This is a genomic window from Dactylosporangium sp. McL0621 (assembly GCF_049995355.1).
Taxonomy (GTDB): domain Bacteria; phylum Actinomycetota; class Actinomycetes; order Mycobacteriales; family Micromonosporaceae; genus Dactylosporangium.
Genome location: NZ_CP188259.1, coordinates 6,388,560 through 6,500,931, shown reverse-complemented (window position 1 = coordinate 6,500,931; position 112,372 = coordinate 6,388,560). Strand labels below are relative to the sequence as shown.

The 112,372-nt window shown below is 73.9% G+C and carries 108 protein-coding genes (2 of these 108 only partly in view); 67 read left to right on the top strand and 41 right to left on the bottom strand.

The genetic code is table 11. The features are described from left to right. Window positions 1–1,148, bottom strand: partial view of a DUF6531 domain-containing protein gene (locus ACPPVO_RS30745; RefSeq protein ID WP_426502026.1) — the beginning only. Its footprint begins 3,391 nt before the window's first position; 1,148 of the gene's 4,539 nt are visible here — the first part of the coding sequence; the start codon lies at window positions 1,146–1,148; the stop codon falls past the left edge of the window. 5 nt (window positions 1,149–1,153) lie between these two features. Continuing rightward, entirely contained in the window at window positions 1,154–1,606 is a 453-nt protein-coding gene (locus tag ACPPVO_RS30740; protein WP_426502025.1) for a hypothetical protein, read from the bottom strand. A gap of 120 nt (window positions 1,607–1,726) precedes the next feature. Between ACPPVO_RS30740 and ACPPVO_RS30735 the strand changes: the two genes are divergently transcribed. Further along, window positions 1,727–2,008, top strand: a complete 282-nt coding sequence (locus ACPPVO_RS30735) for a pyrophosphorylase (RefSeq protein WP_426502024.1) — start codon at window positions 1,727–1,729, stop codon at window positions 2,006–2,008. 36 nt (window positions 2,009–2,044) lie between these two features. Here the strand turns inward: ACPPVO_RS30735 and ACPPVO_RS30730 are convergent, their stop codons facing one another. From ACPPVO_RS30730 to ACPPVO_RS30720, 3 genes are read right to left on the bottom strand one after another with little or no spacing between them, the layout of a single operon-like run. Continuing rightward, entirely contained in the window at window positions 2,045–2,860 is an 816-nt protein-coding gene (locus ACPPVO_RS30730; protein ID WP_426502023.1) for an SDR family NAD(P)-dependent oxidoreductase, read from the bottom strand. Further along, on the bottom strand, window positions 2,851–4,143 hold the full coding sequence (locus ACPPVO_RS30725) for a flavin-containing monooxygenase (RefSeq protein ID WP_426502022.1): 1,293 nt from the start codon (window positions 4,141–4,143) through the stop codon (window positions 2,851–2,853). The genes ACPPVO_RS30730 and ACPPVO_RS30725 overlap by 10 nt, the downstream gene beginning before the upstream one ends. A gap of 33 nt (window positions 4,144–4,176) precedes the next feature. Beyond that, the gene (locus ACPPVO_RS30720; protein WP_426502021.1) at window positions 4,177–4,830 is read right to left on the bottom strand and encodes a TetR/AcrR family transcriptional regulator; all 654 of its coding nucleotides are present in this window, start codon (window positions 4,828–4,830) and stop codon (window positions 4,177–4,179) included. A 40-nt stretch (window positions 4,831–4,870) separates the two neighbouring features. Between ACPPVO_RS30720 and ACPPVO_RS30715 the strand changes: the two genes are divergently transcribed. From ACPPVO_RS30715 to ACPPVO_RS30700, 4 genes are all read left to right on the top strand, one after another. After that, window positions 4,871–6,178 (top strand): MFS transporter, encoded by a 1,308-nt coding sequence (locus ACPPVO_RS30715; RefSeq protein ID WP_426502020.1) that lies wholly within the window; start codon window positions 4,871–4,873, stop codon window positions 6,176–6,178. Window positions 6,179–6,297: 119 nt separating this feature from the next. Further along, a complete protein-coding gene (gene katG / locus ACPPVO_RS30710; RefSeq protein WP_426502019.1) occupies window positions 6,298–8,499 on the top strand; it encodes a catalase/peroxidase HPI in 2,202 nt (733 codons plus the stop codon). 124 nt (window positions 8,500–8,623) lie between these two features. Further along, on the top strand, window positions 8,624–9,226 hold the full coding sequence (locus ACPPVO_RS30705; protein ID WP_426502018.1) for an RNA polymerase sigma factor: 603 nt from the start codon (window positions 8,624–8,626) through the stop codon (window positions 9,224–9,226). 5 nt (window positions 9,227–9,231) lie between these two features. After that, window positions 9,232–9,711, top strand: a complete 480-nt coding sequence (locus tag ACPPVO_RS30700; RefSeq protein WP_360382579.1) for a hypothetical protein — start codon at window positions 9,232–9,234, stop codon at window positions 9,709–9,711. A 14-nt stretch (window positions 9,712–9,725) separates the two neighbouring features. On the opposite strand, the gene ACPPVO_RS30695 is transcribed toward ACPPVO_RS30700, so the two are convergent. After that, complete coding sequence (locus ACPPVO_RS30695) at window positions 9,726–12,572, bottom strand: CHAT domain-containing protein (RefSeq protein ID WP_426502017.1); 2,847 nt, start codon at window positions 12,570–12,572, stop codon at window positions 9,726–9,728. A 60-nt stretch (window positions 12,573–12,632) separates the two neighbouring features. On the opposite strand from ACPPVO_RS30695, the gene ACPPVO_RS30690 reads away from it, so the two are divergent. From ACPPVO_RS30690 to ACPPVO_RS30670, 5 genes are all read left to right on the top strand, one after another. Continuing rightward, entirely contained in the window at window positions 12,633–14,150 is a 1,518-nt protein-coding gene (locus tag ACPPVO_RS30690) for a S8 family serine peptidase (RefSeq protein ID WP_426502016.1), read from the top strand. Between the two features lie 41 nt (window positions 14,151–14,191). Next, the gene (locus ACPPVO_RS30685) at window positions 14,192–14,842 is read left to right on the top strand and encodes a hypothetical protein (protein WP_426502015.1); all 651 of its coding nucleotides are present in this window, start codon (window positions 14,192–14,194) and stop codon (window positions 14,840–14,842) included. Continuing rightward, a complete protein-coding gene (locus ACPPVO_RS30680) occupies window positions 14,842–15,627 on the top strand; it encodes a hypothetical protein (RefSeq protein ID WP_426502014.1) in 786 nt (261 codons plus the stop codon). The genes ACPPVO_RS30685 and ACPPVO_RS30680 overlap by 1 nt, the downstream gene beginning before the upstream one ends. 10 nt (window positions 15,628–15,637) lie before the next feature. Continuing rightward, window positions 15,638–16,273 (top strand): hypothetical protein, encoded by a 636-nt coding sequence (locus ACPPVO_RS30675; protein ID WP_426502013.1) that lies wholly within the window; start codon window positions 15,638–15,640, stop codon window positions 16,271–16,273. 92 nt (window positions 16,274–16,365) lie between these two features. After that, on the top strand, window positions 16,366–16,770 hold the full coding sequence (locus ACPPVO_RS30670; protein ID WP_426502012.1) for a nitroreductase family deazaflavin-dependent oxidoreductase: 405 nt from the start codon (window positions 16,366–16,368) through the stop codon (window positions 16,768–16,770). Window positions 16,771–16,867: 97 nt separating this feature from the next. On the opposite strand, the gene ACPPVO_RS30665 is transcribed toward ACPPVO_RS30670, so the two are convergent. Then, entirely contained in the window at window positions 16,868–18,301 is a 1,434-nt protein-coding gene (locus ACPPVO_RS30665) for an FAD-dependent monooxygenase (protein WP_426502011.1), read from the bottom strand. 359 nt (window positions 18,302–18,660) lie between these two features. On the opposite strand from ACPPVO_RS30665, the gene ACPPVO_RS30660 reads away from it, so the two are divergent. Next, window positions 18,661–21,456: a GH92 family glycosyl hydrolase gene (locus tag ACPPVO_RS30660; RefSeq protein WP_426502010.1), complete on the top strand. Its 2,796-nt coding sequence runs from the start codon at window positions 18,661–18,663 to the stop codon at window positions 21,454–21,456. A gap of 214 nt (window positions 21,457–21,670) precedes the next feature. Here ACPPVO_RS30660 and ACPPVO_RS30655 read toward each other — a convergent pair whose 3' ends face one another. Beyond that, complete coding sequence (locus ACPPVO_RS30655; RefSeq protein ID WP_426502009.1) at window positions 21,671–22,327, bottom strand: hypothetical protein; 657 nt, start codon at window positions 22,325–22,327, stop codon at window positions 21,671–21,673. 208 nt (window positions 22,328–22,535) lie between these two features. Next, window positions 22,536–23,678, bottom strand: coding sequence for an LLM class flavin-dependent oxidoreductase (locus ACPPVO_RS30650; protein WP_426502008.1), 1,143 nt, complete (start codon window positions 23,676–23,678; stop codon window positions 22,536–22,538). Between the two features lie 83 nt (window positions 23,679–23,761). Here ACPPVO_RS30650 and ACPPVO_RS30645 point away from each other — a divergent pair, with 83 nt between their 5' ends. The 6 genes from ACPPVO_RS30645 to ACPPVO_RS30620 all read left to right on the top strand — a co-directional run bounded on the left by ACPPVO_RS30645 (window position 23,762) and on the right by ACPPVO_RS30620 (window position 30,158). Beyond that, complete coding sequence (locus tag ACPPVO_RS30645; RefSeq protein WP_426502007.1) at window positions 23,762–24,715, top strand: aliphatic sulfonate ABC transporter substrate-binding protein; 954 nt, start codon at window positions 23,762–23,764, stop codon at window positions 24,713–24,715. Continuing rightward, window positions 24,712–25,539 carry an ABC transporter permease gene (locus ACPPVO_RS30640; protein WP_426502006.1) on the top strand — a complete coding sequence of 276 codons (828 nt, stop codon included), beginning with the start codon at window positions 24,712–24,714 and terminating at the stop codon, window positions 25,537–25,539. The genes ACPPVO_RS30645 and ACPPVO_RS30640 overlap by 4 nt, the downstream gene beginning before the upstream one ends. Further along, complete coding sequence (locus ACPPVO_RS30635) at window positions 25,512–26,237, top strand: ABC transporter ATP-binding protein (protein ID WP_426502005.1); 726 nt, start codon at window positions 25,512–25,514, stop codon at window positions 26,235–26,237. Before ACPPVO_RS30640 ends, ACPPVO_RS30635 begins: the two co-directional genes overlap by 28 nt. A gap of 89 nt (window positions 26,238–26,326) precedes the next feature. Continuing rightward, window positions 26,327–26,929, top strand: coding sequence for a phenazine biosynthesis FMN-dependent oxidase PhzG (gene phzG / locus ACPPVO_RS30630; protein WP_426502004.1), 603 nt, complete (start codon window positions 26,327–26,329; stop codon window positions 26,927–26,929). Window positions 26,930–27,070: 141 nt separating this feature from the next. Beyond that, the gene (locus ACPPVO_RS30625) at window positions 27,071–29,488 is read left to right on the top strand and encodes a SpoIIE family protein phosphatase (protein WP_426502003.1); all 2,418 of its coding nucleotides are present in this window, start codon (window positions 27,071–27,073) and stop codon (window positions 29,486–29,488) included. Window positions 29,489–29,534: 46 nt separating this feature from the next. Then, complete coding sequence (locus ACPPVO_RS30620) at window positions 29,535–30,158, top strand: hypothetical protein (protein ID WP_426502002.1); 624 nt, start codon at window positions 29,535–29,537, stop codon at window positions 30,156–30,158. On the opposite strand, the gene ACPPVO_RS30615 is transcribed toward ACPPVO_RS30620, so the two are convergent. After that, window positions 30,084–30,911 (bottom strand): sigma-70 family RNA polymerase sigma factor, encoded by an 828-nt coding sequence (locus ACPPVO_RS30615; RefSeq protein ID WP_426502001.1) that lies wholly within the window; start codon window positions 30,909–30,911, stop codon window positions 30,084–30,086. The two genes, ACPPVO_RS30620 and ACPPVO_RS30615, sit on opposite strands and share 75 nt — an antisense overlap. 57 nt (window positions 30,912–30,968) lie before the next feature. On the opposite strand from ACPPVO_RS30615, the gene ACPPVO_RS30610 reads away from it, so the two are divergent. Beyond that, on the top strand, window positions 30,969–31,382 hold the full coding sequence (locus tag ACPPVO_RS30610; RefSeq protein WP_426502000.1) for an SRPBCC family protein: 414 nt from the start codon (window positions 30,969–30,971) through the stop codon (window positions 31,380–31,382). Here ACPPVO_RS30610 and ACPPVO_RS30605 read toward each other — a convergent pair. Beyond that, window positions 31,343–32,623 carry an FAD-dependent monooxygenase gene (locus ACPPVO_RS30605; RefSeq protein WP_426501999.1) on the bottom strand — a complete coding sequence of 427 codons (1,281 nt, stop codon included), beginning with the start codon at window positions 32,621–32,623 and terminating at the stop codon, window positions 31,343–31,345. The two genes, ACPPVO_RS30610 and ACPPVO_RS30605, sit on opposite strands and share 40 nt — an antisense overlap. Window positions 32,624–32,695: 72 nt before the next feature. Between ACPPVO_RS30605 and ACPPVO_RS30600 the strand changes: the two genes are divergently transcribed. From ACPPVO_RS30600 to ACPPVO_RS30590, 3 genes are read left to right on the top strand one after another with little or no spacing between them, the layout of a single operon-like run. After that, the gene (locus ACPPVO_RS30600; RefSeq protein ID WP_426501998.1) at window positions 32,696–33,337 is read left to right on the top strand and encodes a TetR/AcrR family transcriptional regulator C-terminal domain-containing protein; all 642 of its coding nucleotides are present in this window, start codon (window positions 32,696–32,698) and stop codon (window positions 33,335–33,337) included. A gap of 37 nt (window positions 33,338–33,374) precedes the next feature. Then, a complete protein-coding gene (locus ACPPVO_RS30595) occupies window positions 33,375–34,187 on the top strand; it encodes an SAM-dependent methyltransferase (protein ID WP_426501997.1) in 813 nt (270 codons plus the stop codon). A gap of 10 nt (window positions 34,188–34,197) precedes the next feature. Continuing rightward, entirely contained in the window at window positions 34,198–34,413 is a 216-nt protein-coding gene (locus ACPPVO_RS30590) for a hypothetical protein (RefSeq protein WP_426501996.1), read from the top strand. A gap of 2 nt (window positions 34,414–34,415) precedes the next feature. Here the strand turns inward: ACPPVO_RS30590 and ACPPVO_RS30585 are convergent, their stop codons facing one another. Further along, a complete protein-coding gene (locus ACPPVO_RS30585; RefSeq protein WP_426501995.1) occupies window positions 34,416–35,315 on the bottom strand; it encodes a Ppx/GppA phosphatase family protein in 900 nt (299 codons plus the stop codon). A 77-nt stretch (window positions 35,316–35,392) separates the two neighbouring features. Next, window positions 35,393–37,312, bottom strand: a complete 1,920-nt coding sequence (locus tag ACPPVO_RS30580) for an elongation factor G (RefSeq protein ID WP_426501994.1) — start codon at window positions 37,310–37,312, stop codon at window positions 35,393–35,395. Between the two features lie 253 nt (window positions 37,313–37,565). Between ACPPVO_RS30580 and ACPPVO_RS30575 the strand changes: the two genes are divergently transcribed. Then, the gene (locus ACPPVO_RS30575; protein ID WP_426501993.1) at window positions 37,566–37,706 is read left to right on the top strand and encodes a hypothetical protein; all 141 of its coding nucleotides are present in this window, start codon (window positions 37,566–37,568) and stop codon (window positions 37,704–37,706) included. Window positions 37,707–37,774: 68 nt separating this feature from the next. Here the strand turns inward: ACPPVO_RS30575 and ACPPVO_RS30570 are convergent, their stop codons facing one another. Then, complete coding sequence (locus tag ACPPVO_RS30570) at window positions 37,775–40,459, bottom strand: NACHT domain-containing protein (protein ID WP_426501992.1); 2,685 nt, start codon at window positions 40,457–40,459, stop codon at window positions 37,775–37,777. Window positions 40,460–40,614: 155 nt separating this feature from the next. On the opposite strand from ACPPVO_RS30570, the gene ACPPVO_RS30565 reads away from it, so the two are divergent. The 3 genes from ACPPVO_RS30565 to ACPPVO_RS30555 are packed head-to-tail and all read left to right on the top strand — an operon-like array spanning window position 40,615 to window position 42,573. Further along, on the top strand, window positions 40,615–41,673 hold the full coding sequence (locus ACPPVO_RS30565; protein WP_426501991.1) for an alpha/beta hydrolase family protein: 1,059 nt from the start codon (window positions 40,615–40,617) through the stop codon (window positions 41,671–41,673). 55 nt (window positions 41,674–41,728) lie between these two features. Beyond that, entirely contained in the window at window positions 41,729–42,118 is a 390-nt protein-coding gene (locus ACPPVO_RS30560; protein WP_426501990.1) for a hypothetical protein, read from the top strand. Beyond that, on the top strand, window positions 42,115–42,573 hold the full coding sequence (locus ACPPVO_RS30555) for a hypothetical protein (RefSeq protein ID WP_426501989.1): 459 nt from the start codon (window positions 42,115–42,117) through the stop codon (window positions 42,571–42,573). Before ACPPVO_RS30560 ends, ACPPVO_RS30555 begins: the two co-directional genes overlap by 4 nt. Window positions 42,574–42,721: 148 nt before the next feature. Here the strand turns inward: ACPPVO_RS30555 and ACPPVO_RS30550 are convergent, their stop codons facing one another. After that, a complete protein-coding gene (locus ACPPVO_RS30550; protein ID WP_426501988.1) occupies window positions 42,722–43,558 on the bottom strand; it encodes a DMT family transporter in 837 nt (278 codons plus the stop codon). Window positions 43,559–43,661: 103 nt separating this feature from the next. On the opposite strand from ACPPVO_RS30550, the gene ACPPVO_RS30545 reads away from it, so the two are divergent. From ACPPVO_RS30545 to ACPPVO_RS30515, 7 genes are all read left to right on the top strand, one after another. Then, window positions 43,662–45,524 (top strand): ricin-type beta-trefoil lectin domain protein, encoded by a 1,863-nt coding sequence (locus ACPPVO_RS30545; protein WP_426501987.1) that lies wholly within the window; start codon window positions 43,662–43,664, stop codon window positions 45,522–45,524. 37 nt (window positions 45,525–45,561) lie between these two features. Further along, a complete protein-coding gene (locus ACPPVO_RS30540; RefSeq protein ID WP_426501986.1) occupies window positions 45,562–47,883 on the top strand; it encodes a hypothetical protein in 2,322 nt (773 codons plus the stop codon). Beyond that, window positions 47,883–49,298 carry a hypothetical protein gene (locus tag ACPPVO_RS30535; protein ID WP_426501985.1) on the top strand — a complete coding sequence of 472 codons (1,416 nt, stop codon included), beginning with the start codon at window positions 47,883–47,885 and terminating at the stop codon, window positions 49,296–49,298. Before ACPPVO_RS30540 ends, ACPPVO_RS30535 begins: the two co-directional genes overlap by 1 nt. A 77-nt stretch (window positions 49,299–49,375) precedes the next feature. After that, window positions 49,376–50,158, top strand: coding sequence for a hypothetical protein (locus ACPPVO_RS30530; protein ID WP_426501984.1), 783 nt, complete (start codon window positions 49,376–49,378; stop codon window positions 50,156–50,158). 67 nt (window positions 50,159–50,225) lie between these two features. Further along, entirely contained in the window at window positions 50,226–51,593 is a 1,368-nt protein-coding gene (locus tag ACPPVO_RS30525) for a DUF2201 family putative metallopeptidase (protein ID WP_426501983.1), read from the top strand. Window positions 51,594–51,596: 3 nt separating this feature from the next. Next, window positions 51,597–53,357, top strand: a complete 1,761-nt coding sequence (locus tag ACPPVO_RS30520) for an AAA family ATPase (protein WP_426501982.1) — start codon at window positions 51,597–51,599, stop codon at window positions 53,355–53,357. After that, complete coding sequence (locus ACPPVO_RS30515; RefSeq protein ID WP_426501981.1) at window positions 53,344–53,994, top strand: hypothetical protein; 651 nt, start codon at window positions 53,344–53,346, stop codon at window positions 53,992–53,994. The genes ACPPVO_RS30520 and ACPPVO_RS30515 overlap by 14 nt, the downstream gene beginning before the upstream one ends. Window positions 53,995–54,000: 6 nt before the next feature. Here ACPPVO_RS30515 and ACPPVO_RS30510 read toward each other — a convergent pair whose 3' ends face one another. From ACPPVO_RS30510 to ACPPVO_RS30500, 3 genes are all read right to left on the bottom strand, one after another. After that, entirely contained in the window at window positions 54,001–54,450 is a 450-nt protein-coding gene (locus tag ACPPVO_RS30510; protein ID WP_426501980.1) for a flagellar basal body-associated FliL family protein, read from the bottom strand. Window positions 54,451–54,460: 10 nt separating this feature from the next. Then, a complete protein-coding gene (locus tag ACPPVO_RS30505; RefSeq protein ID WP_426501979.1) occupies window positions 54,461–55,249 on the bottom strand; it encodes an OmpA family protein in 789 nt (262 codons plus the stop codon). 567 nt (window positions 55,250–55,816) lie between these two features. Then, window positions 55,817–57,058, bottom strand: a complete 1,242-nt coding sequence (locus tag ACPPVO_RS30500) for an MFS transporter (protein ID WP_426501978.1) — start codon at window positions 57,056–57,058, stop codon at window positions 55,817–55,819. Between the two features lie 216 nt (window positions 57,059–57,274). On the opposite strand from ACPPVO_RS30500, the gene ACPPVO_RS30495 reads away from it, so the two are divergent. Then, window positions 57,275–58,519, top strand: a complete 1,245-nt coding sequence (locus ACPPVO_RS30495) for a pectate lyase family protein (protein ID WP_426501977.1) — start codon at window positions 57,275–57,277, stop codon at window positions 58,517–58,519. Between the two features lie 126 nt (window positions 58,520–58,645). On the opposite strand, the gene ACPPVO_RS30490 is transcribed toward ACPPVO_RS30495, so the two are convergent. Further along, window positions 58,646–59,179, bottom strand: coding sequence for a TetR/AcrR family transcriptional regulator (locus ACPPVO_RS30490; protein WP_426501976.1), 534 nt, complete (start codon window positions 59,177–59,179; stop codon window positions 58,646–58,648). A 383-nt stretch (window positions 59,180–59,562) separates the two neighbouring features. Between ACPPVO_RS30490 and ACPPVO_RS30485 the strand changes: the two genes are divergently transcribed. The 4 genes from ACPPVO_RS30485 (at window position 59,563) to ACPPVO_RS30470 (ending at window position 63,698) form a co-directional block, all read left to right on the top strand. After that, a complete protein-coding gene (locus ACPPVO_RS30485; RefSeq protein WP_426501975.1) occupies window positions 59,563–60,312 on the top strand; it encodes an aminoglycoside adenylyltransferase domain-containing protein in 750 nt (249 codons plus the stop codon). Between the two features lie 9 nt (window positions 60,313–60,321). After that, window positions 60,322–62,607, top strand: coding sequence for an ATP-binding cassette domain-containing protein (locus tag ACPPVO_RS30480; RefSeq protein WP_426501974.1), 2,286 nt, complete (start codon window positions 60,322–60,324; stop codon window positions 62,605–62,607). After that, window positions 62,604–63,356 (top strand): class I SAM-dependent methyltransferase, encoded by a 753-nt coding sequence (locus ACPPVO_RS30475; protein WP_426501973.1) that lies wholly within the window; start codon window positions 62,604–62,606, stop codon window positions 63,354–63,356. The genes ACPPVO_RS30480 and ACPPVO_RS30475 overlap by 4 nt, the downstream gene beginning before the upstream one ends. Before the next feature lie 180 nt (window positions 63,357–63,536). Next, window positions 63,537–63,698: a hypothetical protein gene (locus tag ACPPVO_RS30470; RefSeq protein ID WP_426501972.1), complete on the top strand. Its 162-nt coding sequence runs from the start codon at window positions 63,537–63,539 to the stop codon at window positions 63,696–63,698. Window positions 63,699–63,741: 43 nt separating this feature from the next. Here the strand turns inward: ACPPVO_RS30470 and ACPPVO_RS30465 are convergent, their stop codons facing one another. From ACPPVO_RS30465 to ACPPVO_RS30455, 3 genes are all read right to left on the bottom strand, one after another. Next, window positions 63,742–64,194 carry a hypothetical protein gene (locus tag ACPPVO_RS30465; protein WP_426501971.1) on the bottom strand — a complete coding sequence of 151 codons (453 nt, stop codon included), beginning with the start codon at window positions 64,192–64,194 and terminating at the stop codon, window positions 63,742–63,744. A gap of 608 nt (window positions 64,195–64,802) precedes the next feature. After that, complete coding sequence (locus ACPPVO_RS30460) at window positions 64,803–65,861, bottom strand: sensor histidine kinase (RefSeq protein ID WP_426501970.1); 1,059 nt, start codon at window positions 65,859–65,861, stop codon at window positions 64,803–64,805. A gap of 229 nt (window positions 65,862–66,090) precedes the next feature. Next, window positions 66,091–66,753 (bottom strand): response regulator transcription factor, encoded by a 663-nt coding sequence (locus ACPPVO_RS30455; protein ID WP_426501969.1) that lies wholly within the window; start codon window positions 66,751–66,753, stop codon window positions 66,091–66,093. A gap of 86 nt (window positions 66,754–66,839) precedes the next feature. On the opposite strand from ACPPVO_RS30455, the gene ACPPVO_RS30450 reads away from it, so the two are divergent. The 3 genes from ACPPVO_RS30450 to ACPPVO_RS30440 are packed head-to-tail and all read left to right on the top strand — an operon-like array spanning window position 66,840 to window position 70,026. Further along, window positions 66,840–67,772 carry an ATP-binding cassette domain-containing protein gene (locus ACPPVO_RS30450; RefSeq protein WP_426501968.1) on the top strand — a complete coding sequence of 311 codons (933 nt, stop codon included), beginning with the start codon at window positions 66,840–66,842 and terminating at the stop codon, window positions 67,770–67,772. Then, window positions 67,769–69,301 carry an ABC transporter permease subunit gene (locus tag ACPPVO_RS30445; RefSeq protein WP_426501967.1) on the top strand — a complete coding sequence of 511 codons (1,533 nt, stop codon included), beginning with the start codon at window positions 67,769–67,771 and terminating at the stop codon, window positions 69,299–69,301. The genes ACPPVO_RS30450 and ACPPVO_RS30445 overlap by 4 nt, the downstream gene beginning before the upstream one ends. Next, window positions 69,298–70,026 (top strand): ABC transporter permease, encoded by a 729-nt coding sequence (locus ACPPVO_RS30440; RefSeq protein WP_426501966.1) that lies wholly within the window; start codon window positions 69,298–69,300, stop codon window positions 70,024–70,026. The genes ACPPVO_RS30445 and ACPPVO_RS30440 overlap by 4 nt, the downstream gene beginning before the upstream one ends. Before the next feature lie 162 nt (window positions 70,027–70,188). Here ACPPVO_RS30440 and ACPPVO_RS30435 read toward each other — a convergent pair whose 3' ends face one another. After that, a complete protein-coding gene (locus ACPPVO_RS30435) occupies window positions 70,189–71,046 on the bottom strand; it encodes an alpha/beta hydrolase (protein ID WP_426501965.1) in 858 nt (285 codons plus the stop codon). 75 nt (window positions 71,047–71,121) lie between these two features. On the opposite strand from ACPPVO_RS30435, the gene ACPPVO_RS30430 reads away from it, so the two are divergent. Both ACPPVO_RS30430 and ACPPVO_RS30425 read left to right on the top strand, forming a co-directional pair. Then, a complete protein-coding gene (locus ACPPVO_RS30430; protein ID WP_360382661.1) occupies window positions 71,122–71,466 on the top strand; it encodes a winged helix-turn-helix transcriptional regulator in 345 nt (114 codons plus the stop codon). Window positions 71,467–71,534: 68 nt separating this feature from the next. After that, a complete protein-coding gene (locus ACPPVO_RS30425; protein WP_426501964.1) occupies window positions 71,535–73,973 on the top strand; it encodes a glycoside hydrolase family 3 N-terminal domain-containing protein in 2,439 nt (812 codons plus the stop codon). Window positions 73,974–73,984: 11 nt separating this feature from the next. Here the strand turns inward: ACPPVO_RS30425 and ACPPVO_RS30420 are convergent, their stop codons facing one another. The 3 genes from ACPPVO_RS30420 to ACPPVO_RS30410 all read right to left on the bottom strand — a co-directional run bounded on the left by ACPPVO_RS30420 (window position 73,985) and on the right by ACPPVO_RS30410 (window position 76,321). Continuing rightward, window positions 73,985–74,185 (bottom strand): hypothetical protein, encoded by a 201-nt coding sequence (locus tag ACPPVO_RS30420; RefSeq protein ID WP_426501963.1) that lies wholly within the window; start codon window positions 74,183–74,185, stop codon window positions 73,985–73,987. Between the two features lie 38 nt (window positions 74,186–74,223). Beyond that, window positions 74,224–75,009 carry a hypothetical protein gene (locus ACPPVO_RS30415; RefSeq protein ID WP_426501962.1) on the bottom strand — a complete coding sequence of 262 codons (786 nt, stop codon included), beginning with the start codon at window positions 75,007–75,009 and terminating at the stop codon, window positions 74,224–74,226. 382 nt (window positions 75,010–75,391) lie between these two features. Continuing rightward, window positions 75,392–76,321: a helix-turn-helix domain-containing protein gene (locus ACPPVO_RS30410; protein ID WP_426501961.1), complete on the bottom strand. Its 930-nt coding sequence runs from the start codon at window positions 76,319–76,321 to the stop codon at window positions 75,392–75,394. 61 nt (window positions 76,322–76,382) lie between these two features. Here ACPPVO_RS30410 and ACPPVO_RS30405 point away from each other — a divergent pair, with 61 nt between their 5' ends. After that, the gene (locus tag ACPPVO_RS30405; RefSeq protein ID WP_426501960.1) at window positions 76,383–77,198 is read left to right on the top strand and encodes an SDR family NAD(P)-dependent oxidoreductase; all 816 of its coding nucleotides are present in this window, start codon (window positions 76,383–76,385) and stop codon (window positions 77,196–77,198) included. 92 nt (window positions 77,199–77,290) lie between these two features. Here ACPPVO_RS30405 and ACPPVO_RS30400 read toward each other — a convergent pair whose 3' ends face one another. Beyond that, entirely contained in the window at window positions 77,291–77,728 is a 438-nt protein-coding gene (locus ACPPVO_RS30400) for a VOC family protein (RefSeq protein WP_426501959.1), read from the bottom strand. Window positions 77,729–77,790: 62 nt separating this feature from the next. Here ACPPVO_RS30400 and ACPPVO_RS30395 point away from each other — a divergent pair, with 62 nt between their 5' ends. Further along, complete coding sequence (locus tag ACPPVO_RS30395; protein ID WP_426514727.1) at window positions 77,791–78,180, top strand: VOC family protein; 390 nt, start codon at window positions 77,791–77,793, stop codon at window positions 78,178–78,180. A 2-nt stretch (window positions 78,181–78,182) separates the two neighbouring features. Here the strand turns inward: ACPPVO_RS30395 and ACPPVO_RS30390 are convergent, their stop codons facing one another. The 5 genes from ACPPVO_RS30390 to ACPPVO_RS30370 are packed head-to-tail and all read right to left on the bottom strand — an operon-like array spanning window position 78,183 to window position 84,683. Next, on the bottom strand, window positions 78,183–79,880 hold the full coding sequence (locus ACPPVO_RS30390; protein WP_426501958.1) for a CBM35 domain-containing protein: 1,698 nt from the start codon (window positions 79,878–79,880) through the stop codon (window positions 78,183–78,185). A gap of 19 nt (window positions 79,881–79,899) precedes the next feature. Then, window positions 79,900–81,735: a glycoside hydrolase family 127 protein gene (locus ACPPVO_RS30385; RefSeq protein ID WP_426501957.1), complete on the bottom strand. Its 1,836-nt coding sequence runs from the start codon at window positions 81,733–81,735 to the stop codon at window positions 79,900–79,902. Between the two features lie 9 nt (window positions 81,736–81,744). Continuing rightward, entirely contained in the window at window positions 81,745–82,548 is an 804-nt protein-coding gene (locus ACPPVO_RS30380; RefSeq protein ID WP_426501956.1) for a carbohydrate ABC transporter permease, read from the bottom strand. Then, window positions 82,545–83,420, bottom strand: coding sequence for a carbohydrate ABC transporter permease (locus tag ACPPVO_RS30375; protein WP_360382677.1), 876 nt, complete (start codon window positions 83,418–83,420; stop codon window positions 82,545–82,547). Before ACPPVO_RS30375 ends, ACPPVO_RS30380 begins: the two co-directional genes overlap by 4 nt. After that, window positions 83,421–84,683, bottom strand: a complete 1,263-nt coding sequence (locus ACPPVO_RS30370) for a sugar ABC transporter substrate-binding protein (RefSeq protein ID WP_426501955.1) — start codon at window positions 84,681–84,683, stop codon at window positions 83,421–83,423. It abuts the gene before it with no gap. A gap of 184 nt (window positions 84,684–84,867) precedes the next feature. Between ACPPVO_RS30370 and ACPPVO_RS30365 the strand changes: the two genes are divergently transcribed. Continuing rightward, complete coding sequence (locus ACPPVO_RS30365) at window positions 84,868–85,854, top strand: LacI family DNA-binding transcriptional regulator (RefSeq protein ID WP_426501954.1); 987 nt, start codon at window positions 84,868–84,870, stop codon at window positions 85,852–85,854. Window positions 85,855–85,864: 10 nt separating this feature from the next. Beyond that, the gene (locus ACPPVO_RS30360) at window positions 85,865–86,269 is read left to right on the top strand and encodes a VOC family protein (RefSeq protein WP_426501953.1); all 405 of its coding nucleotides are present in this window, start codon (window positions 85,865–85,867) and stop codon (window positions 86,267–86,269) included. 4 nt (window positions 86,270–86,273) lie between these two features. On the opposite strand, the gene ACPPVO_RS30355 is transcribed toward ACPPVO_RS30360, so the two are convergent. Continuing rightward, on the bottom strand, window positions 86,274–86,672 hold the full coding sequence (locus ACPPVO_RS30355; RefSeq protein WP_426501952.1) for a VOC family protein: 399 nt from the start codon (window positions 86,670–86,672) through the stop codon (window positions 86,274–86,276). Between the two features lie 75 nt (window positions 86,673–86,747). Between ACPPVO_RS30355 and ACPPVO_RS30350 the strand changes: the two genes are divergently transcribed. After that, window positions 86,748–86,975 (top strand): hypothetical protein, encoded by a 228-nt coding sequence (locus ACPPVO_RS30350; protein WP_426501951.1) that lies wholly within the window; start codon window positions 86,748–86,750, stop codon window positions 86,973–86,975. Between the two features lie 131 nt (window positions 86,976–87,106). Continuing rightward, entirely contained in the window at window positions 87,107–87,367 is a 261-nt protein-coding gene (locus ACPPVO_RS30345; RefSeq protein ID WP_426501950.1) for a hypothetical protein, read from the top strand. A 259-nt stretch (window positions 87,368–87,626) separates the two neighbouring features. Here ACPPVO_RS30345 and ACPPVO_RS30340 read toward each other — a convergent pair whose 3' ends face one another. Continuing rightward, a complete protein-coding gene (locus tag ACPPVO_RS30340) occupies window positions 87,627–87,902 on the bottom strand; it encodes a hypothetical protein (protein WP_426501949.1) in 276 nt (91 codons plus the stop codon). A gap of 373 nt (window positions 87,903–88,275) precedes the next feature. On the opposite strand from ACPPVO_RS30340, the gene ACPPVO_RS30335 reads away from it, so the two are divergent. From ACPPVO_RS30335 to ACPPVO_RS30325, 3 genes are read left to right on the top strand one after another with little or no spacing between them, the layout of a single operon-like run. Further along, complete coding sequence (locus tag ACPPVO_RS30335) at window positions 88,276–88,842, top strand: hypothetical protein (protein WP_426501948.1); 567 nt, start codon at window positions 88,276–88,278, stop codon at window positions 88,840–88,842. Between the two features lie 4 nt (window positions 88,843–88,846). Next, window positions 88,847–89,857, top strand: coding sequence for a sensor histidine kinase (locus ACPPVO_RS30330; protein WP_426501947.1), 1,011 nt, complete (start codon window positions 88,847–88,849; stop codon window positions 89,855–89,857). After that, window positions 89,854–90,495: a response regulator gene (locus tag ACPPVO_RS30325; RefSeq protein ID WP_426501946.1), complete on the top strand. Its 642-nt coding sequence runs from the start codon at window positions 89,854–89,856 to the stop codon at window positions 90,493–90,495. The genes ACPPVO_RS30330 and ACPPVO_RS30325 overlap by 4 nt, the downstream gene beginning before the upstream one ends. Window positions 90,496–90,558: 63 nt before the next feature. Here ACPPVO_RS30325 and ACPPVO_RS30320 read toward each other — a convergent pair whose 3' ends face one another. After that, on the bottom strand, window positions 90,559–91,449 hold the full coding sequence (locus ACPPVO_RS30320) for an alpha/beta fold hydrolase (RefSeq protein ID WP_426501945.1): 891 nt from the start codon (window positions 91,447–91,449) through the stop codon (window positions 90,559–90,561). A gap of 150 nt (window positions 91,450–91,599) precedes the next feature. Here ACPPVO_RS30320 and ACPPVO_RS30315 point away from each other — a divergent pair, with 150 nt between their 5' ends. Then, window positions 91,600–91,941, top strand: a complete 342-nt coding sequence (locus ACPPVO_RS30315; protein WP_426501944.1) for a LamG domain-containing protein — start codon at window positions 91,600–91,602, stop codon at window positions 91,939–91,941. Between the two features lie 7 nt (window positions 91,942–91,948). Beyond that, window positions 91,949–92,707, top strand: coding sequence for an arylamine N-acetyltransferase family protein (locus ACPPVO_RS30310; protein WP_426501943.1), 759 nt, complete (start codon window positions 91,949–91,951; stop codon window positions 92,705–92,707). Here ACPPVO_RS30310 and ACPPVO_RS30305 read toward each other — a convergent pair. Both ACPPVO_RS30305 and ACPPVO_RS30300 read right to left on the bottom strand, forming a co-directional pair. Then, on the bottom strand, window positions 92,673–93,296 hold the full coding sequence (locus ACPPVO_RS30305) for a response regulator (protein ID WP_426514726.1): 624 nt from the start codon (window positions 93,294–93,296) through the stop codon (window positions 92,673–92,675). The genes ACPPVO_RS30310 and ACPPVO_RS30305 overlap by 35 nt on opposite strands. 59 nt (window positions 93,297–93,355) lie before the next feature. Continuing rightward, window positions 93,356–94,693 (bottom strand): sensor histidine kinase, encoded by a 1,338-nt coding sequence (locus ACPPVO_RS30300; protein ID WP_426501942.1) that lies wholly within the window; start codon window positions 94,691–94,693, stop codon window positions 93,356–93,358. A 152-nt stretch (window positions 94,694–94,845) separates the two neighbouring features. Here ACPPVO_RS30300 and ACPPVO_RS30295 point away from each other — a divergent pair, with 152 nt between their 5' ends. From ACPPVO_RS30295 to ACPPVO_RS30280, 4 genes are all read left to right on the top strand, one after another. After that, window positions 94,846–95,532 (top strand): ABC transporter ATP-binding protein, encoded by a 687-nt coding sequence (locus ACPPVO_RS30295; RefSeq protein WP_426501941.1) that lies wholly within the window; start codon window positions 94,846–94,848, stop codon window positions 95,530–95,532. Then, on the top strand, window positions 95,529–97,892 hold the full coding sequence (locus tag ACPPVO_RS30290) for an ABC transporter permease (protein WP_426501940.1): 2,364 nt from the start codon (window positions 95,529–95,531) through the stop codon (window positions 97,890–97,892). Before ACPPVO_RS30295 ends, ACPPVO_RS30290 begins: the two co-directional genes overlap by 4 nt. Window positions 97,893–98,000: 108 nt before the next feature. Next, window positions 98,001–98,657, top strand: a complete 657-nt coding sequence (locus tag ACPPVO_RS30285) for a hypothetical protein (RefSeq protein WP_426501939.1) — start codon at window positions 98,001–98,003, stop codon at window positions 98,655–98,657. A gap of 175 nt (window positions 98,658–98,832) precedes the next feature. Continuing rightward, window positions 98,833–101,139 (top strand): DUF4132 domain-containing protein, encoded by a 2,307-nt coding sequence (locus ACPPVO_RS30280; protein ID WP_426501938.1) that lies wholly within the window; start codon window positions 98,833–98,835, stop codon window positions 101,137–101,139. On the opposite strand, the gene ACPPVO_RS30275 is transcribed toward ACPPVO_RS30280, so the two are convergent. Then, window positions 101,121–102,485, bottom strand: a complete 1,365-nt coding sequence (locus tag ACPPVO_RS30275) for a DHA2 family efflux MFS transporter permease subunit (protein WP_426501937.1) — start codon at window positions 102,483–102,485, stop codon at window positions 101,121–101,123. The two genes, ACPPVO_RS30280 and ACPPVO_RS30275, sit on opposite strands and share 19 nt — an antisense overlap. Continuing rightward, the gene (locus tag ACPPVO_RS30270) at window positions 102,482–103,003 is read right to left on the bottom strand and encodes a PadR family transcriptional regulator (protein WP_426501936.1); all 522 of its coding nucleotides are present in this window, start codon (window positions 103,001–103,003) and stop codon (window positions 102,482–102,484) included. Before ACPPVO_RS30270 ends, ACPPVO_RS30275 begins: the two co-directional genes overlap by 4 nt. An 86-nt stretch (window positions 103,004–103,089) precedes the next feature. Here ACPPVO_RS30270 and ACPPVO_RS30265 point away from each other — a divergent pair, with 86 nt between their 5' ends. Continuing rightward, entirely contained in the window at window positions 103,090–103,863 is a 774-nt protein-coding gene (locus tag ACPPVO_RS30265) for an ArsR/SmtB family transcription factor (protein ID WP_426501935.1), read from the top strand. Next, window positions 103,856–104,314 carry a hypothetical protein gene (locus ACPPVO_RS30260; protein WP_426501934.1) on the top strand — a complete coding sequence of 153 codons (459 nt, stop codon included), beginning with the start codon at window positions 103,856–103,858 and terminating at the stop codon, window positions 104,312–104,314. The genes ACPPVO_RS30265 and ACPPVO_RS30260 overlap by 8 nt, the downstream gene beginning before the upstream one ends. Here the strand turns inward: ACPPVO_RS30260 and ACPPVO_RS30255 are convergent. Beyond that, window positions 104,309–105,337, bottom strand: a complete 1,029-nt coding sequence (locus ACPPVO_RS30255; RefSeq protein ID WP_426501933.1) for a helix-turn-helix transcriptional regulator — start codon at window positions 105,335–105,337, stop codon at window positions 104,309–104,311. The genes ACPPVO_RS30260 and ACPPVO_RS30255 overlap by 6 nt on opposite strands. A 412-nt stretch (window positions 105,338–105,749) precedes the next feature. Between ACPPVO_RS30255 and ACPPVO_RS30250 the strand changes: the two genes are divergently transcribed. Continuing rightward, window positions 105,750–106,070 carry a hypothetical protein gene (locus tag ACPPVO_RS30250; protein ID WP_426501932.1) on the top strand — a complete coding sequence of 107 codons (321 nt, stop codon included), beginning with the start codon at window positions 105,750–105,752 and terminating at the stop codon, window positions 106,068–106,070. 15 nt (window positions 106,071–106,085) lie between these two features. Further along, the gene (locus tag ACPPVO_RS30245) at window positions 106,086–106,667 is read left to right on the top strand and encodes a response regulator transcription factor (RefSeq protein WP_360389036.1); all 582 of its coding nucleotides are present in this window, start codon (window positions 106,086–106,088) and stop codon (window positions 106,665–106,667) included. A gap of 2 nt (window positions 106,668–106,669) precedes the next feature. On the opposite strand, the gene ACPPVO_RS30240 is transcribed toward ACPPVO_RS30245, so the two are convergent. Then, window positions 106,670–106,888, bottom strand: a complete 219-nt coding sequence (locus tag ACPPVO_RS30240) for a hypothetical protein (protein WP_360389038.1) — start codon at window positions 106,886–106,888, stop codon at window positions 106,670–106,672. A gap of 20 nt (window positions 106,889–106,908) precedes the next feature. On the opposite strand from ACPPVO_RS30240, the gene ACPPVO_RS30235 reads away from it, so the two are divergent. The 6 genes from ACPPVO_RS30235 to ACPPVO_RS30210 form a co-directional block, all read left to right on the top strand. Beyond that, the gene (locus ACPPVO_RS30235) at window positions 106,909–108,462 is read left to right on the top strand and encodes a hypothetical protein (RefSeq protein WP_426501931.1); all 1,554 of its coding nucleotides are present in this window, start codon (window positions 106,909–106,911) and stop codon (window positions 108,460–108,462) included. After that, window positions 108,452–109,459 (top strand): hypothetical protein, encoded by a 1,008-nt coding sequence (locus ACPPVO_RS30230; RefSeq protein WP_426501930.1) that lies wholly within the window; start codon window positions 108,452–108,454, stop codon window positions 109,457–109,459. The genes ACPPVO_RS30235 and ACPPVO_RS30230 overlap by 11 nt, the downstream gene beginning before the upstream one ends. Before the next feature lie 31 nt (window positions 109,460–109,490). Further along, window positions 109,491–109,853 (top strand): YybH family protein, encoded by a 363-nt coding sequence (locus tag ACPPVO_RS30225; RefSeq protein ID WP_426501929.1) that lies wholly within the window; start codon window positions 109,491–109,493, stop codon window positions 109,851–109,853. Between the two features lie 3 nt (window positions 109,854–109,856). Continuing rightward, window positions 109,857–110,657, top strand: a complete 801-nt coding sequence (locus ACPPVO_RS30220) for a hypothetical protein (protein WP_426501928.1) — start codon at window positions 109,857–109,859, stop codon at window positions 110,655–110,657. Window positions 110,658–110,729: 72 nt separating this feature from the next. Then, entirely contained in the window at window positions 110,730–111,485 is a 756-nt protein-coding gene (locus ACPPVO_RS30215; protein WP_426501927.1) for a HalD/BesD family halogenase, read from the top strand. Between the two features lie 83 nt (window positions 111,486–111,568). Continuing rightward, a protein-coding gene (locus ACPPVO_RS30210) for a glycosyltransferase family 2 protein (RefSeq protein ID WP_426501926.1) crosses the window boundary here: on the top strand, window positions 111,569–112,372 show its 5' portion. 270 nt of this gene lie beyond the right edge of the window; only the first 804 of its 1,074 coding nucleotides appear in the window; the start codon lies at window positions 111,569–111,571; the stop codon falls past the right edge of the window.

Here is a 112,372-nt window from a genome sequence, read left to right as displayed (position 1 = left end):
ACGTAGGTGTCGGCCGGCTCGTCGTCGCCCTCCCCGGCCACGGCGGTGACGCGGCCGGGGAGGTAGGCGTACCGGCTGCGGCGCCCGAAGGCGGAGGTCTGCTGGAGGACCCGGCCCTCGGCGTCGTAGACGTTGAGGATCTGGGCCACGCCGTCGCCGTCGCGGACCGAGAGGATTCGCCCGGCCTCGTCGACCTCGTATGCGCGCGACGAGCCCGGCGCGTCGACGCCGACGAGCGCGCCGCGCGCGTCGTAGGAGTACGTCACCGCTCGCCCGTCGCTGGAGGCCGCGGCGACGATGCGCTCGCCCTCCCACGTCAGCGTCACGGTGTGGCCCCCGGAGCCGGTCAGGCCGGTGAGCCGCCCGTCGGCGTAGGTGAGCCGCACCTCGGTGCCCGGCCCCTCGTCGAGCCGGATCGGCCGGCCGTCGGCGCCGAACTCCCATCGGCGGCCGCCGGTCCACTCCAGCACCGGCCGGTCGTCGGCGATCCGGGGCCGTGCGGCCACGCCGGCAACCGTGTCGTAGCCGTCGCCGAGCCGGGGAAAGAGCGCCCGCTGGCCGTCCGGGCCCTCGTACTCCAGGCCGTCCGGGCGGCTGGCGAGGCGGACCGACGCCCACGACGACCATCCGGGCCCGAACGGGCCGGTGCGGTCGCTGCGACTGTTGTAGGTGCGGGTGAGGGTCAGCAGCGCGTCGCGGCCGCCGTGCACCAGGTCCCGTTCGACCTCGACGAAGTTGCCGCTGGCGGTGTTGACGGGGTCGTCGGCGTAGCCGGTGGTCGGCGGCGTGCCGTACGCGACCGGGTCGTCGAAGGTGACCGCCGCGCGCCCGCCGTCGAGGCCGGCCGCGCGCAGGCTGGCCTGGATCGCCGCGTCGGGCAGGCGCGCGGGCCCGCGGCCGCCCCCGGCGATCCGGAACGCCTCGGCGATCCGTGCGACCCACCGCGCGTCCTGCTCGTTGAGGTCGACGTAGCTGTGCACCGCCGCCAGCAGCGAGTCGGCCTCGAGCCGGCCCCAGCCGGTCCGGGCGGCGAAATCCGCGTACAGGGAGTTGAGTCGCCCGGAATGTCCGCGCAGCTCCTCGTCGGCATTTCGGCTGCGTTGTGCAAATGCGTCGAGATCGTCCGGTCGGGCAGAGCTCGTAGCCATTCGTATTAACCGTTCCGGGTCGAGCAGGCGGTTTCGGTAATGACGAATTTCGGCGGTTCCACCGGCGGCGGAACCGGTGGCGTGTCGTGTTCGCCGGTGAAGAATTCCTTGAATTTCTCGAAGTTGCCCTCGTCGCGCTGACGCCGCTCCCAGGCCCGGGCCTGCTCCCGGCGATCCTGCTCCTGGCGGGCCATCCGGGCCAGTTCGTCGACCTGGTCGGCGGCCCGGAGCAGGGCCGTGGCCAGGCGCTGGGCGTCGCCGGTGCAGATGCCCATCCGGCCGTCGAACTGCTCCGCGAAGCCGCCGCGCCAGTCCTGCCGGGCCTGCGCGGCGATCGTGTTGCGGTAACCGACCTGCGTTGTCAGCACGCCGGCCGACGACCGGAGCTCGCGCGCGAGCCGGTCGGCGGCGGCCCAGTCGAAACGAACGTTCTCATGGATTGCACCGAGATCCGGCATCGTGCTCCCTTCGGCCGGTTTGCGCCGCCTGACGGTTCAATATAGGGCGCTCGCCGCGACAGCAACAATGCTCGCTTGTACCGTTGGGACGATTCTCGCCATTCGACCGAAGGGGCCCCGATGTCGGGACGTGTACTTTCAACCGATCAGGCCAAGTCGGCCATCCAGCAGGTCCAGTCGATCATCAACGGCGGGCTGGCCGATCAGATCGCCCGGCTGGACTCCCAGGGCAAGGTGCTGTCCGACCCCAACGTGTGGGACGGCCCGCTGGCGCAGCAGTTCCGCGACCAGATCTGGCCGGAGACGAAGTCGGCGCTGGACAAGGCCAAGACCGAGCTGGATCAGCTGCGCGAGCAGTTGCAGAAGATCGCCCAGAACATCATGGCGGCCGGCGGCGCGTGACCGCCCGCGGACGGCGGTGCGTCGCTCGATCCGAGGTCACCGGGCGCGGCGGCGCATGCCCTCCGCGAGCTCGGCGCCGTCCAGGTCGCCCGCGGCCAGCCGCGCCCGCACCGTCCGCGTGACCATCGCCGCCGCCAGCGACGGCAGATGCCGGGCCAGCGCCAGCTCGAGACGTCCGCGCCCGGTCGTGGCCACGTCGCGCGGGGCGCGCCGGGCCGTCGCCGCGCGGAGGATCGCGTCCACCACGCCGTCCACCGGTTCGTAGCGCGAGACCCCCTCCAGGGACAGTCCCGCGCTCGCCGTCGCGTCGTGGATGGGCGAGGCGACCATGCTCGGGTACACCACGCTCACCCCGATGTGCGAGCCCACCTCCAGGCGCAGCGCGTCGGCGTAGGCGGTGAGGGCGCGCTTGCTCACGCCGTACGCGGCGGCCAGCGGCAGCGGCAGCACGGCCATGCGGCTCGCCACGAACACGACGCGGCCGCGGGACGCCTCGAGGGCCGGGACCGCGGCGGCCGTCGTGCGCCAGGCGGCGAGCAGGTTGACCTCCAGCTGGCGGCGGACCTCCGCGCCCGGCGGCAGTTCGGCCGGGGCCGGGCCGCCCACGCCCGCGTTGTTCACGAGCAGGTCCAGGCCGCCGAGGCGGCCGGCGGCCTCGGCGACGGCGGGCGGTACCGCCGCGTCGGACGTCAGGTCGCAGGGCAGGATCGGCGCCGGACCGGCGGGCCCGGGCACCAGGTCCAGGCCGACGACCCGGGCCCCGGCCGCGAGCAGCCGCGCCGTCAGCGCGCGCCCGAACGTGCCGGACGCGCCGGTCACCAGGACCCGCCGGCCCTGCAGCGTCAGCGCCATGTCACACCCCCGGAGTGCCGTGTGCGGAGCTGCGTTGCGGCCTCCGCCAGGTACGCGTCGAAGTCGATCCGCATCGCGGGCCTCCGCTCGCCCCAGCGGTCCCGCGCCGCCCGCAGCTGCCGGGCGCACGCCGCGCGCTGCTGCTGCGGCGGCGGGAGGGCGTAGCGTCCGGCCAGGAAGGCGGCGACCAGCCGGGCCTGCGCCTCGACGACCGGGAGGGCCGCGCCCGTCGACTGCATGAGGCCCACGAAGAAGAGGCCGGGCGCGTCGAGGTGGAAGATCCGCTGGTACAACGGCATCGTCTCGGCGCTGGGCGACAGCAGCGCCGGGTCGAGGAACGGCAGGTCGACGCGGTAGCCGGTGCACCACACGATGAGGTCGACCGGGTCGCGGCGGCCGTCGGTGAAGCGCACCGCGTCGCCGTCGAGGCGCTCGACGCCCGGCCGCACGCCGATCTCCCCGTGCGTGATCCGCGCCAGCAGTCCGTCCGACAGGGTCGGGTGATCCTGCAGAAAACCATGCGTCGGTACCGGTAAGCCGTAGCGCTGCGGCGGCCCGACCGCGAGGCGCAGGAGCCGCTCGCTGATCCTTTGCCGCAGCCGCCACGGCAGCCGCCGCGCCAGGGCGCCGTTGAGCGTGTCCGCGGGCCGGCCCAGCAGGTGCTTCGGCACGATCCACACGCCCCGGCGCAGCGACAGCAGCGTGGCCGCGGCCGCGTGGGAGGCGTCGACGGCGATGTCCATGGCCGAGTTGCCCCCGCCGACGACGAGGACGCGGCGGCCGGCGAGCTGCTCGGGGCCGCGGTAGTCGTGGCTGTGCATGACCTCGCCGTCGAAGTGGCCCGGGTACATCGGCGACGGCAGCCGCGGCACCGCGTTGTGGCCGGTGGCGACGACGACGGCCGGGGCCTCCAGCGTCTCGCCGGCGGCGGTGGTGACGCGCCAGCCGCGCTCGACGCGGGTGACCGGGGTGCCGAAGCGGATGGCGTCGGTGAGGCCGAAGGCGGCGGCGTAGTCGGCGAGGTAGCCGGCGATGCGCGCGTGGTCCGGGTAGTCGGGCCAGTCCGCGGGCATCGGGAAGTCGGCGAACTCGGTGCGGGTGCGGCTGGTGTTGAGGTGCAGGGTGCGGTACGCCGCCGAGCCGGGCGCGCCGAACACCCACAGGCCCCCGGGCCGCTCGCCGGCGTCGAGGGCGACCGCCGGCACGCCCTGGTCGCGCAGGGCCTTCAGCGTGGCCAGGCCGGCCGGGCCCGCGCCGATGACGACGACCGGTTTATCCAACACCCGATGGATAATGCGCCGGGGTATCGGTGAAGGTCAAGCGGTGCCGTACATCCGCCGCAGCCAGCGGTGCGCGAACGCCCGGGCCTCGCGCTGCCGGTCCGGGTCCGGCCCCGCGTGCAGCACCTGCACGGCGTGCGCGTGCAGGGCCCAGATGAGGCTGCGTACCGCGGTGTGCGGGGCGGGCTCGTGCAGGATGCCGGCCGCGTCGGCCGCCGCGAGGACGTCGGCGACCCGGTCGTACAGCGGCGCCGAGTAACGCTCGTCGAGCCCCTCGTGCCCGGCCGGGTCGAGCCAGCGGCGCAGCCACAGCCCGGTGTTCTCGGGGTGGGCCTCGAGGAAGTCGACGAACGTGTCCACGAGGCGGTGCAGCACCGGCAGCACCGCGTCGGCCCCGTCCGGCAGCGCGAGGCGCGCGTCGGCGAGGACCGGGCCCAGCGCCGCCCGCTCGGCCTCGTACACGACGCCGAAGCAGGCCTCGTACAGCGCCGCCTTCCCGCCGGTGTGGTGGTGCACGGTGGCCACGTCGACGCCGGCCGCCTCCGCGATCTGCCGCAGGCTGACCGCGGCGAAGCCGTGCCGGGCGAACAGGCCCACGGCCACGGCCAGGATCGACTCGCTGGTGGCGGCCCGCTCGTCCCGCCGGGGCCGGCCCGGCCCGCGGCGGGGGCTGTCAATGCGTTCCATCATCGCCTAGTATCCATCAACCGTTGGATAACCAGGGGGCGGCATGGACGGCGCACGACTTCCCCGGGCCGGGCTGGCGGCGTTCGCCACCGGGTCGTTCGGCATGGGCATCTGGATCACGGTGCCGGGCCTGCTCCTGCTGTACTTCCTCACCGACGTCCTCGCCGTCACGCCGCTGCTGGCCGGGGCCGCCCTGCTCGTGCCCAAGATCGCCGACGTGGTGCTCCACCCCTGGGTCGGCACCGTCTCCGACGCGGGCCTGGCCCGCCACGGCAGCCGGCGCCGCCTGCTGCTGCTCGGCTGCGCGCTCTTCGCCGCGTTCGCCGCGCTCTTCACGGTACCGGCACACCTCTCCGGCCCCGCCGCCGCCGGCTGGGTGGCGGTCGCCTTCGTCGCGGGCAACCTGCTCTTCGCCGCCTACCAGGTGCCCTACCTGTCCACCCCGGCCGACCTCGCGATCGGCTACCACGAGCGCACCCGCCTCATGGGCTTCCGCATGGTCGTGCTCACCATCGGCATCCTCGCCAGCGGCCTGGCCGCGCCGCTGCTGGCCGGGGGTGACGAGCCGACCCGGGCCGGCTACGCCACGATGGCCCTCGCGCTCGGCGCCGGCATGCTCGTCGCCATGCTGGTCGGCGTCGCCGGCGTCGGCCGGCTCGCCGTGGCCGCCCCGCTGGAGCGCACCCGCCGCGGCCGCGCGCTGCTGGTCGCGCTGCGGGACCGGCAGTTCCGCCGGCTCATCGCGGCCTACCTGGCCATGTCCACGACGTCGCACCTGGTGCTGGCCGGGGTGCCGTACTACACCGAGTACGAGCTCGGCCGCCCGAAGCTCACCACCGTCCTCGTGGCCGCGTTCCTGGCCCCGGCCCTGCTCGCCACGCCGGCCTGGGTCACGGTCGCGCGCCGCTACGGCAAGCAGCGCGGCCTGCTCGTCGCCCAGGCCGTCTTCGTGCTCGGCTGCCTGGTGCTGGCCGCGGGCTCGGCGGTGGGCGTGCCGGTGCTCGTCGCCGCGGTCGCCGTGCTCGGGGTCGCGTTCGCCGCGCTGCAGCTGCTGCCGTTCTCGATGCTGCCCGACGTCGTGGCCGCCTCGGGCCGGGCCGAGAGCGCGGGCAGCTACACCGGCGTGTGGACCGCGGTGGACTCGCTCGGCGGGGCGCTCGGGCCGTACGTGTACGCCGCCTGCCTCGCCCTCGGCGGCTTCGTGGCGAGCGCGGGCGAGGTGGTCCAGCCGGCCTCGGCGGTCACCTGGATCCGGCTCGGCTTCGGGGCGGTACCGGCGGCGCTGATGCTTCTGGCGTTGCTCCTGCAGCGGGGGTACCGCCTCGACGCCACCGCCGCGCTCGGCCGCTGACTCACCCGCCCGCCGCAAAATCATCGGAGTGTTCGGTGGAACGGAGGGCGCGGTCACCGGTAGGCTGTGCTCGACTAAGACTTGATTGATTCCAGAACGTGGGGAAGAAGAAGCGGACAATGTCTGACAACAAGGACGTTACCGAGAGCGCCAGCGAGAGCGAGAACCCGTCTATCCCGGCCCCGACCGCGAAGGCGAGCCGCCCGCACACCAACCGTGACTGGTGGCCCAACCAGCTCGACCTGTCGGTGCTGCACCGGCACACGGCCCGGGCCAACCCGCTGGACGAGGACTTCGACTACCGTGCGGAGTTCGCCAAGCTCGACGTCGAGGCGCTCAAGCGCGACCTCAACGCGCTCATGACGGACTCGCAGGAGTGGTGGCCGGCCGACTACGGCCACTACGGACCGCTGTTCATCCGTATGAGCTGGCACGCGGCGGGCACCTACCGCACCACCGACGGCCGGGGCGGCGGCGGCAGCGGGGCCCAGCGCTTCGCGCCGCTGAACAGCTGGCCCGACAACGCCAGCCTCGACAAGGCGCGCCGGCTGCTGTGGCCGGTCAAGGAGAAGTACGGCCGCCAGATCTCCTGGGCCGACCTGCTGGTCTTCGCCGGCAACGTCGCCTACGAGTCGATGGGCTTCAAGACCTTCGGCTTCGGCTTCGGCCGCGAGGACATCTGGGAGCCCGAGGAGATCTTCTGGGGCCCGGAGGACACCTGGCTCGGCGACGAGCGCTACAGCGGCGAGCGCGAGCTGGCCGACCCGCTCGGCGCCGTGCAGATGGGCCTCATCTACGTCAACCCGGAGGGCCCGGCCGGCCACCCCGACATCCTGGGCTCCGCCCGCGACATCCGCGAGACGTTCGGCCGCATGGCGATGAACGACGAGGAGACCGCCGCGCTCATCATCGGCGGCCACACCGTCGGCAAGGCGCACGGCGCGCACAGGCCGGACCACCTCGGCCCGGAGCCGGAGGGTGCCCCGATCGAGCAGCAGGGCCTCGGCTGGAAGAACCAGGCCGGCACCGGCGTCGGCGTCGACGCGCTCACCTCCGGCCTGGAGGGCGCCTGGACGACCGCGCCGACCCAGTGGGACAACGGCTTCCTCGACAACCTGTACGGGTACGAGTGGGAGCTGACCGAGAGCCCGGCCGGCGCCAAGCAGTGGAAGCCCAAGGACGGCGCGGGCGCGGACACCGTTCCCGACGCCCACGACCCGGCCCGGCGCCACGCCCCGATGATGCTGACCTCGGACCTGGCGCTGCGCTACGACGAGATCTACGGGCCGATCACCCAGCGCTGGCACCAGCACCCCGAGGAGCTCGCCGACGCGTTCGCCAAGGCCTGGTACAAGCTGCTGCACCGCGACATGGGGCCGGTCGCGCGCTACCTCGGCCCGTGGGTCCCGGCGCCGCAGCTGTGGCAGGACCCGGTCCCGGCCGTCGAGGGCACGCTCATCGACGACGCCGACGTCGCGGCCCTCAAGGCCCAGGTGCTTGACTCCGGCCTGACCGCCACCCAGCTCATCGCCACCGCGTGGGCCGCGGCGGCCAGCTTCCGCTGGACCGACAAGCGCGGCGGGGCCAACGGCGGCCGCATCCGCCTCGCGCCCCAGAAGGACTGGGCCGTCAACGAGCCGGAGCAGCTTGCGGCGGTACTGCCCGTGCTCGAGCGCATCCGCTCCGAGTTCAACGCCGGGGGCAAGCAGGTCTCCCTCGCCGACCTGATCGTGCTCGGCGGCGGCGCGGCGATCGAGCGGGCGGCCCGCGAGGCCGGGCACACGGTGACCGTGCCGTTCGCGCCCGGACGCACCGACGCCACGCAGGAGCAGACCGACGTCGACTCCTTCAAGGTGCTCGAGCCGCGCGCCGACGGCTTCCGCAACTGGGTCCGCGCCGGCGAGAAGCTCCCGCCGGAGATCCTGCTCGTCGACCGGGCGTACATGCTCAACCTGAGCGCGCCCGAGATGGCCGTGCTCGTCGGCGGCCTGCGGTCGCTCGGCGTCAACCACGGCGGGGCCGCGCACGGCGTGTTCACCGACCGTCCGGGCACGCTGAGCAACGACTTCTTCGTGAACCTGCTGCGTGCCGGCACGCAGTGGTCGGTGTCGAAGTCGGACGAGAACGTGTACGAGGGCCGGGCCGCCGACGGCGAGGTCAAGTGGACCGCGACCGCGGTCGACCTCGTGTTCGGCTCGCACTCCCAGCTGCGCGCGATCTCGGAGGTGTACGCCTCGGCCGACGCCCAGGACAAGTTCGTCCGCGACTTCGTCAAGGCGTGGGCCAAGGTCACCGACCTGGACCGGTTCGACCTGGTCTGACCAGGGCCGTCCCTTTACCGCGAAGCCGGATCCGCCGCTGTGGCGGGTCCGGCTTCGCGCATGTATCAGACCGGTGCCCTCCCGCGTCATGTCGGCAGGGACCAGGTCGGCAGGGGGCGGCGCGATGGACGAGTTCGACCCGGCGGAGCTGCTGCGACGCATCCAGGGCGGCGACGCGGCGGCGTGGGAGGAGCTGACCGGGCGGTACACCGGCCTGCTCTGGTCGGTCGCCCGCAGCCTCGGCCTGCACGAGGCCGACGCCGCCGACGCGGTGCAGACGAGCTGGCTGCGCCTGCTGGAGAACCTCGACGCGATCCAGCGCCCGGAGCGGCTCGGCGCCTGGCTGGCCACGACGGTACGTCACGAAAGCCTCACGATCCACCGCCGCGCCGCCCGGCTCCAGCTCGGCGCCCCGGACGAGCCCGACGGCTGGGACGCCATCGTGGCCGTCGCCGACCCGCTCGAGGACGGGCTGCTGCGCGACGAGCGCGACGCCGCCCTCTGGCACGCCCTGGGCCGCCTGCGCCCTGCCTGCCAGCGCCTGATGCGCGTGCTCATGGCCGATCCGCCGCCGTCGTACGCCGAGATCGCCGCCGCGCTCGGCATCCCGATGGGCAGCATCGGCCCGACCCGGCAGCGCTGCTTCCAGTGCCTGCGCGACCTGCTGGACGGCGACGAACTCTTCGACGACGCCCCGCACCGGCCGACCGACGCCCGGAAGGGGTGATCGCGGTGACGCCCGACATGTTCTCCCGATGGCAGCAGGACGCGCTCGCCGCCTTCCGGCGCATCGCGGCCGCCGTCGACCCGCCGCCGGCGCACCTGCTGCCGGCGGCGCGTGCGGCCTTCCTCGCCCGCGACCTGGACGCCGAGATCGCGCTGCTCATCGCCGACTCCCGCACCCACGACGTGTACGCGGCGGTCCGGTCCGAGCCGGCCGCGGCGCCGGGCCGGTGGCTGCTGTCGTTCGAGGGGGGCGGGATCGCGGTGGAGCTGGAGGTCGAGGCGCGCGGGGGGCGGGTCCGGCTGATCGGCCTGATCACGGGCGCGGCCGCCGGGGACTGCCACCTGGAGTCGGCCACGGGCCGCCGCGGGGTCGACCTGGACGAGCTGGGCCGCTTCCTGGTGGAGGACGTCGAGCACGGACGGGTGCGGCTGCACTGCCGCGCGGCGGACGGGGCGCGTGTGACGACGGCCTGGGTGACCGTGTGACGCCCGCTCCTGTTTCAGTGGCCCAGCGCGACGAAGGCGAGGGCGGTGGCCAGCGCGACCGGGCCGCCGTCGGTGCCCGCCCGCGCGTCCGCCAGCGCCTCGCCCCCCGCCGCGCCCGCGCGCAGGCCCGCGTGCACCTGCGCCATGAACGGGGCGGTCGCCGCGTCGTTCACCGGCACGACGCTGGCCAGCAGGCTCGTCGTGCCCAGCGGCACCAGCACGCTGATCATGCCGAGCAGCTCGTCGCCGGGCATCGCGGCCACCATCCCGGACTCGCAGCTGGACAGGATCAGCCGCCGCGGCGCCCGGCGCAGCCGCCCGAGGTCGTACACGGTCAGCTCCCCGTCGGCCAGGCGCAGCGACGAGAACAGCGGGTTGTCGGCGCGGAAGACGCCGTGCGCGGCGATGTGCGCGGTCGCCGCCCCGTCCACCGCCGCGAGCACCTTGGCCGCGGTGGCCTCCCCGCCGGTGAGTACGACCGGCTTGCGGTACCCGGCGGCGATCCGCGCCGCCTCCGCGCGCGTGCCCGGCAGCCCCGGCCCGACGACGACCACGGTGCGCCGCCGCGGGTCCGGCGGCAGGCTCCGCGCCCGCAGCCACACCGCCGCGGAGGGCGCGACGCACCAGGGGAGCCGCCGCAGCGCCGGCAGCATCGCCCACGGCACGGCGTGCAGCCGGCTGGGCGGCGCGATGACCACCGGCCGCCCGCCGACCTCGTCCGCGGCCGGCCCGAGCACCGCGGCCTGCAGGCACCGGCCCGCGCGCTCGAGCAGGTCCTCGCTGCCGCGCGGTGCCCGTCCGCGGGCCAGGCGCCGCAGCAGGAACCGCGCCAGCTCGACCTCCCGGACCGCCGCCGCCAGCGGCCCGACCTCGTACAGCCGGGTGCGCCCGGCCCGGGCCGTGACCGCGTACAGCACGCCGTCGACGGCGACCAGCTCCATGAGCAGGTGCCCGTCGAGCCGCCCGAGCACCTCGTCGCGCGGCGGGAACCCCGCCTCGCGGGCCCGGCGATCGCGCGGCAGTGGCCCGGCGGTGTCCTCGCTCCGGCGGCCGGATGGAGGGTGTCCGGCCGCCGGAGCGCGGGGCGGCGGGTGTTTGGGCGCCTGGCCGGCCTCGTGGTCAGCCGGCGGGTGGTCGGCGGCCTCGCCGGCGCGGTGCTGCGCCGCCGCCCGGTGGTCGCGCGGCGGGTGGTCGGCGGCCTCGCCGGCGCGGTGCTGCGCCGCCGCCCGGTGGTCGCGCGGCGGGTGGTCGGCGGCCCCGTCGGCCCGGCGCCGCGCCGCCGCCCGGCGGGTTCGGGCGCGGATCGCCGCCTCCAGCCGCCGCCGGTCGTGCTCCAGCGACCCGATCCCGGCCCCGGCCGCCCGCGCCCGGTCGATGCGGTTCATGATGTCCCGCAGCGCGGCGAGGTCGGCGGCGAGTTCCGGCTCCTCCACGGGCCGCCGCGGCGCCGGTGCGAGCGCCCCCGCCCGCCAGCGCTCGCTCCACCGCAGCAGCATCCCGGCGTCCCCGCGGCGCAGGGCGTGCCGCTGGCCGATCGCGGCCAGCTCCGTGCCGTGCGCGGCCGCGTGGATGCGCAGCTCGACCGCGCCCAGCCGCTGCTGGTGCTGGGCCGCCGCGGCCAGGCCGCGCCGGCACGCGGCCAGCGCCGCCCGGGTCCGGCCCCGCGCCTCGGCCCGCAGCGCCTGGGCGAGCCAGGCCGCCGCGAGCCCGTACGCCGGGCCGCGCCACCCCAGCGCCGCCGCCCGCGCGAGGTGCCGGTCCGCCGCGGCGAGCCGCCCGCCGGCCGTGGCAAGCCGGCCCGCCAGCATGTGCGCCGCCCCGGCCTCCTCGGCGTGCAGCTCGTCGAGGCGGTCGGCGATCCGCTCGGCCACCGCGCGCAGGCGGCCGTCGCGCCGGCCGGCGTCGTAGCCGGACTGCACGAGCAGGAACGCGGCCCGGGCGGCCCACCACCGGCGGTGCTGGGCGCGGAACAGGTCCCGGGCGGCCCGGGCTCGCTCGGCCGCGTCCTGCGGGCGGCCGGCGGCCTGGGCGGCGCGGGCGGCGGCGAAGAGCATCTCGGCCTTGTCCGCGGTACGGCCCGGCAGCCGCGCCACGCCCGCGTCGGCGAGCGCGAGCGCCTCGGCGGCCAGCCCCGCGGCGACGAGCACCTTGCACCGGTCGACGACAAGGTCCGACACGTACGCGCCGAGCCGCGCGTACCGGCCCTCGGCCTCGTCGAGCAGCGCCAGCGCCGCGGGCAGGTCCCCGGCGAGCACGGCGAGCTCGGCCCGGTTGTGCACGATGAAGGCCAGCTCGAGCTCCTGGCCGGCCTCGGCGAAGAGGCGCCCGGCGATCGCCAGGTCGCGCTCGGCGCGGGCCGCCTCGCCGAAGTTGACGTACACCCCGAACCGGCAGCTGCGCGCCCGCGCCTCCCACACGACGTCGCCGTGGCGGTGCAGCAGGGGAATGGCCCGGTCGAGGTCGGCCAGCGCCGCCTCCCGCCGGCCCATCGTCGCCAGGTGGTGCGCGCGGCGCATCAGCGCCCGGCCCGCGACCTGCCCGGTGCCGGCCGCCACCGCCGCGTCGAGCGCCGCGAGCCCCGCCGCGGTCCGCCCGGCCATCGCGAGGGTGGAGCCGAGCGTCGCCTGCACGTCGGCGACCCGCCCGCCGTCGCCCGCGGCCCGGGCCAGCCGTAGCGCCTGGCGCAGCTGCCGCAGTGCGTCCGGGAACCGTCCCGCGTCGCGTACCACGATCGCGCGCGCCTGGTGCGCCACGGACGCCGGGCCCGGTCCGACCCCGGCCGCGATCAGCCGGTCCGCCTCGGCCAGCGCGTCGGCCGGGCGGGACAGCGCAAGCAGCAGCAGCTCGTCGCCCTCGGGCACGCCTCCCAGTGTGGGGCCAACCCGACCACCGACCAACGGCAATACCGGAAGGAGCCGATGATGAACGACGAAGGATGGCCGCGGTCCCGCGAGGCCCGCACGCCGGCCGAGGCCCAGACCGCGCTGGTGCTGGAGGAGTACGGCAACTACGTCGAGCCCGGGCCGCCGGACTGGGACGAGACCGGCGGCATCCGGTACTTCGTGCGGCGCGGCTTCGTGCTCGCCCGCGAGGAGTCCGCCGCCCGCGCCCGCGAGATCCTGGCCGCGGCCGGCTTCCGGCCCCGCGACGACGCCGGGCGCATCGCGGCGCCGCACCCGGGGGCGGAGCAGCGCCCAGAGGAGCCCCGCGACGACGCCGGGCGCATCGCGGCGCCGCACCCGGGGGCGGAGCGGCGCCCGGAGGAGCCCCGCGACGACGCCGAGCGCACCGCGGCGCCGCACCCGGGGGCGGAGCGGCGCCCGGAGGAGCCCCGCGACGGCGATGCGTTCCACGGCCTGCGGTACCTGCGCATCGGCGCCGGTCGCAGTGTGTTCGACGCGCTGCGGGTGCTGCGCAACGGCCTGTTCGACGGGGAGGGCCGGCGCACCCACGACCCGCTGAGCCCCGGCGACGTCGGCCCGGAGCACCTGCTGCACCTGACCGACCACACCGGCGTCTGCCCCGCCGACGAGCCCGGCCACGTCCCGCCGCACACGCCGCCCGACCCTCCGCCGACCGGCGAGCACCGGGCCGGCGAGGGCATCCGGATCCTGGTCATCGACACCGGCCTGGACCCGAAGGCGGCCGCGAAGCCGTGGCTGGCGGGCGTCACCGGCGACCCCGATCCGGGCGTCGGCGGCGGGAGGATCAAGCGGTACGCCGGCCACGGCACCTTCATCGCCGGCGTCATCCGCACCGTGGCCCCGGCCGCCGAGGTCATCGTGCGCGCCGGGCTGCCCGGGAGCCTGTTCGGCCCGGCGACGAACCCGCCCGGCACCGCGTTCGAGCGCGAGCTGGCGGCCTCGCTCGAGCACGGCCTCGTCCACGACCACCCGGACGTCATCAGCCTGTCGGCCGGCACGCTCACCGACGACCCGGCCAAGCTGATGGTCCTCGACGCCTTCCACGACAGCTTCCTGCACCGGTACAAGGGCGTGGTGCTCGTCGCCGCGGCCGGCAACGACGGCGGCCGAGCGCCGTTCTGGCCCGCCGCGAGCCGCTGGGCGGTCGGCGTCGGGGCCCTCGCCGCACACTGGCGGGCCCGCGCCGGGTTCAGCAACTTCGGCTCGTGGGTCGACGTGTACGCGCCCGGCGAGCGGCTCGTCAACGCGTTCCCGAGCGGGATGTACACGTACACCGAACCGCCCCGCCGCGGCGTCCGGCAGCGCTTCGAGGGCATGGCCACGTGGAGCGGCACCTCGTTCTCCACGCCGATGGTCGCCGGGCTCATCGCGGCCCGCATGTCGTGCACCGGCGAGAACGGCCCGGCCGCCGCGGCCGCGCTCATCGCCCAGGCCCGCCGCGACGCGATCCCCGGCGTCGGTGCCGTGCTGCTGCCGCCGCCCGGGCAACCGCACCACTGTCGTATCAACGAGTGACCCCCGCGCGTCGAGAAGGCAAAGGATTGGGGGGTACTTCCATGAGCCTGACCGGAACCTTCGGCGTCTTCGGCGCCCTCGGCCAGGCGGGGGTGAACAAGGCGCTCACGACCCTGTTCACCGTCCGCCCGCACTACCTGCATTACGCCTCGCCGCCGTTCGTGTCCGCCAGCTCTCCGGCGGTCACGGCGATGAGCGCGATCCCGTTCCCCGGGGTGCCCGGCGGCATCCCGTGGGCGGTCGACTTCACCGTCCCGCACGTCGACCTGTTCCCGGCCGACGGCGCGCTGCCGCCGCCGCTGGGCCTGGGCCCGAACCAGTTCGCGGTCGCGACCGCGGCCACCATCACCGTCGGCTGCCTGCGCGACGACCCCAAGGACGACCGGCACCGGACGGTGACGCCGGTGCGCACGACGCTCGACGTGGTCGCGGTCGGCCACCCGAGCGCCCGGTACTTCTCGCCCGGCGTCGGCGACGTCTCGCTCGTCGTCGACCAGGTGGCCGTCGAGAAGGTCGAGCCGCCGTCGCTGGACGGGCTGCTCGAATGCCTGGTCCGCACGCTGCTCAACGGCGCGCTGAGCCAGGTCCGGCTGCCGTTCGACCTCATCGACGGCGGGTTCTTCAAGCTCGTGCTGCAGTCCGGCCCGGCCGTCGCCGACGACCGGCTCGAAGTGTGGGGAGGCGTGGCCTGATGGCGACCGACATCATCGCCGCGGTCGACGAGGCCGCCGCGAACGTGCTGCTGCAGCGCGGGGAGCAGGCGCTGGGGACCCGCAGCGCCTCCGGCTCGGCCGCGCTGGGCCCGTTCGGCGCCGCCTACAGCGCCTCCGCGAACCTGACCGGCGGCGTGCTGCGGCTCGTCGCCCCCGGTACCGCCGCCGTCGACGACGTCGCGGTGCACTACACGCTGTCGCTGAAGCTCACGCTCGACCTGAGCTTCCTCGACTTCTGCCTGCCGCGGATCTGCATCCCGACGCCGTTCGGCGACATCTGCACGCCGAAGATCTGCCTGGGCTTCCCGACCATCACCGTGCCGGTGTCGTTCTCCAGCACCGCGGTCGTCTCGGCCGACTTCGGCCTGTCGGTCACGCTCGCCGGCGGCGACTGGGTGGTCGCGCTCGTCATCCAGCAGGTGCGCAAGCTCGACCTCGGCGCCGCCGCGACCGCGCTCGTGCTGGCGATCGGCGGCGCGGTGGCCGCGGCCGTCGCCGCCGTGCCGTTCATCGGCCCGCTGCTCGCCCTGGCCGTCGGCGTCATCATGGCCGCGTTCGGCGTCGCGTCGATCACCGGCCTGCTGGGCACCGTCGTCAATCTGTTCGTCGCCGGCCTCACCATCGAGCTGACCCGCCGCTCACAGGTCATCACCCTGCCGGCCGCCGGCCCGAACGACCCCGCCGTGCCGTTCACCATCGCCGCGCTCGCGGCGGAGGTCCAGTCCACCGGCGAGGACGAGCTCGTCCTCAGCGCGGACCTGTGAGGAGAGGCCGATGCACACGCTCGACAGCAGGTTTCTCAACCTGACGAACTGTTTCTCGTACCGTTTCAGCGCGCCCGGCACCTTCCGCTACGACCTGTCGCCGCTGCCGACCGGGCTCGCCGACGAGGACGACGACGCGCGCGCGATCGTCGTGGCCGACAAGGAGGGCGGCGCGCAGCAGCAGCACCACATCACCGTGGGCCGGGTCGACGGCGAGCTGACCGCCACCCCGGCGCGGCTCGAGGTCAACCGGGGCGACCTCGTCACCTGGTCGACCGACGGCACCACGGGCACCGGCTTCGCGGTGCGCGGCGCGATCGGCAAGACCGTCGTGGACTCCGCCGCGCTGTGCGACGAGTCCGTCTACACCCACGCGTTCGGCCTGCCCGGCACCTACGAGTGGGCGGACGCCAACGGCAGCGGCCTGCGCGGCGTGGTCCGCGTCGCCGCGCCCGAGCCCCGGGCCCAGAAGGCGAACGGGCGGCGCACGCAGTGGCAGCGGGCCCTGGCCCGCGGCACCCTGGTGCACGTCCGCGGCGCGGCGGCCGAGCCCGCCGAGGTCGAGATCCAGGTCGGCCAGACCGTGTTCTGGGCGGTCCAGGACGCCCCGGGGGTCACCATCACCGACGTGTCCCTGCTGCGCTGAACCGCCCGCCACCGTCCGGGCGGCCATGGGTCGCCCGGACGGTGGCCGGCGCCGAGGTAGCCGTCGGCGCCGTACGGTGATGTGATTGAGCCGTGAGCGACTGGAATGCAAAGATCATCGAAGAGTTTCGCGCCAACGGCGGCAAGGTCGGCGGCCCGTTCGAGGGCGGCACGCTGCTGCTCATCCACCACCTCGGCGCCCGCACCGGCACCGAGCGCGTCAACCCCGTGGCCTACCTGCCCGACGGCGACCGCATGGTGATCGTCGCCTCGGCGGCCGGCGCGGACAAGAACCCGGACTGGTACCACAACCTCAACGCCAACCCCGACACGACCGCCGAGGTCGGCACCGAGGTGCTCGACGTGCACGCCGAGGAGATCCTGGACGAGGACTACACCGCGACCTGGCAGCGCCTGGTCGCCCGGATGCCGGGCTTCGCCGACTACCAGACGAAGACCAGCCGGCGCATTCCCCTGATCGCGCTGACCCGGCGCTGAACCCGGCGGCCACGGCCCCGGCTTCCTCGAACGCGTGGTCGGCCCGCCGGCCGCCGCCTACGTCGCCGAGGCCGCCGGGGCCTGACGCCGTGCCCGCTCAGCCGGTGGGGCGGCCGAACCAGCGGGCGAGGTGCGCGTCCAGGTCCCGCTGGTCGTCGCCGATCCAGGCGACGTGGCCGTCGGGGCGCAGCAGGACGCACGGAACATCCAGGGCCGCCGTGGGGTCCGCGAGGTGGTCGACGCGGTCCGACCAGCCGCCCACGGTCAGGCCCTCGGTGCGGTCCAGCAGCAGGCCGCGGCCGCCGTGCAGGAGGTCGTAGAGGCGGCCCGGTTTGACGTCGATGTCGGGCTGGCGGCGGCCGAGCAGGTCGGGGCCGGCGCCGAAGTCGTAGCGCACGCCGATCGCGGTGATCTTCTCGAGCAGGTAGCGGTTCACCTCGTCGAAGTTCATCAGCTCGGTCAGCAGGCGGCGCACGGCCCGCGGGCCCGGGCCGTCGGACAGCAGCTCCGTCTGGGCGCGGGTGTTGTCCAGCACGTCCGCGGCGACCGGACGGCGTTCGGCCTCGTAGGTGTCCAGCAGCGCCTCCGGGGCCCAGCCGCGGACCTGCGCCGCCAGTTTCCAGCCGAGGTTGAAGGCGTCCTGGAGGCCCAGGTTCAGGCCCTGGCCGCCGATCGGCGGATGGATGTGGGCCGCGTCGCCGGCCAGCAGCACCCGCCCGGCCCGATAGTGCTCGGCCAGCCGGGTGGCGTCCCCGAAGCGGGACAGCCAGCGCGGGGAGTGCACGCCGAAGTCGGTACCGGCGACGGCGCGCAACTGGTGCCGGAAGTCCTCCAGGGTGGGCGGTTCCGCGCGGTCGCTGACGCCCGCGGCGGGGATGACGACGCGGTAGACGCCCGGGCCGGCGGGCCCGAACATGACGCGCTTGTCGGTCTCGCGGATCTGCGCCACCCGGGCGGCGATCTCCTCCGGCGGCGCGCTCGCCTCCAGCTCGCCCATCAGCGTGTCGTTGCGTGCGGGCTCGCCGGGGAAGCCGACGCCGAGCAGTTTGCGCACCCTGCTGCGCGCGCCGTCACAGCCGACGAGGTAGCGCGCCCGCAGCCGTTCGCCGCCGGCCAGCTCGACCGTCACCCCGTCGTCGTCCGGCTCGAAGCCGGCCACCGCACGGCCGCGCCGGACCTGCGCGCCCAGGGCGATCGCGTGCTCCTCGAGCAGCTGGACCACGGCCGGCTGCGGGATGCCCAGCAGGTAGGCGTGCGCGGAGTCCACGCGCGCGGGCGCGGGCTGGTCGATGGCGGCGAAGTAGGCACCGGCCGGGCGCCGCCGTCCGTGTTCCAGCATGCCGTCCAGCAGCCCGCGCATGGCCAGCAGCTCGAGGCTGCGGATGTGCAGGCCGACGATGCGCACGGACGACGTGGGCTCGGTGTCCTGCTCCAGGACGAGTACCCGCACATCGTGCCGCCGCAGCTCGGCGGCCAGCATCGCACCGGCCGGCCCGCAGCCGGCGATGATCACGTCAAATTCAGGGTCCATGGGTGTTGCCTTCCGGGAGTGCCTCGTGGGCGGGGCGCTCCCGGCGACACCTACGTCAGTCGCCCAGCCGTGACGGCAGGGGGAGCACCCACATCGCTACAGCGTTCATGGGTCTCACCTCCTCGGGCGGCGTCACGGTCAGCTGCAAGGTACAAGCCCGGGCCCGCCCCGTCCAGAGGGCAAATTTTTACAAAACCCCCTTGTTATCGATCGTTGCCATTGTTAGCTTCCTTTAGGGATCGACGAAGGTCGTTGACCCGTTCCGCGCGCCGCGCTCCCGCCAGAGCGCCGCTGCGAAGCATCCCCTCAGGAGGCGTGTCCCCATGCGTCCAAATGCCCTCAGGCGGGCCCTCTGTGCCGTGGCGGCCCTCGCCGCGGCCGTCGGCGCCGTCCAGCTCAGCGCCGTGGCCGGCGCCGTCGCGGCGGTGGCCGATCCCGCCGCCACCGTCAACACGCTCATCGGCTCCGCCAACTCCGGTGAGACCTTCCCGGGCGCCGACACCCCGTTCGGCATGGTGCAGTGGAGCCCGGAGAACACCCGCGGCGACCAGACCCGCACCCCGCAGCCGGGCGGCTACGACTACAACGTGACCCGCACGCGCGGCTTCAGCCTGACCCACATGTCGGGCACGGGCTGCGCCGGCGGCGCCGGGGACGTGCCGTTCCTGCCGTACCCCGCGACCGTGTCCTCCTCGCCCTCGTCGGACAGCACCGACGCGACCTACGCCAGCTCGTTCGCGCACGCGAACGAGACCGGCACCGCGGGGTACTACCGCGTCGGCCTCGACTCGGGCGTCGACGTGGAGCTGTCGGCGACCACGCGCACGGGCGCGGGCCGGTTCACCTACCCGGCCGGCAAGACCGCGTCGCTGCTCGTGCGCACCTCGAACTCCGAGGTCGGCTCCAGCGCCGCGACGACCACCGTGGACACCGCGAACCGGGTCGTCAGCGGCTCGGTGACGAGCGGCAACTTCTGCGGCTACATCAACACCGAGGACCGGCGCAGCTACTACACGCTGTACTTCTACGCCGCCTTCGACAAGCCGTTCGCGAGCACGGGCACATGGCAGGACGGCACCCTGTCGCCCGGCTCCACCAGCTCCAGCGGCGGCACCACCTACGGCACGTCCGGCTGGCCGCCGGCGGGCAAGGGCTCCGGCGCGTACGTCTCCTTCGACACCGGCACCGGCGCGGCGGTCGGGATGCGGGTCGGCGTCTCCTACGTCAGCCTCGCCAACGCCAAGGCCAACCTGGACGCGGAGAACCCGGCCGGCACCGCGTTCGACACCGTGCGGACCCGCGCCCACGACGCCTGGAACGCCGAGCTGAACCGGGTCGCCGTCACCGGCGGCACGAGTGTGCAGCAGGGCACGTTCTACACTGCGCTGTACCACTCCCTGCTGCACCCCAACGTGTTCAGCGACACCAACGGGCAGTACCGCGGCATGGACCAGCAGGTGCACGCCGTCGCCGGGGCGCAGCGGGCCCAGTACGCGAACTTCTCCGGCTGGGACGTGTACCGCGACCAGGTCCAGCTCGTCACGCTGCTGCGCCCCGACGTCGGCGCCGACATCGCCGAGTCGCTGCTCAACCAGGCGAGCCAGAACAACGGCGTGTGGGACCGCTGGACGCACAACCAGGGCGGCACGCACGTGATGACCGGCGACCCCGGCCACGCCGCGGTGGCGAGCATCTACGCCTTCGGCGGCACCACGTTCGACGCGGCCGGCGCGCTCACCTCGATGGTCCGCGCCGCGACCACCGTCACCGCCGCCGACCTGAGCCGCACCGGCTGGAACGTCATGGTGGTCGGCGAGCGGCCGTCCCTGGACAAGTACCTGTCCATCGGCTACGTCCCCTCCGACGGCAACGCCTGGGGCGGCGCGGGGGAGACCCTCGAGGACGTGTCGGCCGACTTCGGCATCGCCCAGCTCGCCGGGCGCCTCGGCGACTCCGCGAACGCCGCGCAGTTCCTGGGCCGCGCGCAGAACTGGAAGAACGTGTTCAACCCGGGGACCGGCTACATCCAGCAACGCAACTCGGCCGGGGCCTGGCAGTCGTTCGACCCGGCGAGCTCCGACGGGTTCGCCGAGGGCAGCGGGGCGCAGTACACCTGGATGGTCCCCTTCAACGTCAACGGCCTGTTCGCGAAGATGGGCGGGGCGGCCACGGCGGCGGCCCGGCTCGACGGGTTCTTCCACAACAGCGACGGCAGCTGGGCGCTGTCCAACGCCGGCGGCACGAAGTCGGACCTGAGCAACGAGCCGTCCATCGGTACCCCGTGGCTGTACGACTTCGCCGGCCAGCCGTACAAGACGCAGCAGACCGTGCGCCAGGTCGTGAACACGCTGTGGTCGAACGGGCCCGGCGGCATCCCGGGGCAGGACGACCTCGGCGCGATGTCCGCGTGGTACGTCTTCGCGGCCATCGGCCTCTACCCGCTCGCGCCGGGCCGGGGCGAGCTCCTGCTGGGCAGCCCGCTGTTCGGCCAGATCGTGATCCACCGCGGCAACGGCGCCACCATCACGATCAACGGCACCGGCGCGGCGACGAACGCGCCGTACATCCAGAGCGCGAAGCTCAACGGGGCCACGACCACGCGGCCGTGGCTGCCGGAGAGCGTGCTCGCGGCCGGCGGTACCGTCGACCTGACCCTCGGCACGACCGCGAACACCGCGTGGGGGAGCGCCGCCGCCGACGCCCCGCCGTCGTTCGACTCCGCGCCGCCGGCGTCGGCGAACCTGGCCCTGAACAAGCCCGCCACCGCCGACTCGTCCTGCAACGCCAACGAGGGCCCGGCCAAGGCGGTGAACGGCAGCGTCTCCGGCGGCACCAGCGACAAGTGGTGCTCGACGGGCGCCTCCAAGTGGTGGCGCGTCGACCTCGGGGCCAATGCCACCGTCAGGACCGTCACCATCCGCCACGCCGGCGCGGGCGGGGAGTCGACGGCCTGGAACACCCGCGACTACGACGTGCAGGCGTCCACCGACGGCACCACGTGGACGACGATCGTGCAGGCCCGCGGCAACACCGCGAGCGTGACCACGCACGGGGTGAACGCCTCGGCGCGGTACCTGCGGCTCAACGTCATCACCGCGGAGCAGTCGGGCACCGGCGGCGCCGCGCGGATCTACGAGTTCGAGGCGTACGGCTGAGTGCCGCAATGAAACCGAGGCGGTGGCCGGCCGCCGGCGGGACCTCGCCGCCTCCGGGCGGTGCCCGTGGGCGGCCGGCGGCCGACCGGACCGGAGCCGGCCGCGCGCTACGGCGTCGGGCCGAACACCGTGCGCCGGGCCGGGTTCACCGGGACGGATCGGCGGCAGACGTTCGCCATGGAGCTGACCCGCACGGGAACCCGGCCCTCACCGCTCAGCAGGCGGTGAGCCGGCCGGGCAGCGGGGTCCAGTCCTCGACCCAGTCGCCGGACGACGTGGTGCCGAGGGCGTGGAGGATGACGTAGTACTTCGTGCCGGACGTCAGGCCGCTCGGCACCTCCAGCCGGTTCCCGATCACCCTCGAGTGCGCGGCCTCGACGGTCGGGCTCGGCGTGCTCGGCGACAGCAGGTCGTTGCTGCTGTACACGTCGTCGGTGGACAGGTACATGCGCACGCTGATGTCGTCGGCCGTGTCGGTGGAGTAGTTCGCCATGACGTACCAGGCGTAGATGTTGTCGCCCGCGCAGACCGTGGTCGAGCCGGCGTTCGGGCCGCCCACGCCGCAGTACGCGGTGGCGAGCGCGCCGGTCGAGATGGCGCTGCCGCGGCTCGGGTTGCACACCCACACCTGGTCGGCCGCGCCGGACGTGACGCGGTTCCTGTCGTACCAGGTGGTGAGGAGCGCGATCTCGGACCGGGAGCCGGACGCCGGGTACAGGTCGCGGATCGCGCGGACGTCGTCGGGCAGCGGCTTGATGGCGTCGGCCATGTCGCCGCCGCCGCCCGCCCACGGGTACCAGCCGCCGTTCATGAACGAGTACGAGTCGGCCGAGTGCTCCAGCCCGAACGCGTGCAGCAGCTCGTGCATCATGACCGGCCGGAACCAGAACGCGCCCGATAGGCGTGCGCGGGCGCGGCGATGCCCGCGACCGCGATCGCGACGACGCCCGCGACGCAGGCCATCCGCCGGACGATGCTGTTCATGGTTCAGCCCTCCGCGTGTTCGCTCGGTCACCTTGCCGAGAGACACGCGGCCGGGCCGGAACCGTTCACCCTTGTTGCCATCGGGTTCCCGACAGCTACCGGCCCGCGAAGGGGACCGTGGCCGGCTCGGCGGCCGGCGCGGACGGGTGCCGCCACAGGCCGCGGGCCTGCAGGACGGGGAGCACGCCCTCGCCGAACCAGTACGCCTCCTCCACGTGCGGGTAGCCGGACAGGATGAACTCGGTGATGCCGAGGCGGTGGTACTCCTCGATGCGGTCGGCCACCTCCGCGTGGCTGCCGACCAGGGCCGTGCCGGCGCCGCCGCGGACCAGGCCCACGCCCGCCCACAGGTTCGGGGCGATGGTCAGGGCGTCGCGCCGGCCGCCGTGCAGCGCGAGCATCCGGCGCTGGCCCTCGGACTCGCTGCGGGCCAGGTTCGCCTGCACCTGCTCGATCGTGGCCGGCTCGATGCCCCGCAGCAGGCGGGCGGCCTGGGCCCAGGCCTCCTCGGCGGTGTCGCGGGTGATGACGTGCAGCCGGATGCCGCTGCGCAGGGTCCGGCCGCGCTCGGCGGCCAGCTTCCCGATCCCGGCCAGCTTGCCGGCCACCGCGTCCGGCGGCTCGCCCCAGGTGAGGTACACGTCGGCGTGCTCGGCGGCGACGGGCCCGGCGGCGGCCGAGGAGCCGCCGAAGTAGATGTCGGGCACCTGGGCGGGCAGCCGCTGCAGCCGGGCGTCCTCCACGCCGATGTGCCGGCCCTGGTACGTGACCGCCTCGCCCCGCAGCAGCGCGCGCACGACGTGCAGGAACTCGCCGGTGCGGGCGTAGCGCTCGTCCTTGTCCAGCGGGTCGCCGTAGGCCCGCTGCTCCCGGCTCTCCCCGCCGGTCACGACGTTGAGCATGAGCCGCCCGCCGGAGAGGCGCTGGTAGGACGCGGCCATCTGCGCCGCGAGGGTGGGGGAGAGCAGGCCCGGGCGGAAGGCGACCAGGAACTTGAGCCGCTCGGTCGCCGCCACCAGCATCGCCGTGGTCAGCCACGCGTCCTCGCACCACAGCCCGGTCGGCGTGAGCGCGCCCTCGAAGCCGAGCTGCTCGGCGGTGCGGGCGATCTGGCCGAGGTACGCCACCGTGACGGGGCGGGCCCCGCCGGCCGCGCCGGGCTGGGCGCCGTGCCCGCCGGCGACGATGTCGCGGCCGTCGCCGTTCGTGGGCAGGAACCAGTGAAAGGTGAGGGTCACGGCCTAATCCTAGTCAACCGGTAGGGCTTATGGGTATAGTGCCGGGGCAACGTATTCACGAACCGCTATCGGGAGTGTCATCGATGCGTCTACGGACCGCCCTGGCCGGTGTCCTGCTGCTGCTCGGCACCACCCTGATGGCCGGTTGTGCCAAGGGCGACGAGCCCGCCGCGGCCGCGGCCGACGAGCCGCTGCGCGTCGGCTACCAGCGCTTCGGCGGCCTGAGCCTGGTCAAGGCCCGCAAGGCCGAGGCGCCCGGCACGACCTGGAACCTGTTCGAGAGCGGGCCGGCCCTCACCGAGGGCATCAAGGCCGGCGCGATCGACATCGGCCAGGTCGGCGAGGCGCCCCCGATCTTCGCGGCGGCGGGCCGGATCGACTTCAGGATCATCGGTACCTCGCAGCCGGTGCCCAAGGGCGAGGCGGTGCTCGTCAAGGCCTCCCGCGGGTACACCTCGTTCAAGGACCTGAAGGGCAAGAAGGTCGCGCTGAACAAGGGCTCCAACGTCAACTGGCTGCTCGTGAAGCTCCTCGCGGCCACCGGCATGACCATCAAGGACATCGACGTGCAGTACCTCAAGCCCGCCGACGCCCGCCCCGCCTTCGACAACGACCAGGTCGACGCCTGGATCATCTGGGACCCGTACTTCGCCCTCGCCGAGAACGCCGGCGTCAAGGTGCTCGTCGACGCCACGGGCCTGGCGAACAACCGCGAGTACCTGCTCGTCTCGCCGCAGGCCCTCAAGTCCAAGAGCGCGAAGATCCGCGAGTTCCTCAAGGCGTACCGCGAGGTGACCGACTGGGGCATCGCCAACCCGGCCGAGCGCGTCAAGATCCTCGCCCCCGAGCTCGGCATTCCCGAGGACGTCGCCGGCCGGGCCCTGCAGCGCAGCGCCCAGCCCCTGGCCGCGATCAGCCCGCAGATCGGCGACGAGCTGCAGCAGATCGCCGACGGCTTCACCGACCTGCAGCTCATTCCCGGCAAGGTCGACATGAGGTCGCGCGTCGATGAGCAGTACTCGGACCTGCTGCGATGACCCTGCTGGACCGCCGCCCGCGCACCGCCCGGGCCGTGCGCACCGAGCCGCCGGCCGCGCGCCGCCGGGCCCGCCGGTGGCGGCGCGCCGTCACGCCGGTCCTGCTGGCCGCCGCGTGGGAGGGCGGCGCCCGCATCGGCCTGCTGGACACCGACAAGCTGCCCGCGCCCAGCACCGTGCTGGCGACCGGCTGGCGGCTCGCCGCCGACGGCACCCTCGGCGGCTACCTGCTCGACTCGCTGCAGCGCGCGGCGCTGGGCCTGCTCATCGGCGGCCTGCTCGGCCTCGCCCTCGGCGCGGTGGCCGGCCTGCTGCGCCTCGGCGACGACCTCGTCGACCCGACCGTGCAGATGGCCCGGATGCTGCCCCATCTCGGCCTGGTGCCGCTGCTCATCATCTGGGTCGGCATCGGGGAGTCGCTGAAGGTGACGCTGGTCGGGCTGGGAGCGTTCTTCCCGGTGTACCTCAACACGTACGCCGGCATCCGCGGCATCGACGAGCGCCTGGTCGAGGCCGCTCGCGCCTGCGGCCTCACCCCGCTGGAACGGGTGCGGCACGTCATCGTCCCGGGCGCGCTGCCCTCGCTGTTCCTCGGCCTGCGCTTCGCCTTCGCCGCCTGCTGGCTCAGCCTCGTCGTGGGCGAGCAGGTCAACGGCCAGGGCGGGCTCGGCTTCATGATGATGGAGGCGCGCGAGTTCAGCCAGACCGACGTGGTGGTGCTGGGCCTGCTCGTGTACGCGACCCTCGGCCTGCTCTCCGACCTGGCGCTGCGCTACGGCGAGAGGAGGCTCCTGGCATGGCACCGGGGACTGCGGGCGACGTGACCACCGCGACGGCGGTCCGCCGCGCGTTCGGCGCCACCGTCGTGCTCGACGGCGTCGACCTGACCATCGCCCGGGGCGAGGTGGTGGCGCTGCTGGGCGCGAGCGGCTCCGGCAAGAGCACCCTCCTGCGCGTCCTGGCCGGGCTCGATGCCGAGGCTTCCGGGGTGTACCGCACCGAAGGCTCCACCGCCGTCGTCTTCCAGGAACACCGCCTCCTGCCCTGGAAGCGGGTGGCGGCCAACGTGGCCCTCGGCGTGCGCGGCGAGGACCTGCCCGCGCGCGTGCGCGAGGCCCTCACCGAGGTGGGCCTGGCCGACCGCGCCTCGGCGTGGCCGTTCGAGCTCTCGGGCGGCCAGGCCCAGCGCGTCGCGTTCGCCCGCGCCCTCGTGCGCCGCCCCGACCTGCTGCTGCTCGACGAGCCGTTCGGCGCCCTGGACGCCCTGACCCGCCTGAAGATGCAGGCCCTGTTCGGCCGGCTGCGGGCCCGCCACCGGTTCGCCGCACTGCTCGTCACCCACGACGTCGACGAGGCGCTCCTGCTGGCCGACCGCATCCTCATCCTCGACGCCGGCCGCATCGCCGAGGACCGCCGCGTCGCCCTGCCCCACCCGCGCGCGGCGGACGCACCGGGCTTCGGCGCCGAGCGCCGCGCCCTCCTGGCCCGCCTGAACGTGCCGGCGTCACCGGAGGAGGCCTGAGCACGCCGGGAATGTGCCGGCATCGCCCGCGGAGGCTGAACGCCCGCCCGAACGCGCCCGGCCGGCCTGCGCGTCGGTACCGTGGCCGCATGGACGACCTGTCGCTGCCCGAGTTCGCCGACCCGCCCGCGGACCCGGTGGCGCTGCTGCGCGCCTGGCTCGACGCCGCCGCCGGCCGGGGCATCGCCCTGCCGAACGCGATCGCCCTGGCCACCGCCGACGCCGCCGGCCGCCCGTCGAACCGCACCGTGCTCGTGCAGCACATCCGCCCCGACGGCCTCGTCTTCGGCACCCACACCGTGAGCCGCAAGGGCCGCGACCTGACCGCCAACCCGTACGCGGCGGCGACGTTCTTCTGGCGCGAGACCCTCCAGCAGCTCCACGTCGCCGGCCCGGTGCACCGCCTTGCGGACCCCGAGTCGGACGCCCTGTTCGCCGAGCGGGCACCGGTGGCCCGGGCGATGGCGGCCGCCTCGCGCCAGAGCGAGCCGATGCCGGACGAGGCCGCCCTGCGCGCCCGCGCGGCCGAACTGGGCGCGGCGGGCCCGGCCGGGCGGCCCGACACCTGGGCCGGGTACCGCCTCGCCTTCGAGTCGATCGAGTTCTGGCACGACAGCACCGACCGCCTGCACCGCCGCCTGCGCTACGACCGCACCCCGACCGGCTGGACAACGGCCCGCCTGCAGCCCTGACGGCACACCCGCGGCGTGGGCGGCGGTGCAAAACGGATGAATCGGTACGGTCCGTGCCTCACCGACGGCGGCGACGACGAGGCGCGGGGCTTCACCGGGGCGTGGTTGGCGTCCGCGCGGTGGGTTCGGGATGATGGCGGCATGGTCGACGGGACGGACGTGCTGCCCTCCGCCGACGTGCTCGCGGTGCTCGACGCCGACCCGCAGGGGTGGGCCTTCGCCCGCGCGGTGCGCGGCGACGGCGGGGACATCGTCGACTTCCAGCTGCTCTACCTCAACGAGGCCGGGGCCCGCTACCTCGGTCAGCCGCGCGAGGAGCTCGTCGGCGGGCGGTACCGGCAGCTGTGGCCCGACACCGTGAACGACAGCACGATCCCGTTGTACCGCAAGGTCGTCGAGACCCGCGAGGCCGTCTCCCGCACCGTCTACTACGACCGGCCCAGCGTGTCCGGGCACTTCGAGGTGTGGATCGGGCCCAGCGGCGACGGGTTCGCCGCACGGTTCGTCGACCTGCGCGCCGTCACGCTCGGGCCGCAGTCGGCCGGTGGGACGCGGCTGTACGAGGTGCTCGACGCCGCCTTCGACGGGTTCACGCTCCTGCGCGCCCTGCGCGACGCGTCCGGGGCGGTGTACGACTTCGTCTGCGAGTACGTCAACCGCCCCGGCGCCGCGCTCACCGGGCGCAGCGTGGAGGAGACGATCGGCCGCCGGTGGAGCGAGCTCGCCGGCGGCCAGGTGCAGGTGCACGGCCTGATCGAGCGCTGGCGCGAGGTCGCCGAGTCGGGGCGGCCGTGGCAGGAGCAGCTGCGCTACGAGGACGTCGGCCAGGTGTGGCAGGTCGGCGCCGCGCCCGCCGGGGCCGACGGGGTCGCCGTGTCGTTCCGCGACGTCACCGCGCTCGTCCACCAGCAGGAGCGGCTCGACCTGAGCATGGCCGCGGCGCGCCGGGCGGCCGGGCGCAACGCCGCGCTGCAGGCGGTCACCACGGCGCTGGTCGCCGCGAGCACCGCCGCCGACGTGTACTCCGCGATCGGCGCCGTCCTGCGCCCGTCCGCCGGCGGCCAGGGCCTCGCGGTGCTGCTGCGCCGCGACGATCACCTGGTGCTGCAGTACCACGCCGGCTACGAACCGCAGGTGGTGCAGCGGCTGCAGGCGGTACCGCTGCAACATCCGTATCCGGCGACCGAGGTGGCGCGGACCGGCCGGGCCCGCTACCTCAGCAGCCTGCAGAAGTTCGCCGCGGCGCAGTCCGGCGACGCCGCCCCGATCCCCAGCGGCGGCCGGCAGGCGTGGGCGTTCCTGCCCCTGGCCGCGGCCGGCGACGTGCTCGGCACCCTGGTCATCGGGTACGGCAGCCCGCGCGAGTTCGACGAGGCCGAGCGGGCCAACCTCGCCGCGTTCGCCGCGGTGTGCGCGCAGGCGATGCAGCGGGCGCTGCTGTTCGAGGCGCAGCTGTCCATCGCCGGCGAGCTGCAGCGGGCGCTGCTGCCCGCCGAGCTGCCGCAGGTGCCGGGGCTGCGCCACGCGGCCCGCTACCTGCCGTGGACGCACGGCGCCGACGTGGGCGGCGACTGGTACGACGTCATCCCGCTCGGCGACGACGTGGTCGCGGTCGTCATCGGCGACGTCGTCGGGCACAACGCCACCGCCGCCGCGGTCATGGGGCAGGTCCGCAACGCGCTGCGGGCCTACGCGGCCGAGCGGCACAGCCCGTCGGTGGTCATGCAGCGCGTGAACGGGCTCCTGCTCGACCTGGCCCCCGACGCCGTCGCCACCTGCGCCTACCTGGAGCTGCACCTGGCCGAGGGCACCGCCACCGCGGTCCTGGCCGGGCACCCGCCGCCCGTGATGCGCGCCGGCGGCGAGGCCGACATCCTGGCCCTGCGCCCCGGGCCGCCGCTCGGCGTCAGCCCGGACATCGTCTACAGCGAGACCACGTTCCTCGTCCCGGGCGGGGCCGGGCTGCTGCTGTACACCGACGGGCTCGTCGAGGACCGCCGGTACCACCTCGACGACGGCCTCGCCGACCTGCGCAACGCCGTGCGCTCCGCCCCGCCCGGCGACCCCGACGCGATGCTCGACCACGTGCTGACCGCCGGCGTCGGGCCGCAGCCGCGCTCCGACGACGTCGCCGTGGTCTTCCTCGCCGTCGACGAGCGCCCCGAGCCCGCCGACGGGTTCCGCCCGACCGCCCAGCGGCGCTTCCGCGGCGACGCCGTCAGCGCCTCGGCCGCCCGCCGCTTCGCCGCCGACGTGCTCGCCGCGTGGGGCGAGCGCCGCATCGCCGACGACACCCTGCTGCTGCTCGACGAGGTCATCACCAACGCCATCCAGCACACCGTCGGGGCCGTCCTGGTGCGTCTCGAGCTCGGGGCCGACCGGCTGCGGGTGACCGTGGAGGACCGCAGCGAGCGGCTGCCGAGCCCGCGCCCGGCCGGGGCCGACAGCGAGAACGGCCGCGGCCTGCTCATCGTGGCCTCGGTCGCGGTGGACTGGGGCACCTCGTCGATCCCCGCCGGAGGCAAGGAAGTCTGGTTCGAGGTCGCGCGCGCCCGGTGACGAGGGCTACGCTCTCGGTAACTGATCGAGCTCGGGGGATGAGTGTGTGACCAAACAGGGGCGGACGGAGCGCGCAGAGCTCGCTTTCGAGCGCGGCTGGCATTACGCCCGGCGCGGATCCCGCCCCGGCTTCGGGGCCGTCGAGGACCGCTGGCGCGCCGCCGGGGCCGCCGTCGCCGACCTCGACCCGGCCGACGAGCTCACCGGCATCATCGACCCGACCGGGCGCCGGTTCACGCTGTTCGACACGACGGTCCTGGGGTCCTCGGCGGGGTACCGGACCGTCAGCGTCCTGCACCTGCCCGTCGCGCTGCCGCCGGTGGCCGTGATCCCCGACCCGGCCAACGGCGAGCCCAGCGCCGAGGGGCGCGTCGGCCCGGTGCCGCCCTGGGCCGCCCTCGCCTTCCAGCACCCGCCCGAGCTCGACGGCGCACCGCCGCCGCGGCACCCCGCGTTCGCCGACGCCCTCGTGACCGGCGAGGTGCTCGACGTGACCCGCCGTTACGGGCTCCTCGGCTGGCGCATCGCCGGGCGCGATCTCGTCTGGGTCTCGCGCCCCGGCGACAGCCTCGACCCCGGCCGGATCGTGGCGCTCCTACCGGCCTTGGCCGCCCTCGCGACCGTCCTGCCGGCGTCCGTCCTGCGCTTCTACGGTGTAGATCGCGATTGACCGGATCCGGTCGCCGGACACCGTGAACGCGAGCAGCGCCGTGCCGGGCACGAGCAGCCCGGCCGACCCGTTCACGAGCACCGGCGTCGCGTGGACGGCCCGGGCCGCGAACAGCGCCGCCTCCCGGGAGACGTCCGCCGCCCCGCGCAGCGTCCGCAGGCCGCCCGGCGTCAGCGCGCGCAGCTCCAGCTCCGGGTCGAGCACCGCGACGAGCCCGTCGAGGTCGCCGTCGCGGGCCGCGGCCAGGAACGCCCCGACCACCCGCCGCTGCCGGCGCAGGTCCGGGTCGGGCACCGGCGCCTCCCGGGCCCGCCGCCGCCCGCGGCTGGCCAGCTGCCGTACCGCCGCCGGCGTCCGGTCCAGGATCGGCGCGAGCTCGTCGAACGGCACCCCGAACGCGTCGTGCAGCACGAACGCGACCCGCTCGGCGGGGGAGAGCGTGCCGAGCACGACGAGCAGGGCGATCCCCACGGCGTCCGCCTCGACGGCGGCCCGCTCCGGATCGTCGTCGGCCACGATCGGATCCGGCAGCAGCGGTACCTCCCGGCGCGCGCCGCGGGCCCGCAGCTGGTCGAGGCAGATGCGGGTGACCACCGTCCCGAGCCACTTGCGCGGTTCGTGGATCGACGGCCCGGCCCGGCGGTACCGCAGCCAGCACTCCTGCACCGCGTCCTCGGCCTCGGCGCTCGACCCGAGCAGGCGGTAGGCGATCGCCTGCAGGTAGCTGCGGTACTCCTCGAAAACGAACTCCACGGTCACATCCTCGGCTCGGCACACGTCCTGATGGGAGACGAATCCGGGAGGCATACCGTGACCACGATCGAGATCGACCGCCCGCCGGCCGAGGTGTACGCGTACGCGACCGATCCCGCCCGCTTCCCCGAGTGGCAGGCCGACGTCCGCCGCGTCGAGGTCCACGCGGACGGCCGCTTCACCACCGTCCGCCGCATCGCCGGCACCGACCGCGGCATGTTGCAGCAGGTCACCCTGGCCGAGGCGCCGTGGCGCTGGGCGGCCCGGGCGGTCGGCGGTGCCGTGCGGCCCGAGGCGACGGTGACCGTGGAGCCGCTGGACGACGGCCGCCGCTCCCGCGTGACGTTCACCCTCGACTTCACCGCCGGCGGCGCGGCCGACCTGCTCGTCCCGGTGGTCCGCCGGCTGGCGGCCCGTGCCGCCCCGCGCAGCTACGCCCGGCTGAAGGCGCTCCTGGAGGGTTCGGCCTGATCGAGGCCGGCGACCATCGCGGCCAGGCCGTCGTTGACCTCGGGCACGGTGAGGAGCTCGGCCATCGTGGCCCGCAGCGCGTCGGCCTGCGGGCCCGGGCGGGACAGGGCCGCCTGCGCCCGCGTGTTGGCGAGCACCCGGGCCGCGACCGGGCGCCGCTCCGCCTCGTACGTGTCCAGCAGCGCCAGCCCCTCGATGTCGATGTGCGGCCGCGCGGTCACGGCGCCGGTGGCGAGCGCGTTGAGCTCGGCCGCGCTCATCCGGGCCGGGTCGGAGCCGCCCGGGGCCGGGGCGGGGGCGGCGGCGAGGACGTCGGCGCCGGGGGCCGGGGCCAGGCCGCGGATGGTCTCGGCCAGCTTCCACCCCAGGTTGGTGGCGTCCTGCAGGCCCGTGTTGAGGCCCTGGCCGCCCGACGGCCAGTGGATGTGCGCGGCGTCGCCGGCGAGCAGGACGCGGCCGAGGCGGTAGTGGGCGGCCAGCCGGGCGGCGTCGTGGTAGCGCGAGGTCCACTTCGGACTGTGCATGCCGTAGTCGGTGCCGGCAATCGCGGTGAAGACGGCACGGAACTCGTCGAACTCCAGGTCGCTGCCGGGCGCCGGGGCGGTGTACCGGTTCACCATGAGGCGGTGGTACCCGGGCTCGAGCTGCAGCGCGGTGAAGTCGCCCAGCGGCGTGCGCTGCTGGAAGATCACGCCGTCCGGCGGGGCGGCCAGCTTGACGTCGGCGAGCATGGAGCTCACCGTGGCGTCGGTGCCGTCGAAGGCGACGCCGAGCATCCGGCGGATCGTGCTGCGGCCGCCGTCGCAGCCCACGACGTAGTCGCCGCGCAGGGTCTCGCCCGCGGCGGTGGTCACCTCGGCGTGGCCCTCGGCCTGGTGCACGGCCGCGACCTCGGTGTCCCAGCGCACCTCGGTGCCGTGCTCCCGCAGGTGCTCCTCCAGCAGGGCCTCGATGCGGGACTGGACCAGGCCCAGGACGTACGGGTACCTCGTGTCGAGGCGGCTGAGGTCGAGCCAGAGCCCGGCGAAGTGCGCGTAGGGGACCCGGCGGCCCGCGGCCACGAAACGGTCGGCGATCCCGCGCGACTCCAGGATCTCCATGCTCCGCGCGTGCAGCCCGCCGGCCCGCGACTCGCCCATCCGGGCCGAGCGGCGGTCGAGCACCGTGACCGCGATGCCGTGCAGGCGCAGCTCGCTGGCCAGCCAGAGGCCGGTCGGGCCGGCGCCGACGATGATGACCATGTTCGTCCCCCAAGTGTCTCTAACGTTGTTAGAGAACCCAGCATCTCTCTAACGCTGTTAGAGTGTCAAGGCGTGGCCATCAACCCGGGCGTGATCGCCCGCACAGGACTCGAGCTGCTCGGCGAGACAGGGCTCGACGGGCTCACCATGCGGCTCGTCGCCGACCGGCTCGGGGTCCGCGCGCCCACGCTGTACTGGCACGTCAAGAACAAGCAGCACCTGCTCGACGCGATGGCCGCGGTCATGTTCACCGACGCGATCGAGGGGCTCCGGCCACCCGCGGACGCCGCCGCGTGGCCGGACTGGGTCGCCACGCGCGCCCGCACGCTGCGCAAGGTCCTGCTGCGGTACCGCGACGGCGCCCGCGTCTTCGCCGGCACCAACCTGACCGGGCCCGACCTGCCGGCCGCGATGGAGCTGACCCTGCGGGTGCTCCTCGACGCCGGCTTCACGCTGCCCGACGCCGCCCGGGGCTTCGCCGCCGTGCTGCACTACACGGTCGGGCACACCATCGAGGAGCAGGCCCGCCTCGGCGCCGGGTACGAGCACAACCCGTACGACCCGAAGGCCCTGGCCGAGGCGTTCCGGCCGGATTTGTACCCGCTCGCCGCCCGCGCCGCCACCGAGGTCTTCCTCGGCCCCGACCCGGACACCGACTTCGACGCGGGCCTGGACTACATCCTCACCGGGATGGCGGCCAAGGCCGGACTATGATTCCAGCCGCACGGGCCGACCACGGACGGAGACTGCGGTGGCATCATCGGAATGGACGGAACGCGTGGACACCACGGTCGCGCACCCGGCCCGGCGCTACGACTACTGGCTCGGCGGCAAGGACAACTTCGCGGCCGACCGCGAGTCCGGCGACGCGATCGCCGCGGCGTTCCCGGCGATCCGCACCGCCGTGGTGGAGAACCGGGCGTTCATGCGCCGGGTCGTGAAGGTGCTCGCCGGGCAGCACGGCATCCGGCAGTTCCTGGACATCGGCACCGGCATCCCGACCAGCCCCAACGTGCACGAGGTCGCGCAGGGCGTGGCGCCCGACGCCCGGGTTGTCTACGTCGACAACGACCCGATCGTGCTCGCCCACGCCCGGGCGCTGCTGACCAGCACGCCGCAGGGCGCGACCGCGTACGTCGACGCGGACCTGCGCGACCCGGAGCGGATCCTCGACGACCCCGCGCTCAAGGCCACCATCGACCTGAGCCGGCCGGTCGCGCTCATCCTCGTGGCGGTCGTGCACTTCCTGCCGGACGAGGACGAGCCCTACGACCTCGTCGCGCGGCTGCTGTCGGCCCTCGCGCCCGGCAGCTTCCTCGTCATGTCGCACGCCACGACCGACGGGCTCGCCCCGGAGCTCGCGGCGCAGATCCAGTCGGGCCGCCACGGGCCGGGCAAGCTGCGCAGCCGCGACGAGTTCGCGCAGTTCACGGCCGGGCTGGAGCGGCTGGAGCCCGGGATCGTGTCGGTGGCCGAGTGGCGCGCCGAGGCCGAGCCCGGGCCGCGGCCGACGTTCGACCAGGTCGCGGTGTGGGGCGCGGTTGGGCGCAAGGCCGCTGGGTAAGTCGGAGTTCATGGACGACGAGAACGCCACGATGGGCACGACCGGCACGCCGGGAGGCGACGGGGCGTCGCGCATCGACGAAGAGGACAAGCCCAACGGTTCGGCGCGGGGCGTGAAGACCCCGAGCCTCGGCGGCGAGGTGGACGACCCGCTGATGCCGTTCGACGACAAGGTCGACTCGGAAGGCAAGATCCACCTGCCGCGCAACGCCGGGCAGCGCGGCTGAGGTCAGCCCCGCAGCTCGGCGTACCGCCGCAGCAGCAGGCCCTCGCGCAACGCCCACGGGCAGACGTCCAGCGAGCGCAGGTCGAGGGCCTCCATCACGGTCACGGCGGTGACCGCGCCGGCCAGCAGCTGCCGGGCGCGGGCCGCCGCGACCCCGGGCAGCTGGGCGCGCTCCCGCGGGCTCATCGCGGCCAGGCGCGGCAGCCACCGGCGCAGCGGCCGCCGCTCGAGCTTCCCGCCGCCGCCGGTGAGCAGGGCCAGCTGCTTGAACGTCTTCGACGTGCCCACGACGCTGCGCGGGCGCTTGGCCCGGGCCAGCTCCCGCGCGACCGGCTTCACCACTCCCCGCACGTGCCGGCGCAGGCGCTCGACCGCGTCCCGGCCGGCCGGGTGCTCGGGCAGGAACTGTCTCGTCAGCCGCCCGGCGCCGACCGGCAGCGACACCGCGAGGTCGGGCTCCGGGCCGGCGCCGGCGGCGATCTCCATCGACATGCCGCCGATGTCGAGCAGCCACAGGCCCTCGGTCGCGGCGTGCCAGCGGCGGACCGCCTCGAACGTCACGCGGGCCTCGTCCTCGCCGCTGAGCGAGCGCAGCTGCACCCCGGTCGCCTCGCGGACCCGGCGGCAGATCTCGGTGTTGTTCGTCGCGTCGCGGATCGTCGCGGTCGCCAGCGGGATGAGGTCCTCGGCCCCGTGCCGGCGGAACGCCTCGACGGTGCACGTCACCGCGTCGACGACCCGCTTCACGCCGTCGGGGGAGAGCGCACCGTCGGCGGTGACCTCCTCGGCGAGCAGCGTCGGGGCCTTCAGGCGGTACACCGGCTGGGGCGGCCGCCCGCGGCGGGCCTGCACGATCTGCAGGTGCGCGGAGTTCGACCCGACATCGAGCACGGCGAGCAGCAACGGACGCCTCCCATCAATCCTCTGACGCTAGTGGACGAGAGGCGCCCGTTACCCAATTTGTCATGTGTCAAACAGTGTTACGCGGCCGACACACCCGCCGGGGCGGGCGCGTAGCCGGCCGGGCGCGTGGTGAACACGCCGCGGCCCTGCGTGCGGCTGCGCAGGCGCGTGGCGTAGCCGAACAGCTCCGCCAGCGGTACCGTCGCCGTCACCACGACCGTCCGGCCGCGCGGCGCGGTGCCGCCGACCTGGGCCCGGCGGGCCATGAGGTCGCCGAGCACGCCGCCGACCATGTCCTCGGGCACGGTCACCGTCACCTCGGTGACCGGCTCCAGCAGCACCATCTGCGACTCGCGCAGGGCCAGCTGGAGCGCCTCCCGCCCGGCGAGGCGGAAGGCCAGGTCGGAGGAGTCGTGGTCGTGCATCTTGCCGTCGGTGAGCGTCACCTTGACGCCCGTGACCGGATACCCGGCGACCGGACCGGCCGCGAGGGCGTCGCGGCAGCCGGCCTCGACGGCCCGCACGTACTCCTTCGACACGTGCCCACCGACCACAGTGGACTCGAACACGAACTCCTCACCGTCCACCGGGGACACGTCGATGGCCACGTGGGCGTAGAGGCCCGAGCCGCCGTCCTGCTTGACGAGGCGGTGGTAGAACCCGCTGACCCCGCGGACCAGGGTCTCGCGGTAGGCGACCTGGGGCCGGCCGACCGCGACGTCCAGCCCGTTGGCGGCCAGGCGCATCTTCTCCACCGCCACCTCCAGGTGCAGCTCGCCCATCCCGCTGAGCAGGGTCTGGCCGGTCTCGGCGTCGACCCGCACGACCAGCGACGGGTCCTCCTCGACCAGCCGCGCCAGCGCCGTGGCCAGCCGGCCGGTCTCGGCGCGGCTGCGGGCCTCGATCGCGACCGAGACGACGGGCGTGGCCCGGCTCGGCGGCTCGAGGACCACCGGGTGGGCCGGGTCGCACAGCGTCTCGCCGACGCGGGCCGGCTTGAGCCCGACCAGCGCCACGATGTCGCCCGCGACGGCCCGGTCGACGTCGGTGTACCGGTCCGCCTGAACATGCAGGATGCGTGACACGCGCTCCTCCTTGCCGGCGTTGGACAGGCGTACGTCGGTGCCCTTGCGCAGGGTGCCGGAGTAGACGCGGACGTACGTGTACCGCCCCGTCGTCGCCGCGTGCACCTTGAACACGAGCGCCGTCAGCGGCGCGTCCGGGTCCCCGGCCGGTGCCGGCAGGTACGCCACCACCGCGTCGAGCAGTTCCGTGATGCCCTTGTCGCGGTAGGCGGAGCCGCACAGCACGACGACCGCCTCCCGGCTCAGCGTCAGGTCCCGCAGCGCCTTGCGCAGCGTCGCCCGGCTCAGGCCTCCCGTTGCCACGTACTCCTCGAACGCCTCCGCATGCAGCTCGGCGACCTGCTCGACCAGCGCGGCCCGCTCCGGCGCGTCCGAGGGCTCGGTGAGGTCCCGGACGCCGGTGAAGCCCGACTCGGTGCCGACCGGGGCCTGCACCACGAGCGGGGTCACGCCGAGGCGGTCGCGGATCGAGTCCACCGCGGCCCCGAGGTCGGCCCCCGCCCGGTCGAGCTTGTTCACGAACGCGATCCGGGGCACGCCGTACCGGTCGGCCTGCCGCCACACCGACTCGCTCTGTGGCTCCACGCCGGCGACGCCGTCGAACACGGCGACCGCGCCGTCGAGCACGCGCAGCGAGCGCTCGACCTCGTCGGCGAAGTCGACGTGGCCGGGCGTGTCGATCAGGTTGATCCGGTGGCCGTCCCAGTCGACGCTGACGGCGGCCGCGAAGATGGTGATGCCGCGGTTGCGCTCCTGCTGGTCGAAGTCGGTGACGGTGGTGCCGTCGTGGACCTCGCCCTGCTTGTACGTCGCGCCGGTGGCGTAGAGGATCCGTTCGGTGGTCGTGGTCTTCCCCGCGTCCACGTGGGCCAGGATGCCGATGTTGCGGACGCGTCGCAGTTCGTTACGCACTGTTGCCCCTCTGGGCTCGTCACTCGGACTTGGACAGCGCGATTGCGCCCCGCCGGGCTCAGCTCCGGGCGGGACGACCCAGTGCCGCCGCGCGAGCGGGCACCGGGAGCGACGAAGACACGCGAATCACCTCGTACAGCGAGCGGGGGACGACGACGGCGGTGCGGTACTGCACGGCGGTCTCCCTCCACACTCGACTGACACGATCGACTACGACAACAGTAACGTCGCGCCGCAAGCGTATATTTCGCCGATGCCCCGTGCGCTCATCGTCGGCAACACCGACGGCATCGGCCTCGCCCTGACCCGCCGCCTGCTGGACGAGGGCTGGACCGCCGTGGGCGGGGTGACCTTCACTCGTTGGCGTACCAGGTTGTCCAGCTCGACCACCTGACCCGCTTCGCTACGTTCGTCATCGAGCACGCGGATCCGGCCGGCCCGGCGCATTGCCCGCGCGCCTGACTACGCGGCATCCGGGGCGGCGAACAGGGCGCGCAGGTCGTTCGAGGCCGGCGAGCCGGCCCGGCTCACCCTGATCAGGTCGGTGCCGGGTTCCCGCTGCAGCGTCTCGGCGAGCGCCGTCGTGTTCGCGTCGTCCAGCCCCGATCGCCACAGATGCAGCAGGGAGGACCACCAGCCCTCCGGGTCGGGCTCGTCCGGCGGCCCCAGCGCCGCGATCCGGGCCGGCTCGTCCTCCCACCCGGAGCACACCAGCAGGAGCAGCAGCAGGTTCGCCGAGTAGGCGGCCAGGCCGCGCACATGGTGCAGGGGCAGCGGCCGGTAGTCGGCGTAGTCGGCGGTGAACCCGCGGCGCAGGGCGTTGTGCAGCAGGATGCGCAGGGCGGCCCGGAGCGGGCGGTGCCGCTGGCCGGGCTCCCGGAGGAAGAGCTCGCGCACGAACCCGAGCGTGGATCGCCGCAACGCCAGCGCCTGATGCGACAGCAGGGCGAACAACTGGGCGTCGTGCACCTTGGCCCCGGCCGGGTCCGCCAGGTTGCCGGCGACCGCCTCGGCGACCCGGTCGAGCAGGCTGGCGGCCAGCAGGAACTCGCCGAACGTGGCGTGCAGGAACTCGTAGCTGCGCTTCGCCTCCTCGTGGTGCAGGTCGAGCTCCGACGTGTGCACGAAGAAGAACCCGCGGATGACACCCTGGGCCAGGGCCGAGCGGCGCACCTCGCCCGTGGCGACGGCGTCGCGGTACCCCGGGATCATCGCCGCGAGGTCGCCGCCGAGCTGCTCGTCCGTGACGTACTGGCTGCCGCGGTTGAACATCGCGAACGCCACGACGCTGAGCTCCCACAGGCGCTTGGGGACAAGCTCGGCCACCCGGTCGGGGTCGGCCGGCGCCCGGTCGTGGATCCGCTGCAGCTCGCGGCGGGTGAAGTTGTCCAGCAGCCGCTCGTAGAGCACGGTCGTGGAGACCGTGCCGTCGATCGGCCGCACGTCCGGGTCCGACATGTACAGCGCCAGCATGAGCAGCAGCAGCGGCTGCGCGGCGAGGTCCGGGTAGCGCACGGCGGCGGCCGGGTCGACGTGGAGCATCTTGTCGGCGGAGATCCGCACATGGTTGACGTGGTTCCAGACGTCGAGCCACGCCCGCACGTTGTCGTCGGTGAACGCCTCCAGCCGGATCAGCAGGGTGCCGGACGGGATGCGGGCACGCTCCGCGACCACCGTGCGCGTGGTCACGAACACGGCGACCGGCCGGCCGCAGCCGGCCTCGACACGCTGGAACTCGGCGACGTGGTGCAGGTAGTGGGTGCGGCTGTCGCCGCCGGCCTGCAGCAGCTCGTCGAAGCCGTCGAGCAGGATGACCGCGATCGTGCCGGCGCTGTGGTCGGCCAGGTCGGGCCAGCCCACCCGGCCGTGCGTCGCGTTGAGCAGCGACTGGCGGATCTGCACGTGGAGCGGGGCGTCGGCGTCGACGCGCCGCAGCGGCACCCGCACGACCGTGTGGGTCTGCGGCGGCAGCCGGGCCGCGAGCACCTGGGTCAGCATCGACTTGCCGCTGCCCGGATGGCCCAGCACGAGCGTCGGCCGCTCGGTGGCGGCGCGGGACATCAGGTGCCCGGCCAGGAACGCGTCGAGGTCGGTGTTGCGGCGCCGGTCCTTCCACCACCGGTCGTCGGCCGGCCGGTCGCCCTCCTGGTACTCGGCGAAGCGGAACGCGGGGTTCACGTAGATCTGCCGCAGCGCGGGGAACGTGACCCCGCCGACGTGCCGCAGCGAGTCGGCCGGCACGATCGGGTCGTCGAGCGCAAGCCGGTTGGCGCTGTGCAGCACCTCCCGGCTGGGATGCATCGGCGGCGCGTCGCCGGGCTCCTCGGACAGCGGGGCCGACATCCGGCGCAGCAGGTACTCGACCCGGTGCAGGGCGGCCATCTCCGCCCGGTGCGCCTCCAGCACGTCGTCGCGCAGGTCGCGAAGCCGGCTGCGGGTCGCGCCGTGCTCGCCGAGCGTCGACCACACCAGGAACTCCGGCACGGCCGCCGCGATCTCGTGGAACAGGCATTGGTACCGCTGCGCGGCCTCGGCGGCGAAGAACACCGGGGTGAGCTTGCGCCGCAGCGCCCACTGCCCGCTGTTCCACGCCTGGAGGCCGGCCAGGAAGACGGTGGTCCGCTCCACCATGCCCTGGTAGAACCCGCACAGGTGCACCAGGTTCTCGTGGAAGCCGCGGACAGACGACGGCATCGGCACTGGTGCGGCGTAGAGGATCTCGATGATCGATCCGGCCTCGTCGCCTTCCCCGACCGGCACGTGGGTCAGCCGGCGCAGCCGGTCGAGCGGGGTCAGCTCGAGCGCATCGTCGAGCGGCCCGACGTACTCGCGGAAGTTCTCGAAGAAGGCCGCCCCGACGATGGCGGAGTGCGCCGCGGCGACGAGCTGCAGACGGTCCAGGCCGCTGGCCCGCCGGACCCGCCGCGCCGACCGGGTCACCAGGGACCTGACGATGCCGAGGCCCTCGTTCTTCTGGTCGGCCCAGCCGTAGACGGGCGCCAGCACGCCGAGCGCGGGGAGCTGGCCGGCGACCCCCGCGCCCAGGATGAGGCCGCCGAGAATCCGGTCCAGCCGCTGCAGCCCCTGCGGATCGGCCGCACCGAGGATGCGCAGCGCACCACGATAGGTCAACGGGTCCCAGGACATCCTGGAACGATACGGTCCTCCGCCGCCCGCGTCGGCCCCGCCGCCACGATCGGGTGACGCCGGCCCGGTGGCGTACATCCGCGGTACTACATCGCCGTGCGTGGATAGCTCCGTGGATGGACGACGGGCCGGGCGGCGGGCGGCACGGTAGGGGCATGACAATCGACCGCGTCACGCTCACCCGCCGCGGCGCGCTCGGGGCCGCGCTCGCCGTCGCCGCCTCCGTGCCGCTCGCGTCCCGGGCCTCCGCCGCCGATGCTCCGCCGCGATTGACACTGCCGCCGCCCACCGGGCCCTTTCCGGTGGGTACCACCGTGCGGCCGCTCGTGCGCGGCGACCGCGTGCTCATGACGAGTCTCTGGTACCCGGCGCGCGATGCCGGGCGGTACCCGCGGGCGCCCTGGCTCGCCCCCGCCGTGGTGCGCGAGCTGCTCGTGTCGGCCGGGTTCCCGCCCGACGCCGTGCTCGGGCCGCTGACCGCCGGGCGGCTCGGCGCGCCCGGGCGGCGCGGCGGCGAGCGGCTGCCGGTCGTGGTCTACTCGCACGGCGCCCACGACCACCGGGCCGGCAACACCGTCGTCGTGCAGGAGCTGGCCAGCCACGGGTACCTCGTGGTGACGGTCGACCACACCGGCGACGCGTTCACCCAGCTGCCCGACGGGCGGGTGCTCACCCCGGACCCCGAGGTGCCGATGTACCCCGACGACTTCGCGGCCGACATCCGCTTCGTGCTCGACCACCTCGGCGAGCTCACCGCGGGCCGGCACGACCCGCACCGGATCGGGCTGTTCGGCTGGTCCAAGGGCGCCACCGCGATCACGCACGTGATGTTCGCCGAGCGGCGGGTGCGGGCCGGGCTGAGCCTCGACGGGCCCATGGAGCCGGAGGTGCCCGACGTCCTCGACCGGCCGCTCATGCTCATGACCGCGGAGTTCACGCGCGCGGCGTACCCGAGCGTGGCCACCCTGTGGTCGCACCTGCACGGCTGGCGGCGCAACGTGCAGGTCACGGGGGCCGAGCACTCGTCGTACACCGACTACCAGGTCCTGCTGCCGCAGATGGGCCAGCCGGTCGGCATCCTGGACCCGGCGCGGGCGGTGCGCATCCAGCAGGCGTACCCGCTGGCGTTCTTCGACCGGCACCTGCGCGGCCGGCCGGCACGCCTGCTCGACGGCCCGAGCCCGGCGTTCCCGGAGGTGGCGTTCATCCCGTAGGGCGCCACGGCATATGGGGTCGCCGGGCGGTCGGCGAACCATTACTGTGCCGCGCGTGATCTCTGTCCGGACCGAGCTCGTGATCGCGGGGGTGGTGCTCGCCGCCGGCCTCGGGGCGTGGGCGGCGCGCGGTCTCACGCAGGCCGACCCGCCGCCCACCGCGGCCCGTCTCGCCGCCGCGCTGCTGTGCACCGACGCCGCCGACCCCATCCACTCCGACGCGGGCGTGCGGGACACCATCGCCTGCCGGCGCGCGGGGCGGCACGGCACCGTGGTGACGTTCGACGACAACCGGCTGCGCGACGACTGGGTCGCGCGCATGCACCGGCCGTTCGCCGCCGGCAGCGGGGAGCTGCTGCTGACCGGGGACCGGTGGGCGGTGCAGACCGACGACTTCACCGGCGCCCGGCACCTGCTGGCCGAGGTCAAGGGGTGGTGGGTGTGACCGGGCCGATGTGGCAGCGCGCGCTCTGGGGCGTGCTCGGGCTGGCCGGACTCTTCGCCGTCGCTGCGGTGGCCGACCTGGTGGCGGCGCTCGTTGTGCTGCCCCGGCTGCCGTCGCCGTCGCCGGACCTGCTCGACCTGGGCGAGCGGCTCGGCACGGCGCAGACGGTGCTCTTCTATGCGCATGCGGCGGCCGCGGTCGCCTGGTTCGCGTACGTCGAGCGCGGCCACGGTGCCGGGCTGCGCACCGGGCCGGCGGTCGCGTGGCGGCTCGGGGCCGCGGTCACCGTCGCGGCGACGTTCGCGCTGCCGCACACCGGGCTCATCGGCGACGGTCTGTTCACGGCGCGCCTGGAGTGGATGGTTCCGGTGCTGCTCGCGCGCCTCGGGCTGGTCGCGCTGCTGGTGGTCGCGGCCCAGGGCGTGCGGCGCCGGCTGACCCAAGCCGCGACCTAGTCAAGCCGAGACCTAGCCGAGCCGCGGGCCCGGCCGAGCCGCGGGCCCGGCCGAGCCGCGGGCCCGGCCGAGCCGGGGGCCCGGCCGAGCCGGGGGCCCGGCCGAGCCGGGGGCCCGGCCGGGCCGGCCGGGCCGGCCGGGCCACGAGCTAGCCGACCCGCCGGCCGGCCAAGGACGCCCGGATGGCCAGGCGCACCACGCCGGAGACCACCACCAGGAGGCACGCGGCGAAGACGGCCACGTCGCGCGGGCTGTGCGGGATCTCCTCGTGCAGCAGCAGGGCCCCGAGCAGCACCGCCGTGGTCGGGTTGGCGATCAGGTCCGCGGGGTAGCCCACGCCCAGGCCGTCCGCGGCGAACGCCAGCTGCAGCAGGACGAAGCTCGCCGCCGCCGACGGCACCAGCAGTACCGCCGCCACGATCGCGTCGGCGTCGGTGAGCGCGCCGCGGCCGAGCTGGTGCCAGGCCGCGGCGACCGCGTCGAGCAGCACCGCGGCGAGGCCCGCGCAGCAGCCGGCGACGAGGCCGAACGCGGTCGCGCGGGCGCGGGCCGGCCAGCGGCGGGCCGCGCTCAGCAGGGCGGTGCCGCCCGCGAGCAGGGTCGCCGCGGTGAGCAGGGTCGTGCGCAGGCGCAGCGGGTCGGCGTCGCCCGGGTCGCCGACGAGCAGGAAGAATGCCGCCAGGCCCGCGACGATGAGGCCGCAGGCGCCGTACTGCCCGCCGGTCGGCCGGGCCGCGCCCATCCGCCAGGCGACCAGCAGCGACACCGGCAGGGCCAGGACCAGACACGGCTGCACGAGCACGACCGGGCCGGTGGCCAGCGCCGCGGCCTGCAGCAGGGCGGCCGCGCCGTCGAGCGTGATGCCCAGCTTCCACCGCCGGTCGCGCCGGTCGCCCCCGGACGCCGCGGCGTGCTCGACCGCTGTCGCCGCGCCGTAGCCGACCGCCGCCACCAGGGCGCAGGAGATCGACACCATGAGCATCATCAGAGCCTCGCACGGCCGGGCCCGGCGCGTTATCTGTTAGGAATATTGACAGTCCTATTTGGCCGGGGCTTAATACAAGTCCTGAAGTTAAGGAGGCGTGCACATGGTCCCAACCCGGCCACTGTCTGCACTGCTCGTGACGGCCACCGCGGCCGCCCTGCTCACGTCCGCCCAGGTGCCCGCATCCGCCGCGGCCACCAGCGTGCAGGTCTACTGGAGCTCGGAGTCGCGCACCGCGGGCTACGAGCCGAAGAACGGCAACTGGTACACCAACCCCGCCACCGGCCTCGCCGGCACCCCGTACCAGCTGTCCCGCCAGTCCGACGTCCCGGTCGCCGCCGCGTCCGGCAGCGCCACGATCACCGTCGACACCAACACGCGGTACCAGAGCATCCTGGGTGTCGGCTCCTCCCTCGAGGAGTCGACGATCTTCAACCTGTCGCGCATGAGCGCGGCCGGCCGCGACCGGGCGCTCCGCGCGCTCGTCGACCCCGCCACCGGCGCCGGCTTCAACGTCGTGCGCATCACCTTCGGCACCAGCGACTTCACCTCGCACGACTTCTACACGTACGACGACGGGGCGGCCGACCCGTCGCTGGCGCGCTTCTCCATCCAGCGCGACATCGACTACAACATCATCGCCACGCTCAAGCAGGCCCTGGCGATCAACCCGAACCTCAAGATCTTCGCGAGCGCGTGGTCGGCGCCGCCGTGGATGAAGACCAGCAACAACATCATCGGCGGGAGCCTGAACAGCAGCTACATCCCGACGCTGGCGACCTACTACCGCCGGGCGGTCCAGGCGTACGCCGCGCAGGGCATCCCCATCCACGCGCTCACCCTGCAGAACGAGCCGCTGTTCTCGCCGGCGGACTACCCGGGCATGCTCGTGAGCGCGGACCAGGAGCGGCAGCTGGCGAAGGCGCTGCGGGCGGAGCTGTCGTCGGCTGCCCTCGGTACCGTCAAGATCTGGGCCTTCGACCATAACTTCAGCGAGGGCGTCTCCTACGCCGCCGGCGTGCTGGGCGGTGACGGCTACGCCGCCGTCGACGGCATCGCCTTCCACGACTACGCGGGCGACCCGTCGGCGATGGCCCAGGTGAAGGCGAGCTACCCGGACAAGGATGTGCTCATGACCGAGCGTTCCGTCTGGGGTACCGCGGGCGCCGACCGCATCGTGCAGTACTTCCGCAACTCCGCCACCCTGTACGAGGGCTGGGTCAGCATGCTCGACCAGAACCGCGCCCCCGAGCGCTGGTCCGGCTCGCCCGACCCCACCATGCTCGTGCAGAGCACCTCCAACCGCGACACCTTCTGGGCGCTGCCCGACTACAACATGGTCGCGCAGTTCTCCAAGTTCGTGCCGCCCGGCGCGCAGCGGGTGGCGACCGGCTACGGCTCGACCGGCAGCGTCACGAACGTCGCGTTCCGCAACCCCGACGGCACCCTCGTGGCCGTCGTGGTCAACCAGACCGCGGCGAGCCAGGCGTTCACCCTGCGCGTCGGCGCCCAGCAGGTGGCGAGCACGCTGCCCGCGAAGACGGTCGGCACCTACCTCTGGGCCGGCGCGGACAGCGGCACCCCGACGAGCCGCACCGGGCGGATCAGCGGCTACGGCGGCAAGTGCGTCGACGTCGCGGGGGCGAGCTCCGCCAACGGGACGAAGATCCAGCTGTACACGTGCAACGGCACCGCCGCCCAGCAGTGGACGGTCGGCACCGACGGCACCGTGCGCGCGCTCGGCAAGTGCCTCGACGTGGCCGCGGCGAACTCCGCCAACGGTACGAAGGTGCAGCTGTACGACTGCAACGGCTCGGCCGCGCAGCAGTGGTCGGCCGGGAGCAACGGCGGCCTCGTGGCGCTCGGCAAGTGCCTCGACGCGACCGGCCCGAGCTCGGCGGACGGCACCCAGCTGCAGATCTGGTCGTGCACGGGCGCGGCCAACCAGCAGTGGATCTTGCCTTAGCGGTTTCTGTCGTACCCCGTTGGTAGTGTCCGGGGCCGTGAGAGCGAATGCGGCGCTGGCGTTGTTCGAGGCGGCGGCCGAGGTCGGCGGCGGGTCCGTCGACTGGCCCCGCCTCGTCAGCGGCGCGCGGGAGGCGTTGACACCGCTGCTGCGGCACCACCACCGCCTCCCGCGGCCGTTCGTCGACGCCGCCCTCGACCTCGGCGACCCCGCACTGTTCGACGCGCTCGCCGACAACGAGCTCTACCTCGCCGGGCACCCCGACCTCAAGGAGCGACTGGCCCGCCGCGGCACCCCGGGGGTCACCCAGCGCGCGCTGCGCTCGTGGGACCTGCGGCTGCAGCGGCTCGCCCTGGCCGCCTACCCGCCCGACGGCCCCGACCTCGGCCGGCTCATCCAGCAGCAGCGCGCCGGGGTCGTCGGCCCGACCGGCGACGCGGTCCGCGAGGCCTGGCGGTTCGGCCCGGTCAAGCTCACGGTCGCCGAGCACTGGAGGGCCCTGGCGACCCTGAGCCGCCTGGAGGGGCCGGACTCGGGCTTCTCCGACTCCAGCCTGCACCAGGACGTCTGGCCGCACCTGCCGCTCGACCTGGAGGAGCTCGAGGCACACGCGGCCGAGTGGGAGGGCACCCGGGGCGCGATCGACGAGCTGTGGCGGGGTTTCCCGGACCACCTGTACATGCGCGCCGAGCTGGACTGGGCCGCGGTGGCGCAGGGCCACGCCCGGATCCCGTTCGGCGGGCCCGCCGCGGCCGCGCTCGCCGCCCGGCCCGACTGCCCCGACGACTTCCGGTTCACGCTGTTGCTCGCCGAGCCCGCCGCCGTGGCCCCGGCGGTGCCCCGGCTCACGGAGGAGATGGCCCTCGCCCCGCTGCCGAAGAAGGGCGCGGCCAAGGCGGCCAAGGTCGTCGCCAAGCGCGCCGTCGCCGACGGCCTCGACCCGGGCCTGCTGCTGGAGCGGATGCGGCCCGCCGGCGCAGTGCTGGAGACGGTCCGGCTCGACGAGCTGGCGAAGCTGGTCGAGGCCCATCTCGGCGCCGATCCGGGCAAGTGGTCGTGGGTGCGGGCGAGGCTCAACGCGTTCCCGGGCACCGTCACCGAGCTGCTGGAGGCGGCCGGGACGGCCGCCTGGCCGGAGAGGACCACCAGCGCCCGGGCCGCGTTCGTCACGCTGCTCGACCACGCCCCGGCCGAGGCCCACCTGGCCCTGCTCGACCGGATGGACGAGCAGTCCGTCACCGACCTGTTCACCCGGGGCGCCTGGCGGCCCGAGTGGGTCGACCGGGCGATCGCCGACCCGCGCCGGGTGCTGCGCGTGGCGCTCGCCTCCCGCCCGTCGCTGGACGCCGCCTCGGCCGAGCGGCTCGCCGCCCTCGACGACCCGGAGGTCAACGGCCTGGTCTTCCGCCGCACCAACACCCCGCACCGGCTGCGCATGCGGCTGCTGGCCGGCCGCCCGTTCGACCCGCAGGCCCGCGCGCAGCTGTTCCAGCAGACCGCGGGCTGGCACGGCACCGACGCGCTGGACTGCGCCGACCAGGAGCTGCAGCGGCACATCATCCGGCACGTGCGCGTCCGCGGAAAGGCCGCCCAGCTGCGGCTGCTGCTCAACCTGTGGCACCGGCACGGCCCCGACGCCGTGCGCGACCTGTTCGCCGCCGACCTCAAGCCGGCCAACTACCGCGCCGCGCCGATCACCCCGCCGGTGCGCAAGCGCGTCGAGCAGGTCCTCGCCATCGCCGAGCCCGGCGCCCGGCAGGCCGCCCTCGACGAGCTCGAGGCCGAAATCGCCGCCGAGGAGAGCCCGGCCGGCCAGTTCGCGCTGCTGCGGGCCGAGCGCACCGACCACACGCTGCTGTTCAAGGACTCCCGGCTGTGGCACTGGGACGCCATCGTCGCCGAGCATCGCCGCGAGCCGCTGCCCGACCCGATCCTGGCCACCATCGCCGAGGCCCGCGAGGTGCCCGAGGAGCTGGTCGAGGCCGGGCGGGACAAGCTGCGGCCGTGGGACAGCGAGCAGGCGACCGAGTACGCGGCCGGCCGGCCGGTCGAGGAGATCATGGCGGCCCCGCGGGAGGGGCACTACGGCGGCTGGATCGGCAAGTTCACCGCGGCCGGCGTCGTCACCTGGGAGCAGCTGCTGCGCCACTGCGTCCCGGCCGGGCTGCCGCTGGACATCGCCGGCGGCAGCGCCTCGCCGCCCGAGGCCCGGGCCGCGCTGGCCGCGCTGGCCGCGCTGCTCGCCGACGTGTGGGACGGCAACCTCGAGGCGATCGTGCTCGCCGCGGCGATGGTCACCGGGTTCCCGGGGCCGCCGGCCGAGCTGCTCGCGGTGGCCACCGCGGCGGTGGCGGCCTGATGTTCGACCGGACGCCGGGACCGTGGGCGCTCATGGAGGCGGCGGCGCAGGCGGGCGGGGCCGCGTTCGACTGGCCCCGGCTGATGAGCGGCGCGCGCGACCTGCTGCACCCGATCGCCTACGACCAGCAGCGGCTCCCTGCGGCCGCCGTCGCGGCGCTGCTGGAGCTCGGCGACGACGACGTGCTCGGCGCGCTCGCCCAGAACGAGGCCGCGCTGGCCGCCCACCCCGGGCTGCGGGAGCGGCTCGCCCGGGCCGGCGGGGTCCGCGTCGCCGGCGTCGCGCTGCAGCGCCGGTGGGAGCTGCGGCTGCAGCGGATGCTGGTGGCCCGCAACGCGCCGGAGTACGGGCAGTACCGCCACAACCGGGCCGCGGTCGTCGGGCCCCGGATCCCGGTCGTCCGCGAGATCCTGCGGGGCGTCGGGCCGGACCTGACCCGGGCCGAGCAGCTGCGCGCGATGCTGAGCCTGCACCGCCTCGGCGGGCTGGCCGAGTGGCGGCCGGAGTGGTTGCCCGCGGTGCCGGCCGAGCGGCTGGAGGAGCTGGTCGCCGAGGCCGAGGGCACGGCCGGGGCGATCGAGGAGCTGCGCGGCGGGTTCGCCGAGCACCTTGCGCTGCGCGAGACGCTGGACTGGGACGCGGTCGCCGCCGCCGGGCCGTTCGCCGGGCCGGCCGCGGCCGCGCTCGCCGCCCGGCCCGACTGCCCGGAGGCGCTGCGGTTCGAGCTGTTCCTCGCCGACCCGGCCGCGGTGGCCGTCGCCGTGCCCCGGCTGACCGAGGCGATGGCGCTCGCCCCGGTGCCGAAGAAGGGCGCGGCCCGCGCGGCCCGGATCGTCGCCAAGCGTGCCGTCGCCGACAGGCTCGACCCGGCCCTGCTGCTGCAGCGGATGCGCCCGGCCGCCGCGGTGCTGGAGACGGTCCGGCTCGACGAGCTCGCGAAGCTCGTCGAGGCCCACCTGGGCGCCGACCCGGGGAGGTGGGCGTGGGTGCGGGGGAGGCTCAACGCGTTCCCGGGGGCGGTCGCCGAGCTGCTGGAGTCGGCCGGGACGGCCGCGTGGCCGGACAGGACCACCACCGGCCGCGCCGCGTTCGTCACGCTGCTGGACCACGCGCCGGTCGAGACCCACCTGGCGCTGCTCGGCACGATGGACGACCAGACGGTGCACGGCCTGTTCACGCAGGGCTCGTGGCGGCCCGAATGGGTGGACCGGGCCCTGACCGACCCGCGCCGCGCGCTCGCGCTCGCCCTCGCGTCGCGGCTCACGCTCGGCGCCGGCGCCGCCGAGCGGCTCGCCACCCTCGACGACGCCGAGGTCAACGGCAAGCTGTTCCGCCGCACCGGCCCCTCGCACGCCCTGCGCCGGCGGCTGCTGGCCGGCGGGCCGTTCGACCCGGCGGTCCGCGGCAGCTGCTGACCCTCGCCGCCGGCTGGCACGGCACCGACCCGCTCGACTGCGCCGACCTCCGGCTGCAGCGGCACATCCTGCGGCACGTGCGCGTGCGCGGCAAGACCGCCCAGCTTCGGCTGCTGCTCAACCTGTGGCACCGCAACGGCCCCGCCGCCGTCGCCGAGCTGATCGAGGCCAAGCTCAACCCCGTGGGCTTCTCCGCGGCCGTGATCACCCCCACGGCCCGCAGCCGGGTCCGGAAGGTCCTCGCCGTGCGCGACGAGGCCACCCGCCGGGCCCGCCTCGACGAGCTCGAGGCCGAGATCGCCGCGGCCGAGTCGCCGGAGGGGCAGATCGCGCTGCTGCGCACCGAGGGCCTGGACTTCGGCAAGGTGTACGGCGAGACCCGGCACTGGCACTGGGACGCCATCCTGGCCGAGCACCGCCGCTCGCCGTTGCCCGGCCCGGCCCTGGTCGACATCGGCGACGCCCGCGGCTGCCCGCCCGAGCTCGCCGAGGCCGGGCGGACGCAGCTGCGGCCGTGGCAGCACGAGGCCGAGGCGGAGCTCGCGGCCGGCCGCCCCGCCGCGGAGGTGCTCGCCACGCCGCGCGACGGGCCCTACAACGGCTGGCTGCAGCGCGCCACCGCCTCCGGCGTCGTCACCTGGGAGCAGGTGCTGCGCCACGCGGTGCCGGCCGAGCTGCCGCTGAAGCTCATCGGCGCCAACCACTCGGCCCCGGAAGCGCGGGCCGCGCTGGCGGCCCTCGTCGGCGCGGCCTGCGGCGGCGACGCCGAGGCGATCGTGCTCGCCCTGCGCATGGCCGGGGACTTCCCGGGCCCCGTGGCGGAGCTGCTGACGGTCGCGGCCGCCACCGTTTCCGGCTGATTTTTTGTCGTACCCCGTTGGTAATGTCTCGCCCCGAGAAGGCAGCCGGACTCGGGAAGGGGGCATCGTGAGAGCCGACCTGCGCGACCGGCGCGCCGTCGCCGCGATGGTCCACCCCGACCCGGCCGTCACCGAGCGGGCGCGGCAGCTGAAGGAGGCGGCGCTGCTCGACTTCGGGGTGCGCGACAGCGTCGCCGGGTCGTGGATCTACGCCAAGTGCCGCCACCAGATCCCGACCACGGCGGTGGCCACGGCGGCGGTCGTGGCCACCGGCGACGGGGTGTGCAGCCTGTTGTACAACCCCGGGTTCTTCGCCCGGCTCGGGCCGTCCGGGGTCAAGTTCGTGCTGTTCCACGAGGCCCGGCACCTGATCCAGCGGCACCTGCACACCGATCGGGAGCTGCGCGACGACCCGCTGTTCACGCTGGCCACCGAGGTCAGCGTCAACCACGTGGGGATGCGGCGCCTAGGCACGACGATGCCGCGGCTGGACGGGGAGACCGTCGGCGTCGACCCGGTCGCGGTGCACCGGGCCTACGAGGCCGACCTGCGCGGGCAGGGGCGGGAGCCGCTCGGCTACGCGGCCTTCGTCGCGACCGACCTCGGGATCTACCGGGAGCTGCGGCGCATGGCCGACCCGCCGGTGACCGTGGTGCTCTGCGTGCACATGGGCGAGGACGGGGTGCCCCTCGACCCGGAGACCGTCGAGCGCCTCGCCGGGGCCGTGCTGGAGTCGCTGATGCGCCAGGCCCGGGCCGGCAACCCGGTGGCGCGCGCGGAGCTGCTGGAGCTCGCCGCACGCACCGAGGACGGCGGGGACCGGATCGCCAAGCTGTGGGGCGACCTCGGGCTGGCGGCCCTGCGCGGCACGACGCAGAAGACCCGGCGGGTCGAGTGGTGGCGGCGCTGGCTCGCCGACGTGCTCGCCGACCGGCTCCAGCCGGGGGAGCGGATGGTGTACCCCAAGAAGCTGGGCGCCGTGCTGCTCGCCCTCGGCCATGAGCCGATGCTGCACCGGCGGGGCGAGACACGGTACAAAACCGTGCTCATCGCCTTTGACACCTCCGGCTCGATGCCCGATGCGGTCGTGGAGTGGCTGACCACCCTGGTCGGGCGGATCGAGGGCGTGCGCGCGCACTGGCTCAGCTTCGACGCGCTGGTCATGCCGTTCCAGCCGGGGGAGCGGGTGCTGGGCGGCGGCGGGACGAGCTTCCAGGGGGTCGTCGACTACGCCGAGGGGCGGCTCGAGGTCGGCGGCAAGCGGCTGGAGGACCGGGTCGAGGCGGTGATCGTGGTGACCGACGGGCACGCGCCGGTGGTGCGCCCGGCCGAGCCCGGGAAGTGGATCTGGCTCATCACCGACGGCGGCGACACGTGGCCGGAGCGGCAGATCCCGCCGATGGCCTGCCACCGGGTGCGGACGGGAGAGGACTGACGCGTGGGCGAGTCGCTGCTGGAACGGTTCATCGACGGCATGATCGCGGCCGGGATCACCGGGCAGGTGTTCGGCGAGCACGGGATCGGCAAGACGTCGACGTTCCTGTCGTACGTGCCGCGCGAGCACGGCCTCGACGTCGTCCTCGTGCCCGCGGCCAACCTCACCCCCGACGACCTGCTCGTCAACGCGCCCGTGCGCGACGCGGCCACCGGTGAGCTGGCCCTGCACCAGCTGATCATGAAGCAGCTCAACCCGGGCCGGCGCTTCGTGCTGCTCATCGACGACTCGCTGCAGGCCGGCGACACCATCCAGTCGCAGCTGATGCAGGTGGCGTGCAACTGGACGCTCGGCGAGCACGACCTGCGCGCGCTCGGCTGCGTCGGGGTGTTCCTCACCGACAACGAGTCGGCCGCCGAGACCTCGGCCCGCCGCACCGACCTGGCGGTGCTCGACCGGATGGCGACCCTGCACATCGGCGCGAACGACACCTCGTGGCGGGAGAGCCTGACCGCGCGGTACCCCCGCTGGGAGCTCGACAGCGCGTTCCGCGTGTGGGCGTCGCAGACCCCGGCGGTGCGCAAGCTGCTCTCGCCCCGCACGCTGCAGCACGTGCTCGACTGCGCGGCCGAGGGGCTGCCGATGCGGTGGGGGCTGCCGCTGCTCGACGGCGCCCGGCTGCGCCTCACCGAGGACGACGGCACCGACCGCACCGACGAGATCCTCAAGCAGCTCGCCGCCGAGCTCGGCGTCAGCGACCCGGTGACCGTCGCCGACCCGGTCCGCCGGCTGCTGCGCACCGCGATCGCCCGCCGCTGGGCGGTCCTGCTGCAGGGCCCGCCGGGCTGCGGCAAGACGGAGATCGCCAAGCAGATCGTGCGCGAGGAGACGGGCGCCGACCCGGTGTACTTCTCGCTGCCCGTCACCAACGTCGAGGACCTCTGCGTGCCGGTGCCCGCCCCCGACGGCACCCTCGACACGCTGCTGACCCGGGCCCTGCTCGGCCCGCGGCCGAAGGTGATCGTGTGGGACGAGTACAACCGGCCCAAGGACCGCGCGGCGTTCGCCCGGCTCATGGAGATCACGCAGGAGTGGTCCCTGGCCGGGCGGCCGATCGAGGGGCTGCGGGCCCAGTTCGCGCTGCAGAACCCGCCCTACCACGTGGGCCGCAAGCTCCAGGTGACCCCGAACAACCTGGCCCAGGCGAGCCGCTTCACCGCCAGCATCGAGGTCGGCCCCGACGACATCCCGTCCGGCCAGTGGCTCATCGACACCTACGGCCGCCCGGCCGAGGCGGCGCTGGACTGGTGGAAGTACGACATCGACGACGAGGGCCGCGACTGGGTCAGCAAGCGCACGCTGGAGCGGCTCATCAAGCTGCACCTGCACGAGCAGCCGCTGCAGGCGGGCCTGATCTACCTCGGCGACGGCGAGTACGCGCCGATCCCGCTCGCGGGCCTCGAGGCGCGCCTGTCCGGGGAGCGCCGCCTGGGCCTGCGCGAGCTGGCCGACGACCCGGAGGGCTGGGCCGCCCGCCTGGCCGGGGGCCTCGCCGACTGCGACGAGGGCACGGACGACACCGACCTCGTGCACCAGGTCTTCTCCAACGCGGAGGTCTCCCAGCTGCGCGAGCACCTCGACGTCGTCGTCGTGCTCCTGCGGCACCTGCCTCCGAAGCTGCGCGCGACGTACCTGGTCGGCCAGACCCCCGAGAAGCTGCGCTTCTGGATCGACGCGGTCAAGGCCATGCATGCGCTTCGCTGACCTGTCGCCGTACGCGTACTACGCGTTCCCGCTGCCGATGCGCAACATCGGCTGGCTGGGCCGGCCGGACGACGACCCGTCGGCGTTCGGCCGGGCGCCCTTGTCGGCCGCGGAGCTGGCCCGCCTGCACGGTGCGTCCCGTTTCCCGGCCAGTGTGATGCTCGGCAAGCACCAGTGCGAGTGGTGCCCCGGTCCGAATCCACCGGAAGGCACGGGCGAGTTCCACTACTACGCCACCGACGGCGCGGTGTACTCGGCGCCGGTGCTGATGCTGCACTACGCGGAGGCCCACGGGTACCGGCCGCCGTGCATGGGCGTCCTGCCCGAGCCCGGCGCCCTGCCCTGGGACGGACGGGCCGAACGCCTTGCCGCGGTGCTTGTCGACGACGCTCTGGATGTTGACCTGCGGGGCCTCGCCATCGCGGATCTGCGCAACTGGCGCGACCCGCGGGTGGTGGACGCCCTCCTGCGGGCCGCCGCCGACCCCGAGCTCGCCGACTGCGCCGGTGACGAGATCGGCTACGCGCTGGCCGAGCTCGGTCCCGCCGGGCCCTTGCCCGATCTGCCGGAGTTCGTGCGCTGGGCCCTCGACAGCGCGCTGGAACGCCGGAAGGCCGCCCCGGAGGGCGGCCTCTGAACCGGCTTACTGGATCACGAACGTGGTGAAGTAGATGTCCATGACCTCTTTCTTCTTCTCGACCGTGTAGGCCTTCACGACCTTCGCCACGAGGTCCTTCTTCGTGCGGTCGCGCTCCGCGTTCGACATCAGCTCGTCCATCTTGCGGCCGCTGTACAGCTCGATGGCGATGTCGAGGGCCTTGCTGCCGTCGGGGGCCTCGGCGGCCTCGGTGGTGGCCTGGAGGGTCATTTTGAGCTTGAGGTAGTGCCCGTCGGCGAGGTTGATGGTGATGGCGTCGAGTACGGAGACGACGCCGGGTGTGGGGGCGGGCTCGGCCGCGGCGGTCTTGGGCTTGAACATCAGGTAGCCGCCCGCGCCGCCGCCGATCAGGGCGACCAGCGCGATCGCGATGATGATGAGCTTCTTCCTGCTCGTTTTCGGGGTCTCGTCGGTGGTCTTGTCGTCCTTGGCCATTGCTCTCTCCTCAGTTGGTTGAGGCCGAGGGCAGTAGCGCCCGGGTGTCGGCCGGCAGGGTGGACAGGATGATGACCTCGACGCGGCGGTTGAGGGTTTCGGCCCGGGGGTCGGTGGTGGGGTAGAGGGGTTTGGTGTCGGCGTAGCCGGCGGCTTGCAGGCGGGTGTCGGTGATGCCGGCGTCGGTGTGCAGCGTGCGGACGACGGCGGAGGCGCGGGAGGAGGAGAGTTCCCAGCCGGAGGGGTAGGTGCCGGTGCCGCCGGTGAGCTGGTTGGTGTGGCCGTCGACTTCGATGTGGTTGGGCAGGGCGGTGATGGCGGGGCCGATGCCGTCGATGATGTGTTGGCCGGCGGTGAGGAGGGTGGCTTCGTTGCCGTTGAAGACGATGCCGGTGGTGATGATGGTGACGACGGGGCCGCGTTCGTCGATGGTGTAGGTGACTTGGTCCTGGAGGCCTTGTTTGGTGAGTTCGGCGGTGATCTGGGTTTTGATCTTGTCGTAGTTGCGGACTTCGGTGGCGGCGGCGGCCTGGCGTTGGGAGGCGGCGGCGCGTTCGTTGGCTTGGACGGCGTTCTGGACGGCGGTGGCGTCGGTGGTGGTGCCGCCGATGCCGGAGGAGAGGTCGATGGGGGAGTTGGATTCGGAGGATTCCATGAGGGAGGCTTCGCCGCCGTTGAAGGCGATGGAGGGGCTGCCGAACCCGACGGCGAGGCCGTTCTTGAGTTCGGCGAACTTTTTCTGGTCGACCTGGGAGATGGCGAACAGGACGATGAACAGGACCATGAGCAGGGTCATCATGTCGGCGTAGGAGACGAGCCACCGCTCGTGGTTCTCGTGTTCCTCCTCGTCGTGGCCGCCCTTGTTGTGTCTGGTGTGCGCGCCGGCCTTCGCCGCGTGTCCACCGCTCATGTCGGCGGCCCCCCTTCAGGTCGTTGCAACGCCGTCGGGGATGACATCGGACCGACCGCCCGACAGAAGAGTCGTGGGGCGGTGCCGTGCGGGTGCGCGCAGGTTCGCGGGAATCGGGCAAATACCCCGTCGGGCGAAAAATCCGCTATGTCGTGGCGCGGAGCGCCCGACATAGCGTTCGGGGACACCCCGGCGCGGTGTTGGAGCGCTGTGGCGGTGTGGTGCTCCCCTGGACACCGGCTCGCGATGCGGGAGCCGATGTCACGTCGCGGCTGGGGTGCCCGCTTGCGCTGTTGGGAGTGGCCTGGCGTTGCGGCCGGAGCGCCCCGGCTCGCGGTGCGGGAGTGGCCTCGCTTGCGGCCCGAGCGCCCCGGCTCGCGGGGCGTGAGCGTGCGGCACGGCGGCGGTGCGGAGGGTCTCGGGGGTGCGCCTGGCAACGGCGCCCCGGCACTGCGCTCAGGACACCCGCTGGCCGTGGCGGGTGTAGAGCGCGGCGAAGCCCGTCCCCACGCACAGGGCCGCCGAGCTCAGCCCCAGCGACCAGTGCACGCCGATCGCCGCGCCCAGGACGCCCACCGTCACGCCGCTGCCCGCGCGCAGGCCCGCCGAGGCGACGTTGTACACGCCGATGACGCGGCCCCGTTCGTCCGGCGGGGCGAGCAGCTGGGTCACGGTCTGGCCGATCGACATCGCCGCGAGGTTCGCGACGCCGCCGATGAAGAGCAGGACGACGGCCAGCCAGAGGTTGCCGGCGACGGCGAAGAGGAGACTGCTGAGGCCGTACGCCAGCGTCGTCACGATCGCCGCCCGGACCGTCGGGCGCATCCAGCCCGTCGCCTCCAGGAGCAGGCCGCCGGCCACCCCGCCGGCGCCCGCGGCGAAGAGCAGGATGCCGTACACGTCCGCGCTGCCCGGGCTCAGGTCCTCGGCGAAGGTCGGCATCGTGGCCTGCATCGCGGTACCGACGAAGAACGACGCGAGGCCGGCCAGGATGATCATGCTGATCAGGGTGTGGTCGCCGGCCACGCGGCGCAAAACCTTCACGGTGTCGAGCAGGCCGACGCGCGGCCCGGCGGGGCGGCCGTGTCGGGTGTGGCCGGTGAACCTGGTGCGGAACAGGAACAGCGTCAGCGGCAGGTAGAACGCGATGTTCGTGAGGATGCCCGCCTTCGGGCCGAGCCACAGCAGCAGGCCGGAGCCGACCGCCGGGCCGAACAGGACGCCGAGGCTGCGGAAGGTCGCGTTGAGGCGCACGGCCGAGACGAGCTCCTCGTCGCCGACGAAATCGTGCAGCATGAGCTGCTCGCCCGGGCCCCAGAGGGAGCCCGCCATGCCGTGCAGCACCAGCAGTACACAGGCCTCCCAGACCTGCAGCGAGTCGGTGATGAACAGGATGCCCCAGAGCAGGGAGACCAGCATGAACAGCGCCTGGGCGGCCTGGATGACCCGGCGGCAGTCGTAGCGGTCGGCGAGCCCGCCGAACCACACCGAGAACAGCAGGAACGGCACCCAGTGGCTGATCACCTGGAAGCCGGCGAGGGCCTCGGAGTGGAACTTCTGCCACAGCACCCAGTAGGTGATCACGTGCTCGACGTTGTCGGCCATCATCGACAGCGCCGCGCCGAAGAGGTACGGGCGGCAGTCGCGGTTGCGCAGGGCGGCGAAACGGCGGGCGGCCGGGGCGGCGGCGGTGGTCACCGCGTAAGCCTCCAATGATCCTTACAGCTACGTGGCGGCAGAGGGCCTGAAAGTGACGACTGCAACAAACCTGCAAACGCCACGCGTTGACTCCCCGCAGTGCCGGTGCCAACGTGGTCGCCAGGAATGCGCTTTCCTGTGACTGGAGGACCGATGCACGTAGGGATCCGGGCCGGCCTTACCGCCGCCACGGTGGCCGGGCTGGTCGCGACCGGCGTGGTCTTAGCCGCCCAGGCCAACGCCGGCTCGCCGGCGGTGCCCGCCCAGGCGCGCGGGGTCCTGGCCGCCAACGACGGCTGGGGCTCGGCGGGCGCGGGCACCACGGGCGGCTCCGCCGCCGACGACGCGCACGTCATCGTCGTGCGGACCCGCGACGAGCTCGCCGCCGCGGTGGCCGGCAGCACGCCGAAGATCGTGCTGGTGGCGGGCACGATCGACGCCAACGAGGGCCGCAGCTGCACCGACTACGCGGACCCGGAGTACAACCTGCAGGCGTACCTGACCGCGTACGACCCGGCGACCTGGGGCCGCGTGGCGCCCACCGGGCCGCTGGAGGACGCGCGGGTCCGCTCGGCGAAGAACCAGGGCCTCAAGGTCAAGATCGACGTCGGGGCCAACACGACGATCTACGGGCTGCGCAACGCCCGGATCAAGGGCGGCGATCTGCTGCTCACCAACGTCAACAACGTGATCATCCGCAACGTGGCCTTCGAGGACGCGTACGACTGCTTCCCGGCCTGGACGCCGACCGACGGGGCCACGGGCAACTGGAACTCGCTGTACGACAGCGTGTCGCTCAGCGGCGCCACGAACGTCTGGCTGGACCACAACTCGTTCACCGACGGCGCGAACCAGGACGTGAACCAGCCGATCTACCTCGCCCGGCCCTACCAGGTGCACGACGGTTCCTCGGACATCATCAAGGGCTCCGACTACGTGACGGTGTCGTACAACAACTACTTCGAGCACGACAAGACCATGCTGATCGGCTCGACGAACACGCCGGGCGTCGACGTGGGCAAGCTGCGCGTCACGCTGCACCACAACCGGTTCGCCGACGTCGGCCAGCGGGTGCCGCGGGTCCGCTTCGGCCAGGTGGACGTGTACAACAACTACTACTACGCCACCGACGAGGACACGTTCGTCTACGCGATCGGCGTGGGCGTGCAGTCGCAGGTGTACGCCGAGAACAACTTCGTGCTGCGCAGCGCCGACACCCCGCTCAACGCGTTCGTCTACAACTGGGGCGGCACGCAGATGACGGAGAAGGGCACCCTCGCGCGGGTCGGCACCGGGCCGGTCGTGGCGGTGAACCTGCTGAACGAGTACAACGCGGCGTTCGACCCGGACATCGCGACCGACGCCGGCTGGACCCCGGCCCTGCGGGCGAGCCTCGACGCCACGGCCGACGTGCCGGGGATCGTGACCAGGAACGCGGGCCCGGGCAAGCTCCCGGCCTGATCGAGACGCGCGGGCCGGTCGTCCAGGAGGGCGGCCGGCCCGCGTGCGTCCGGCGAACGCGGGTCGCCGAGGCGGCCGGCCCGCGGGGCGTCTTAGCAAGCCGAGGCGGCCGGCCCGCGCGGCGTCTCAGGAACCCGGGGTGGGCGGCCCGCTGAGCGTCGTCTCGATGAGCTGGTTCAGCCAGGTCGCCAGCTTCGCCCGCGTCCAGCCCCGCTGCTCCACCAGCAGCGCCACCGCGTGCCACGTGACAAGCGCCCACAGCGTGTCGGTGGCCCGCCCCACGGTCAGCCCGGGCCGCAGCCGTCCGGCGTCCGCCGCCGCGCGCACGAGCGCCTTGAGCCCGGCGCGGCGCGCGCGTTCGTGCCGCCGCCACGCCTCGCGCAGCACGGGCTCGGCCTGCGCGGCCTCCTCGAAGGCCCTTTCCACAGGGTACCGCCGCAGCAGCGCACCCGCGGTGTCTTCGGGCCTGGGCGCCGCCTCGGCCCGGCGCACGACGAGCAGCAGCAGGCCCGGCTTGTCGGCGAGCGCGTACACCGACTTCGGGGTGACCCCCGCCGCCTCCGCGACGGCCGCGATGGTCGTGCCCGCGTACCCGTGCCGGGCGAAGAGGCGCTCGGCCGCGACCGCGATCGCCTCCCGCGTGGCTGCGGCCTGCGCCACACGCCGGGGCGCGTGATAATTTCTCACCGCATTCGGTGCACTCATGCTCACCTCACTTCATGGTGACTATACCGAACACGAGAACCGCTGCTGACAGCGTAGGCGCAGTGGGTACAACCGCGGGGTCCGGCTCTTCTGAAGTCCTTTATGGACGGTCGGCGATCGTTGGATGGCCTAGGAAATCTTCAGGAAACCCTTTGTTCACCGACAGTTTGGTCGTAGTCTCTGTTGCGTCAGCGAGCCGCAGGAGGTGATTCCCATGGCGAAGAAGTCCAAGAAGTCGAAGAAGGACAAGAAGGGCAAGAAGAAGTAGTCCTGCCCGGACGGTGACTCGGGTCGAGTAGCCCTCGACCCGGCACACCTCCGGCAGTTACAACTGAGCGGTGAGCTCACTCGACGGATACCTCGGCGCGGTCGTCGGCCGCCTCCAGAGCGTCTTCCGCGGCCGGCTCGTCGGGGTGTACCCGGCCGGCTCGCTCGCCTTCGACGCGTACGTCCCCGGCCGCAGTGACATCGACCTGCTCGCCGTCGCCGACCACCCCGCACCCGCCGAGATCGCCGCGGTCGTCGCCGCCCTCGACCACCGCGCGCTGCCGTGCCCCGCCGCCGGCCTCGAGTTCGTGCTGTACGACCGGGCCACCCTCGCCCGCCTGGCCACCGAGGCCGGCTTCGCGCTCAACCTCAACACCGGCGCCGAGCTGCCCTACAAGGCCGAGACCGGCCCCGGCGACGGGCTCACCTTCTGGTACCCGATCGACCGCGACATGGTCCGCCAGCAGCGCCGCGCGCTCATCGGCCCGCCCTTCCCCGACCTCGTCACCCGCGTCCGCCCGCGCCGGCTGCTGCCCGTCGTCGCGGAGTCGGTCGCGGCCCAGCTCGCCGGCCTCGGCGACCACGGCGACAACGCGGTCCTCAACGGGTGCCGGGCGCTGCGGTACCACGCCGAGCACACCTGGTCGCCCAAGCGCGCCGCCGCCGCGTGGGCCGTCGAGCACCTCCCGGCGCAGGCCCCGGTGATCCGGGCCGCCCTCGCCAGCCACGCCGAGAGCCGCGCGGCGGGGCGGTCCGTGGACCGGGCCGCGGCCGAGTCGTTCCTGAAGAAGGTCCATGCAATCGTCACCGAGGCTGGTTAGGGTGTCCGGGTGCATGTCGCCGACAGTCATGACCTCATCCAGGTGCACGGGGCCCGCGAGAACAACCTGAAGAACGTCAGCGTCGAGATCCCCAAGCGCCGGCTCACCGTGTTCACTGGCGTGTCCGGCTCGGGCAAGAGCTCGCTCGTGTTCGGCACCATCGCCGCGGAGTCGCAGCGGCTCATCAACGAGACGTACAGCGCGTTCGTGCAGGGCTTCATGCCCAGCCTCGCCCGCCCCGACGTCGACCTGCTCGAGGGCCTGACCACGGCCATCATCGTCGACCAGGAGCGGATGGGCGCGAACTCGCGCTCCACCGTCGGCACCGCGACCGACGCCAACGCCATGCTGCGCATCGTGTTCAGCCGCCTCGGCACGCCGAGCGCCGGCCCGGCGTTCCACTACAGCTTCAACGTGCCCGCCGGGGCCTGCCCCCGCTGCGAGGGCATGGGCGCGGTCACCGACATCGACCTCGACGAGCTGTTCGACCGCAACAAGTCCCTCGCCGAGGGCGCGATCACGATCCCGGGGTACACCGTCGACGGCTGGCTCGTGCGCATCTTCTCGGCCTCCGGCTTCGTCGACCCCGACAAGCCGATCAAGGACTACACCGAGCAGGAGCGGCACGACTTCCTCTACAAGGAGCCGTGCAAGGTCAAGCTCGAGAACATCAACATGACGTACGAGGGGCTCGTGCCCCGCGTGCAGAAGTCCTTCCTGCAGAAGGACAAGGAGGCCCTGCAGCCGCACCTGCGCGCCTTCGTCGAACGGGCGGTCACCTTCACCGCCTGCCCCGAGTGCGGCGGCACCCGGCTCAACCAGGCCGCGCTCGCCTCGCGCATCGGCGGGGCGAACATCGCCGACGCCTGCGCGATGCAGATCAGCGACCTCGCCGAGTGGGTGCGCGGGATCGAGGACCGCTCGGTCGGGCCGCTGCTGGGCACCCTGCAGCGCACGCTCGACTCGTTCGTGGAGATCGGCCTGGGGTACCTCTCGCTCGACCGGCCGTCGGGCACGCTGTCCGGTGGCGAGGCCCAGCGGACCAAGATGATCCGGCACCTCGGCTCGTCGCTCACCGACGTGTCGTACATCTTCGACGAGCCGACGGTCGGCCTGCACCCGCACGACATCGAGCGCATGAACGGCCTGCTGCAGCGCCTGCGCGACAAGGGCAACACGGTGCTCGTGGTGGAGCACAAGCCCGACACGATCGCGATCGCCGACCACGTCGTCGACCTCGGCCCGGGCGCGGGCGGGGCGGGCGGCACGGTGTGCTTCGAGGGCACCGTCGAAGGGCTCCGGCGCAGCGGTACCCTGACCGGCCGCCACCTGGACTACCGCGCCGGACTGCGGCCTTCCTTCCGCAAGCCGAACGGGTTCCTGCAGGTGCGGGGCGCGAACACCCACAACCTGCGCGACGTCGACGTCGACATCCCGCTGGGCGTGCTCGTGGTGGTCACCGGCGTCGCGGGCTCGGGCAAGAGCTCGCTCATCCACGGCTCCATCCCGAAGGGCGCCGGCGTCGTCTCCGTCGACCAGGGCGCGATCCGCGGCTCGCGGCGCAGCAACCCGGCGACGTACACCGGCCTGCTCGAGCCGATCCGCAAGGCCTTCGCCAAGGCCGGCGGGGTGAAGCCGGCCCTGTTCAGCGCGAACTCCGAGGGCGCCTGCCCGAACTGCAACGGCAACGGCGTCATCTACACCGACCTGGCCATGATGGCCGGCGTGGCGACGGTCTGCGAGGAGTGCGAGGGCAAGCGCTTCCAGGCCTCGGTGCTGGAGTACCGGCTGGGCGGGCGCAACATCGCCGAGGTCCTGGCCATGCCGGTCACGGAGGCGCACGAGTTCTTCGCCACCGGCGAGTCGCGCATTCCGGCCGCCCACACGATCCTGTCCCGCCTGGCCGACGTCGGCCTCGGCTACATCAGCCTCGGCCAGCCCCTGACGACCCTGTCCGGCGGCGAGCGCCAGCGGCTCAAGCTGGCGATCCACATGGCGGAGAAGGGTGGGGTGTACGTCCTCGACGAGCCCACCACCGGCCTGCACCTGGCCGACGTGGAGCAGCTGCTGGGCCTGCTGAACCGCCTGGTCGAGGCGGGCAAGTCGGTGATCGTGATCGAGCACCACCTGGCCGTCATGGCCTCGGCCGACTGGATCATCGACATCGGCCCGGGCGCCGGCCACGACGGCGGCACTGTAGTGTTCCAGGGCACCCCGGCCGACCTGGTCCGGGCCCGCTCCACCCTGACCGGTCGCCACCTGGCCGACTACGTCGCCACGGAAAGGCCGGCATGACCAAGAGCCTCGACGCCGAGTACTTCGACGAATGGTACGCGAACATCGCCGAGTCCCCGGTGCGCGACGCCATCATCGCGCGGACCCTCGGCGTGCCCGCCGACCTGCGCCTGCCCGGCATCCTCACCGGCCCGGGCCTGGCCGAGGTGGGCGCGGCCCTGCGCCTGCCCGGCGACGGCCTGCTGCTGGACATCGCGTGCGGCCGCGGCGGGTACGGCATCGAGCTCGCGCGCCGCGCCCAGGCCCGCCTCATCGGCGTCGACTTCGCCGCCGTGGCCCTGGCCGCGGCCGTCCCGCTGGCCGCCGAGCGGCTGCCCGGCCGCGCCGAGTTCCGCGTCGGCACCCTGACCGCGACCGGCCTGCCCGACGACTGCGCCGACGGCCTGATGTGCATCGACGCGGTCCAGTTCGCCGCCCCGCCGCTGGCCGCCCTGAACGAGTTCCGCCGCCTCCTGAAGCCCGGCGGCCGTCTCGTCCTGACCTGCTGGGACGCCACGGACCCGGCCGACGAGGCGGTACCGGCCCGCATCCACGGCGTCGACCTCGCCCGCGACCTCCCGCTGGCCGGCTTCACCGACATCGAGGTACACGACAAACCGGACTGGCGCCGCGCCGAGCGCTCCCTGTGGGAGGAGGCGCTCGAGGCCCCGGAGGACGACGCAGCGGTACGCGCACTGCAGGACGAGGCCCGCCGCTCCCTGGCCACGTTCGACTCCATGCGCCGCGTCTTCGCCACGGCAACGGCCTAACCCGCCCGCTCCCGCCAGAAGGCCAGGTTCGTCTGCGCGATCTTCGTGGTCTGGTGGCCCGGCCGGCGTCGGCATAGGCGGTGATGACGCTCGCGCGGGATCCCGCGGTGACCCAGACCAGCAGATCGATGCGGTCGTCGTCCCACTGCCGGCGGCGAGCTGCGTCTTGCCGACCCCTCCATGCCGGCGAGGACCTGGCACACCACGACGGGGCGGGCGTCGTTCGAAGCGACCTTCGTGGCCAGGCTGCGGTCCAGCCGCCGGTCGGCCAGCACCGGTACGACGCCGACCTGGACCGGCCACGTCACCGCCCGCCGCTCGGTGACGGTGACCGGGCCGTAGAAGTTGCCGGTCGGGCCGAGGACGGGCCCGGCGGGGGAGGGCCCTACTCCGCCGCCGGCGGGGCTGGGGGACTCGGGACCTGGCCGTACTGCACGGTCACGGGCCCCGTCATGGTGGCCGCGGAAGGGCCGTAGCTGGTGCCCACCTGCATGGTGTTGCCGTCGCCGATCTGGATGCCGTGGCTGTCGCGCACGTCCACCTGGTACTTGGCGGCCGGCCGGGCCAGGTCGAGGACCTTGCGCGCGGCGGCCAGGATCGCCTCGTCGTGGTCGGCGCCGCTCGCCCCGAGGTCCGCGCCGAGCCGCGCCTGCCACACCTGAGGATCGGGGGTCGGCTCGGCGTCGAGCTGCACGGCGGAGGCGCGCCCGTCGAGCCGGTGCCGCAGGGCGCTGCGCAGACCCGCGTACGCGTCGCCGACCGCGGTGCTCGCCGCCGCCGACGTGCCCGAGGCGGCCCCGGCGACGAGCGCGGCGATGATGATGTCCAGGCCGGTCATGCCGTCGATTGTCGCAGTCGGGCACGACGGCGGAACCCGGACCAGGACGGCCGTCCGGCTCCAATCTGATCGCCCGGACGGTCAGCCGGAACGGCACGGCGCCACAAAGAAGGCGGTCACGCAGGTCAACCCCAGCCGCGCAGCGGCTGCGTCGTGAGTGCGCAGGACGAGCACGGTGCCACGTCAAACCGCGGTCAAGCTGGCCCGTCAGTGCGCAGGATGAGCCACGGTGCGACGTAAACCGCGGTCGCCGGCGCGGGCGGTGTCGTGAGTGCGCAGGACGGTCGCGGTGCCACGTCAACCGCGTTCAGGCTGCGTCTTCCGGGTGCGTGGGAGGGGCCCCGCGGTGCCACGTATACCGCGGTCAAGCTGCGGCGCCAGGGCGTGGGACGAGCCGCGGTGCCGCGCAAACCGCCTTCAAGCTGCAGCGCCAGGGCGCAGGACGAGCCGCGGTGCGACGCAAACCGCGATCGCGGCACGGCGATGCCGGCCGATGCGCCACGGCGACACCTGAACCGCGGTCGCGCTGCGGCTGCGTCGCGCGGAGAGGCTGGCTGCCAGGGCCACACGTAGGTCGCCGTCGCGGCGTGGCTGCGTCGCCCGGGCGATCAGGGCGGAAACGTCACCGTGACACGTAAACCGCCGGTGGGCCGTGGCTGGGCGGACAGGTCGGCGCCGTGCGCGTTGGCGATCGCGCGGACGATGGCGAGGCCGAGACCGTAGCCGTCGCGGGCGGCGCGCACGCGCTGGGCGCCGAGGCGCTGGAAGGGCTGGAAGAGGCGGTCCAGCTCATCCGGCGGTACCACCGGGCCCGTGTTCTCCACGACCAGCGTCGCCCGGCCGTCGACGAGATCCGTCGCCACGGTCACGGTGCCGCCCTCCACGTTGTGTTTGACCGCGTTGCCGATCAGGTTGACGATCATGCTCTCCACCAGGTCGGCGTCGCCCGTGAGCGGGGCCGCCCGCAGCGTCGGCCGCAGCCTCGGGCCGTCCAGCGGGACCACGTCGAGCGTGCGGGCGACGGCCTCGGCGAGATCAAAGGGGGCGGCGTGCTCGACGCCCTGCTCGCCGGTGGCCAGGGTCAGCAGGGAGTCGATGAGGCGGGCCTGGCTCTCGCCCAGCGCGAGCACCTCGTGGGCCGCGGCCCGCAGCTCGTCCCGCGAGGCCTCCGGGTCGGCCAGCGTCACCTGCAGCAGGGCCCGCTGGGCGGTCAGCGGTGTGCGCAGCTCGTGTGCGGCGCTGGCCACGAACCGGCGCTGGGCGGCGAAGGACGCCTCGAGCCGGGCGAACAGGTCGTCGAGGGTCCCGGCGAGCTCGCCGAACTCGTCGCGGCGCCCGGTCGGACCGAGGCGGCGGTGCAGGTTGGTCGCGGAGATCTCCCGGGCCGTGTCGACCATGCTGCGCAGGGGCCGCAGGAAGCGGCCGGCGACCAGCCACCCGAGCGCGATCGCGACGACCAGCATGGCCAGTATCGAGAAGACCACGAGCGGTACGAGCCGGGAGGGCGTCTCCACGTCGGCACCCTCCGGCGGCACGGTGCCGTCGCCGACGGGTGAGCTCTGGCTCGCGCCGAAGAGCGGGACGAGCAGCAGCACGATGCCGGACACGAGGAACGGGCCGGCGTACAGGAACGTCAGCTGGCGGCGCACCGTCCATCGCCATCTCATGCCGGGCCGCCCTCGCTCGCACCGACCACCAGCACGACGCCCGACACCAGGAAGGGCAGCTGACAGCGCACCGCCCATCGCCACCCCGGACCGGGCCGCCCAGCGGCCCGGCGCCCGACCCCGTCAGCTGAAGGCGTGCTGTCCATCGCCGGCCTCATGCCAGGCCGACCATCAGCCTGGCGCCTGGAACCGGGAACGTCGGTTGACGGCGTGCCGTCCATCGCTCTCCTCATGCCGGGCCGACCCGGTAGCCGGCCTCGCGGACCGTGTGGATGACAGGCGGGTCGCCGAGGCGGCTGCGCAGCCTTCGCACCGTCGTCTTCACCGCCGTCGTGAACGGGTCCGCGGCCTCGTCCCAGACCCGCTCCAGCAGGTCCTCGGCGGACACCGGGCGCCCGCCCGCGGCCATGAGGCACTCCAGCACGCCGAACTCCTTCGGGCTCAGGTCCAGGCGCAGCCCGCCGCGGGTGGCGATGTGCCGGGACGGGTCCAGGGTGAGATCGCCGACGGTGAGCACCGGCGGCAGCGCGGTCGTCGGGCGGCGGCCCAGGGCCCGGATGCGGGCCACGAGCTCGTCGAAGTCGAACGGCTTGGGCAGGTAGTCGTCGGCGCCGAGGCCGAGCCCCTCCACCCGGTCGCGGACGGTGCCCGACGCGGTCAGCATGAGCACGCGGCTGGCCGGGTGCTCGGCGACGATGTGCCGGCACACCGTGTCGCCGGCGACGCGGGGCAGGTCGCGGTCGAGGACGACCACGTCGTACCGCGTGACCGCCAAACGGTCGAGCGCCTCGGCGCCGTCGAGGACCACATCCACGGCCAGGCCCTCGCGGCGCAAACCGGTGCCGATGGTCCGGGCCAGAATCTCGAAGTCCTCCACGACGAGCACGCGCATGCCTCCACCTTGCCAGGCCCCCGGTGTCAACGAGGTGACACCCGACGACACCTGGCTGCCACCGTCCGCCGCGTAGAACCGAAACCATGCATGACGCCACCATCACCGTCGACGGGCTGCGCAAGCGGTTCGGCCCCACCCTCGCCCTCGACGGCATGACGTTCACGGTCCGGCCCGGGCTTGTCACCGGGTTCGTCGGACCGAACGGGGCCGGGAAGTCGACCACCATGCGCGTGATCCTCGGGCTCGACGCCGCCGAGGCGGGCGCCGCGCTCGTCGGCGGGCGGCCATATCGCGCCCTCGACCGCCCCCTGTGCCACCTGGGCTCGCTGCTGGACGCCGCGGCCCTGCAGCCGGGCCGGACGGCGCGCAACCACCTGCTGTGGCTCGCCCACTCGCAGGGGCTGCCGTCCCGCCGCGTCGACGAGGTGCTGGAGCTGGCCGGCCTCGGCGGTGTCGGGCAGCGGCGCGCCGGCGGCTACAGCCTCGGCATGCGCCAGCGGCTCGGCATCGCCGCCGCCCTGCTCGGCGACCCGCCCGCGCTGATGCTCGACGAGCCGTTCAACGGCATGGACCCGGAGGGCATCATCTGGATGCGGACGTTCCTGCGCGAGCTGGCCCGCGAGGGCCGGGCGGTGCTCGTCTCCAGCCACCTCATGAGCGAGCTGCAGGGCACCGCCGACCACGTGGTCGTGGTCGGCCGCGGGCGGGTCATCGCCGACGCGGGCGTGGCGGAGCTGCTGACCGGCGCCGCCAACGGCAGGATCGTCGTGCGGTCCGCCGCGATCGAGCGGGCTTCTGCGGTACTGCAGCAGCAAGCCGAAACCGTCGTCCCCAACGGCGACGGCACCCTGACCGTCACCGGCGCGGCCGCGGAGGATGTCATCGCCGCGCTCACCCGGGCCGGCGTTCCCTTCTCCGAGGTCGCCGCGCACCGCGCCACCCTCGAGGACGCCTACCTCGAACTGACCCGCGACGCGGTCGAGTTCCGCGCCACGACCCCGGGGGAGGACCGATGAGCTTCCTGCGCGTACTGCACGCCGAGTGGACGAAGCTGCGCACCCTGCGCGGCTGGGTGCTGGGGCTGTTCGCCGGGGCCGCGGTCATCGTCGCGCTCGGCCTCGCCCCGGGCCGGATGGGCTCGTGCGACGTCTCCGACTGCACCCCGACGCTCGGGCCCGAGGGCCAGGCCGTCGCCGACAACTCCACCTACGTACACCGAAACCTCACCGGCGACGGCAGCATCACCGTGCGGGTCGCGGACCTCACCGGGCAGCTGCCGGCCTTCGACGGGCCGCAGATGCGTGACGGGCTCGCGCCGTGGTCCAAGGCCGGTCTCATGATCAAGGACGGCACCAAGGCCGGCGCGGCGTACGCGGCCGTGATGCTGACCGGCGAGCACGGCGTGCGGATGCAGTACAACTACGTCCACGACCAGGGCCGCCCGAGCAGCGCGAAGATCAAGCCGCAACCGGTGTGGCTGCGGCTGGCCCGCACCGGCGACACGGTCAAGGCCGAGCAGTCGACCGACGGGAGCGCGTGGACCGAGGTCGGCACCGCGCGGCTGCCGGGCCTGCCCGCGACCGTGACCGCGGGGATGTTCGCCACCTCGCCGCAGTACTCCGAGCAGGTCGACGAGTCCGTCGTGCTCTCCGGCGTCTCGGGCGGCCCGAGCATCGCCACCGGCACGTTCGAGAACCCGGCGACCAGCGGCGCCTTCTCGCCGGACTGGGAGGGGCCCGCCGGCGTCGCCCCGCAGGAGCCGGCGCCGCCGAGCGCGCCGGACGCGAGCCGGGCCCGGTCGGCCGGGCCGCAGACCGGCTTCGTGAAGACCGCCGACGGCTGGACCGTTACGGGGTCCGGGGACATCGGGCCCGCCGTGTCGGGCGCGTCCGGCGGCAGCGTGACGATCAGCCAGACGCTGGTCGGCACCTTCCTCGGGCTGATCTTCATCGTGGTGGTCGGGGCGGTGTACGTCACCGGGGAGTACCGCCGCGGCATGATCCGCACCACGCTCGCGGCCGTGCCGCACCGCGGACGTGTCCTGGCCGCGAAGGCCCTCGTCCTCGGCGCCGCGGTGTTCGGGCTCGGACTGGCCGTCGCGGCGGTCGTGGTCACCGGCGGGCAGGCAGTGCTGCGCGGCAACGGGGTCGCGGTCGCCTACGTCTCGGCCGCGACCGAGCTGCGGGTCATGGCCGGCACCGGGCTGTTGCTGGCCGGGTGCGCGGCGCTCGCGGTCGGCGTCGGGTCGCTGGTGCGCCGGGGCGTCACCGCGGTCACGGTGTCGATCGTCGTGATCGTGCTGCCGTACCTGCTGTCGGTCACGGTGCTGCCGCTGCGGGCCAGCGACTGGCTGCTGCGGTTCACCCCGGCGGCGGCGTTCGCGCTGCAGCAGAGCGAGCCGCGCTGGGAGCAGGTCGACAACATCTACTCGCCCGCCGACGGGTACTTCCCGCTCTCCGCGTGGGGTGGCCTGGCCGTGCTCGCCGTGTGGGTCGCGGTGGTGCTGGGCGGGGCCGGGTACCGGCTGGGGCGGAGGGACGCGTGAGGACCGCACTGCACGCCGAGTGGACGAAGCTGCGCACGACCCCGGGCACGTGGTGGCTGCTGCTCGGCGCCGCGGCGGCGACGATCGGGCTGAGCGCGTTCGCGTCGGGGGCGGTCTCGTGCGCCGTGCGCTGCTCCGCCGATCTCGGCAAGGTCTCGCTCACGGGGGTTCAGCTCGGGCAGGCCGTGATCGCGATCCTGGCGGCGCTGGTGATCGGCAATGAGTACGCGACGGGCATGGTGCGCGTCAGCCTCGCCGCGGTGCCGCGCCGCACCCGCCTGCTCGCCTCCAAGGCCGCGGTGCTGCTCGCCACGACCACGGCGGCGTCGGTGGTGGGCGTCGCCGGGTCGGTCCTCGCCGGGCGGGCGCTGCTGCCCGCGCACGAGTTCGTGTGGCGGCCGGTGGTCGGCTCGGTGCTGTACCTCGAGCTGATCGCGCTGCTGAGCCTCGGCCTGGCGACGGCGGTGCGCAGCCCCGCGGCGGCGGCCGGGATCGTGCTGGGGCTGCTGTACGCCTGGCCGATCCTCGCCCTGGCCATGTCCGACAAGACGTGGCGGCGGCACCTGGAGCAGGTCGGGCCGGGGACCGCCGGCAGCGCCGTGCAGGCCACGAAGGACCTGGCGGCGCTGCCGATCCAGCCCTGGGCCGGTCTGGGTGTGCTGGCGCTGTGGGCCCTCGGCGCCCTGTTGCTGGGCTGGGTGGTGCTGGTTCGTCGCGACGGATAGGCCTGGTGCTCGCTGAGGAGCGCGTGGGCTGGTCGGGGCGGATCCGTCGTGGCGGTTCGGCCTGGTGCTCGCCGAGGGAGTTGCGCGCAGCGTGGTGCTGGTTCGTCGCGACGGGCAGGCCGGTGTTGTGGAGCTGGGGGTGGTTCTTGTCCGGCGCGGGCTTCAGGCCAGGTGCTCGGTGAAGAACTCGGTGGCGGCCTGGGTGGCGCGGGCTACGTAGGGCTCGTTGTCGTACAGGTCGATGTGCAGGTCGCAGTCCAGCCATTCGATGCGCTTCGGGCCCGTCGCCCCCTCGTGGAGGCGGGCGGCGAGGTCCGGGGAGCAGTACGCGTCGACCTTGCCGTGTACGACCAGCAGCGGGGTTCGGGCCAGCAGCGGCGCGGCGCCCAGGGCGTCGAACGTCATCAGGCTGTGCAGGGAGCCGCGGGTGACCCGGTTCTCCCAGGTGGCGGCGGCGGAGCGGGCGGTGCCGTAGTAGGCCCACGGCTCGTCGCCGCCCATCGCGGCCTCGGCGCCGTTGTCCGCCACGGCCGGGATGTACTCGTCGTAGCGTTCGACGAAGGTCTGCAGCGCCGCGCGGTACCCGTCGGAGAACTCGGGGCTGTTGTAGCCGCCCGCGATACCGGCTACGGCCCTCACCCGCGGGTCCTGGGCCGCCGCGCGCACCGCGTAGCCGCCGCCCAGGCACACGCCGAGCAGGCCGATCCGGGCCGGGTCGACCGCCGGGTGGGCGGCCAGCTTGGACACCGCGGCCCGCAGGTCGGCGAGCTTGCCCTGGGTGTCCTCGTGGCCGCGGCGGCCGCCGCTGGCGCCGAAGCCGCGGTGGTCGAACGCGAGCGTGACGAAGCCGGCCTCGGCCAGGCGCTGCGCGTAGGCGCCCGCTACCTGCTCCTTGACGCCGGTGAACGGGCCGGTGACCGCCAGCGCCGGTCGCCGCCGGGCGCCTTCGGGGCGGCGCAGGTGCCCGGCGAGCTCTATGCCGTCAGTTACAAATGCAATTTCTTCGAGGTGTACCGCCATGCGCCGAACGATAGGCTTTGCCGACGGTACCGAACCAGAAGGCACTTCGTGGTGCCCATGCCGGCGGGAGGCCTTGTGGCGCTGGTGATCCCCGACGTTCTCGACGAGACGTGCGCGACGCGGCAGGCCCTCGAGCGGCTCGCCGCCAAGTGGCGGGTGCTCCTGGTGTACGCCCTCGCCGCGGGGCCGCAGCGGCACGCCGAGCTGCGCCGGCGCGTGCCCGGCATCACGCAGAAGGTGCTCACCGAGACCCTGCGCGGCATGGAGGCCGACGGGCTGGTGGAGCGGCGGGTGCTGAAGGAGGCGGCGCCGCAGCACGTGGAGTACGCGCTGAGCCCGCTGGGCAAGACGCTCGAGGGCCCGCTGCAGGCGATCTGCGACTGGGCGGCGATGAATGTTACACCGTCACCAGCGTCCTGACCTGCGCACTTTCACGCCCGTCGATCAGTCCGCACAAAAGTGTCGTACCCCCGGCCTAATCTCCGGGCATGCGCCGCCCCGTCGTCATCGCCGCACTGGCCGCCGTCTCGGTCGCCGCCGCCACACTCGTCGGCGTGCTGCCCGCCGCGGCCGCCGAGCCGTATCTCGACCCGACCCTGCCCGTGTCGCAGCGGGTCGCCGACCTCATGTCGCGCATGAGCCTCGACGAGAAGCTCGGGCAGATGACGCAGGCCGAGCGCGGGTCGGCGTCGGCCGCGGACGTGACGAACTACCGGCTCGGGTCGATCCTGTCCGGGGGCGGCTCGGCGCCGTCGCCGAACAACGCGAGCGCCTGGGCCGACATGACCGACAACTTCCAGCGCGGGGCGCTCGCCACGCCGCTGAAGATCCCGATCCTGTACGGCTCCGACGCCGTGCACGGGCACAACAACGTCGTCGGGGCCACGATGTTCCCGCACAACATCGGCCTCGGCGCGACCCGTGACACGGCGCTGGCCCAGCAGGTCGGCCGGGTCACCGCCGACGAGGTCAAGGGCACCGGGGTGCACTGGACGTTCTCGCCGTGCCTGTGCGTGGCCCGCAACGACCGCTGGGGCCGCACCTACGAGTCGTTCGGGGAGAAGCCCGAGCTGCCGGTGTCGATGGCGACGATCATCGACGGGTACCAGTCCGGCGGCGTCCTGGCCACGGCCAAGCACTACGTCGGCGACGGCGGCACCACCGGCGGCGTCGACCAGGGCGACACCCAGATCTCCGAGACCGAGCTGCGCGCGATCCACCTGCCGCCGTTCCAGGAGGCGGTGCGCCGCCACGTCGCCTCGGTGATGGTCTCCTTCTCGTCGTTCAACGGCCAGAAGCTGCACGGCAACGACTACCTGATCAACGGCGTCCTCAAGGGCGAGCTCGGCTTCGACGGGTTCGTCGTCTCCGACTGGAACGGCATCGACCAGATCGAGGGCGGCGAGGGCTTCACCGCCTCCGAGGTCCGGCGGGCCGTCAACGCGGGCATCGACATGGTGATGGTACCGACGGCGTGGAAGCAGTTCATCGACACGCTCCGCGGCGAGGTTCAGGCCGGGCGGGTGCCGCAGGCCCGCATCGACGACGCGGTGCGCCGGATCCTGACCAAGAAGTTCGAGTTCGGGCTCTTCGAGCACCCGTACGCGGACCGCTCGCTCACCGGCACCGTGGGCAACGCCGCGCACCGGACGGTCGCCCGGCAGGCCGTGCGCGAGTCCCAGGTGCTGCTCAAGAACACCGGCGTGCTGCCCCTGGCCAAGAGCGGCAAGATCTTCGTGGCCGGCAAGAGCGCCGACAACATCGGCCTGCAGAGCGGCGGCTGGACGGTCAGCTGGCAGGGCGCGGCCGGCAACACGACGCCGGGCACCACGATCCTGCAGGGCATCCGCGCGTCGGCGGGGTCGTCGGCGACGGTCACGTACAACTCCTCGGGCTCCGGCATCGACCGCAGCTACAACGTCGCTGTGGCGGTCGTCGGCGAGACCCCGTACGCGGAGGGCCAGGGCGACCGCCCGAGCTCCCTCGGCCTGGACGCCACCGACCTCGCGACCCTCAACACCCTCAAGGCGTCCGGCGTCCCGGTCGTCGTGGTCCTCGTCTCCGGCCGGCCGCTGGACATCGCCGCGCAGCTGCCCGACTGGAGCGGCCTGGTCGCCGCGTGGCTGCCCGGCACCGAGGGCGGCGGCGTGGCCGACGTGCTGTTCGGCGACTACGCGCCGACCGGGAAGCTGCCGGTGACGTGGATGCAGTCGGCGTCGCAGGAGCCGATCAACGACGGCGACGGCAAGACGCCGCTGTTCGCCTACGGCTACGGCCTGACCTACACCACGACGCCCCCGCCGGGCGCGCCGGGCCAGCCGGGCACCCCGGCCGTCTCGGCCGTGACCAGCACCTCGGCCACGCTGACCTGGACCGCCCCGACGACGGGGACGACGGCCGTGTCGTACGGCGTGTACCGCGGCTCGACGCTGCTGGCCACGGTCGCCTCCACGACGTACCAGCTGACCGGTCTCACCCCGAACACGACCACGTCCTACACCGTCGTCGCGACCGACTCGGCGGGCCGCACGGGCCCGGCCTCGGCGGCGGCCACGGTCACCACCCCGCCGACCACGACGTCGCCCTCACCGTCGACGCCGCCGCCGGCGGCCGGGTGCGCCGTGACGTACTCGGTGAACGACTGGGGCGGCGGCTTCACGGGCACCGTGTCGGTGAAGAACACGGGCACCACGACGGTGAACGGCTGGACGCTGAGCTTCACCTTCCCCGGCAACCAGAAGGTCTCGCAGGGCTGGTCGGCCGCCTGGTCCCAGTCGGGGGCGGTGGTGACCGCGAAGAGCGAGGCGTGGAACGGCACCCTGGCCCCGGGGGCGTCGCAGTCGGCGGGCTTCAACGCCACGTACAGCGGCTCCAACCCGCGCCCGACGTCCTTCACCCTGAACGGAGCCGCCTGCACCGTGTCGTAGACGGCCCGTGACTAACAAGATCCACGAAACGGCGCTAGCGATGATCTTGCCAGCAGCAGCGGCGGAAACAGCAGCAGCGGCAAAACGGCCGGCCAGGCGATCGAGATGACCGCCACGCTACTGACCACATAGGCCAGGCTGCGCCATGGCCATCGCGACAGGACGAATCGGACGGGGTTGCCCGCCATCGCCCGCCACACGCTCGTCGCCACGGTCACGAACCTACGACGCAGCAGTTGGAGGAGCGGTGTCAGCCCGCACCGATGACGCCGAGCAGCGAAGTGGCGGGTTCCAGCGCCAAGAGTGCGCTGTCCGCTGCCACGAGTAGCAGCAGACATGCGGTCAGGGTCGTGATGACACCGAGTGTGCTGTGCATGAACCTGACGCGGGTGGCGCTCGGGTCGCCGGCGATACGCCGCTTCCAGAAATGGGCGCTCGCCAGGCCGGTTGCCACCATCAGCGTGGCGGAAATCGCCACCGTGACCCAGTAGTATCGCTCGACCTCGCCGAGCAGCACCGTCAGCGCAGGGGAACCGGCGTGCGGGCTGGCCGAATCCGTCAGCCCTTCGCGCATCTCACTCAAAACCTGTGCAAGTTTTCCGTCGGCGGTTCTACCGGGTAGCAGCGGCAGCAACCCGATCAGAGGTACGGCCATCACCAGGATGTTCTCACTTAGCACTCCCATGGCGAGAACCGTCAACACCGTTGCGGCTGTGGCAATCGCCGCGTACCAGGGCCGGGCACGCAGGTATCTCTGCCACAGCGCGGTGGTGAGCAGGGCGAAGACAATGACCAACAACGCGCTGATCGCCACCTTGATCGCATGCCATTGGAACCAGTAGTCGACCAGCGTCGTCAGGCGGGCGGGGAACGCCGGGGTTCCGCTTCGCCAATACTCGACGAGAGCACGCCCGAGGGCGTCCTGCAGTTTCGCGCCACTGTCGTAAGCCCCGAAGGTTGGCCTCAGGAGGGCGGAGGGGGCGAGCACGAATGCTGCCACCAAAGCTGCGGCGGCCGCCAGCAGCAACCCGATCACGGACCTCGAATGCAGTCGAACAGTTTTGCAGTTGGAACCTGGTGTTGATTCGGCGGCACCAATTGTCGTGATCGGTCGAAATCGCATGGGACGACGGTAGAGAAGGGCCGCTCGGAGCGCGATGGCGCATGAGCTAGCACAACCGTGTGAGGCTGCGCTACCCGTGCGGTATAGCTGGCACTACCTCAGGTCGAGTAGCCGGGAGGAGTCTCACCTCCCGGCTATCCCAGATTTGGGCGCAACAGTCTCCCGTTGCCCAACTCCTGTCACCGTGTCTGCCGGCTGATGTTGGAACTTGGCGATGGCGGCGAATACGGTGAAGATCAGTTCGCCGCACATGTCGTCTCGGATCGGGGAGACGCTGGAGCAGTTCCGGACCCGGTTACGGGAGACCGGCGAGGCCTGAGCCGGGCCCCGCGAAGGGTGCGCCCGCGCGGGGGTGCACATCGGAGCCGGGCCCGGCGAGGCGCGTGTCCGCGCGGGGGTGCACATCGGAGCCGGGCGCAGCGAGGCGCGTGTCCGAGCCGGCCCCCGCGGGGCCAGAGGCGAGACGCGCGAGCACATCCGATTCCGGCCCCGCGCGGTACGCGATGATCACCTGTCCGTCCGTGCCGGCGATGTGCAGCACGTGACGGTACAACGGGAAGGTTCCGATCGAAGGGTGGCGGAACAGCTTCTGCTCGTCGCGCGTCGGCTGCACGTCGTGGCGCGCCCACAGCTCGCCGAACTCCGGGCTCGCGGCCAGCAGCTCCGACACGAGCGCGGCCAGCACCGCGTCGCCCGGCGCGGCCCCCACCGCGTCGCGCAGGGCGGACACGGTCGAGCGGGCCACCGCCGGCCAGTCGGCGTAGAAGGCGCGCATCGACGGGTCGCGGAACACGTCGCGGACCAGGTTGCGGCCGGGGCGGTGGGCGGGGACGAGGGCGCGGGCCAGGGCGTTGGCGGCGAGGACGTCGAAGCGGCGGCCGCGCACGTACGCGGGCACGCCCGCCCACGCGTCCAGCAGCTCCGCCACGCCGTCGGCGAGGGTCTCCGGGCCGGTCGCCACCGACGGCGGGGCGGCCAGGCGGCGCAGGTGGGCCAGGGCGTCGCCGTCGAGGCGCAGGGCGCGGCCGAGCGCGGCCAGGACCTGCTCCGACGGGTGGCGGTCGCGGCCCTGCTCGAGGCGGACCAGGTACTGCTCGCTGATCCCGGCGGCCGCGGCCAGCTCGGGCCGGCGCAGCCCGGGCACCCGCCGCCGGCCGGCCGGCGCGTCGGGGCGGATCAGGCCGCGGCGTGCCTTGAGGTACTCCCCGAGCCGGTTGTCGTCCACGCCCTATGGTGACCCTGGCCGGGTACTGGCTGCCACCGCACCGGCGGAACAAGATCGGGTCATGGCGAAGATCTGGTTCATCACCGGCACGTCCCGGGGCCTCGGCCGCGTCTGGGCGGAGGCGGCCCTCGAGCGCGGCGACCGGGTCGTGGCGGCCGCGCGGGACACCGGGAGCCTCGATGCCCTCGTCGAGCGTTTTGCCGATTCGGTACTCCCGGTAGCCCTCGACGTGCGGGACCGCGCGGCCGCGTTCGCGGCGGTCGCGGCCGGGCACGAGCGGTTCGGGCGGCTGGACGTCGTGGTCAACAACGCGGGGTACGGGCTCTTCGGCGCGCTCGAGGAGCTGTCCGAGGAGCAGGCCCGCGACCAGCTGGAGACCAACCTGCTCGGCCCGCTCTGGGTCACCCAGGCCGCCCTGCCGATCCTGCGCGCCCAGGGCCGCGGGCACGTCCTGCAGGTGTCGAGCATTGGCGGCGTCGCGGCGTTTCCGCTGCTCGGGCTGTACAACGCGAGCAAATGGGGGCTGGAGGGGCTCTCCGAGGCGCTCGCGCAGGAGGCGGCGCCGGCCGGGGTGCGCGTGACGATCGTCGAGCCCGGACCCTACGGTACCGACTGGGGCGGCGACTCGGCGGTGCGGGCCGAGCCGGACCCGGCGTACGAGCCGTTGCGCGCGGCCCGGCGCACGGCGGCGGCCGGCCACACGCCGATCGACCCCCGCGCGACCGCGAAGGCGGTGCTGGAGCTCGTCGACGCCCCGGAGCCGCCGCTGCGGCTGTTCCTGGGCACCTACCCGTACGCGATCGCCGAGCGCGCGTACGCCGAGCGCCTCGAAACGTGGCGGGCCTGGCGCGACCTGGCGGCAACGGCGGACGCCTGATCGGGCGGGCGGCCCGGCGAGTGATCGTCATGGGCCGACCCTCGGCGGCGACAGTGACGCAGGCTATCGAGTACCGAACATCCGAACGACATTCACACTACACACAGCTCGTTGCCCTCGGGGTCGGCGAGCAGGACGTGGTCCGGGCGGCCGTCGAGGTCGGCGACCCCCAGCTCGGTGGCGCCCGCGGCGACCAGGCGGTCGGCCGCGGCCCGCACCCGGGGCCAGCGCTCCTCCCACGGCGTCGCCCGGCCCCCGCCGGCCTGCACGTCGAGGTGCACCCGGTTCTTCGCGGTCTTCGGCTCCGGCACCTTCAGGAACGAGATTCGCGGCCCGGCGCCGGTCGGGTCCTCGATCGCGGCGCCGTCGTCCCACTCCTGTTCGGGCACGGCGAAGTGCCGCAGCCACTGCTCCCAGCTGGCGAACCCGGCGGGCGGGGACGCCGGGACGTAGCCGAGGGCGGTGCACCAGAAGGCGGACAGCGCGGCCGGGGAGGCACAGTCGAAGGTCAGCGTGAACGGGGTCGTCATACGCCAGAGTGTGCCGGGCTTGATAGGCAAGCCGCGACTTGCATATGCTGGCGGGCGTGACGATGCGAATCAACCTGGCGAGCGTGTTCGTGACCGACCAGGCCGCGGCCCTGCGGTTCTACACCGAGGTCCTCGGCTTCGTGAAGAAGACCGACATCCCGCTCGGCCCGGGCGTGAGCTGGCTGACCGTGGTCTCGGCCGACCAGCCCGACGGCGTCGAGCTGGTCCTAGAGCCGGCCGGCCACCCGGCCGTCGCCCCGTTCCGCGAGGCCCTCAACAACGACGGGATCCCGTGGACGTCCTTCGCCGTCGAGGACGTCCAGCGGGAGTATGACCGACTGGTCGCCGCAGGTGTCGTGTTCACCCAGCCGCCCACCGACATGGGGCCGGTGACCACTGCGGTGTTCGACGACACCTGCGGCAACCTGATCCAGATCGCCGCCCAGAAATAACGTCAGGACAGCGTGATCGCGTCCAGCTCGGCGAAGCCGGTGCCGCCCGCGAAGAAGGGCGCACCCTTCGCCAGCCGGATGGTGTTGTACCCGGCGGTCAGCGCGACTGTCACATTGACCGACGAGCCGAAGGACCCCCAGGCACCCGTCGCCGGGTAGCTGACCGTCGACCAGCCGCCGCCGTTGTACGCCAGCCCCTGCGTCGCCGTCGCGCCGGTCCCGTTCGCGTAGCGGATGTTCATCGTGTACGACCGGGTCTGCGGGACGTTGACGATGAAGTCCACGAACGCGTCGTTGCGGCTGTTGGCCATGCCGTCGATCTGCCCGACGTAGCCGCCGTTGGAGGCCGTCGACGACGAGAACCGGTTGGCGTTGACGACCGCCGCGTTCTCGGCCTCGTACCGCTGCTGCCAGGTCGCGATCCCGGACGTGGGCGTGATGAGCAGCTGGTACGCCGCCAACGCGTCCATGCCGTTCACGGGCACGCTGATCGCGCCCCCGGAGACGGTGTAGGTGGCGGTCGACACCGTCGTCGGCGCGCCCTGGTTGGTGGTACGTCCCGTGGTGCCCGTGCGCGAGAGGGTCACGCGCACCTGGGAGCCGAGCGCGCCGAGGCCGGTGACGCGCACGGTGTTGTTGCCGCTGTCGCCGCCGAAGACGACGTTGACGAACTTGCGGTTCGGGTCGTACGCGGCGACGCCCTCCAGCCACGAGCCGGGCACCGTCTGCACGACGTTGCCGGCCATGTCGCCGTACCACTTGTAGGCCCAGTACGACGACGTCGGCGCGTTGTTGTAGAGCAGGCCGTTGAGGGTGCCGGCCTCGTACCAGTACGCGCGCTCGGCGTCACGGATGCCGTAGCGCTCGAATACCGCCATGTAGTGCACGGCCACGCTGGGGATGTCGACCTGGCTCGGCGAGGCGTACTCGTTGATCGAGATCGGCCGCGGGGAGATGCCCAGCGACGACTCGACCGCCCGGTAGTCGGCCACGTGCGCGCCGACGTTGAGGTAGCTGTCGTCGCCCAGCTCGTGCCAGACGACGACGTCGGGCACCGTGTTCGTGTTCTTCGCGTTGGTGAGGAAGTCCACCATCCAGCTGTGGTTGTAGACCGAGTGGCTCGGCCCGACGATCGGGGTCACCGGGTCGAGCGAGCGCACGAGCTGGAAGGTGCGGGTCCAGCCGGCGTTGAACGAGCCCGCCGAGGCGGTGTTCCACGTCCAGTCGGGCTCGTTCCACAGCTCGTAGCCGTCGACGTTCGTCACGCCGGTCGCGTTGACCCGGGCGTTCACCATGGTGCGGACCTTCGCCTCCCAGTCCGCCCAGCTGACCCAGCGGTACGGGAAGTTCGGGTAGATGTCCGGCAGCCGGTAGAACTGCCGGGCGCCGGCGCTCGTCACCTTGCCCGCGACCTGCAGGCCGTCGCAGCACGGCTGGGTGGCGCCGTTGCCGAGCTGCTGACCGCCGGGCGGGGGCTGGGTGAAGTGGTTCATGCGCAGCGGGTACAACTGCGCCAGCGGCGGCTTGCCGGCGGTGTCGACGCCGTAGAGGCCGCCGGATGCGACCTGCGTGACCGGGCGTACGACGGTGCCGACGTTGACGGTGAGGGTGTTGCCGGCCGCGTGGGCCGTTCCGGCGAAGACGCCGGTCGTGACGAGGGTGGTCAGGATCGCCGTGGCAGCGGCGGTTCGGATGCGCACTGCATCACCTCTGGGGGTGTTATGGAAGGAGCGGAATCCAGACCCGCATCGGTCCGGGACCGCGGTTGGCCCACAGGAAATAGGGGATGGCCGGGACGGTGACGGTTGCCTCGTCCCGGACGGTCACGGCGAGGGCGACCGGGGCGAGCGGATGGTCCCGCCGCACCTCGATCGGGGCGCCGCCGTCGAGATGGAGGTCCTCGAAGTAGTGGCCCGGCACGTCGGCGTGCTCGAGGCAGTAGACGACGGGGCCGCGGGCGAGGGCGGCGGTACCGCGCACGGCGTCGACGCGCGGGTGCGGGGTCACGAGCCGGGGCGGCATGGCCAGCACGAGCTCGACCCGGTCGCCGGACCGCCAGACACGCTCCAGGCGCAGGTGCCCGTCCTCGACGAACGCGGCGGCGGGCGTGCCGTTGACGACCACGCGGGCGTCGGCGCACCACGCCGGGACCCGGAGCGACAGGGTGAACGGGTCGCCCGTCGACGAGCCGACGGTGAGCGTGATCGTCTCGTCCCACGGATAGTCGGTGGCGACGGTGAACGTGTGGCCGCCGGCCGAGAAGGTGCCCGGCGTGTACAGGTGCAGCTGCAGCCCGTTCGCGTCGCCGGTCGCCGCGTAGGTGTGCAGCGACGCCATCAGCCGGGCGAGGTTGGGCGGGCAGCAGGCGCACTTGTACCACGCCAGCCGCTCCCCGGGCGCGTCCTCGTCGGAGCCGTCGTGCCCGGTGCGCAGCTGCAGCGGGTTGGAGTAGAAGAACGCCGTGCCGGACGTTGCGGTGCTGCCGGCGATGCCGTTGTACAGCAGCCGCTCCATCTCGTCGGCGTAGCGGGCCCGGCCGGTGGCCAGCAGCAGCCGCCACGCCCAGTGGAAGCTGCCGATCGCCGCGCACGTCTCGGCGTAGGCGCGGTCCGGCGGCAGCTCGTACGCGTCGCCGAAGGCCTCGTCGCGGTGCCGGGAGCCCTGCCCGCCGGTCAGGTACGTCTTCGACGCCAGCGCCGAGTCCCACAGCCGCTCGGCCGCCCGCAGCAGCTCGCTGTCGCCGGTCTCGACGGCCACGTCGACGGCGCCGGCGAGCAGGTACACCTGACGGACGACATGCCCGGTGACTTCGGTGGCGTCGCGGACCGGGCGGTGGTCCTGATAGTAGGCGCGCTGGCCGAACCGGCTCTCCGGGCCCAGCAGCCCGTGGCCGCGCAGGTCGACGAGGCGGGCCGCGAGGTCCAGGTACGGCCGGTGCCCGGTGACCCGGAACAGCTCGACGAGCGCCGTCTCGACCTCGGGGTGCCCGTCGACCGCGTCCTCGCCGCCGGCGCCGAAGCGCTCGACGAGCAGGTCGGCGAAGCGCCGGGCGACGCCGAGCAGCTGCTGGACGGCCGGGTCGGCGGGGGCGGTGCGGGCCCCGGCGACGGCCGCCTGCACGAGGTGGCCGGCGGTGTACATCTCGTGGCTGGACGGCAGCTCGCGCCACTGGCGGTCGCGCTCGCCGGCCTGGAAGTACGACACGAGGTAGCCGTCCGGGTCCTGGACCTTCTCCAGCAGCTGCGCGGTGTCGGCCACGAACCCGGCGAACCCGCCGTCCCACAGCGCGGCCTCGAGCGTCTTGTGCACGTCGGTGTCGGCGAACCACCAGCCCACGAAGGGCCCGTGGAATTCGCCGGTGACCCGGTGCAGGTTGTCCAGGTTGCCGCGCTCGTGCAGCCGCTCGATGCAGTGCGGCAGCGTGGCGGCGCGGTTACGCTCCTGCCAGCCGCCGAGCAGGCCGCCGCGGTCGAGGCGGGCGGCGCCGGCGGACAGGGGACGCAGCGCGCTGATCGCGCGGTCGGTGGGCACGGCGGGGCCGAAAGGGTTGTGCATGGGGTTTCCTCAGTCCTTGACGGCGCCGGCGGTCACACCGGCGGCCACGTACCGCTGGGCCACGATGAGCAGCAGCGTCGCGGGGATGGACGCGACCACGGCGGTGGCCATGATGGCGTTCCACTGCTGGTTGTTGTTGCCGATGTAGTGGTAGATGCCGAGGGTGATCGGCTGCTGGGTGCCGCCGCCGTCGAGGGTGCTGGCGAACACGAAGTCCGACCACGCCCACAGGAAGGCGAACAGGCTCACGGTGACCACGGCGTTGCGGCTCACCGGCAGGACCACCGACCAGAACGTGCGCAGCGTGCCCGCCCCGTCGACCCGGGCCGCCTGCAGCAGCTCGGCGGGGATGCCGGACATGAACGCGGTGAAGATCAGCACGCCGAACGGCACCGCGATCGTCGAGTCGGCCAGGATCAGCCCGGCCGTGCTGTTGAGCACGCCGAGACGCAGGTAGATGGCGTAGAAGCCCATCGCCATGATGATGCCGGGGATCATCTGGGCGACGAGCAGCACGAAGCTGAGCACGCCGCCGCCGCGCGGGCGCAGCTTGGCCAGGCTGTAGCCCGCGGGCGCGGCCAGCGCGACCGTGAGCACCACGGTGCCGAGGCCGATGAGCAGGCTGTTGATCAGGTACGGCACCTGCTGGTCCAGCACCGCGCGGTACCCCTCGAGGGTGCCGTGCAGCGGGAACAGGTGCGGCGGGTCGTCGCGCATGTCGGTGTCCCGGGTCAGGGACACGTTGAGCATCCAGTAGACGGGGAACAGCATGACGGCGGTGAGCAGTACGCCGATGACGGTCTTGAGTTTCATCGCTGCGTCCTGATGTAGACGAGGCCGAAGACCATCGCGACGATGATGAGCAGGTTGCCGACCGCCGCGCCCGGGCCGAACGACGGCAGCAGGTTGCCGAAGCCGAGCCGGTACGACCAGGTCGCCAGGGTGGTGGACGCGTCGGCCGGGCCGCCCTTGGTCATGATCCAGATGATGTCGAAGACCTTGAGCGTGTAGATGAGCCCGAGCAGCAGGGTGATCGCCGAGACCGGCCGCAGCAGCGGGAACGTGATGCGCCAGAACGTGCTCCACGGCCTGGCCCCGTCCAGGGCCGCGGCCTCGTAGATCTCGCCCGGGATGGCCTGCAGCCCGCTGTAGACCACGACCAGGTTGAACGGGATGCCGATCCAGATGTTGGCCAGCGTCACCGAGGCCAGCGACCAGGCCGGCGACGTGAGCCAGTTGACCGGGTCGACGCCCACCAGGCGCAGCGCCGCGTTGACGATGCCGGAGTCGCTGTTGAGCATCCACGACCACGTCGACGCCGAGACGATCAGCGGCAGCAGCCACGGTACGAGGAACAGCGCCCGCAGCGTCGCCGAGAGCGGGAAGTGCTGGTGGAAGAAGAGCGCCAGGGCCATGCCGATGGTGAACTGGAACAGCAGCGAGACCAGGGTGAACACGGCCGTGTGCCAGACCGCCGGCCAGAACGTGGGGTCGGACAGGACGGTGTCGTAGTTGTCCAGGCCGATGAACGGCGCGTTGCCCTGCACGAACGAGCGGACGGTGTACTTGTGCAGGCTCAGGTCGAGGTTGCGGTACAGCGGATAGGCGTAGAAGGCGAGCAGGTAGACCGCGACGGGCGTCAGAAACGCCCACGCGGCCCACCGCCCGTCGCGCGTTCGTTGCATCTACTTGGTGGCCGCGGCGGCGCTGGTCTGGGCTGCGGCGAAGGCGTCCTGCGGCGACTTGCCGCCGGACAGGGCGGACTGGAAGCCCTTCCACATGGGCTCGGAGATCTTCGGGTACTTCGTGCCGAGGTTGTCGCTCGTGCGGCCCTTGGCCGCCTTGACCGCCTCGACCCACACCTTCAGCTCAGCGTTCGCCGCGACCTGCTTGGTCTGCACGGCGTCGGTGGCGGCGATGTAGGACAGCGTCGTGTCGGTGGTGAAGGCGTTGTCGGCGTTGCTGAGGCACGCGATGAGCTTCTGCGTGGTCGCGTACTTGCCGGTGTTCTTCTGTACCGGTGCGGTGACGAACTCGCCGCCGGTCGGGGCGGGCGCGGTCCCGCCGGCCTTCGACGGGATCGGGATGATCCCGTACTCGAAGCCCGCCTTCTTCGCGTTGCCCAGCTGCCAGGTGCCGTTCTCCGCGAACGCGAACTGGCCGGTCGCGAACTCCTGCCAGCTCGTCGTCTGGGTGTTGTTGATGACCGAGTTCGGCGCGTACCCGTTCTTCAGCCAGTCCGTCCACAACTGCAACGCCGAGACACCCTCGGCCGAGTCGAGCTTCGTCAGGTTCGCACCCGAACCCCAGAACCACGGCAGGAACTGGAAGCTGCCCTCCTCGGTCCCGATCGCCGAGAACGTGATGCCCTTCTTCCCGGCCGCCTTCACCTTCGTCAGCGCCGCGGTCAGCGACGCCCAGTCCTTCACCGCGGCCGGGTCGACGCCGGCCGCGGTCAGCACCGCCTTGTTGTAGTACAGGGCCAGGGTGTTCGCCCCGATCGGGATGCCGTAGGTCTTGCCGCCGATCTGCCCGGCGGCGAGGAGGTTGGGTTCGACCGCGGAGGTGTCGACCTTCATCTCCTCGGTGGTGGTGAGCACGCCGGCGTCGGCGAGGGTGGAGACCACCGGGTTGTCGACGATGAGCACGTCGGGGGAGTTGCCCTGCTGGGCGGCCAGCAGGGCCTTGTTGGTCAGGTCGGACGTGTCGTAGCCGGTGCGCTTGACGGTCACGCCGGCGTCGGTGCCGCACTTCTGCAGCAGCTTGACCCAGTCCGCGCTGTCGTCGAACTGCGGGTACGGGTCCCAGATCGTGTAGGTGCCGCCGCTGCCGGACGATCCGCTGGCGGCGTCGTCGGTACCGCCGGAGGTGGAGCAGCCGGCGGCCAGGCAAGCGGACATGACGACGGCGGCCGCGGCCTTCAGCCGGCGCCGGGGGGACACTGTCATGGCGGTTTCCTCAAAGGGTTTGGGGTGTTGGAGGAAAGCTCGGAAAACGATTGCCTTGAAACTAGGAGGGGCTTGTTCCCGTGTCAAGGCGCCGTTACAGTCACACCTCAAGGAAAATCGGAAACTCCCACGGCAACTGGAGGACCCCCTGAGCAACGTTGTCCGGCCGGCCACGATCAGCGAGGTGGCGGCCTTAGCCGGGGTCTCGACCGGGACGGCGTCGAAGGCGCTCAACGGTCGCGGGTCGCTGCGCGCTGAGACCCGCCAGCGCGTCCAGCAGGCCGCCGACCAGCTCGGCTTCGTCGCCAACGCGGCCGCCCGGGGCCTGCAGGCCGGGCGCACCTACACCGTCGGCATGATCACCACCGACAGTATCGGGCGGTTCAGCATCCCGCTCATGATCGGCGCCGAGGACGCCCTCGGCGCGGGCCAGGTCTCGGTCCTGCTGTGCGACGCCCGGGACGACTCGATCCGGGAGCAGTACTACCTGCGCACCCTGCTGAGCCGCAAGGTCGACGGCATCATCGTCACCGGACGGCGCACCCAGGCCCGCCCGCCGATCGCGGCCGAGCTGGCGGTGCCGGTCGTGTACGCGTTCATCAGCTCCGCGAACCCGGCCGACTGCTCGGTCGTACCGGACGAGGCCGACGGCGCCCGCCGCGCCGTGCGGCACCTGCTGGCCATCGGCCGCCGGCGCATCGCGCACGTCACCGGCCCCGAACGCCACCACTCGGCCCGGGTCCGGGCCCAGGCGACCGTGCAGACCCTGGAGACGCTCGGCCTCGACCTGGCCACGCCGACCCTGCACGGCGAGTGGAGCGAGGCCTGGGGCCGCCAGGCCGCCGGTATCCTGCTCTCCGCCGGCGCCGACATCGACGCCGTGTTCTGCGGCAGCGACCAGATCGCCCGCGGCGTCGCCGAGGCGCTGCGCGAGGCGGGCCGCACCATCCCGGGCGACGTGGCCCTGGTCGGCTTCGACAACTGGGACGTCATGGTCGAGGGCTGCCGCCCGCAGCTCACGAGCGTGGACATGGACCTGGAGGGCATCGGCCGCACCGCGGCGGAGCTGCTCCTGGCCGCGATCAACGGCGAGCCGGTCCCGGGCCAGCGCGCCCTGCCCTGCCGCCTGGTGCCGCGCGCCTCGACGGAGGTCGCCGCCCACCAGCCGTAGAGTGCCGGGCATGCGCATGTTGCACCTCGGCCTGCGGGTGACCGATCTGGAGCGCTCGATCGCCTTCTACACCGCGGTCGGCTTCGCCACGATCGGGAGCGTCCCCGGGACGGCCTTCGGAAGCCTGACCATGCTGCAACTGCCGGGCGACCCGTTCGTCAGCCTCGAGCTCGTCCACGACCCCGCGCGGCCCGTCCGCGACATCAGTGCCGTCAACCACCTCGTCATCCAGGTCGACGACCTGGGCGCGACGATCGCCGGCCTCGCGGGCCGGGGCGTGACGGCCGAGCCGCCGACGGACCCGGCGCCGGGCATGCGGCTCGCCTGGCTGACCGACCCCGACGGCTACCGCATCGAGCTCGTCCAGTGGCCGCCCGGCCACCCGGCGGGCATGACGGCGGCCGACCTCATCTAGGGCGTCAGGCGTCCGCCTCGAGCGCGAAGGTGTTGCCGTCCGGGTCCTGGAACCACGCGATCCGCCCGCCGCCGGCCCGGGCCGTGATGCCCTTGGCGTCGTGCTCGAACTGCTCGTAGCGGACCATCGCCACCCCGGCCGCGGCGAGCTCGTCGACGACGTGATCGAGGTCGTCGACGTACCAGGTGGCGAGCGTCGCCGCGGTCCGTCCGGCGGTGGCCGACTGGTAGACGTTGAGCGCCGGCCCGCCGCCGGAGGCGTAGACCCGGCTGCCGTCGGGGATGTGGGCGCTGGGGCCGGACTGCACGGGCTCGAGCCCGAGCCGGCCTTCGTAGAACGCGACCGCGCGCCGGATGTCGGACACGGCGATCGAGGTTCTGACGGGGTACGCGTTCAGCGGCATGCCACCAGTCTGCCGGTCGGCGGTTGCGTCCGGGAAAGACACTCAACGCGTGAAGAAGCCCGAGGTTCGCGCGGCGTGTCGGCCCGGGCCACCGGCGCCGTGATCGGCCTGGTCGGGCCGGGCGCGGTGTCGAGCCTGGCGTTGCCGGTGATCCACGTGAACGAGGTGGACGTGACCCCGGGCGGCTTCCGGCAGGACCACTTCACGGTCCGACTCGCTCACCTTCTACAACCCGGGCTCGACGCCCGTGACCGTGTGCCTCGGCCGGTCCGGGCGTTGTGCGGGCGGGCCGGGCGCCCCTGATGCTCCCGGGCTGGGCAACCGGGCGACGCGGTCGGGGTGGCCTGCCCGGCCGAGGGCAGGCACACGCTGACGGTCTTCGGGACCACCGCCTTCTCGGCCATCAGCGCGGCGGGCTGGCGGCCGTGGGCGTTATGTTCGTCCTGGCGGTGGTCACCAGTTGGGTGTTGCGCAGAGCGTCCGGGATGGCCTGGCGCGAAGTGCTGTGGCCGCGACGGGAGCCGCCGCCCTGGACGCAGCTGCCGCCCAGTATGACGTCGGTCGACGAGTTCGCCCGGGCCGGGCTGAGGATCCAGGCCGTCAAGATGCACCGCGAGCTGACCGGCATGGAGTTCAAGGCGAGCGTCGAAGCCGTGGACGCCATGATCGCCGAACCGACCGTCCACGAGCGGTAGTCGCCCCGCCAGCGGCGGGCTGTGTTGTCCCCGATGCGGTAGGGCATGGACCCCGTGGGCCACGGACTGGCGGCGACTCAAGACGCGCGCCGCCGGATGTCACATCAGCCGCGTAGCGGGCCCGCCGCGAGGTCACCGTCTGCCGAGTCATCCCAACCCTGCGGCCTACCTCGGCGTTGGGCAGCCCCGCCCAGCCGGCGCGGCAGATGAGCGGGCCGACGCCCGCAGACGAGCGCCATCACCAGCCGCGACCGTGCGCCTAGGGGATTGCGGCGAGTGATCCGAACATTGTCTTGAGGTAGCGGTCCTCGGAGATCGCGTCGCTGTAACCGACGTGGAGCGCGGCAACGTCACGTGTCTCAATGGATTCGGTGGTTTCGCCCAGCATCTCACGCAACTGATCGAGCTCGACCTCCAGTTCATTGTCGTCGAAGTCCTCGAGGTACTCCAGGATTTCAACGGCGGCGGAGAAGTCCTCGCCCGGCACTGCCTCGAGTTCCAGCCACGACTTGAGCCGCTTGAGGGCGCTGACCATGATGCCGTAGGTGACGTGCTTGCGGATCCGGTCCGGGACGTCGTAGATCCCGTAGAGGACGGCCTCGAGTTCACGCCCCTGCTCCCAATCGACCGCTTCGTTCTCGACTTCCTCCAGCGAAGTCGGACAAGCGGTGCAGGTCGAACGAGTCCAACTGGGTCACCTCTGAACGTGTGGCTGCCGCGCATCACGACCTGATCGGCACCGGTGGGCCTGGCGGTCCTTCGATTCTGCAGCCAAAGGATTGCCCCGCGCTACCGCGCGATGTGTCTGCCGACGGATGTGGAAGACACGATGGTGTGACGAGTGGCGGCGCGGTATTGGCCGGTCGGCACTGCCGGCGGCGCCGGCACCGGCCGTAGCGTCGCCGGGCATGTGGCTGCAACGATTCGGCGCCTGCTGTGGCGTCCTGCTCGGCCTGACCATCGCCGTGCCCGGCGCGGTCGAGGCCTTCACCGGTGAGACCGCCGCGACCGGGCTCGTCCTCGGGCTCGGCACGGCCCTGGCGGCCCCGGCCGCCACCGCGCTCTACCTGCACCAGCGCGAGAAGGCCGGGCGCTTCGGCGCGGCCGCGTACGCCGTGCACCTGCTCGGGCTCGGGCTGTTCACCGGGGTCGCGTTCGCGCTCAACGTCGTGCTCTTCTACCTCGATCCGGCCGCCGTGGCCGCGCTCAAGGCCGGGCCGACCGGGCCGGCGCTGCTCGGCTGCGCCGGGGTGTTCGTGCTCGGCACGCTGCTGTTCGGCGTGTCCCTGTTGCGGGCCGGGGTCTTCCCGCGGCTGCCCAGCGCCGGGTACGGGCTCGCGCTGACGCTCCTCGCGGCGCTCGCCCCGCTCGACGACACCCCGTGGACGAGTCTCGTGCACGTCGTCGCCGGGGCGTCCGTGACCTGGCTGTCGCTCGTCGCGCTCCCGGCGGCGCGCGCCGTGCAAGTAGCATGACGCCATGCCCATCCGCTGGGTGCCCTTCGTGCTGTGCGGGGCCGTGCTCGCCGCCGGCCTGGCCGCGCACCCGTCGGCCGGGTTCGTGGCCGGGGTGCTCGGCGTGGCCGTCGTCGAGGCGCTGGACCGGCGGCACTGGGGCTGGCTGCTCGCCCGCCTGGCGCTGCTCGCGCTCGTGGCGCCGTTCGACCCCGGCGGGCTCACCGCGGCGCTGTTCATCACCGTGCCGTTCGCCGCGTACTTCACGGTCGGCCGCCGCACCGCGATCGCGCTCGGGGCCGGTGGTGCGGCGGCGCTCGCGGCCGGGTACGCGCTGACCGGCCGTGGCGAGGTGTCCGACCTGGTGATGTACGCCGTCGGGCTGACGCTCGCCCTCACCGCCGCGGCCGTGGCGGTGGGGGAGATGGACGCCCGGGCCCAGCTCGAGCGGGCCGTGGCGGGGATCGCCGAGCTGTCCGCGGAGCGTGAGCGCAACCGGCTCGCCCGCGACATCCACGACAGCCTCGGGCACCACCTGACCGCGATCGCCGTGCAGCTGGAGAAGGCCGAGGCGTTCCGCGACCGCGACCCCGCCGCGGCCGGGCGGGCCGTCGCCGACGCGCGCTGGTCGGCGAAGGAGGCCCTGGCCGAGGTCCGCGACTCGGTCCGGGCGCTGCGCGACGCGCCCCCGTCGCTGCACGACCTCGCGCGGCACGCCCACGACGTCACCGTGGACGTCGCCGGCGACGAGGAGGCGCTCGCCCCGGCGGTCCGCCTCGCCGTCTACCGGGCGGCCCAGGAGGCCCTCACGAACGCCCGCCGGCACGGCAACGCCCGCGCCGTGTCCGTGGTCGCCGATTTCCGCGACGGTACCGCGCGACTCACGGTCACCGACGACGGCCGCGGACTGCCCGAGGTGCCCGGCACCGGCTTCGGCCTGCGGGGCATGCGCGAACGGGTGGAGCAGCTCGGCGGCACGCTCGCAGTCGACCAGGCCGAACCCGGCGTGCGCGTGAGCGTCACGATCCCGGCATGAACGGCAGCGTGAGCGACGCGGTGCGGGTCCTCGTCGTCGACGACCAGCAGCTCGTGCGCGACGGCATCGCCTCGCTGCTGAGCATCCAGCCCGGCATCGAGGTCGTCGGCACCGCCGCCGGCGGCGAGGAGGCCCTCGCGCGCGCGGCCGACCTGGCGCCCGACGTGGTCCTGATGGACGTGCGGATGCCGGGCCTCGACGGCGTGGAGGCGACCCGGGCCCTGCGCCGCGACCACCCGGCCTGCCGCGTCGTCATGCTCACCACGTTCGACGACGACCGGTACGTCGCGCTCGCGCTGCGGGCCGGCGCGGACGGCTACCTGCTCAAGGACCTCGGCGCGGCCGAGCTCGCCGGCGCCGTGCGCCTCGTCCACCGCGGCGTCGCCCAGCTCGACCCCGCCGTCGCCCGCCGCCTCGCCGCCGCCCGCCCGGCCGAGGACCCGGCCGAGCTGACCGGCCGCGAGCTGGAGATCCTGCGCCTGGTGGCCACGGGCGCCACGAACCGGGAGATCGCCGGGCGGATGTTCCTCAGCGAGGGCACGGTGAAGAACCACGTCTCGCGCATCCTGACCCGCCTCGGCCTGCGCGACCGGACCCAGGCGGCGGTGTACGCCCGGGACCGCGGCCTACTGCCCTAGGGGCTGTATCGAAGTGGATGGCCGGGCTGCGGCGGACTCAGACGCCGTCTGGAACCACGCCGGTCACACCCCGATACAACCCCGGTATCGGGGCGCGCCCGGCGCGGCCCCAGCCGACGCCTGAGCCTCGCCTCGCTCCGACCCCCGCTTCGATACAGCCTCTAGACCCCGCCGGAGCAGTTCCAGCCACGCGGCCGGCCGGTCGAGGTGGGCGTCGTGGCCCGCGTCGGGGATCACCGCGTAGCCGGCGTCCGGGCGCAGCTCGCGCATGCGCTCGTCCTGCGCCGCCGGGCACGTCCCGCGCGCGCCCCGCACCAGCAGCGTCGGCGCCGTGATCGAGCGCCACTCGTCCCAGCGCGCCGTGGCCGCGACCGGCTCGATCGCCGCCTGCATGACGTCGGCGTCGAACCGCGGCCGCAGGCCGTCCGCGGCCGCGTCGAGGTCCGCGGCCCACGCCCGGGCGGTGGCGGTACCGCCGAGGAAGGCCTCCGCCGCGTCCCGGTCCGCGAACGGCACCGGCCACGTGGCGAACCAGCGGCCCAGCCGCGCCGGATAGTCGTCGCCCGGCTCGGTGCCGCCGACGCCCGCCTCCAGCATCACGAGGCGGTCGACGAGGTGCGGGTACCACGCGGCCAGCAGCATCGCCGTGTGCCCGCCCATCGACTGCCCGGCCACCGCGACCGGCCCGCCGCCGAGGAGCTCCGCGACGACCGCGGCGGCGTCGGCCGCGAAGGCGCGTCGGGACAGGTCCGCGGGGCGGCGGGTGCTGCGGCCGTGGCCGCGCTGGTCGGGCACCACGACGCGGCAGCGGGGGAGCAGGGCCGCGGCGGTCGGCCGCAGCTCCTCGGCCGAGCCGGCCAGCCCGTGCAGCAGCAGGACCGGCGGGCCCCCGTCCGGGCCGCCGGCGAGACAGGACAGCGTGACGTCGTCCCGGCGCAGTTCGATGCGTTCCACCGAACAATGATCACTCGCCGCACAACCTGCTCAATGTCCGCACTTACGGACGTTTCGGGCAATTAGCATCATTCGCATATTCGAAACGAGCGGGGGACTCCATGCGCAGTCACGGTCCGGCTGCGCACGCAGTACCACTTCGGCAACATCGTGCAGCAGGGCCAGGCCACCGTCGATGGCGGGAACTTCAAGCTGCAGATCCCCAGCGGCGTGGTGCAGTGCGTGTTCCGCGGCGACCGCGGCTCGATCATCGTCTCCTCGCGCAGCCGCCTCAACGACGGCGGCTGGCACGTCGTGCGCTGCGAGCGCACCGGCGAGGGGCTCACGCTCGTCGTCGACGGGCGCACCGAGGCGCAGCGCTCGGGCCGCACCGGGTACATCGCCAACAGCTGGCCGCTGTCCGTCGGCGGCAAGACGAACTGCGACCAGGTCGACGTCGGCTGCGACTACTACGCGGGCGACCTGGACTACGTGGAACTCGACGCGCGTTGACCCACCTGTGGACGACTACCTGACGAGGATCGGCGCCGCCCGGCCGCCGCGGGCGGACCTGGCGGCGCTGCGCACGCTGCAGCGGGCGCACCTGGGCACCGTACCGTTCGAGAACCTGAGCATCGGGCTGGGCGAGACGGTCCGGCTCGACGACGAGGGCCTGCTCGACAAGATCGTGGGTCGCCGCCGGGGCGGCTTCTGCTACGAGGTCAACGGCGCGTTCGCGCTGTTGCTGCGCGACCTCGGCTACGAGGTGACGCTGCACTCGGCGCGGACCTGGAACGGCAAGCGGTACGGCTTCCCGTTCGACCACCTCCTGCTGCGCGTGCTGGTGGACGGCGTGCCGTGGCTGGTCGACGTCGGCTTCGGCCGCTTCGCGCACCACCCGCTGCGGCTGGACGACACCGGGCCGCAGGACGACCCCGGCGGCGTGTTCGGCGTCGCGCCGCACGGCGACGAGCTCGACGTCACCGGGCCGGACGGGCCCGAGTACCGCATCGACCCCCGCCCCTACGCGCTGAGCGACTTCGGGCCGACGTGCTGGTACCACCAGACGTCGCCGGAGTCGAGCTTCACCCGCTCGCTGACCTGCTCGCGGCTCACCGGCGACGGCGGCCGGCTGACGATCGCGAAGGACCGGCTGATCCGGACCGGCCCCGGCGGGCGCGAGGAGCGCACGCTCGCCGGGGCCGAGGCGCTGGAGGCGTACCGCACCGGCTTCGGCATCGTCCTCAGCCGGCTTCCGGCCCCGAAGTTCCCGGCGTGACGAGCCCGGTCTCGTAGGCGACCACGATCGCCTGGGCCCGGTCCCGCAGCCGCAGCTTGGACAGGATCCGGGCGACGTGCGTCTTCACCGTGGCGTCGGAGAGGTACAGGCTCCCGGCCAGCTCGGCGTTGCTCAGCCCGCGGGCCAGCAGGGTCAGCACCTCGACCTCGCGGGGCGTCAGCGTCGACAGGTCGCGGTGCAGGGTGGCGGTGCGGGCGTCGCGGGTCGCGTAGCGCTCGATGAGCCGGCGGGTGATCGCCGGGGCGAGCAGCGCGTCGCCGGCCCGCACCAGCCGCACGGCCGCGACGAGCTGCTCGGGGCTGACGTCCTTGAGCAGGAACCCGGAGGCCCCGGCCGACAGGGCCGCGTACACGTACCGGTCCAGGTCGAACGTGGTGAGGATGACGACCCGCGGCGCGGTGGCCGAGTCGACCTCGAGGATGCGGCGGGTCGCCTCGAGGCCGTCCATCTCCGGCATCCGCACGTCCATGAGCACCACGTCCGGCACCGTGCGCCGGACCGCCTCGACGGCCTCGGCGCCGTTGGCCGCCTCGGCCACGACGTCGATGCCGTCGGCGGTGAGGATCATCCGGAACCCGGTGCGCACGAGGGCCTGGTCGTCGGCGATGACGACCCGCAGCGGCGTGGTCAAGCGTTCTCCTCGGGCGGCAGGGGGATCTCGGCCACGAGGCGGAAACCGCCCGTCGGACGCGGGCCGGCGGTGAGCGTACCGCCGTAGACCGACACGCGTTCGCGCAGCCCGGCCAGGCCGCGCCCGCTGCCCCGGGCGCCCGGCACCGGCTCGCCCCCGGTGTCGGCGACGTCGATGTGCAGCACCCGGCCGTCGGCGGAGACCACGACGTCGACCCCGGCGCCCGCCGCGTGCTTGACGGCGTTCGTCAGGGCCTCCTGCACCACGCGGTAGGCGGCCAGCCCGATCCCGGGCGGCACGTCGGGGGCGGCGATGGCGAGGGTGACCGGCACCCCGGTCTCGCGCACCCGGGCGACGAGCGTCTCCACCTGGTCCAGGCCCGGCTGCGGGGCCAGGTCGGCGCCGTCGGCGTCGACGGTGAGCAGCCCGATCGCCTGCCGCAGCTCGGTCAGCGCGGCCCGGCCCCCGGCCTCGACCGCCAGCAGCGCCTCCTTGGCCTGGTCCGGCCGCGCGTCCATGACCTTGCGGGCGGCGCCGGCCTGCACGACCATCACGCTCACGTTGTGGGTGACGACGTCGTGCAGCTCGCGGGCGAGCCGGGCCCGCTCGCGGTCGACGGCCAGCTGGGTCGCGACCTCCTGCTCCCGCTCGGCGGTGCGGGCCCGCACCCGCCAGCTGTGGATGGCGTTCGCGGCCAGGCCGACCGAGGAGAACATCAGGAACAGCAGCAGGCCCTGCGGCAGGTCCGGCAGGTTGTCGCGCAGGTCGCTCACGGCGATCGCGGCCGCGACGACGACGCTGGCCAGGGCGAGGTTGCGGTACCGGGAGTACATCGGGGCGCTGTAGGCGGCGACCAGGGACGCGACGACGGTCCACGTCGGGTCGGCGTCCATGCGGTACACCCGGAACGCGCACACGGCGATGACGAGGAACGACGCCAGCGGGTAGCGGCGCCGGGTGGCCAGCGGCAGGGCGGTGAGCGCGGCGACGATGAGCAGCGGGCCGGCCGGCTCGTCCTCGTCCGGCAGGGGCACCATCAGCGGCCGGTCCGGGTCCGGCGGAATGAACTGCCGGCCGTCGTCCGGGGTGCCCGGCTCGGGCGCGAAGGGCGGCCCCACCGGCCGGTCGAACGGCCCGTAGACGACCATCGGCCCGTCCTGGCCCGAGTACTTGTGCTCGGCGGCGCCGTTGACCGCGCCGAGCGCGAGCAGGACCGCGAGGATGATGTCGGCGGTCCAGGCCCACGGGGTCAGCCGGTTCTGCCCGGGCGTCTCCACGCGGAGCCAGGCCACCAAGGCCCGCCATCCGCGGGCGGGCTGTTCCCGGAGTCTCACCCGCCCAGTCTCGCCGACGGCCGCCCGGGCGCGCGTCGGGACCCGTGCGTACATCGCAGGGATGACGCCGGCGGCCGTACGCCGTGCGGCCGAGCGCAAACCCGCACGGGGGCCGACGTGATCGTGCCCGTTTCGCCCATAGCGTCCGCGGCATGACCGAATCGGATGTGCTCATCGAGTTCGACGACGTGACCAAGCAGTACGAGGGCGCGACCGCGGCCCTGTCCGGCCTCAGCCTGCGGGTGCGGCGCGGGGAGGCCCTCGCGGTGCTGGGGCCCTCCGGCAGCGGCAAGTCGACGCTGCTCAACCTGATCGCGGGGCTGGACAAGCCGACGAGCGGCACGGTGAGCGTCGACGGGGTGCGGGTCGACCGGCTGTCGGAGGCGCAGTCGGCGCAGTACCGCCGCACCCGCATCGGCATGGTCTTCCAGTTCTTCAACCTGCTCGACGACCTCACCGTGCTCGACAACGTCCTGCTGCCGGCCCAGCTGTCCGGCACGCCCCGGGGCAAGGCGCTGCAGCGGGGGCAGGAGCTGCTGGAGTACCTCGGCGTCGCCCGCCACGCGAAGGCCTTCCCGGGCCGGCTCTCCGGCGGCGAGCGGCAGCGGGTCGCGGTCGCCCGGGCGCTGATGAACCGGCCGCCGCTGCTGCTGGCCGACGAGCCCACCGGCGCCCTGGACACGGCGTCCGGCCAGGAGGTGCGCCACCTGCTCACCGAGCTCAACCGCGACGGGCAGACCCTGCTGCTCGTCACCCACGACCTGGCGCTGGCCGAGGCCTGCGCGACCCGCACCATCTCGCTCGTCGACGGCCGGCTCGCCACGGGGGTGGCGGCATGAGCGCCGGGCTCGGTGGTGTGGTTCGCTCGGGCGTCGGCCGGCGCCGGGTGCAGACCGTCGTCATGACGCTGACGACGCTGCTGGCGGTGACCGCGTCCGTGCTCGCCGTCGGGCTGCTCGTCGCCTCCTCCGAGCCGTTCGGCCGCGCCTTCGACCGCCAACACGGCGCCCACCTCGCCGCCCAGTTCGACGCGGGCAAGGTGAGCGCCGGCCAGCTCGCCGCCACCGGGCAGGCGGCCGGCGTGACCGAGTCCGGCGGGCCGTACCCCACGGCCGACCTCGCGCCGGTCATCGTCTCCAGCAAGGCGGGTCTGCCGGAAGGCGCCGAGCTGCCCTCGACCACGGTCGTCGGGCGCCCCGACGCGGGCACCGGCCTCGACCGGCTCGAGCTGACCGCCGGCCGCTACGCCACCGCCAAGGACGAGATCGTCTGGTCCGGCGGCGACGCGCCGTTCGAGGTGGGCGACAAGCTGCGCTTCGACGGCGCGCCGGGCAAGCCGACGCTGACCGTCGTCGGCCTGGCCCGCTCGGTCGGCCGGACCGGCACGGCGTGGGCGCTGCCGGCGACCGTCACGGCGATGACGCCGGAGGGCAAGGGCGGCTTCCAGATGGTGTACCGCTTCAGCAAGGCCGCCACCGAGGCCGACCTCAACGCCGGCAAGGACGCGGTCGCGGCCACGGTGCCCGCCGGCGCGCTGCAGGGCAGCACCTCGTACCTGTCGGTGAAGAGCGACACCGAGCGTATCGCCGCCACCTTCGCCCCGTTCGTCATCGCGTTCGGGGTGCTCGGCCTGGTCATGTCGGTGCTCATCATCGGCATCGTGGTCAGCGGCGCGGTCGGCTCGGCCACCCGGCGCATCGGCATCCTCAAGGCCCTCGGCTACAGCCCGGCCCAGGTCGCCCGCGCCTACGTCATGCAGGCGCTGATCCCGGCCGTCATCGGGGCGATCCTCGGGGCCGGCCTGGGCAACCTCGCCGCCGTGCCGATCCTCAACGACGAGGGCGAGGCGTTCGGCACCGGCGTCAACGCGCTGGACTGGTGGGTGTCGATCGTCGTACCGCTCGCGGCCCTGGCCGCGGTCGCGCTCACCGCGTTCGTGCCGGCGCTGCGGGCCGGGCGGCTGCGCACCGTGGACGCCCTCGCCGTCGGGCGGACGCCGTCGCTGGGCCGCGGCCGGGCCGCCCGCCAGGTGCTGGGCCGCCTGTCGCTGCCCCGGTCGGTGAGCCTGGGCCTGGCCAACCCCTTCACCCGCCCCGGCCGCTCGGCGACGATCGCCGCCGCGGTGGCGCTGGGCGCGCTCGGCGTCACGTTCGGCCTGGGCCTGGCGATGTCCGTCGACGCGGTGCAGGCCGCGATGAACAAGCGCACCGCCGGCGACGTCGAGGCGGGCGTCGGGGGCCCGCGCGGGCCCGGCGAGCAGCATGACTCCGCCAAGCCGGACGAGGCCGCGGTCGAGGCGGTGATCAAGGCGCAGCCGGGCACCGACAAGTACTTCTCCATGCAGTACGGCGAGGTCACCGTGGCCGGGCTGACCGGCGTGAGCGAGGTGCTCGCGTTCGACGGCGACTCCTCCTGGGCCAGCTACGAGATGATCGAGGGCCGCTGGTTCTCGGCCCCCGGCGAGGCGGTCGTGCCCAGCGCGATGCTCGACGCGGCCGGGGTCAAGATCGGCGACACACTGACCGTGACCAGCAACGGCAGGTCGGCGAAGGTCACGATCGTCGGGGAGGCGCTCGACCTCAGCTCCGACGGCCGCCGGGTGATCACCGACGCGCGCTCGCTGGCCGGCCTGGAGCTCGACGGCGACCGCGGCGGCAAGCGGTTCGAGATCCTGCTCAAGGACGGCACGAACCTGCAGCAGTACACCGCGCAGCTCAACCAGGCCCTGGGCGACAAGGGCCACGCCGAGATCAACGTCGGCGAGATCAGCCAGACCGTCGTCGTCATCGACACCCTCGCCGGGACGCTCACCCTGATGCTCGTCGCTGTGGCCGGCCTCGGCGTGCTCAACACCGTCGTGCTCGACACCCGCGAGCGCGTGCACGAGCTGGGCGTGTTCAAGGCGCTCGGGATGGCGCCGCGGCAGACCGTGGCGATGGTCCTCACGTCCGTCGCGGGCCTCGGCCTCGTGGCCGGCCTCGTCGGCGTGCCGCTCGGGATCGCGCTGCACGACTGGGTCCTGCCGCAGATGGCCCACGCCGCCGGGACGCGCTTCCCGGCGCACATCATCGAGGTGTACTCCCTGAAGGTCCTCGTCCCGCTGGCGTTCGGCGGCCTCGTCATCGCCCTGGCCGGCGCCCTGCTGCCGGCGGGCTGGGCGGCCCGCACCAGCACCGCGCGGGCGCTGCGCACCGAGTAGACAACCGGTCTAGGGGCTGTGTCGAAGTGGGGGCCGGAGCGAGGCGACGCCTGAGTCCGCCGCAGCCCGGCCATCCACTTCGATACAGCCCCTAGTAGGTTGGCCGGCATGGAGTTGCAGCGCAGACGCCGCTCGTTCGGCCTTGCTCTCCTCGTCGCCGTGTTCGCCGTCGCTGCCCTGGTCTGCGCCTGGGGCAGCGACAACGGCGCCGGCCGGCTGATCCTGGCCGCCGGCGGCGTCTTCGGGCTGGTCGTGAGCGCGGTGATGGTCCGCGACGAGCTGCGCCCGTTCCGCTTCACCATCGGCCCGGACGGCGTCACCACCACCCGCGACGGCCTCGTGGCGTGGTCCGCGATCGAGCGCGTGGTCCTCGACGAGCCGGTCCCGCCCGCGATGTCCGGCCCGCACCTGATCCTGCAGCCCGGCGACCGGGTCGTGCTCAAGCTCCAGGACGTCAAGCAGTCCCAGGCCGAGATCGTGGCGGCCCTGCAGCGGCACGCCGGCGACCGCTTCGACAACCGCATCGCCCGCCGCGGCGACGACCCCGCGTTCCTCACGGTCCTGCGCGGCTACGATCCCGGCCGCATCGACAACCTGGTCCGCCGGGCCAAGGACGCGCTGCTGTCCGGGGACCCGGCCGAGCGCGCCGAGGTGCGGGCCGCCCTCGAGCACCCGGAGCTGCTGGTCGTCGTGCGCGGCTACGACCGGGCCCAGGTCGAGGCCTACCTGCACAAGCTGGCCGCCCGCCTCGGCCCCGACCGCTAGGGGCTGTATCGAAGTGGATGGCCGGGCTGCGGCGGACTCAGACGCCGCCGGGAACCACCCCGGTCACACCCCGATACAACCCCGGTATCGGGGCGCGCCCGGCGCGGCCCCAGCCGACGCCTGAGCCTCGCCTCGCTCCGACCCCCACTTCGATACGGCCCCTAGGGAGAAGACGTTGCCGGAGCCCACCGTCATGGCGTGGCTGGACGGGGAGCGGGAGGCGTGGTGGTCGCGGGCCGGGGCGCTCGAGCACGGGCTGGAGGAGCCCGACTGGGACCGGGCGGCGACCGGCGCCGACACGCTCAACAGCCTGACCCTGCCGCAGGTGTCCTGGCTCATCGCGAAGGGGCCCGACGCCTCGGCCCGGGCGCTGATCGCGGACCCGCCGCAGCTGCGCAGCCGGCAGCGGATCGACCTGGGCCGGGTCGCGGTCGCGCGGTTCGAGCTCGACGCGCTCGCCCTCGCCCTCAGCGAGGCCGGCGGCAGCGCGGACCGGCTCGGCGTGCTGGTGCTGCCGTTCCGGGGACCGGAGCCGGCCCCGCTGGTCGCGGGGTGGCTGCGGCACCTCGGCTCGGCGCGGCAGTGGGCCCGCCTGTGGCTGCAGCGGCACCCCGAGGCGGCGGCGTGGGCGCTGATCCCGGCCGCGGCCGGGCGCCCCGGACGGGCCCGGCAGCAGGCCGAGGACGCGCTGCGCCACCTGGCCGCGGCCGGGCACGCGCCGCTCGTGTTCAAGATCGCCGACGAGCTCGGGGCGGCCGCACCGGCCGCGGTCGCGGCGCTGCTGCCCGCCGGGGCCGCGGCGGCGCCGGGCGATGACCTGTTCGCGCTGCGGCCCGCCGGGGACCCGGCAACGCCGGGTGATGACCTGTTCGCGCTGCGGCCCGCCGGGGCCGCGGCGCTGCCGGGCGATGACCTGCTCGCGCTGCTCCCCCCGGGGTCCGCGCAGGCGCGGCGGCCGACCCGGGCCGGGAAGCCCCCGGCGTGGGCGCGCCCGGAGCGGCTGCCGGAGCTCCGCTCGGCCGCGGGCCCGCCGCTGCCGCCGGAGGAGGTCGCCCGGCTGGTCGACGCGCTGACCTGGTCGCGCCTGGCGGAGCCGCCGGAGCCGGCGCCCGGCGACCCGGACCCGCCCGGCCGCGCCGTGCCCCTGATCGTCGAGGGGTCGGCGGCCGCGCAGCCGCCGGTGGCGCCGGCCGGGCCGGAGCTGGAGCGGCTGATCGCGGGCTGCGACCCGGCCGGCGCGGCCGAGTTCGGGCGGGCGCTGCTGCGGGCGTGGCTCGAGGCCGGCCTGCCGGCGTCGGACGCGTGGGCGCTGCTGGCGCAGGCCCACCTCGGCGACGACGCGACGATGGACGAGCTGGCGCCGCTGGTGCGGTCGTGGCCCGGGCAGAGCCGGTACGTCCGCGCCATCGACGGGCACGCGGTGCTGGCCACGGTGGGCACCGACGTGGCGCTGCGGCACCTGCTCGCGATCGAGTCCGGCATGTCCGGCGGGTCGATGAACGAGCGGGCCGGGGTGTACCTCGAGCAGGCCGCCGCCCGGCGCGGCCTCAACCGGACCCAGCTGGCGGACCGGCTGGCGGTCACGCACGGGCTGGACACCGGGATCACGCTCGACTACGGGCGGCGCACATTCACCGTGGTCGCCGACGACCACCTCGCCCTCTTCGCCGTGGGCGCGGACGGTCGCCGGCTGGCCCGGCCGCCCAAGCCGGGCGTGAAGGACACCGATCCGGCCGCGTACCAGCGGTTCCTGCAGCTGCGCAAGGACGTGCGGGCGACCGCCGCGGCCCAGATGGCGCGCCTGGAACGGGAGATGCTCGAACGCCGGCTCCGGCCGGCCCGCGACGTCGCGGCCGTGCTGCTGCCGCACCCGATCCTGGGCCCGATCGGCCGGCGGCTGCTCTGGGGCGAGTACGGCCCGGGGCGGCGCCTGGTCCGGGCGCTGCGGATCGCCGAGGACGGCAGCTTCGCCGACCTCGACGACGCGACAGCGGTCGTCGGCGGGGGCGCGGACCTCGGCCTCGCGCACCCGGCGGAGCTCGGTGAGGACCGGGACGCCTGGGCCCACCTCTTCGCCGACTACGAGATCATGCAGCCGTTCCCGCAGCTCAACCGGCCGGCGGTGGCGCTGGGCGCGGCGGAGCGCGCGGCGACCAGCGTGCCCGGGCGCGGGCCGCTGGCGGCGGAGCGGGTCGCGGGGCTGCTGGCCGGGCGGTGGCGGGGCAACGGCTACGAGCACAAGACCTATCGGCACACCCAGCTGGCGCGCGGACTGCCCGGCGGGCTGACGCTGCTGGTCGAGCTCGACCCGGGGCTGCCGACGTCGGTCGCCGGCACGGCCGGCGAGCAGCGGATCGCCGAGATCTGGGTCGACGACGAGTGGTCGGACCACTGGCAGAGCGCGCGGCGCATCCCGCTGGGCGACTGCGACCCGGTGGCGCTGTCGGAGCGGCTGGTGGAGCTCTACGCGACCGACGGCTGAGCCGCGACCCGGCGGGGCAGGGGCAGCGCGAGCCCGGCCGCGGCCAGGGCGAGCACGGTGAGGATCAGGCCGATCTCGTGGAAGCCGGCGATCGGGCCGACGCTCGCCGCCCGCGCGGCGAGCAGCGAGCCGAGCACGCCGACGCCGATGGACCCGCCGAGGCGCTGGGCGATGTTGAACAGGGTGTTGCCGTCGGCCATCCGCTCGTCCGGCAGCGGCTCCAGCATCACCGACAGCAGCGGGGTGATGCCGAAGCCGATCGCGGCCGCGCGGCCGGACAGGATCAGCGCCGTCGCCCACAGGGGCGTGGCCGCGGTGATGAGCAGCAGGCCGGCGCTGGCCACGGCGAGCACGAGGAACCCGGCGCAGACCAGGGGGCGCACGCCGTAGCGCTCGGCCAGGCGCTGCCCGGCCGCGGTGCCGACGCCGGTGATGAGGCCCTGCGGGAGCAGCGCGACCCCGGTGGCCAGGGCGGTGTGGTGCTGGACGGACTCGGTGAAGACGGGCAGCAGGAAGACCGCGGCGAACGCGACCACCGAGGACAGCACGCTCAGGCCGAGGGCCAGGGCCGACCGGCGGTGGCGCAGCAGCGTGAGGTCGACCGCGGGCTGCTCGGCGCGGCGGGCCCACAGGACGTACAGCAGCAGGAGCAGGACCCCCGCGAACAGCGGCACGGCGGCGGGGGCGGCCGACCAGCCCGCCGAGGTGGCGCGGCCGGCGCCGTAGAGCGCGGCGACCAGGCCGGTCGCGAGCAGGGCCAGGCCGATCGGGTCGGGGCGGGCGCGGCCGTCGGCGGGCGGGGCGGCGTCGGCCGGGAGGCGGCGGACGCCCAGCAGGGCGATCACGCCGACGGGCAGGTTGACGAGGAAGATCCAGCGCCAGCCGCCGGCCGCGATGAGCAGGCCGCCGAGCGACGGGCCGATCGCGGGGGCCAGGAAGAACAGCAGCCCCGCCGCCAGCGGGATGCGGCGGGCGGCGCCCCGGCCGAGCAGGACGCTCATGGCCAGGGGGACCAGCGGGGCGCCGGTGAGGCCCTGCAGCGCCCGCGCCCCGACCAGCGCGGCGACGCCCGGCGCGGCCGCACACAGCCCGGACGCGGCGACGAAGCCGGCCATCGCCAGGGCGTAGACGCGCATGGTGCCGAAGCGGCGGGCCAGGTACGACGTGGCCGCGAGGCCGGCGGCGAGGGCCAGCAGGTAGCCGCTGACCACCCACTGCGTGCCGGCGAGGCCGGTGTGCAGCTCGGCGGCGATGTCGGGCACCGCCACGTTGACGATCGACGAGTCGACCATCGTGAGCAGCGGCCCGGCGAGCAGGCCGAGCTGCATCAGGCCGCTGAGCTTCACGGCTCCTCCACCATGGTCTCCAGGCGCGCGACCCAGGCCAGCTCCCGCTCGACGCGGTCGGCGAGCTCGGTCACCACGAGGCCGCCCCAGCGGTGGTTGCGCGGGCTGCGCCCGGTCTTCTCGGCGAGCTGCCGCATGTGCGCGGCCTGGTCCCGCAGCGCCGAGGCCCGGGCCGCGAGGACGCGGCGGCGCTCGTCCGGGGTCAGGTGCTCGAACTGCCCGAGCCGGGTGAGGAACTCCGGCTCGTCGCCGGCCTGCTCGGCGGGCAGGTCGGCGAGCATGTCGTGCAGCAGCTCGCGGCCGAGGTCGGTCAGCTCGTAGACGTGCCGCGGCGGCCGGCCCTCCTGCTGCTCGGCGGTCTTGACGACGGCGCCGGCCTCCTCGAAGCGGCGCAGCGCCGGGTAGAGCGTGTTGTTGTGCAGCGCGTACGCCGTCGTCGCGGACACGTTGCGCTTCAGCTCGTAGCCGTGCACGGGCCCGCGCTGCAGGTGGCTGAGGATCACGATGTCCAAGTACATGCCGTCCAGTTTGACATAGGTACAACTGGACGAGCAAGCGCGGCGGCGTTTGACAATTGGCAGGCAAACACCTGCATAATGGAGCCATGGAGCTCGTGTTCAAGGCGCTCGCCGACGAGACCCGGCGCTCGGTGCTCGACCGGCTCCGCGAGCGCAACGGGCAGACCCTCCGGGAGCTGTGCGAGCACCTCGACATGGCCCGCCAGTCGGCGACCCAGCACATCGACATCCTCGTGCGGGCCGGCCTCGTCACCGTCGTGCGGCGGGGGCGGGAGCGCCTGCACTTCCTGAATCCGGCGCCGATCCACGACATCGAGCAGCGCTGGATCTCCGGCTTCGACCAGCCCCGCCTGGCCGCGCTCAGCGCGATCCGGCGCCAGGCAGAACAGGAGTACGCCATGACGACCGTGCCCACGTACGTGTACGTCACCTACATCCACGCCACCGCCGAGCAGGTGTGGCGGGCCCTCACCGACGCCGACCTGACCGCGCGGTACTGGGGCCACGCCAACGTCTCCGACTGGCAGCCCGGCTCGCCGTGGGAGCACCGGCGCACCGACGGCTCCGGCACGGCCGACGTCGTCGGCACGGTGCTCGAGGCCGAGCCGCCGGCCCGGCTCGTCATCACCTTCGAGGACTCGCCGGAGGAGGACCGCAAGCCCTCGACCGTCACCTTCCTCGTCGAGCCGCACCAGGACATCGTCCGGCTCACCGTCACCCACGAGCGGCTGGCCAACCTCGACATGTACCGCGGCATCTCGCAGGGCTGGCCGGCGGTGCTGGCCAACCTCAAGTCGCTGCTGGAGACCGGCGAGGTGCTGCCGCAGGCGCCGTGGGAGATGGGCCACGCGCATGCCTGAGACCTTCGACCCGGCCCCGATGCGCAGCGCCTACGCCGCGCTGCTCGACGTCGTCCCGCGCCCCGGGCCGCCGCCGCCCGGCGAGTGGGGCGCCGGGCGGATCCTCGCCCACGTCAGCCTGGTCACCGCGGCGACCGTCGCGGCCGTGAACGCGGTGGGGTCGGGGGCGATCTCGACGTACGACAACCGCCTCGCCCAGGACGCGTGGACCCTCGACCGCATCGCCGGGCTCGCCGGCGGCCTCGACGGGCTGCGCGGGCGCATCCGCGCGCAGGGCGAGGCGCTGGGCCTGCTCGCGGCCGCGCTGAGCCCGGCCGAGCTGGCCACGCCGGTGCCGGCGCTGCTGCTGTCCAACGGGGCCTGCCTGGTCGACGCGCCGCTGACGGTCGCCGGCATCCTCGCCGGTCTCACGGACGTGGAGCTGCCGGGGCACGCGCAACAGCTGCTATAACCAGCCGCGCTGGGCCGCCTTCAGGCCGGCCTCGAAGCGGCTGCGGGCGCCCAGGCGCTCCATCAGCTCGGCCACCATGCGGCGGGCCGTGCGCGCCGAGACCCCCAGGGCCTTGGCCGTCGTCTCGTCGGTGAGACCCTCGCCGAGCATCCGCAGGAGCTGGCGCTGCTGCTCGTTCAGGCCGTGCGCGTCCGCCTCGGGGCCGGCCGCGAACGGCGCCGCCGCCGTCCAGGCCAGCTCGAACAGCGCGACCAGGGCGGCGATCACGCCCGCCCCGGCCAGCTGCACGGCCCCGCGGCGGGTGTCGCCCGGCTCCAGCGGCAGCAGCGCGACCTGCCGGTCCACCAGCACCATGCGGGTCGGCAGGGTCGGCGCGGTGCGCACCGCGCTGCCGGCGCTCACGAGCCAGCGGGCGTACTCGGTGGTCGGCGGGTCCTGGTGCGCGGACGACTCGTACATCGTGCGCAGCGTGACCCCGCGGCGCAGCGCCGCCTCGTCGAGCACGCGGCTGGCGGCGAGGCTGGCCCGGGACTGCCCGCCGCCGGGCATGAACGACAGGCACTCCGCACGGGCGTGGGCGGCCAGCCGCTCCAGGCGGGTCTGGACCTCGTCGAGGCCGTGGAGGTGCTCCACGCCGGGCCGGGACGAGTCCGGCCGGGCGCCGGCGTACTCGGCGACCACCCCCGCGATGGCCGCCTCACTCGCCGCGATCTCCGCCCGGCGCCGGGCCAGCTCGGCCCGGCGCCGGGCCAGTAACGCGGTCAGGCCGACGTCGGGGCTCACCGGCCGCAGTGCCCCCGGCTCCTCCCGCGACGGGCTCAGCAGGGTCAGCTCGAAGAGCCGGTCGAGCGCGTCGCGCACCTCCTGCTCCGACAGCACCAGATGCCGGCCGAGCTCGTCCACGCCCCACCCCGGGTTGGCCAGGATGGCCCGGTAGATCTGCTCCGCCCGCATGTCGAGCCCCAACGCCTCCAGCATGTCCCCCGCCGCCTCCCGCACCCGCCGCGCCCGCCCGCCCGGCATCGGCAAAGATAATGGCAGATGCTGTCCACTCGCATTCAATGCGCGCGATTCTGTGGCGGCATCGCCTGCCGACGATGGAAACCTGCGGGAATACGTTCTGCCGCAACGCTTCGTAGGTATGTACGGCCATCAATGTACGACAGGTTGGTTGTGTCCGGTTCCGGCCTTGGCCGGTTCAGTCCAGCGTCAATGTGTTCCAGCGGGATCCGCCGCCCTGGTAGACACCTCCTACCGCAGCGTGCACGGCCCCTCGGTCACCAGACCGGGCGGGTGCCGGCGCACGGACACGACCAAGACGGGGGAACGATGATGACCTTTTCGAGGACTGACTGGAAAGCGGTGTGGCGCGATGGCTGCCACGCGACGTCCGGGTTCGGTTGGGACTGACGAGACCGCGAGGGTGATGCGGCTCGTGGCCCTCACCCTGGTGGTTTCCGGTGTGCGGTCGTCGGGCGAACCGATCGGCGACTTCCTGGGTGACGTGTTCTGGTCGGTGGTGCGGCCCGGCGACGGGCTCGAGCACCTCTGCGTCAGGGCGGGCCCGGGCCGCATCGATCTCGGCTTCTACGTGCGCAGCCCGGCGGTCGAGGAGGCTCTGGCGACGGTGCGCGACCTGCTGCGGCGGGCCGTGGCGATGTCGCCGGTGCTCGGGCCCTGGACGGGCCAGCCGCCCGACGGGCTGCACGCGGTGGATCTGACCGGGATCGGCCCCTTTTCCAGCGAAGAATCCTGACGAAAGAGGTCCGTAGTGATCCGTGTCGGCATCGTCGACGACCATCCCATCATCCTGTTAGGCCTGCGCGGCGCCTTCGAGTCCGCCGGCGACATCGCCGTGGTGGCCGCGGCCACCGCCCCCGGGCACGTCGACCCGGCCGCGATGGACGTCCTCGTGCTGGACATGCACCTGACCGGCGACGGGCCCTGCGTGCCCGAGGTCGCCACCGCGGCCGCGCACTGCAAGGTCGTGCTGACCGCCGGCGACGAGCGCCGCTCGGACATCGCCCGGTGCATGGCCGCCGGCGCCCGGGCGTTCGTGCCCAAGAGCAGCCAGCCGCACCTCTTCGTCGAGGCCGTCCGGCTCGTCGCCGCCGGCGGGGCGCCGCCCGCGCCGCAGGTCGTGCAGCCCGGGCTCTCCCCGCGCGAGCAGACGGTGCTGGACAACGTCGCGGCCGGGCTGACCCACGAGCAGATCGCCCGGCGGCTCGGCATCAGCAAGCACACCGTGGACACGTACCTCAAGCGCATCCGGGCCAAGCTGAACCTGGGCAACAAGGCCGAGCTGACCCGGGCCGCGCTGGCCGCCCGCCCGCCCGCGGCGGTGGCGGTGTGAGCTCAGCGGTTGCGCGGATGGCGCTTCGCCGCCCGCTCGTTGCCGTGCCGGTAGTTGCCGGTCCAGCGGGCCATCGCCAGCTGGGCGTCGCCGGCGCCGACCTCGTCGAGGAACCGCGCCGCGCGGGCCCCGCGCAGCGTCGCGGCCACGCGCCCGTGGTGGGTGATCACGACGGTGCCGTCGGCACGGTGCTCGAACTCGAATCCGTGTGCGGCGCCCATCGACGCAGTGTAGGCCTCCGGTGACCGCGCGCGGCGGGTACGCCGACCTCTTCGCCCAGGACCGCACCGCGCCGCACTGGGCCTACGACTACGCGGCCCGCCTCGCCGCCCGCCACCCGCACGGCCACCGGATCCTGATCCAGACCAGCATGTCGCCGACCGGCCCGTTCCACATCGGCAACCTGCGCGACACGGTCTGCGCGCACCTCGTGCACCGGGCCCTGGTCCGCTCCGGCCGCCGCTCGGCGATCCTGCTCAGCTTCGACGACTTCGACCCGTTCCGCCCCCGGCAGGCCGCGGCCGACCCCGTCCTGGCCCGGTACGGCTCGCGCCCCCTCGCGGTGGCCCGGGAGCGCTCGACCGCGATCTGCCGGGCCTACCTGCGCGAGCTCAAGGACCTGGGCATCTGCCCGCCGGAGGCCGACGCCGACGGGCGCACCCCGGCCGGCTCGGCCTGGCTCACGCACTACCAGTGGGAGCGGTACACCGGCGGCGAGTACCGGCACATCCAGCGCCGCTACATCCGCCGCGCCGCCCGCCTGGCCGCGATCCTCGGCGTCTCCGGCCCCCGCAAGCTTTTCGCGGTGTACTGCCAGCAGTGCGGCCGCAACACCACCGTGCTGCACGAGCTGGACCCGGGCCGGGTCCGCTACGACTGCCGCTCGTGCGGCGCCTGCGTCACCACCGGCGCGATGGAGTGCGTCAAGCCCGCCTGGGCCGTGGACTGGACGCTGCGCGTCACCCACGAGCACATCGACTGCGAGCCCGCCGGCCAGGACCACTGCAGCGCGGGCAGCACGATGGACCGCACCCGCGCCGTGTACCACCGCTTCCTCGGCACCCGCCAGCCCGTCATCGTGCCCTACGGCCTCGTGCGCCAGTCCGGCCAGCGGCACAAGATCTCCGGCTCCCGGGCCGGCGGCCTGCTGCCCCGGGACCTGCTGCGCGCCCTGCCCCCGGTGCTGATCCTGTGGCTGTACGCCCGGCCGAACTGCCGCTCCGACATGCGGGTCGGCCTCGACCGGGCCGCGCTGCTGGCCGCCTACGACGGCTGGGACCGGTTCGTGGCCGGCCTGCCCGCCTCGGTGCGCGGCCGGGCGCTGTGGGCGCTGCTCACCGACGACCCGCCGCCGAGCGGCCCGCCGCTGCCGCGGATGCGCACGGTGCTGGGCCGGCTCCACACCGCCTGCTACGACGCCGAGTCGGTGACCTGCGAGCTGGCCGCCGGCCGGGACCGGGCCGCGGTCGCCGAGCGCGTCGGGCACGCGCTGGCGTGGCTCTCCGGGCCGGGCCGCGGCACGAGCTGGCTGCTGCGTGCCGACCCGGACCCACCCGGCGCGGATCCCCTGCGCGACAACGGCCTCGGCGGGAACTGGGACCGGGCCCGGCACGCGGCTCTGCTCCGGGCGCTGTTCGCCGTGCCCGACGGCCCGCCCCTGCGCCGCCTCCTCGCCCAGTTCGGCGCGGACGCGCTCGTCGCCGCGGTGGGCGAGCACGCCCGCACCGGCCGCCGCCCGCTGCGGGACCTGGCGCTCGCGCGCCTCGACGAGGCCGGGGCGCGGCGTGCGGGCTGAGCTGTTCGACCCGCGCACCGAGGCGGTGCCGGCCGAGTGGGACAAGTTCCTGCGCGACGAGGGCGCCCCGGCCGCCTGGGACGCCGGCGCCCTGGCCGCGGTCGCCTGGACGTCGCTGCGCACGGTGCTGCTCGGCGTGGTCGCCGACCGCGGCCAGGCGGTCGCGCTGTTCTGCGGCGACTTCGGCTCGCCGCGGCGCCGCAAGCCGGTCTACAGCCCGGTCGGCGGCCCGGCCCGGCCCGGCGTGTACTTCTCCCGCATCCTCATGGGCTTCGACGAGGGCTTCCTCTTCGCGACGCACCTGGACCACGCCGGGCGGGTCGCGGCCCGCCGCGCGTTCGAGCGGGCGCTGAAGGCGCGCCTGGGCCGCCGCTGCCTCGGCGTCGTGTACCAGAACGTGTCGGCCGCGGCCCTGCCGGTGATGCGCACCGCCGCCCGCCTGTGCCGGCCCGTGTCGCCGAACACGGTCCTGGTCAACCGGTGGCAGAGCATGGAGGAGTACTTCGCCGGCCTGCCGCGGGACCGGCGCCGGCGGCTGCGGCGCACCTACGCCGACGCCGACGCCGACCCCGGCCTGCGGGTGGGCGCGGGGGTGCCGGCCGTCGACCCGGTCGAGGCGGCCCGGCTGGAGCAGCTGACCCGGCTCAAGCACCTGTCGCCGGGCGAGGTTCTGGTCCCGCTGCCGTCGCTGTACTTCGAGCGCCTCAACCACCGCGACGGCGTGCGCTACTTCGTGCACACCGACCCGGCCACCGGCGCGCTGCTGTCCTTCGACCTGTCGTTCGAGCACGCCGCCGGCCTCGTCACCACCGTCACCGGCTCGGCCGCGGGCGCGGCGACGGGCCGCGGCCTGTACTGGGACCTGTACCTGCGCGAGATCGAGTACGCGATCGAGCGGGGCGTGCCGCGGCTGGAGTTCGGCAAGGGGCTCGTCGGGCTCAAGGCCCGTTTCGGCTGCGTCACCGTGCCGCAGTACGCGGTCGCGGCGCCGCTGTAGCCAACCACCGACCACCCGAGAGGAACCGGGCATGGATCTCGACGACGCCACCGCGGCGCACCTGGCCGCGGTGCGCGGCCGCGACCTCGCCGCCTACCTGGACACGGTGCACGACGACGTGACCGTGGTACTGCCCAACGGCCGGCTGCTACGGGGGCGGGAGGACGTGGCCGCGTTCCACCGCGACTGGTTCGCCGACCCGGACTGGCGCATGGAGACCGAGGTCGTCAGCACCGCCGAGGCCGGCGACACCGGGGCCGTGGTGCTGCGCGTCGGCTACCACGACGTCGACGCCGCGGGCGTCGCGTACGAGAAGGCGTACCTGCTGAGCCTGGTCTTCGCCCGCACCGGCGGCCGCTGGCGGCTGCTGCACGACCAGAACACCTTCTGCTGAGCCGTGGCCGCGACCCGCTACTCCGCCCCCGGGCACGCCGCCGCCTACGCCGCGGCCGCCGCCCGCGCCCACGCCGAGGTGCCCTACTACCGCGAGCGCGACGCCCGGGCCGGCGCGCCGGACACCGCCGCCCCGCTGCCCGCGGACCGCCTCGCCCGCCACTACCACGAGCTGTTCCCGCTCGCGGCGCCCTGGCGCGGGGAGTCCGACCCGCCGGCGTGGCTGCCGGACGGCGCCGACCTGGCCGCCGCGCTCGCCCTGACCGGCCGGCACCGGCCCGGCACGCCCGTGTTCGAGCTGCGCCCGGCGCTGCTCGACCTGCGGCTGCCGCGCGGCTCGTACCGGGTGCTGCTCACCGCGGCGGCCGACGTCGACCCGACCGCGCCCGACCCGCGCCCGCCGCAGCGGGCGGCGTTCGCGGCGACCCGCCCGGCGACGCTGCTCGGCCCGCCGGACGACCTGGCCCGCCTGGCCGGCGCGGTGGACACGGCGGGCGCGCTGGTCCTGCCGGTGCTGCCGCTCGCGGCCGCGCGGGCGGACCCGGGCCGGCCCGCGCTGCTGTACGACGAGCACCTGGGCTGGGCCGGGGCCTGGTCCGCCGAGTGCGGGCGGGCCCACCTGAGCTGGCGGGCGCTGTTCGCCGGCGGCACGCCCGAGGGGCTGCTCCTGACCCGGCTGCACCGGCGGCGCCCGACGCTCGTCGACGTCCGCCCGGACGGCACAGCGGGCCTCGGCGTGGCCGCGTGCCCGCGCCACGGCACGCCCGTCGTGGGCCCGGCGGGGCAGTGCCCCCCGAACACGTGACATGTTCCCGGGCCCCGGGACTGCCAAGGTGCGTACGGAAGCAAAGCGCAGACGCGCCGGAGAGGAACGCAGATGACTACCGAGGTCACCCCGTCCAACGTCGAAGAGCTGATCGAGAAGCACCTGGCCGATGAGTTCGGCGACGACAACAAGGTGCGCTCCCTGTCCCAGCACTTCCGCCGCGAGGGCTACGTCAAGCTGGCCAACCTGGTCTCGCGCGACATCTTCGCCGCGGTGACCACGGAAGTCCACGAGATCCTGGACAACCACGCGAAGCGCATCGACATCCACATGAAGGAGACCGGCAACTCGCCGCGCTTCATGAGCACCGTCGGGCAGGCCGCGATCCGCAAGGACGCCCAGCTGATCCCGGCGATCTACGAGTCGCCGGCGCTGAAGGGCTTCCTGTCGCGCATCGCGACCCAGGAGGTCATGGACTGCCCGTGGGAGGGCGAGAAGTACATCATCATCCGCCAGCACAAGGTCGGCGACACCCACGGCTGGCACTGGGGCGACTTCCCCTTCACGGTCATCTGGATCATCGAGGCGCCCGAGTCGGAGGTCGGCGGCATGCTGCAGACCGTGCCGCACACCGACTGGAACAAGGACGACCCGCGGGTGACCGAGTACCTGGTCAACAACGTCATCAAGACGTGGCCGCACTCGACCGGCGAGCTGTACTTCCTGCGGTCGGACACCACGCTGCACCGCACCATCCCGCTCAGCGCGGACCGGACCCGCATCATCCTCAACACCTGCTGGGGCGGGCCCTCCACGGCCCACCTGACCGCGCAGACCCACGAGACCATGGAAGCGATGTTCGACTGACCGCCGCTCCCGGCCGGCGCCGTGACCCCGTTGCGGGGCGCGGCGCCGGCGCAGCACCAGACCCGGCGAGCGAAAGGCGGACGATGTCGAACGGCACCGAGCTGGCCGCCGTCCCGGCGCAGCGGGACGGTGGCTCAACAGAGCCGTCGGCGGCCGACCAGGTCTCCACCGACGAGGCCTGTGACTTGCAGTGCGCATTGACGGCGATGATCCCCTGTTACAACGAGGAGGAGTGCATCGACCGGGCGTACCGCGAGATCGCCGCCGAGCTCGCCGCCTACCCCGACGCCGAGATGCTCTTCGTCGACGACGGCAGCCGCGACGGCACCCTGGACAAGATCAAGGCGTTCGCCGCCGCCGACCCGCGCGTGCGGTACATCTCCTTCGCCCGCAACTTCGGCCTCGAGGCCGCCTTCTCGGCCGGGTTCAAGTACGCCTCCAAGCGCTGGACCGTCCAGCTCGACGCCGACCTGCAGTCCCCGCCGGCCGAGATCCACACGCTGGTCGCGAAGGCGCTCGAGGGGTACGACATCGTCTTCGGCATCCGCGTCGACCGCCGCGACCCGTGGCTGCGCCGGACGGGCTCGCTCGGCATGCAGCTCGTCGCCCAGCGCGTCCTCGGCATCCACGTGCCGATGCGCGCCTCCGTGTTCCGGGTCGTGCGCACCTCGGTGGCCCGGCGCATCGTCGAGACCCGGCTGCGCTCGCCGTACTTCATCGCCACCGCCCCGCTCATCGGCGCCCGCTACACCGCCGTGGCGACGGCGCACCAGCCCCGCACGGCCGGCGTCGCGAAGTGGAACCTCGCCCGGCTCGTGTCGCACGCCATGGACCTGTGGGTCGGCTTCTCGATCCGGCCGCTCGCGATCGTGCACCTCGGCGCGCTG

Bases quoted from the DNA above. Each gene is read 5' to 3' on its own strand.
- ACPPVO_RS30240 (WP_360389038.1), bottom strand. From the start codon at position 106,888: ATGGGCGCCGCACACGGATTCGAGTTCGAGCACCGTGCCGACGGCACC.
- ACPPVO_RS30355 (WP_426501952.1), bottom strand. From the start codon at position 86,672: ATGCCGCTGAACGCGTACCCCGTCAGAACCTCGATCGCCGTGTCCGAC.
- ACPPVO_RS30510 (WP_426501980.1), bottom strand. From the start codon at position 54,450: ATGGCCAAGGACGACAAGACCACCGACGAGACCCCGAAAACGAGCAGG.
- ACPPVO_RS30385 (WP_426501957.1), bottom strand. From the start codon at position 81,735: ATGCACAACCCTTTCGGCCCCGCCGTGCCCACCGACCGCGCGATCAGC.
- ACPPVO_RS30705 (WP_426502018.1), top strand. From the start codon at position 8,624: ATGGACGAGTTCGACCCGGCGGAGCTGCTGCGACGCATCCAGGGCGGC.
- ACPPVO_RS30265 (WP_426501935.1), top strand. From the start codon at position 103,090: ATGGAGCTCGTGTTCAAGGCGCTCGCCGACGAGACCCGGCGCTCGGTG.
- ACPPVO_RS30405 (WP_426501960.1), top strand. From the start codon at position 76,383: ATGGCGAAGATCTGGTTCATCACCGGCACGTCCCGGGGCCTCGGCCGC.
- ACPPVO_RS30260 (WP_426501934.1), top strand. From the start codon at position 103,856: ATGCCTGAGACCTTCGACCCGGCCCCGATGCGCAGCGCCTACGCCGCG.
- ACPPVO_RS30295 (WP_426501941.1), top strand. From the start codon at position 94,846: ATGACCGAATCGGATGTGCTCATCGAGTTCGACGACGTGACCAAGCAG.
- ACPPVO_RS30460 (WP_426501970.1), bottom strand. From the start codon at position 65,861: ATGAGATGGCGATGGACGGTGCGCCGCCAGCTGACGTTCCTGTACGCC.
- ACPPVO_RS30640 (WP_426502006.1), top strand. From the start codon at position 24,712: ATGACCCTGCTGGACCGCCGCCCGCGCACCGCCCGGGCCGTGCGCACC.
- ACPPVO_RS30685 (WP_426502015.1), top strand. From the start codon at position 14,192: ATGAGCCTGACCGGAACCTTCGGCGTCTTCGGCGCCCTCGGCCAGGCG.
- ACPPVO_RS30375 (WP_360382677.1), bottom strand. From the start codon at position 83,420: ATGCAACGAACGCGCGACGGGCGGTGGGCCGCGTGGGCGTTTCTGACG.
- ACPPVO_RS30450 (WP_426501968.1), top strand. From the start codon at position 66,840: ATGCATGACGCCACCATCACCGTCGACGGGCTGCGCAAGCGGTTCGGC.
- ACPPVO_RS30270 (WP_426501936.1), bottom strand. From the start codon at position 103,003: ATGTACTTGGACATCGTGATCCTCAGCCACCTGCAGCGCGGGCCCGTG.
- ACPPVO_RS30380 (WP_426501956.1), bottom strand. From the start codon at position 82,548: ATGAAACTCAAGACCGTCATCGGCGTACTGCTCACCGCCGTCATGCTG.
- ACPPVO_RS30470 (WP_426501972.1), top strand. From the start codon at position 63,537: ATGCCGGCGAGGACCTGGCACACCACGACGGGGCGGGCGTCGTTCGAA.
- ACPPVO_RS30215 (WP_426501927.1), top strand. From the start codon at position 110,730: ATGACTACCGAGGTCACCCCGTCCAACGTCGAAGAGCTGATCGAGAAG.
- ACPPVO_RS30445 (WP_426501967.1), top strand. From the start codon at position 67,769: ATGAGCTTCCTGCGCGTACTGCACGCCGAGTGGACGAAGCTGCGCACC.
- ACPPVO_RS30690 (WP_426502016.1), top strand. From the start codon at position 12,633: ATGAACGACGAAGGATGGCCGCGGTCCCGCGAGGCCCGCACGCCGGCC.
- ACPPVO_RS30665 (WP_426502011.1), bottom strand. From the start codon at position 18,301: ATGGACCCTGAATTTGACGTGATCATCGCCGGCTGCGGGCCGGCCGGT.
- ACPPVO_RS30680 (WP_426502014.1), top strand. From the start codon at position 14,842: ATGGCGACCGACATCATCGCCGCGGTCGACGAGGCCGCCGCGAACGTG.
- ACPPVO_RS30740 (WP_426502025.1), bottom strand. From the start codon at position 1,606: ATGCCGGATCTCGGTGCAATCCATGAGAACGTTCGTTTCGACTGGGCC.
- ACPPVO_RS30570 (WP_426501992.1), bottom strand. From the start codon at position 40,459: ATGTCCTGGGACCCGTTGACCTATCGTGGTGCGCTGCGCATCCTCGGT.
- ACPPVO_RS30370 (WP_426501955.1), bottom strand. From the start codon at position 84,683: ATGACAGTGTCCCCCCGGCGCCGGCTGAAGGCCGCGGCCGCCGTCGTC.
- ACPPVO_RS30305 (WP_426514726.1), bottom strand. From the start codon at position 93,296: ATGATCCTCACCGCCGACGGCATCGACGTCGTGGCCGAGGCGGCCAAC.
- katG (WP_426502019.1), top strand. From the start codon at position 6,298: ATGTCTGACAACAAGGACGTTACCGAGAGCGCCAGCGAGAGCGAGAAC.
- ACPPVO_RS30465 (WP_426501971.1), bottom strand. From the start codon at position 64,194: ATGACCGGCCTGGACATCATCATCGCCGCGCTCGTCGCCGGGGCCGCC.
- ACPPVO_RS30590 (WP_426501996.1), top strand. From the start codon at position 34,198: ATGGACGACGAGAACGCCACGATGGGCACGACCGGCACGCCGGGAGGC.
- ACPPVO_RS30255 (WP_426501933.1), bottom strand. From the start codon at position 105,337: ATGCCGGGCGGGCGGGCGCGGCGGGTGCGGGAGGCGGCGGGGGACATG.
- ACPPVO_RS30345 (WP_426501950.1), top strand. From the start codon at position 87,107: ATGTTCGTCCTGGCGGTGGTCACCAGTTGGGTGTTGCGCAGAGCGTCC.
- ACPPVO_RS30635 (WP_426502005.1), top strand. From the start codon at position 25,512: ATGGCACCGGGGACTGCGGGCGACGTGACCACCGCGACGGCGGTCCGC.
- ACPPVO_RS30565 (WP_426501991.1), top strand. From the start codon at position 40,615: ATGACAATCGACCGCGTCACGCTCACCCGCCGCGGCGCGCTCGGGGCC.
- ACPPVO_RS30715 (WP_426502020.1), top strand. From the start codon at position 4,871: ATGGACGGCGCACGACTTCCCCGGGCCGGGCTGGCGGCGTTCGCCACC.
- ACPPVO_RS30545 (WP_426501987.1), top strand. From the start codon at position 43,662: ATGGTCCCAACCCGGCCACTGTCTGCACTGCTCGTGACGGCCACCGCG.
- ACPPVO_RS30550 (WP_426501988.1), bottom strand. From the start codon at position 43,558: ATGATGCTCATGGTGTCGATCTCCTGCGCCCTGGTGGCGGCGGTCGGC.
- ACPPVO_RS30285 (WP_426501939.1), top strand. From the start codon at position 98,001: ATGGAGTTGCAGCGCAGACGCCGCTCGTTCGGCCTTGCTCTCCTCGTC.
- ACPPVO_RS30735 (WP_426502024.1), top strand. From the start codon at position 1,727: ATGTCGGGACGTGTACTTTCAACCGATCAGGCCAAGTCGGCCATCCAG.
- ACPPVO_RS30225 (WP_426501929.1), top strand. From the start codon at position 109,491: ATGGATCTCGACGACGCCACCGCGGCGCACCTGGCCGCGGTGCGCGGC.
- ACPPVO_RS30515 (WP_426501981.1), top strand. From the start codon at position 53,344: ATGCGCTTCGCTGACCTGTCGCCGTACGCGTACTACGCGTTCCCGCTG.
- ACPPVO_RS30325 (WP_426501946.1), top strand. From the start codon at position 89,854: ATGAACGGCAGCGTGAGCGACGCGGTGCGGGTCCTCGTCGTCGACGAC.
- ACPPVO_RS30730 (WP_426502023.1), bottom strand. From the start codon at position 2,860: ATGGCGCTGACGCTGCAGGGCCGGCGGGTCCTGGTGACCGGCGCGTCC.
- ACPPVO_RS30340 (WP_426501949.1), bottom strand. From the start codon at position 87,902: ATGGTCAGCGCCCTCAAGCGGCTCAAGTCGTGGCTGGAACTCGAGGCA.
- ACPPVO_RS30335 (WP_426501948.1), top strand. From the start codon at position 88,276: ATGTGGCTGCAACGATTCGGCGCCTGCTGTGGCGTCCTGCTCGGCCTG.
- ACPPVO_RS30625 (WP_426502003.1), top strand. From the start codon at position 27,071: ATGGTCGACGGGACGGACGTGCTGCCCTCCGCCGACGTGCTCGCGGTG.
- ACPPVO_RS30360 (WP_426501953.1), top strand. From the start codon at position 85,865: ATGCGCATGTTGCACCTCGGCCTGCGGGTGACCGATCTGGAGCGCTCG.
- ACPPVO_RS30290 (WP_426501940.1), top strand. From the start codon at position 95,529: ATGAGCGCCGGGCTCGGTGGTGTGGTTCGCTCGGGCGTCGGCCGGCGC.
- phzG (WP_426502004.1), top strand. From the start codon at position 26,327: ATGGACGACCTGTCGCTGCCCGAGTTCGCCGACCCGCCCGCGGACCCG.
- ACPPVO_RS30475 (WP_426501973.1), top strand. From the start codon at position 62,604: ATGACCAAGAGCCTCGACGCCGAGTACTTCGACGAATGGTACGCGAAC.
- ACPPVO_RS30655 (WP_426502009.1), bottom strand. From the start codon at position 22,327: ATGATGCACGAGCTGCTGCACGCGTTCGGGCTGGAGCACTCGGCCGAC.
- ACPPVO_RS30400 (WP_426501959.1), bottom strand. From the start codon at position 77,728: ATGACGACCCCGTTCACGCTGACCTTCGACTGTGCCTCCCCGGCCGCG.
- ACPPVO_RS30605 (WP_426501999.1), bottom strand. From the start codon at position 32,623: ATGGTCATCATCGTCGGCGCCGGCCCGACCGGCCTCTGGCTGGCCAGC.
- ACPPVO_RS30435 (WP_426501965.1), bottom strand. From the start codon at position 71,046: ATGGCGGTACACCTCGAAGAAATTGCATTTGTAACTGACGGCATAGAG.
- ACPPVO_RS30505 (WP_426501979.1), bottom strand. From the start codon at position 55,249: ATGATGACCCTGCTCATGGTCCTGTTCATCGTCCTGTTCGCCATCTCC.
- ACPPVO_RS30395 (WP_426514727.1), top strand. From the start codon at position 77,791: ATGCGAATCAACCTGGCGAGCGTGTTCGTGACCGACCAGGCCGCGGCC.
- ACPPVO_RS30455 (WP_426501969.1), bottom strand. From the start codon at position 66,753: ATGCGCGTGCTCGTCGTGGAGGACTTCGAGATTCTGGCCCGGACCATC.
- ACPPVO_RS30425 (WP_426501964.1), top strand. From the start codon at position 71,535: ATGCGCCGCCCCGTCGTCATCGCCGCACTGGCCGCCGTCTCGGTCGCC.
- ACPPVO_RS30675 (WP_426502013.1), top strand. From the start codon at position 15,638: ATGCACACGCTCGACAGCAGGTTTCTCAACCTGACGAACTGTTTCTCG.
- ACPPVO_RS30535 (WP_426501985.1), top strand. From the start codon at position 47,883: ATGTTCGACCGGACGCCGGGACCGTGGGCGCTCATGGAGGCGGCGGCG.
- ACPPVO_RS30720 (WP_426502021.1), bottom strand. From the start codon at position 4,830: ATGATGGAACGCATTGACAGCCCCCGCCGCGGGCCGGGCCGGCCCCGG.
- ACPPVO_RS30330 (WP_426501947.1), top strand. From the start codon at position 88,847: ATGCCCATCCGCTGGGTGCCCTTCGTGCTGTGCGGGGCCGTGCTCGCC.
- ACPPVO_RS30575 (WP_426501993.1), top strand. From the start codon at position 37,566: ATGCCCCGTGCGCTCATCGTCGGCAACACCGACGGCATCGGCCTCGCC.
- ACPPVO_RS30645 (WP_426502007.1), top strand. From the start codon at position 23,762: ATGCGTCTACGGACCGCCCTGGCCGGTGTCCTGCTGCTGCTCGGCACC.